Origin of the sequence: Paenibacillus sp. WLX1005 (genome assembly GCF_046603685.1) — a bacterium.
Taxonomy (GTDB): Bacteria; Bacillota; Bacilli; order Paenibacillales; family Paenibacillaceae; genus Saccharibacillus.
Window position 1 is genome coordinate 1,458,946 of sequence record NZ_CP176756.1, and the last position, 115,343, is coordinate 1,574,288.

Below are 115,343 nucleotides of genomic sequence, written 5' to 3' on the forward strand. Positions count from 1 at the left end.
GCAGAACCGATTATAATTGCAGAGTACCCGGTTCAGCGGAGCGTTGAAACGCGAGTCTGCCTTTCCAGCCTGTTATAGAGGATTATACACCATCTGTCACGAATATGACTGTGACCGCTGTTATCGCTGTTATGTACATATTTTATTAAGGATAAGGATATACCCATACCTTTGTCATATCACCTTGTTGCTGAATAATTCAATACTGCCGCAATCAGGGTAATAAAGAGCAGCAGACCCCAATACCCGCAAAACGAAAAGCGAAGGGAGCATCATCATGACATCAATGGACTCCGGTCAGCCGGAACCGCAGCAACAACGAGAAATGGAAGAAGATTACGGCTATGCCGCTATCTATACTGCACAATTGCTTTATAAGGAAAAGCCGGTCATCGACCGGGAAGCATTGTACGCCAAAGTGCTGGAATATACAGGGCCCGTACGTACTGCCGAAGATCTGGCAGAAGATGCGGAAGAGACACTCGCCGTGTGGGAAGCGCGTAGTGAAGCAAGCAATAGTGAAGAAGAGGATCAGGAAGATCATTATCACTTTTTCCATCTCAATCACACATTGGAATATCAGGAAGGCTCTATGCCGGTACAAACGGCGTTGATGCCAGCAACAACCGCTCCATTGCCATCGATGTATGAGACGGCGATTCAGCAGTCTTGGCATTGGCCAGAAGCAGGCGCTGTGCTGGAACAATGCAGCTATGAACTGCTGCTGACGGATATGATGGCAAGAGGCATGCCGCCACAGGAGAGATTGTCTTTGTTCAATAAAGTGATGCGTGCCGTCCTAGAGGTCGCTCCATGTGATGCAGTCTATTACAATGCAAGCGACAAACTAGTATCGGCGGAAGCGTTATTGCAAGCGCTAGAGCAGGACCAGCAGCTATATGGTGCGCTGAATATTCGCTTGTATAGCATTCCGTCTGATGAAGAACGACGCGAGATGGTGATGGACAGCTGCGGCTTGTCGGCGCTTGGTGTGCCGGATGTGCAGTGTCATTTTTACGATATGGAACCGGCGGAAGTGGCGCAGTTTTTGATGAATGTAGCGGATTATATTTACCATCAGGGAGACATTATTACCGACGGAGAGACAATCGGGATGCAGGAGGATCAGCGCTGGAAGGTAGAGCATCAGTATTCGCTTGTTGCTCCGCGCCGAGTAGTGCTTGATCTGGACCCGGGGCAAACGTATTATGCCGGTCATCAGCAAACCGGACATTCCGATGGTGGACAGGAACAGGTTTAATTCATGGACTATTATCGATTACGATTTGAAGAAAGTGATGAAAATTATTATTTTGAGGTGGACAGTGAGCGAACCGTGTTGCGTCAAGTGATTGAAGACGAAGGACGCTGGATCGTATCCTGCCGCTCAGATGAGGAACTGCATTTCTGCTTATATGATCAGGAGTTTGATCAGAGTATGGATGATGCAGAAGGCGAAGATATTACCCGTGAGCAATTTGAACAGGTATGGAGCCAAGCGACTGCACCGCACCGCCGGGAATGGGAGCAGACCAAAGCCAAATTCCAGTTTGGCGATGTGGTGAGTGGGATTATCGAAGTCTTTTATCCACAGGGTGTTATTCTCAGTCTGCCTAATGATGCGTATGGTATTATCGACGACGGGGAATGCAATGCAGCCGTGCCGCCAGAAACACGGTATCCTGGCTATATGGTCAAAGCGGTCGTGACCGGGCTGGATGAAGTGAATATGTGGCTACGTTTATCGTGTAGTTAATCGTAAATAATGAAACAGGAGATTGATCAAGTGAAAACACTGATCTCAATCATTCAACCCCGTCTGGAGCAAGCACAACTGCTGCCGGACGGATTGTGGGAACTGCTGGATGAACAGGCTTATTTGGACTACCGGGACAGTGCTGATTTTGACGCTGCTTGGATTGCAGCGTATCAGAAGCTGCATCGGGATGGGCTGAAGCCAGTAGAGCAAGAACAGATGCAGGAATGGAGTCGGTTGGCTTTTGATCAGGTGATTCGTGCTTCTGGTAGCGGTGATCTGGCTGCCTATATCGCTGATGATATCGATCTGATCTTCTGTGCGTATCTGTTAGGAGTGGAGGACGAATTTGTCCACTGGCTGGCGGAATGTTATGCCGAGCAGCGTCTACCTGCCTGATCATTCCAAAAGAATATAGGAAGAAGACAGTCAACTGCATATGCGCTCCAATTATGAGCGCCTCTATACTTAATACGCCGTGCACCCATTATCGGGCAGCACGGCGTATCATTTGGTTGAACACTTCTGATAGAACGAGACCGAGCGCAATCGACCCGGATAACATAGCAGCCTGAGCGGCCAGTGCAGTAGCTTCAGCATAATTATTTTCCACAAAATGACGCATGGAATTGTACGCTAATCCGCCAGGAACGAGCGGAATCACACCGGCGACGCTGAAGATGATCACCGGCGTTTTGTAGATGCGTGCGAAGATCTGGCTGATACCGCCTACAATAAAAGTAGCAAACAGCGTCGCTGCAATCGGATCAATATGCTCATACAGCAAAATATACACCATCCACCCCAGCATACCGGAGATTCCACATTGCAGCAGCGAACGTCGCGGCGCATTGAACAGAATACCGAAACCGGCGGAAGCGATAAAGCTGGTCGCAAGCTGAGCCAGTATGTACATAATAACCTGCCTTTCTGTCCAGACCTGCTGGAGCTACACAAATGTCAAAATAATCGCGACGCCCGCACCGATCGCAAAGGCGGTCAATAGCGCATCCGCGCCTTTGGAGATGCCGGAGACGAGATGACCCGCCATCAGATCGCGGATAGCGTTCGTAATTAGCAAACCCGGCACCAGCGGCATAACGGAGCCGATGATGATTTTGTCCAATTCGCGTCCGATATGAAACTCGACAAAGATCGAAGCCAGCAGTCCGATCGCAAAGGCAGCAGACAATTCAGCAAAAAACTTCACTTGTACCCATTTATGCAAATACAATGCCGCTGTATAGCCGACAAATCCGGCAATGACCGACGGGATAAAATCTGCCCAGCCGCCCTGAAACATAATTGTAAAACAGCCACTGGCAATAGCAGCAGCCAGCATTTTCAGCCAGGTCGGATATTCCGGCGGGCCTGCCTCAATCACTTTTAGCAGGGTATACGCATCGACAGCGCTCAATTCGCCGCTGCTGATGCGACGCGAAATATCGTTGACCTGCGCGATTTTGTGCAAATCGGTGGTGCGTTCATCGATACGTACCAGTCGTGCGCTCTCAGCGCCGGTTGTAGAAAACATGATCGCTGTCGGCGTAACATAGCTGTGCGCGCCGGGCATGCCGGACGCATCAGCGATTCGGGTCATCGTATCCTCTACCCGATACGTTTCCGCGCCGCTTTGCAGCATAATTTGCCCAGCCAGCATACATGTATCCATAATCTCATTAATCGCCCGGCTAAACGTTGACGGTTGATCCAAGCCCATTCTCCATCCTCTCCTGAACATTCATCTATCACATTATGCGTGATCCTTCACAATCATTCAATCCTTAGCATACACAATCCTGCGCAAACTATTGCAAAAAGAACTGAATTGCTGAAAACGTCTGCAAATCCTTGAGAACCATCATGTGCTACATGGGATGTAAACAATTGCCGTGATATTCCCCAACTTTTCTCACATTTCGTGTCTAAATTCAAAAATTTGTATGATTTTTTTGGGAATATCCAATAAAAAATCTTTCTTCTTGGAGCGGGAGGGGTATAATGTTATGTAATCCACATCATCCAGCGAACAAGGGAGGAAAGAAAGATGGACAAGGTGTTACATGAGAGTAAGGTACTGGAGGAAGTGTTCAAAAGAGGGTTTCACCTAGAGCAGGTCAAATTCCGCAGAGGCCAGAGACGCAATCTTGCTTTTTATACCGAGTCTATCGGGGAACTGCGCGTGACCACAGGTAAAATCGTGGCCGATGATCCGTACAGCCTGATACAATCCACTCCATTTGTGCAGGAATTCCCTAAAGGATCTTTCCCGGTAGAGCTGTCGATTGCTTGCATTACCGATCCGGCGGAGCAGCGTGAGAATCGCCAGATTCCTGTGGACGAACGGGTTGCTTTTGCCCGTGTTATATTCAGTGATGCGCCAGTCGCACGCTGGGAAGGTGCAGAGCGCGAATTTAGCCCTGAAGCCGATCCGTACAATTTGTATGAGCAGGCGCGCTGGGGATTTGCCGTCGATTCTGGCACTGGTAGTTATCTGGATGCTCGCGCTTACCGTTGGTTGGCTGAGCAGCAGGAGCTGGACAATCCAGAATTGGCACAGGAATTGATGGATGCGTGGGAGGCGGCAGCGATCGAAACCTTCCGTCCTGTCCGCAGCTGGTTAGTGACTGAACTGGATACCGGCGATAATATGGCGCTATTTTCCAGTGGTTTTGGCAATGGTGTGTATCACAGCTATATTGGCTATGCTGCTGATGGTAGCTGCGCCCAGTTAGTGACTGATTTTAACGTATATCCTGATTAATGACATGTAGAGAGACAACAATATAATGGCACGATCAACAGGCACCGCCGGAGAAGTGATTCATCCGGCGGTGCCTGTTGTAATAACTAGCATAGCCACTTACAATACATTGAGATGTTAGGGAAAGGGGAGTTGGAGATGAGTAATCTGGATAGAGCCATTATCGTTGCAACACGCGCCCATTCTGGTCAAACGGATCGCGCTGGACAGCCGTACATTTTGCATCCATTGCGGGTGATGCTGAAAATGAGTTCCGAGGAGGCTCGAATCGTCGCCGTCCTGCATGATGTGCTGGAAGACACGGACGTAACCGCCCATGACCTTGCTGCCGAAGGCTTTTCCGAGGAGATTGTGGATGCCGTTCAGGCGATGAGCCGTCGTGAGGGAGAGGATTATCACGATTTCGTCCGACGTGCCAAACAGAACTCGATTGCCCGTACGGTCAAGATCGCGGATATTGAAGATAATATGGACCCGTCGCGTAACAACGAGCCGTCTGTAAAAGATATGGAACGGCTGAGCAAGTATGGACGTGCGCTGGATGAATTGATGACAGAGACGCAAGCGGCGCATTGAGCTGGGAATGCAACCATGTAGTGTATAACTATGCAGAGTGTTGTTGCGAAATAGATGTAACATTAAAAAGGAATGTTCGGAATAAACCTAAGACTGCCGCATATGGGCAGTCTTTTTTTGTGGAATAACCATTGTGAAACTATCCGATTTGCGCTTTGAATATTGTATATACGGCATAATTATGATGGTTCTCTGTAAATCTCTATACATAAAATTCATTTTTGAACCGATAATAACGTAAAAAGTTGTTTAGTTAATTATTTATATTTCATCGGTCAAAGGGGCTGCCAGCAGCATGAAGAAAAATAAAGAAAATCTAACAGCCAAAAAGGTTATACACCTCGCCAGCACGTCCATTCTGGCTACCGGTCTCGCAGCTGCGCCAGGCGTAACACAGGCACAGAGTGTAACGACATCGTCGGCAACCTCTACTTCTTCCTACAGCGTCAGTACCGATCAGCCAACCGTCTACACTGGTGATTCCATTGCCTATTTCAAACAGCAGTTTTTTAAAAGTTCTTCCAAGCTGACGCATGGTGAGAGCGGGTCGGTTCCGATTGCTCGTGCAATGAGCTTTGCTGTGAAAAAATCGGCAGTGCTGACGGCTCAATTGCAAGCGAGTGATGAAGATAGCGACGATCAATTAACGTACCATATCGGTAGTCAGCCTGCTTCGGGAACGCTGACACTGAATGCGAATACCGGCGATTTTACGTACAATGGCGCTAGCGCAGGCACGTATACCTTTACCTATTATGTGACCGATTTGCAAAATCATACATCCGATCCGGCAACGGTAACGATTGAAGTGAAAAAGGACAAAGACAAAGATACGACATCGTCCAGCTCTTCATCAACACCATCAACTCAGCCGCAAACGACTACACCATCCAGCCCATCCACAACAACTACGACTCCAACTGCAAGCGGCACGACAACGATTGATGCAGTACATTCTGGTACCAGCACCGATAGCGCACGTACACGAGGAGCAGCGGTTCTGGCTCCACAATCCAGTGAGCAGCAGGCAGTATTACAGGTACTGACCGATCAGATTCGTCAATCGGTCAGCGATTCTCAAGTCAACAAAACCGTAATGATCGACGCCTCCGCTGTCAAAGGTAAACAACAATACCAGATCAACTTTAGCGGTGCTGTTGTGCAAAGTCTGTTGTCCAAGCAAAATGGCTTTGCTGTTAAAACGGGCGATGTGAGCATCTATATTCCATCCTCGGCTTTGAACAAGCTAGTACAAAATGAAAAGCTGAACACCTCGGATCAGGCAAACTGGGTGATTAGTGCACAGAAAGTAGCCGCTCCTGCTAACGTGGCTGGCGCAGTAAATGGCACCGCATATCAGGTGAGTGTACAGGTTGCTAGTGGTGACCAACAAACAACGGTAAATGATTATGCTAACCGGTATATCCAGCTCGGCGTAGCCGTACCAGATGCCGCAGGTAGTAGCAATGATTATGTAGGCATGGCGACCGATACCAATGGCAATTCCTACGTTGTGCCCGTTACGTTTGACGAGAATGGGAATGCTTCTGTGCATGCACTGGAAGGCGCAACTTTACAAATTGTCAAAGTAACAGCACCAATTGCTAACAGTAGCGATTCCTCACAACTGCAACTACTGAAACAAAAGCAGATCGTGCCACAAGCGCAACAGAGTGATGTCAATGGCAATTCTGCAATGACACGCGGCGAATTGGCGCAATATCTTGCATCGGCGCTGGGCATCAATACAAGTCAATCTACGGGCACATCATCGTTTACCGATCTGGCATCGAATACACCGGAAACACGCGCGATTCAAGCCCTGTCTGCAACTGGTATTCTGAAAGGCATATCCGGCACGGAGTTTGCACCGGATCGCGTGATCAGCCGTGAGCAACTTGCTGTGATTCTGACGCGTGCCGCCAATGTATATGGATTGGGCGAAGGTGCGGCAACAAGTACAACCACACCAACGACGAACTCAGCTGCTAGTCAATGGGCAAAAGCCGAGCTTCAACAGGCGCTGAGCGATGGCAATGCTTCCGGTATTGTATCTTCCGGCGATTCCGCGCTGACAGCCAACCCGGTTGTCACGCAAAATGAAGGAGCCGCTACACTTGTAAGATGGCTGCAAAACAATCAATTGCTGAATTCCTAATCGAAACTTGTACACCGTACATTTCGTGCAGATTTGGCAACAGCAATAGACAATACTGAACTGCACAATGTGCATAACCAAAAGAGCCTCTGCTACGTTGAATACTTTCAACAGCAGAGGCTCTTTGTAATGATTGTATTTTGTAATGGTAGTATGTTGTATCGGTGGTATAGAGTAAGCGTACATGCTCCATCTGAATTGAAGATATATCAGGTCGTTATATTCAGAATCGCATCTGACTCATACGGCGATTATGACTTCGGAAGTAGCGACAGGGCATACGGCACAGCATACTTTGCAACTTCAAACGAATGGAAGGAGTTACCGATCCGGTTGAAATTTGCTTCAAATAACCAGATGTTGCGTTCGCGGTCAATGCCAATATCAATGGCCACTTCGGGGAACCGACGCTTGAGTAGCGGCTCCAGATAGGCGGCAACACCGGTAGCCAGCTCGCGAATGCGTTGATCCATTGTACCGCCTTGCTTCTCGCCATATTCCAGATTGAGAAACCAATCCCATTTGGTCGCTACCCGTAACGTCTGCTCATGATTGGTCACCTTACGATATGCAGATACCGCGACATAAGGCTGTACAAACGCCACATCCCACTGACCATCCGCTACTTTCATCACATGGGTTCGCAGATGAAACGGATAATCCTGCCCGGTCGAACTATCAACAAACCGCTGTAAAATATAACCCTGTCCAATCGTCATCGATACAAATTGCTGTAATTGCTCGGTATCCAGCTGGTGTAAATACGACTGATCATACACTTCGTAGCCATCTTCCAGCTGCCGAATATTGAAAATATGCTGTCCATGCGACCCGGTATCCGGCTTCAGCACGGTATATTGATGCTTCTGGATGAACCGGACGATGCTTTTCGGATGTACAGATTCATGAAACGGGATCAACAGAGATTGCAACGGTTCTGGTGCTTGTTGCAGCAAGCGATAAATATGCATTTTGCTCATGGAGCCACTTTTCAGTTCATGGGTAGCAGGAATATGTGACAATTCACTGTACATGCGCGAATAAGCGGCAATGCCGCGCTTTTTCAAGCGGTCGAATAATACGTCAGGATACGGACAATCGTATGCCACCCAGCGAGAATGCTCCCATACATAGCCGAGCAATCGTTGTTGTGGATAGAAAATATCATCAGCATATATACGCACCAGTATAGCGTCATGCAATCGGGCAACCGCTGAACAGGCTTCGATAAACAGATATTCTGTATCGTCCGCTTGTTGCAGAGAAAGCAAGCCGATCACCTGAGGATTCGTCGGCAACTTAGGTAGAGCATCCAGCAACAGATGACGCTGAGATAAATGGACAGCATAAGCGACCGCATGTTCAGCACGTTCTGCTTCATGCTCCCGTGTCTGCGGCGCAGTGTTGGCTTCGTAAAACCACCATTTGCCCTGCTGATCCAGCGCTATATCCAGCCCCAGCTCATCCAGCGGATAATCATACAGTCCATCGATATCCTGAGCCAGCTGCAAGCCCAGTTCCGGCAAACGGGCGATATAATCGTCGGCATGCTGTGGATGCTGTTGCTTGATCCATGCTGTCCAATCGGCTGTCGCACCGCCCTGTTCTAGATTGCTTGTTACTGCGCCGGGCTGTCCATAACGTACATATAATCGTGTCAGCTGCATCGTACCATCCTGCCCGCGCTGCACATGAATGCGAAAATCAAATGGACGTCCATCCTCAGTGACACTTTGAATATACGGCTGCATCAGATAGGTTTGACGCTCCAATAGCGGCTCGGCAAGTCTGCGCAATCCGTCCATTTCCAATATCAATGCTGTATTGCCTGTTTGCCAGCTATACTGGTCATTGTCCGTCAGTCGTACTCGAACGATATGCTGTCCTTGCCGTCCCTGATCTGGTTTTAAGATCAGATCGCGCTGCTGCTGCAACAATTGCAGCATACTATCAATGCCTGTGCAGACAGTGGTTGGCACAATCCAGTCTCTCCATTGTGGTAACTCGCTCAGCATGTCCTGCACCTTTTGCTTAGTATGAATAGGATGGGAAGTGAACGTGACTAGTCGATTCAAACGCTGTTCCACTGGGGAACGTTCAGCAGGCAGACGCGCCATTTCGTTCATCACAATCTCCGGCAGTGGACACTCGCGCAGAAGCCAATTGCCAGCTTGCTCTGGATCAGGAATCATCGCTTGCACGGTTCGCTGCTCCAGATCAATTCCATCTTCGTCAAAAAAGAGCAGCTGCACATGCTGCCGCTGCGCTGCTTGTACAAGTGCTTCTACACGCCCGGCAGGTAGTAGATGTAAAGGATGTACCGCATGATAAACCCCGATATCCGTCATAATCATTCTCCTCGATTAAAAATAAAACGTTGTACAGCAGGCAGGTGTTGCCACACAATCAGCAAGCACAGACTGTGAATCATTAAGAGTATCCCATCTATCCTGTCATCCATGATCGTTGGATACAGGAAAGGAGAGCACTATGCTCTCCTTTTTCTTGTGATCCCGTTCATTTGATCCAGTTCGTTGGTGACTACATCGTTGTACCGATGCAGATCAACCGGTTTATTTTACATCTGCTGGATACACAAGCCCCAGCTGCTTGCGTGCGTCTTCCATAATCTCTGCTGTAATCAGGGAGCTTTCCCATGAAGCAATCTCTGATTCCTGTCGTCCATCCGCAATCAGATCGAGGAATTCGCGGATTTCGTAGTACATGGGCGGCTCGTACTGCGTCACATGCAGATTCTCGGCGAATCCACCGCGATACGTCATCACGATCTGATTCGGCTCGCTAATCTTATCAATGCGAATGCTGCCCAGCTCGCCCTGAATTTCGGATGGCAGAGAGGAGTCGGTGATTTTGGAATACATAATCACCGCATCCATATCATCGTACGAAGCGATAATACTGCCTTCACCATCTACACCAGATTCCAGCATGACGCCTGTTGCGCGTACCGTATTCGGACGACCGAATAGTACTGCTAGCGGATAAATACAATAGACACCAAGATCCATTAACGATCCGTTGGAAAATTCCGGACGGAACGCATTTTGAATATTTCCTTCTTTGTACGCATCATAGCGAGACGAATATTGACCATAATTGGCAAAATAACGTCGTACCTGTCCCAGCTTCGGCAAACTATTATGCAGCGCTACGAAATTCGGCATTAGCGCCGACTTGATCGCTTCCATCAGCGCTACACCATTGCGGCGCGCCGCGTTAATCATGTCTTGCACTTCTGCCACATTAGATGCCAGCGGCTTCTCACACAGCACATGTTTGCCATTGTCCATACATTGAATCGCTTGCTCTGCATGCAGCGAGTTGGGGCTGGCAATATAAACCGCGTCAATGTTACCGCTATCCAACATCTCCTGCAAATCAGTGTAGTGATGCGGGATGCCATATTTCTGTCCAAATTGCGCAGCCCGTTCACCGGTGCGCGAATACAGTGCAGTCAGTTCAAAATCCTCATTGCGTTTTGCAGCCTCAATAAAACGCTCTGTAATAAAGTTTGTGCCAATGATACCAAAGCGGACCATACCATCGCCCTTTCTGTAGTGTATAGATTGTAGTAGATCGCCAGCAGATCAGGTCATTGCCATCAGCAGAAAACGATGCTGCCTGACATCCCAGTATCCGTGCGATTGCATGTGCAAATGAATGGAATACAGTCTAACCATTATAACTGAGTAAACCATATGCTGACAAAGTGTTATTTGGTACCGTTTTCGGCAAGTATAGAAGCAAATATAGAAAAAGCTGATATATACGCCTATTTCATCATAAATTTCGATAAGCAGGACAGTATAAATCTCTTCTTTTCATATTGAATAAAATGATCAATGCTGATAAAGTTCATTCATAACTTAGTATTTAGGTAGGAATTATAGGTTAACGAACAGTGTAGTAAGAAGTGGAGTAAGACTGGGACAGGCAATCAAATGACAAAGATGGGGTGTTGGGTTTGAAAAAGACAAAAGCATATGCACAAAAAGGCAGATTTTTCCGTATTCAAACTGCTGGCGTATTGTCAGCCATACTTTTGTTCACGTTGGTTTTAAGTGCTTGCGGAAATGGGTCCACCGACAGCAACGCTTCTTCCGGTAGTGACGGCAAAGGTTCGGTCGAGCTGCTGAACGTATCGTACGATCCGACGCGCGAACTGTATGAGGAATACAACAAAGCTTTCCAAACGTACTGGAAAGGTAAAACGGGTCAGGAAGTGACTATCAAGCAATCGCATGGTGGTTCTGGTAAACAAGCACGCGCAGTCATCGACGGATTAAAAGCCGATGTAGTCACACTGGCACTTGGTTACGATATCGACGCCATCGCTGAAAAGGGACTGCTGCCAACCGACTGGCAAAGCAAATTTGAGCACAACAGCTCTCCTTACACATCGACCATCGTCTTCCTCGTACGCAAGGGCAATCCCAAAGGCATCAAAGACTGGAACGATCTGATCAAACCGGATGTACAGGTTATCACTCCGAATCCCAAAACGTCCGGCGGTGCGCGCTGGAACTATTTGGCGGCATACGGTTACGCATTAGAGCAGAACAACAATGATGAAACAAAAGCGAAAGCTTATCTGTCCGAGCTGTTCAAACATGTACCGGTACTCGACACTGGCGCACGCGGCGCTACAACTACCTTTGTGGAAAAAGGCATCGGCGATGTATTGATCGCTTGGGAAAATGAAGCCCTGCTGTCGCAAAAGGAACTGGGACCAGATCAATTCGAGATTGTGTATCCGTCGATCAGTATTCTGGCAGAGCCGCCAGTAGCTGTCGTAGACAAAGTAGCCGAACAGCACGGCACGCAGGAAGTAGCGAAGGCGTATCTGGAATATCTGTTCTCGGATGAAGGGCAGGAGATTGCGGCGAAGAACTTCTATCGTCCGATCAATGAGAAGATCGCTGCCAAATATAAAGATACTTTCAAGGATATGAAGCTGCTGACGATCGACAAGGACTTTGGCGGCTGGAAAAAAGCACAGGAAACACATTTCAGCGACGGTGGTGTATTTGACCAGATTTACACACCAGGCTCCTGATCTGTAATACAAAAGCGCATACGTTCAGTATGAACATGAATAGATGTGAATAACAAGCAATAGCAATGGACAGGAACAATCAGCGAAACACGGCTGCGACATACGTTGCAGCTGTAGCTGTTTACAGGGGGGAAACAGATGAGTACGAAAGCAGCTATACAGCCAGGAGCATCCTCGCGCCGGGTTCGCAGCATCTTGCCGGGCTTCGGGTTGTCGATGGGATTTACGATTATCTACCTCAGTCTCATCGTGTTGATTCCGCTAGCTGGATTGGTGATCAAAACGACCGAGTTAAGCTGGAGCGGCTTCTGGGAAACGGTCACGGCAGCGCGCGTGCTGGCTTCGTACAGGGTAAGCTTTTTGACGGCATTTGCGGCAGCGCTGGTCAATCTGGTATTCGGTCTGCTGCTGGCATGGGTGTTGGTGCGTTATCGGTTTCCCGGCAAACGATTGATCGACAGTCTAATTGATCTGCCATTTGCGTTGCCGACGGCTGTGGCGGGCATTGCACTCAGTACGATCTATGCGCCCAACGGTTGGATCGGTCAACTGGTGGCGCCGCTCGGTATTAAGATCGCTTATACACCGCTCGGTATTACGATTGCACTGATCTTTATCGGGGTGCCATTTGTCGTTCGGACGGTACAGCCGGTATTGCAGGATTTGAATAAGGACACCGAAGAAGCGGCGGTGATGCTGGGCGCGTACCGACTGAAGATTTTTTTCAAAGTCATTTTGCCCGAATTGTGGCCAGCATTGTTGACCGGATTTGCACTTGCTTTTGCACGGGGCATTGGAGAATACGGTTCGGTTGTATTCATCTCCGGCAATATGCCGCTCAAGACAGAGATTGCGCCGCTGCTCATTATGACCAAGCTGGAGCAGTACGATTATGCGGGTGCAGCGGCGGTGGCGCTAGTTATGCTTATAATTTCATTTATTTTGCTGTTATTGATCAATGTACTGCAATGGCGAATCAATCGCAGTGCAGTAGAGGGGAGGTAAAGGATGGGGGGAGCACAATTGTCAGCCAAATCGGTATCTTCCCGCAGGCAACCTCGCCATATTACCGAGTCGGCTGGGATTCGCTGGACGTTAATCGGTATTGCGCTGTTATTTCTAGTATTAATCGTCGTTCTGCCATTGGTCTGCATTCTGATCGAAGCGTTCAAAAAGGGCTGGGAAGTGTATGAAGCCGCAGTCATCGATCCCGACGCACTGTCAGCGCTGCGGCTTACGTTGCTCATTACAGCGATTGCGGTTCCGCTCAATACGCTGTTCGGTATTGCAGCAGCATGGGCGATCAGCAAATTCCGTTTTCGCGGTAGAAATGCGCTGATTACATTGATCGATATTCCATTTGCAGTCTCGCCGGTTATTTCTGGTCTGGTGTATATTTTGCTATTCGGGGCGCAGGGATTCCTCGGTCCTTGGCTGGATGAACACAATATTCAGATTGTATTCGCATTACCGGGGATGGTGCTGGCGACAGTATTCGTGACCTTGCCGTTTGTCGCGCGCGAGTTGGTGCCGCTCATGCAAGCGCAAGGCACACAGGAAGAGGAGGCGGCAGTCAGTCTCGGTGCACGCGGCTGGCAGATTTTCTGGCGGGTGACGTTGCCGAATATCAAATGGGGGTTGCTATACGGAATCGTGCTGTGTAGTGCGCGCGCGATGGGTGAATTTGGTGCGGTGTCTGTCGTATCTGGTCATATTCGCGGGGAAACGAACACACTACCGCTGCATATTGAGATTCTATATAACGAGTATCAGTTTGCAGCTGCTTTTGCCGTATCGTCGATTCTGGTGTTGCTGGCATTAATTATTCTCATCTTAAAATCAGTGCTGGAATGGAAAATGGATCGCGCTACGCACCAGTCTTGATTGATCTACTCTATAGTAGAAATTGTATAGCAGAAACGTCATTCAGATCAGCATACGTATACCATTTGGAAGCGCTTGTAAAATAAATATGCCGACACACGTTTTAACGATAGGCAAGCCTCTGCTAAATGGGTAATAAGTGGATAATGCCTGTTGAAGGAGGGAATTCATGTGAAGGTAGAACAAGCTGAATTGAACACCGTTTCATGGGACGAGCCGCTTCGGCGGATTATGGAACAGCTGGCCCGTTCGGAACCGACGCCGGGCGGAGGCAGTGTTGCTTCCATCGTCGCTGCATTAGGAGCAGCAATGACCTCAATGACGGCAAACTTTTCCCAAGGTGAGGGATATGAACATATACAGCAGCATATGGCACAGGCTCTACAGGATATGGAGTACATTTCCACAGCATGCGAATGGTTAATGGCAGAGGATATTGAAGCGTTTGGTCAATATATCGAAGCTTTGCAATTGCCCAAATTAACACCGGATCAGCAGGAGGAGCGTCGACAGACGGTGCATGAGACACGGATTCAGTCGATCGACACGCCACTGCGGCTGATGGAATGCTGTTTGTATGGGATGTACAGTGCTGCACCGCTGATCGACGTATGTAATCGTACGGTATTGTCGGATATTGGCATCGGGATTATTCTGTTTGAAGCGGCGGCGCATAGTTCATTGTTGACTGTGAATATCAATCTGGTCACATTGCATGACGATGATCTGAAGCAGGCATATGCTGGTTATGCAACCGTCCTGATGAACAAAATCACTGACCGTAAAATGGAATTGCTAGAACAGGTACAACGCCGCATTCACGAAAATGCCTAATATGAAAAGGTATGACATCATAGATTGCAGATCGTTCATACAGATCATTCATATGGATGAAAAGACTGGCGAAACATAGCCGAATATCAATGGTGGATCGTACAATCAGACAAGACAATGATAAAAGCCCCTTACTCGTTGCCGCCAATCTTTCATGGCTGTAAACGATAAGGGGCTTTGTATGTTAGCTGTTGTAGCAATGGATCATTTAATATCCAGCATCATCTACCACGTTTCTATATACGCTGTACCGTCAGTCATATTGCTAGTCCAACTTGTTGCCAAACGCATAATTGCTATGATACTCGCGGTAATATTCCTTGTCTCTCCACTCCGATACCATCTCGCAGCTGCCTATATACAGAATATCATGTCCACGAATTAACCATTCTAGACCATGCTCTGGTTCCCATTCACATTCCAGCTCCAAATGCAGGACTGGATCAGCGGTTTCGGCAGTATATTCTTCTGGAAATGCCGGGATTTCCATGCTCATCGGGGCGATATATTGCAAAATATCCTCTGGCTGCTGGATCACTGGCGGCGTCTCGCCAACATATGCACAGAAGTCGAGACAGTAATCATAGCTATACCGATACAACTGCTGCAACAATGCCGGACTCAGCGCCTGAAACGCCTGTGCACAACGCTCGGCATACATCAGTGGGATGTTCGGCTCAATCGCATTCACCTGAATCGGCTGCCCAAAGAGTGAACTGTCAAACAGAGCGCTCAGGTATCCTTGTGTTTCGGTGATTTCTTTTAGCAACGCAGCTGGCAACTTGACTCACTCCTTAGCCCATATTTTTCCCGTAATAAATCTCGTTCATTTCTCGTGTGAGCCTGTCAGTAATATGCTGCTGCTCTTCTGGAGATAATGAGTCGCTGGTATATCCGAACAGATAATTATCCAGATCGAATTCTTTGCGTTTACATTTTGTATGGAAAATATTCTCTTGATAAATATTCACATCAATCATCTGATACAGATCCTGTACCTCAGCTGGAATGAAATTCTGAATTGAGCTAATATCATGATCGATAAACAGCTTGTTGCCTTCGATATCGCGTGTAAATCCGCGCACAAGATAATCGATAGTCATAATGTCCGTATCAAAGGAATGAATCATAAAATTAAGCGCCTTGAGCGGAGAAATCTCACCGCAGGTGGAGACATCAATATCCGCGCGGAAGGTGCTAATGCCCTCATCGGGATGATATTCAGGATACGTATGCACTGTAATATGGCTTTTGTCGAGATGAATCAGCACATGCTCTGGCAGCGGTCCCGGCGACTCCTCAAAAGAAGCATTCGGCGCTGTCTCGACCGGACCTTCCGAGATCAGCATCGTGACGCTGGCACCTTGCGGTATATAATCCTGCTTGGCGATATTGAGCACATGCGCACCGATAATATCCGATACATTGGTCAGAATACCACTAAGTCGATCTGCATTGTACTGCTCATCGATATATTCCAGATACGCTTCGCGCTCCTGCTTGGTGCGAGTATAACAAATGTCGTACATATTGAAACTGAGTGATTTGGTCAGATTGTTAAAGTTATGCAGTTGAATACGCTGCTGTTTGGTCAAGCCCACAATCATTACCTCCCATTCGTAAAATGTACGTGGATACAGATGATGTTATTGTTCATTTACCCAATGAATGATCTATTCCGACTGTGAAAATGGTATCGTAAACGTTCCCGCTGTCTGCGAATGCGAGAGTGCACTATGTAAAAAAGCGCGAATCAATGGATGAACGACATTGCGAAATACGGATCGCTCAGGTTGAAACAGCGTCCCGACGTAAAACGGATGATTCTCCAACTCGGCAATGCGTGCTTCTCCATTCCAATCCCTGCCAGTGATAGCAAACCCTTGCTCAGCAAATAGGTCTACATACTGCGCATTCAAACCGTAATTGCAGATACCATATTGCTCACTAATCTCTGTCATGCCGTATATCGTAGCAATCTTAGAATGCGGCTTCAGCGTAAAATGGTGGGTCTGTTCATTGACGAAACAGGTGAGCGGAGTCACGATTAACGTATTGGCTTCTGGATTGGATTCGGCATGATCAGCTTCCTGTAAATGCAGTACATGACGGGCAAATTCAATCAGCAGATGCTGATAACCACCGCATGTTCCGAGGGTAGGAATCTGTTGCTCACGCGCATATCGAATCGCTTGCAATGCGCCTTCCATATGGATATAGGGTGTAGCCGGAGCTGCCCAGACTGCATCGTAACCAGATAACAAAGGAATTGTTGTGTTGTTCAATTCTGGCGTGGGTAACCACTGTAATTCTGCTTGACACTGCAAATGTTCCGCTGCCAAAGCGATTGCTTGTGGAATGGCAATATGCGCTTTTGCTTCTGGTTGATAGTCGCCGATAATAGCAATTTTGAGCATAAAAAAGAGACCACCTTTCCATTCAGGAATGCTGCCGTATCGTTCAGGCAGTTGGATTAAAACGTTATTGTAATGGAAGAATGAAAGGCAGTCAAAACTTGTGGATCAATAGTGATACGATCCAGCTGTACTCCAGTGGCTACGGCAGTGTCGTTTGCCACAGATAGCTATTTTTAGATTCATGTTTTGAGGTTGCCGTCAGTGATGCTGGCGAGATCGATTCATGATGGTGATCCGATTGTCGTTCAGCAGCAGATACGTATCTTTTCCTGTCTGAATCATGATCCGATCCCTTGTACTATACGGTGTATGCAGCAGGGTAGAGTGGAATTCCGAGCATAGGATGTCTTGATCCAGCGTTACGTAGACGGCTTCATGCAGAGGGATTTCCAGCTTGGACTGCTGCCAGTCAATGGTCAGCTGATTGTCATCGCGGGCAATTTTGATACCGGTCATGGCAATTCCTCCTTCTGGTTCAACAGAATGGTCACGCTGAAAAAGAAAGCTAAAAAAGAAAATAGAGACGATCCAATCCATGCTTATGCGCGTCGCGTCTAAACAGTGATGAATATGCCTCTATATCTTTAGATTACCCAGTTTCAGGGACGTGTCAAGCACCTTTGTTGCCATTTGCCATCACTTGTGGATAGTGAATAATGCTGAACCGCGCACCGCCAAGCGTCGAAGGGCTATACACCAGATCGGCATGCAGCCGGGTCGCAATTTGTTTGCTGATTGCTAGCCCCAAGCCGGTCACTCCATTCGTTCCGGTGTAGAAGCGGCGAAAGATATGTTCTCGCTCCGATTCCGCCAAGCCCGGTCCATCATCATCAATATGCATGATCCAATCCGCCACACCGTCATCTGGGCATTCCAGTATCATCTTGACCTGAGATGCGCTGTGTCGAACTGCATTTTGCAGCAAATTGAGCAAAATCTGAAATAGCTGTTCCGCCGCAATCGGTACGGTATGCGATACACCTTCTGCGTGCAGCTGTACGCCATGCTGACGAGCTGCTGGTAGCAGGAGATAGACGGCTTCTTCTGCCATACTTTTCAGATCGACTTCGGTGATCGGCCATTCCTCATCCACACTTTCCAAACGAGATAGCTGAAGCAGCTTGCTGACCATATCGATCAGTCGCTGCGATTGAGCAGAGATTACATCCAATCCTTGTTCTACCGGCATCACTTGATCCTGAATCGCATACACATAGCCCTGAATCGACATGAGCGGTGTCTTTAACTCATGCGATACATTTTGCAGAAATTCCAGCTGATGCCGATGATGCAGCTGTAGCCGATCCGCCATCACTTGAAAGGTGCTGATCAGCTCACCAATCTCTGTATGATCCGCCTGCAAAAAAGGCTCCCGGTTCATCAGATGTGGCTCATACTGACTGACCGCTTCCTTGAGCCGATTGAGCGGCTGCACAGTGCGCCAGACGGCAAACAATCCAATCAACAAAATGACGATAAAGCTCGCTGCAATCGATAGCATCGTCGTTCGCATTAACGGAATATACAGAGCGCGCAGCGAAGAGAGCGGAGAGTACAGGATGACTCGAAACGGCTGATGCGACAGCTTGGCTTCGCTGTATAACACTTTGCTGCCGCTGATCTGCATAATGCCTTCGCGACCTGTTGGAAAGTTGGGCAAGGTTTTGCCAACCTGACCGGAGTTGCTGGACGCAATAATTTTGTCATGCGTATCCAGCACAAAATAATCGGCATAAAACAGTACATCTTTAATAAAAAAGCGAAAGCTGTCGCTATCCAGACTGTCCAGATCATCGGCATTGACCATATGCGCAGCTTTCATCGTTTGATCCTGCAACTGCTGCTTGACCTGATTGAGCAAAATGTCATCCAGCAGTCGAATAAAGAAGAAGCCAGTAATGCCAACCGTCACCAGCATACCCGCCAGCAGAGCAATTAGCATTTTGCCACGGATCGTCTTCATGGATGATGCACCGCCGCTTTGTAGCCAAAGCCCCATACGGTATCAATCGTGAGCGTCGAATGATGCTGAGACAGCTTTTTGCGAATACGTTTGACCAGATCATCCACAACGCGCACTTCGCCGAAAAAATCATAATTCCATACTTGCTGAATCAACTGCTCGCGGCTGAACGGACGATCCAGATGCTGTGCCAAGAATAACAGTAATTCAAATTCACGCCCGGTTAGCGATAGCTCCTGCTCCTGTACATGCACGCGCCGGAATTCCTCCGACAGCTGTACATTGCCTGCACTCATATACGAAGCATGCTGTGGCATAGCGTTGCCGGGAAGAACAGGGATGGGGGCATCGACCGCATTCAGCTCGTTGCCTACGGCAATTCGCGTGCTACGGATCAGGCGTAGCATGCTTTTCACCCGTGCGACTAGCTCGCGTGGATTAAACGGTTTGCTTAGAAAATCATTACAGCCCAGCTCCAGCCCATTCAGTCGATCCACTTCTTCTCCGCGCGCGGATATGATGATGATCGGCATCTCGGTAAACGTACGCAGCTCGGTTAGCAGGGTCAATCCGTCAATGCCCGGCAGCATAATATCGAGAATGAGACAATCGGGATGCTCGCTTTTCACCTGCTCGACTAGCTCGCGACCATGAGCGAATGAGGTTACTTCATATTGTTCTTTTTTCAAATAGCCAGTAATGAGCTGCAAAATATAATGATCGTCATCAACGACAAAAATACGGGTCATGGAGTCACCTCGAAATGAAGATTTACATATGTCACTTTTAATGTATCAGATGACAGGGGGCAAGATCAAAGCTATGAAGATGACAAAAAAGTAAAGAAAAAGACGGAACTCCGGGGGAAGTTCCGTCTTTTTATGGCGAGTTTTTCTACCTGTCAATCAGGGCATTGACAGGATATTGAATCAACATCAAACGCAGGGAGCCTTTGGAGCATGTGATCGATAGATAGAAAGGGAAGATCCATAGGATCAAGCCTCATGTTTATTTGTGGGAAGTTGTTTTACCTGTTGTTTTGCTAGTGGTTGCGCCTTTTTTAACTGGCGCTGTTTGGTGAGTAGTCACTTTGCCTTTGTGAGCGGCTTTTTTGGTAGTGTGAGCTGCTTTTTTGTGAGCTGCGCTTGCTTTGTGTGCAGCTGCTTTTGTTTTATGCGCGGTTGCTTTTGTTTTGTGCGTCGTTGCAGTTGCTTTGTGAGCCGCTGTTTTGCTAGTTTTCTTTTTACCAGTTGTTGCTTTGTGTGTTGCGGTTGCTTTTTTATGGTCAGCTGTTGTTGTTTTACCCGTGGACTTGGTTGTTGCAGCTGTCGCTTTGTGAGTCGATGCTACCGGTGTTTTGGAAGTTGTTTTCGCTGTTGCAGCTGGTGTTGTTTTGGTCGCTGTTGCGGAAGTAGAAACCACTTTTTTCACTGGCGTTGTTGTGGCAGGGGTTGCTGCGAATACGCTGCTTGCTCCACCGAGTACACTCACTGCTGTCAGTAATGCTGCTACATTTTTTGTCCATTTTTTCATGGGTAGGTCACCTCGTTAATAGATTTGTTTGCCATCGAAGTTGCTTCTGCCGTCAGGTACGCTGTCGTCTTCACGGTTGGTGAAGCGGTGCGCCTTGTCGGCAAAGTGTATTGTCAACTGCTGATGTAAGATCATCTTAACAAGGGATTATGTGAGAACAATGGGAGAGATGTGTGAAAAGTATATGAAATTCAATTATCGCTGTACTGCCCGTTTGCGGGTCATCAGCCAGAACAGGATAGTGATCGCCAGCGGGTACAGAATCGCCCAACCGGTAAATGGAAACACAATCAGTGTAAATGCAAACGAGATGCCGCTAATCCAGCGTCCAACCTTTTCCTTCCATAACAAGCGTACGCCGGCAGCACAGCCTGCTAGATACGTCAGAATGAAAGCGGAGTTCGGCAATTGTAATAACAATTCAAGCTTGAGCAGACCTGTCGCATACAGAGATAGAATGATCACAAAGCAGCTTCCGAGAAAAGCGATGCCTACTGTCGGTGTGCGAAAGCGCGGTGACAGGTGGCTGAATGGACGGGCGGCATATCCGCTACGGGACAGTGCGAAGGCGACGCGAGATGCAGCACCGATATAAGCGACTGTAGTCGCTGTACAGATACAGGCAGCGGTCAGACCGGATAACACAGCACCCCAGATGCCGAGTCGGCTACCAATCAGATGAACGAGCGAAGCATCCGCATCGTTGAGATAGCTCTGCGTGCCAATCGTAACGATGGCAGTGAGTAAGTATAGCAGCCCGACGATGGAAGCGGCGATTATGACGCCGCGTACGGCTGCCTTTTGCGGGTCTTTGAATTCTTCAGACAGATGCGATACCGCTTCCCAGCCGATAAAGCACCAGAACAACATCGCTGCCGATTGACCGACACTGAACCAGCCCTGCGGCATGAATGGTGTGAAGTTGGATACTTTCATATCCGGGATGGCGACGACAATCGCAAGACCAAGCACAAGAATAATCGCGCCGACGACTACGACTTGAATTTTACCGGCAAGCTGAAAGCCAATCCAATTGATCAATAGACTGAACAGCAGCAGGGCGGCGGCAATCGTGATGCGTATCGGTTCACTCCAGCCGAGTGCTGCGGTCAAATAACCGGCACCAGTTAGTGCAGCGACTGGCGCACCAATCGGCACCGACATCAGGAAAAACCAGCCGATCAGCGCCCCCAGCCGTGGACCAAAGGCAAGCGAGACAAAGTGCGATACACCGCCAGCATTAGGATAGCGCGCTGACAGCAGTCCCATGGACAAGGCGAGCGGTAAAATGAGCAGTGCCATACATATCCAGGCGATAATCGCGGATGGACCTGCCATATGAGCGGTAATGCCGGGCGTAATCAGAATACCGGAGCCAACGACTGCACCGATATACAATGCGACTGCTTGCGGCATATTGATCGTTCTGCCAAGATGAGCGTTCTGATTCCCGGTTGACGTAGAAGAGGGATGCGATGGGGCGGCTGTAGCGGCACCCGATCCAGAATTGTGCGAAAGGGTCATATATTTCCCTGCTTTCCTTGTTATTTGTTCCAGCGTAGCAGATAATAGACTCATCGGTAAAACGGATATAACGAATGCTGACCATCGGTATTTCCGATGGAAGAAATGATAGATATGGAAAAGGAGAGATGCAGCATGGAATCACGTCATTTGTTTACATTTCTGACGGTGGTGGAGACGGGAAGTTTTACGGCAGCTGCGCGCAAGCTGGATTATGCGCAGTCCAGTGTTACCGCGCAAATTCAGTCGTTGGAGCAGGAGCTGGGTACGCCGCTATTTGACCGGATTCATAAACGGATTTTGCTGACGGATGCGGGACGGCGTTTGCAGCCGTATGCGCAGGAGATTTCGCGCATGCACAATCTGGCACGCGAAGCGATTGTATCGGGCGATCAGATCGGCGGGGTGCTGCATATCGGTGCGCCCGAATCGCTGGCGGCATTTCGTCTACCGCCCATTATTAAGGAGTTCCGGCAGCAGTATCCGTCGGTGCAGATTATTTTGAAGCCGGGTGCGTGTGAGGAACTGCATGAGATGTTGCGGCGAGGCGAGCTGGATATTGTCTTTTTGCTGCAACCGCATATGGAAGATTACGAATTAAAAGTGGATATGCTTGTGGAAGAGGAGATGGCACTGGTCGCACCGCCGGACCATCCGCTGGCAATATTGTCCCATGTGGAGCCGCATCATCTGCGGTACGAGACGATTCTATATACCGAAGCAGGCTGTAATTATCGACTGTTGTTTGAGAAGACGCTGAATCGGCACGGCGTTTTCCCAGATCCAAGTATTGAATTTTGGAGCAATGAAGCGATCAAGCAATGTGTGATGGCAGGCCTGGGGCTCGCCTTCCTACCGCTTATTACGGTAGAACGCGAGTTGGAAGAGGGCAAAATGGTTGCGCTGAACTGGGACGATACCGACCAGCGCGTCTGCACCCATATTAGCTATCATACGAAAAAGTGGCAATCGCCTGCGCAGAGCCGCTTCGTCCAGATGACCCATCAGCATGCTGAACGCTGGCGCCAATCTGTGCAATTGGCACATAGTCAACTGTAACGAACCATGCTGCGAGTTTCTAACATCGCTTGACCGTCGGTTGTTCGCATCTCTATATGTATATCTATGTAAAGGTGTTACGCAATCCATAGATATACGTATGAATGCTCATAATTAGTAAAATTATTTTCAAAATTAATAAGATATATTTTTTATAATTTACGATATATGTATATTTATTGATTGAACTCAAAGGAAATTAGTTATAAGAATTTGTTATGTTCCAAGAATAAATTACTTTTTTAGTTGAAGTTTTGCACGTAATCAACTAAATACTCATAAAATTGCTCACTCAAATTCGTGAGATATAAACTGATTTAGTATCTGTATAATATTATAGAAGCCTTATGAATTCGTAAGACTTCTATGATATTGGAAATATATCCTTTGCTATATATTAGCAAGGCTATAATAACTCTTATCATCTGAGGGTATCAATCTGTACATTTTTGATTCCATCAATGATAAATAGTTTTGAATTCTCTTTACATTCTAAATGTATACGACATTGTCCATACTTCTCGAAGTAATCCATAAAAGCTTCAAGGCTACCTACCACTTTTCCCATCTGTGATTCCTCCCATCATATATAAATCGCTAAAAAATATCTCAATTAAAATATATTTTTCTCTTTCTTGAATTTTTATTTGGATATCATCTTTAAAATTTACATACAGAGGTTTGTCAAAATACTGGGAAATATCAACAGAATTTTGTATTTTATTTTTAATTAAATCAAATTCATCCTGTTTTTCAATGAATTTTCCTACCATGGGATACAATATTGTTCCAGTGTAATCGGATAGCGGAAAAATTCCGATGAAGATATAATTTTTTATCTCGTTTAAAGGAATTATTAAGTGTGATCCACATATGTCTACTGCTAGATGGTTAAAATCTTGTGCTTTTATTGTGGCAAAAAGCGTACGTTTCCAACCAATATCAATAATTTGGGACATCATTCCAATAGATTCACTAAACCCTAATTTGAAAAAATCATTTCTATAGTATTGGAACAACTTTTTGAAATAAATTGCAGATTCAGAAAGGTAGCCTTTTCTCTGCAAATGTTAATGAGATACCGTACAGTGCAGTCTTATTTTGCGTATCTCGTAATAAACATTCTTCAAAATAATCTATAGCATCATCATATAATCCGAAAAAGCGATAAAGTTCACCTTTATGGGAATACGCATTTGATAATTCTGGATCCAATTGTAGCGTTTTATTGATATGAAATAGAGATTCCATGTAAATACCACTGTGAAAGTAAACAATACTAAGGTTTAAATGTGCACTTACGAAATCTTGGTCTAACTCTAAGCATGCTTTAAAATGTCGAATTGCTTTCTCTTTAGAGTCATCATGTTCTGATATTAAATAGGTGTAGCCTAGGCTGTAATGAGCAATTTCTGATTCTTTCATATTTAAAATCTTTTCAAACTGTTCGATGGCTTCATCAATTCTATTTAGTCTACCTAAGGAGCTTCCTTTAATAAGGTTTGCATCATAATGAGATGGATTTAATTTTAAAACTTCGCTACTGTATTCTAAAGCATTTTCATAATCATCTAGCATTTCAAAAAGAACAGAACAATGGAATTTTATAACTTCCTTTTTATAAAGTTTATCCAAAGCTAAATATATTTCTAAGGATTCTTTAAATTCCTCATTGTCGAAATGTTTCTGCGCAAGTTGAATGTTAGCTTCTAACTCACTAAGAATTTCTTCTTTAGTTTCACCTAACATAGATATAGTTTGACTTGGCTCAATAAATTGAGATTCGTAAGCGCTCTTTATAATGTGATTGATAATCGACTCAGTAGAGTGATCTTTGACAAACTTCTCTAATTCAGATAACGATAAGGAGCCTCTATTAGCCCTTAAAAATTGAATATGAACTATTATGGTATTCATAAAGTTTGACATATCAACTGTAGTCTTGTTTTTCTCAAGCCATTTTAGAACTACAAAATAAAGAGCCATATACGCCATGTTTTCAGGTAATTCTAAAAACTCATATCTAAATAAACAATCTTTTAAATCATTGATCCCACACGTTTGTTTAATTCCTCATAAAAATCTCTGGTAATGGATATTTTCCATGCTTCATCTAGATCAGAATTCATAGCATATTTATAGTTGTTCATTTTTGTTATTAATTGTCTTAAATCTTCTTGAAAATTAGTACAGATAATCATAATAGTATCCGTATCGATATTTGGAGTTTCTCGTATAATTTTCAATATATCGTTTATAGACATAGTTTTCTTTTTTACCTGAGCGGTTATTGTAGAGTTTGTTCGGTGAATGGTGAAATCATTAATCATTTCTATTCCTAAACTTGTAACATTTTCTCCTCTATTTAAAGAGTTAAATAGACAAAAAAGAGCACATATATCTTGGTACAAGTAACCCGCTGAGCTATACGATCCTCCTGATAATCTGGGACCGAAATATGATGGGAAATTCATTTATATATCTCCTTTTACTTTAATGAATTTTGAAGGAAAAATCATGATACTTTTGGAGAGCACATTTTGCTTGTTCGGTGAGCGTTTAGACTATAATTAACGTAGTATCGATTGGTATTAGTGAGTTCGCTTCGAAAGGTATTGAGTCTTTCTTCTTAAATGAGCTGGTTAAATTTAGGATATCATAAATCGGTTCTTGGCTCTTATTAAATATATACGATTTATAATTCGATGCTATAAAATTTACTGCTAGAATTAAGAAGGTATAGTATAACTAAACTTACCATAAATAAAAAATTATATTACAAAGTAAGATACTGTATCTCTATATATGTGAAATGAGGATGAAAAAAAAAAAGTATTAATTGATGGGCTCTTATAGCTTATTTCTTTTGAATTAGAAACGTTGATGCTAAGCTAATATACTTTCTATTAAGTATTACATAAGCTATTTCAGGTTTTATTCTATCCAATGAGTCTATTAAAGAAAACAGTAGACTACGTGTACTATCACTTTGATTAAAAGGAGACTCAGTGCTTGATGGGAATTGGTCACATTTTGATTTTTTTCCTAGATATTTTGTTTGTTGTTATTATGGCGCTCTGGGCTTACCTCAAAACACTCCAAGGAAAACAAGATTAGGTAACAGGATTTACAAAAAAACCTTGTGTTGTAGGGAGGGATTGTAGATAGAAAATACAAAGAATATGTGGATAATTTAAGTGATACGAAGGTGGAATAGCTAAGTAACGATATAAACACACAAATTTACGTGAACATTTTTATTAACACTACGAAATTTAAGATTTATAACCAAGAAAGAATATTATTGGAATTCGGTTTAATCTGTTGGTTATGAGTTCATTTGCTTCTTTCCTATCATGAAAATTTAGTATATGCAATGACGATTCTAGAGCTCTTTATTATGTTTTAAGAGAGACTTACTATATCTCGTACAGCTTTTATGAAAATATGTTAAGTGAACCACAATATTAGTATTTGTGGGTAAATATACAAAGGTGAATTAGCAGATAGCCTCACCAATTGTGAAAATATAGTACAGTTAGATAAATTTTTTAAAATGTGTCTCATTGATTATGACAACATGCAATCCGTTGGGAGAACGAATTATTTGTTGATATACACGTTCAACACAAAGAAATGTATCCCGTAGAATAATAATGTATCTAATAAAATATGCAAACACATCTGGCTGCATCTATGAGCCGGATGTGTTTGCATATTTTTCTTACCTACTGCGTATCCATTCTCGAACAGCAATCACTCGCTGACGATCACTTCTTCTCTTCGATATGATTCTCCGGTCTTCGCAGCTCGGATCGTTCAAAATCAACCGCCGCCAATCCCAATCGAATCAGAATGATCAGCATAACGCCTGTACCTACGACCAGATAGATCATCGTAAAATATTTTGCCAGATCCGATTGCGGACTCAAATTTGTATCTACCCCGGTTGGAATCAGACTGACAAATGAAAAATAAAACGCGTCCAAGATCGACCAGCCTTCCGTACTCCGATAAAATATCGTGCCCGACAGCAGAATAAACAGCAGCGTCGTAATGAGCGAGCGGAACAGTGGTTCTTTGCCTACTTTGAACAATGCTTGAATCAATCGCTTCAATGTTAATAAAAATGAGATCATCGCTCGTTTCCTTTCTATAGATAGATTCCTGTCTAGTTCGATTTTGGTATGGATTGTATTAGAGTATATCGTACCGCAAAAGTCATCGACAGACATACCTCTCCTTATATTCATAACCACTTTCGCTATTGTTTTATTGTAAACGCTTCCAAATATATCTAAAATGAGTGTGAAATCCACCGCGGACGATTTCGATACGATATGAAGGAGGGGTACGATTGTGAGAAAAGGCAATCTATTTTCCCGGTCTAACTGGGCGGCAGGGCTGGCGTTGTTGCTATTGTTCACCGGTTTGAGTCTGGGCGCGCAACAAGCACAGGCAGCAAGTGTGACGATTACGAACGGTACAGACTGGAAGGATACTGCTGGTAATGCTATCCAAGCGAACAGCGGCAATATTCTCAAAGTCGGTTCTACATACTACTGGTATGGCGAGCATGCAACTAACGGCACCTTTGACAAAGTGAATGTGTACAAATCCACCGATCTCAAAAACTGGACGTTTGGCAATAGCATCCTGACCAAAAGCTCTGCTACCGAACTGAACTCCAGCAAAATCGAACGTCCAAAAGTGATCTACAATGCTTCTACCAAAAAATATGTGTTATGGGCACATTATGAGAATGGCAGCGATTATTCGCTTGCCCGTGTAGCTGTCGCAACTAGCGATACACCAGATGGTAATTTTACGTACCAAGGCAGCTTCCGTCCATTGGATTATGAATCCCGTGATATGACCGTTTTCGTCGATACCGATGGCAAAGCATATCTGATTACTGCTTCCCGTCAAAATAACGGCGGTGCCAACAACTCTATGGCGATCTTCCAATTGAACGCCGCGTATACCAATGTATCTTCCTTTGTCGGCTGGGTGTTTGAAGGCGCGTACCGTGAAGCACCAGCAGTTGTGAAAAAAGGCAGTGCCTACTATCTATTCACTTCACAGGCATCCGGCTGGTATCCGAATCAGGGTGCATATGCCACATCCAGCTCCATGACGGGCACATGGTCGGCATTGTCACCATTTGGCGATCCATCCGCTTATGCAACCCAGATTCATTCCATCGCCACGATTACCGGCAGTGCGGGCACCAGCTACATCTATATGGGTGACCGCTGGAATCCACTAAATCTGAGCGATCACAAATTCATCTGGTTGCCGCTTACGCTTAACGATAGCGCTCGTACCGCTACACTGAACTGGTATAGCAGCTGGAATATTGATGCAGCAGCCGGTACGATCACCACACCAGCACTGACCAATCACGCGCAAGGCAAAACGGCAACTGCTATCTCATCCGCCAGCGCCAGCCCAGCATCCAATGCCAATGACGGCAATGCACAAACATCATGGGTAGCGTCTTCCGCTACATGGCCTGCATGGTGGCAAGTCGATCTCGGTTCCGCCAAAAAGGTCAGCGAGATCGATATCTCCTGGTTTATGTACAAAGGATCTGAAGGCTATTACAAATACAAAATCGAATACAGCACCGATGGCGTTAACTACACAACCATCGACCGTACGACCAATACAACGTATGGGTTTACAACGGATGCGGTCTCCTTTACCGCCCGTTATGTACGTATCAATATGGTGAACGCCGTATTGCACAACAATCCGAACAACTGGTATACGCCAACCTTGCACGAAGTGCGAGTGTATGGAAACTGATTGTTCTTCTAGGCAACTGCCTTATCATTAGAGAGCACATACAGAGCACAGACAAAAGACCAAATTTCGTTGTCATGGCGAAGTTTGGTCTTTTGCTATTGTCATAATACATATTCAAACTGAATTATTAGTGACTTTTTGTTGCTATTATACTAAAAGTAAGTTATATTGATATTATCTTAATATCAAAGTATAGATGTAGCGTGCATGACAAACAACCAAAGTCGTTTTATACCATCTACATGTGTATCTACAGCACTTCATCTGGCATATGCGTAAACCAACGTTCTTATCCTACATACATCGCACGCATCAGCCAGAACACAAATATTTCGTTGCTAAATAAATAACTATTGGACAAGGGGATAAGAATCATGAGCGAACTTACACAGATTATGAAACAAAGACGGTCAGCTAATAAATTTTTGCAGGATGTATCTGTTAGCCGACATGAGCTGGATGAGATTTTTGATCTGGTGAAATACAGCCCGTCCGCCTACAATTTGCAACATGCGCATTATGTTGTAGTGCAGGATGAAGAGAACAAAAACAAACTGTACGACGCTGCTTATAAACAATATAAAGTACTGACTTCTTCGGCAGTTGTGATCGTACTTGGTCATCTGGATGCACATTTGAACGCACCGCAAATCTATGAAGGGCTGCTGCATCTTGGTGTGCTCAACCAACAGGAATTTGATCAAATGGTAACTACAACGCAGGATGCTTACGAGCAGCAGGGCGAATCTTTTAAACGCGATGAAGCGATTCGCAATGCCAGTCTGTCGGCAATGTCGTTTATGCTGGCTGCTAAGGACAAAGGCTGGGATACTTGCCCGATGATCGGCTTCGATGCACAGGCAGTATCACAAGCGCTGAATATTCCAGATCGTTATGTGCCAGTCATGATGATTACGCTAGGCAAAGAAGATACGAGCAGTCAGCGTGTACGTGGCTACCGCAAACCGGTTGGAGAATTTGTTAGTTACGATCATTTTTGATTTTTGTTTTGAGCAGTAGTTTGATTACTATACAATTCATGAATATATAGAAAAAGTAGATTTCTCTAATATACAAAGGAACAAAAGACCTGTATCGCAGTAAAGCACGATTTTCGCATAATGGAGAATCTTTTGCAGCCTTACAGGTCTTTATTGCGCTATATACATAAGCTATTCTCGAAACAACGGTTTACAAATAGCATAATATCATCTAAAATACGTTCACAATAAACTGACATTGACGGGCATTGATAATATGTACAAACATGCCCCAAAGCTTTATGGCTTGAAAGGAGTAAAGCATGAATCAGATTCAACAAATGATCGATCATTACGGAGTGATGATTCTGGACGGCGCGATGGCGACCGAACTGGAAAAGGAAGGTGCACATCTGAACGATGAGCTATGGTCGGCACGACTGCTACTGGATAACCCGGAAGCAATCGCACGCGTACATACGCGGTATTTTGAAGCTGGAGCGGACTGTGCGATTACAGCGAGTTATCAGGCGACGGTAATTGGATTTATGCAGCATGGATTGAGTGAGCATGAAGCGGTGGAGATGATAGATCGTTCGGTGCAACTTGCAGTAGAGGCGCGCGACGAGTTCTGGAATCGATACACCGCGGAGCAGGCGGAAGCGCTATCGACTGGTGCTGCCGCATCGTCAACGTCTCCCGCACGCCCCAAGCCGCTAGTTGCCGCATCGGTTGGTCCATATGGTGCTTATCTCGCAGATGGCTCTGAATATCGCGGTGATTATGGCAAAATAGAGCAGGAGCTGTTCGACTTTCATTATGACCGTATCCGTATTCTGATTGAGGCAGGCGCGGATATTCTGGCATGCGAGACGATTCCATGTCTGGTGGAAGCACAGGCGATTGCGCGTGTGTTGCAGCATTTCCCCGGTGTGTATGCTTGGATTAGCTTTAGCGGTAAGGATGGGCAGCATATTAGTAATGGCGAAACGGTAGCACAATGTGCATCATGGCTAGAATCACAAGAGCAGGTAGCAGCGATTGGTATCAATTGCACAGCGCTGGAGCATATTCCGTCCTTGATTACTCAGTTAAAGCAACATACATCCAAGCCGATCATTGTCTATCCTAATTCCGGCGAGCAATACGATCCGGTAACCAAAACATGGCATGGTCAGGCGTGTGATCATGTATATGGACAGGATGCACAACAATGGTATGAGCTAGGAGCGCGGCTAATTGGTGGCTGCTGCCGAACAACGCCGGACGATATTGCAAGCATACAGGCTGCCTTGCGACCGAATGTGAACTGAGGAGAGACTGAGGAGAGGTAGGAGATCATGTCATTGGAACCGACGCAAACGAAGGCATCAAACGAACAGAGCAATACTGAACAACAGGAAGGACAATTTCAACGTAAAATGAAAAGCCGCCATCTGGTTATGCTATCGCTTGGCGGCGTTATCGGCACCGGGCTGTTTCTCAGCTCCGGCTATACGATCAATCAGGCGGGTCCACTTGGTACGATTATCGCTTATCTGGTCGGCGCATTGGTCGTCTATCTGGTCATGCTCTGTCTGGGTGAGCTATCGGTACATCTGCCAGTGACGGGAGCATTTCATACGTATGCGGCACGGTTTATCGGACCGGGCACTGGCTATATGATCGCCTGGATGTATTGGTTGACGTGGGCGGTGGCGCTCGGTTCGGAATTTACGGCAGCCGGATTGCTAATGCAGCGCTGGTTTCCAGACAGCTCGGTTTGGCTGTGGAGCGGAATGTTTGCAGTGCTGGTATTTTTGCTCAATGCCTTTTCGGTGCGGTCGTTTGCCGAAGCAGAATTTTGGTTTTCGGGCATTAAGGTAGCGGTCATTCTTGTCTTTATCGTATTGGGTGGTGCGGCGGTATTCGGGCTGCTACCGATGAAGGAGTCGAGTGGTGCGCCGTTATTATCGAATTTTACGAGTGATGGCGGGCTGTTCCCGAATGGCATTTTCCCGATCTTTATGGCGATGCTGTCGGTAAACTTTGCTTTTTCCGGTACAGAGTTGATCGGGATTGCAGCGGGCGAAAGCGTTGACCCGGAGAAACATATCCCGCGTGCGATCAAAGCAACTGTCGGACGTCTGATCATCTTCTTCGTCGGTACGATCTTCGTACTATCGGCGCTTATCCCGTGGCGACAGGCGGGCGTGATCGAAAGTCCGTTTGTGATGGTATTTGACCGGATCGGGATTCCGTATGCGGCGGATCTGATGAACTTTGTCATTATCACCGCACTGCTATCAGCGGCAAACTCTGGCTTGTATGCCTGCTCGCGCATGTTATGGTCGTTATCGTCAGAGCGTCTGTTGCCACCGGTATTCGGCAGACTGACACGCGCAGGTATTCCGCTGAATGCGATGATCTTCAGTATGATCGGTGGCGGATTGGCACTGCTGACGAGTGTAATTGCCCCAGATACGGTGTATATTTTCCTCGTATCAGTATCCGGGTTTGCGGTCGTTGTCGTCTGGATGGGCATCTCGGCATCGCATTATATGTTCCGCCGTCAATATGTGCGGGAAGGGAACCGAATCGAGGATCTCAAGTATCGCGCGCCACTGTATCCATTCGTGCCGATTGCAGCATTCGTACTCTGTCTGGCGTCATGTATCGGCATTGCCTTTGACCCGAATCAAAGTCTGGCATTTTATTGCGGACTAGCGTTTATGGTGCTGTGTTATGCCGCTTATTTTGTACAGAAAAAGTTGCAAGGTCAGAATATGGGCAACCACAATTAAACAAGCAACAAGCAACAAGCAACAAGCAACAAGCAACAAGCAACAAGCAACAAGCAACAAGCAACAAGCAACAAGCAACAAGCAACAAGCAACAAGCAACAAGCAACAAGCAACAAGCAACAAGCAACAAGCAACAAGCAACAAGCAACAAGCAACGAGCGACGAGCAATACGAGTACACATTGTAAAAAAGCACACGCTCTCCGAAGGGTATCGGAAGGCGTGTGCTTTTTGTTTGTAAGTATTAAGGATGATGCTAGCAAATGAAGGAATGAAATCCCTCTCATCGTGATCGCATCTCGATGAAGTTCAACGCATCATCTGCGTTATGCTAAATCATTGGACAGGATACATTAGTTAATGCTGTACGCGTAATGGTAGAGAGTACTAATATCTGCATTCAGCAGTGTGCCGTTATTGCGGAAGCTGATCGGAATGATGTCGTAGTAATGAGTCGATACCGGTCCACGATATGAATATTGACCGGCAGCTGGACCGATATTCATCGGAACTGAGAAATAACCAAGGCTATCCGTAGTGGCATTCACAGTAACAACTTTGCTGGCTACACGCGTTTGTACGGTAACGGATACGATACCGTTGGCAACCGGATTACCTGTTGCGTCAAATGCGCGCCCTTTTACGGTAATGTTATAGCCAACACGCCATTTTTTGCCTTGTCCGTAATCAATGAAGCCTTGAACTCCACGGTCAGATGTAATCTCACTGACAGCAACACGCGAGATTGCTGGTCCGACACTCAATGTATATGGGGTAGTGAGATCAAATTTGGATGGCGCGTAAACTTGGAAGTAGTAGCTACCTGCTGGCAATGTAATTTGTCCATCCTGATTTTGATTCAGGGAACCGAGGTTTTGCAGGTTGGCATTCCACACTTGGACAATGTATGTTCCGTTGGACGATGTATTGTTCAGACGCAGGTTTAGCTTCGTTTGCGCTGTGAGCGTGATTTTGCTCCAGTCTTCGTCGAACAGGTTATCGATATTTTGCTGGCTGACAAACGCTGCACCGCGATTTTTGGCGAAGAATGGATTGTCATCCGGTTCGCTCTGATCGTAGCTGTCTGACAGTACAGTAGACAAGGTAAACGGATTGCTGGTGTCAGCACCTTGATACGATGTAACGCTGATAAAATAATAACCTGGCGTAGCGATATGACTTAGCAGCTCGTATTGCCCTGCTCCTTTGGTAGAATACGATACTTGCTCCAGTGTGGATGTGCTCTCATTGAGATGATACAATGTCAGATCATAATCCAGACTAGTATTGCCAGCGACCATAATGGCAGTTAATTTCAATGCACTGGCTACATTCACATAATACCAGCGTGCGCCGCCTTGCTGATCGATATAACCGGAAACAGCAGTGCCAGTACTAATAAATTGCGCAGTATCCGGTGACGTATTGCTGCCGTATGTATCATCTGTTGCAGTAGCAGCGGCAAAGCTGCGGGCAGATGGAGTATTCGACAGTGGGATGTTTTGCGCCGGTGTGGATTTGCTGTTATGTACGTTGGCGGGTTGAACATTGGTGGATAACGGCTGCACAGTCTGATTCTTTTGAATCGTAGTTCCAGAACTGCTCTGCGCTAGTGCGCTTGGACTCATACCAGCAATACCAATAGACAAGGCAAGAGCTGCTACGCTCATTAACTTCAATTTCATGTAATAATCTCCTTTAATATGGATTTAATGACGATTTCAGTATAAATCGAAAACAGAAGATGTCAACCATTTTTTATACATAAAGTCCTAAAGTATCCAGCAGTAACGAATGAAATCGTGGTTCTTTGGACATGTTTGTGAATACAGCGGAGAGGCAACTTATGAATCTGCGAGACGGGTGTATTATTGATTGCAGGGAGTGAATAATAGCTATCCGCGGCAATATACAGACGTTATTGCATCGCCATTATGAGTGAACAAGCATGACCTGCTTATCCTATATATACAGCCTTTATAGCTTACAACATTGCATATGCAAATCTCGGCAAAAGCTGGGAAAATCCCCCCTCATCGGTTATAATAAAAATAAAGAAAGCAGACCAGGCAGGTACTCCTACTTACTGGGCTGCTTTTTGCCGTCTGTGCCAGCGTCTGGCTGTAAACAAGCATATATGAGGCATATATTTTGACGTCAGCGGCACGGATTAGAGCATTATGGCGATACATGACAGCATCTGCGAAGATGATTATGAATTTTATATGGACAATGATACTGGTCAGTCAAGTTTAGATAGATAGGAGTTTTGAATATGAGCGTACAGGCGCCTGTGATGCAGCAGGCTCAGGAATTGCTGCAAAAATATTTTGGGTATGAAGATTTTCGGGAAGGTCAGCGCAAGATTGTCGGCAGTTTGCTGGATCGCCACGATACGCTTGGAATCATGCCGACTGGTGGCGGTAAATCGATCTGTTATCAGATTCCTGCACTCGTGAACGCTGGCGTCACGCTGGTCATTTCACCGCTAATCTCACTGATGAAAGATCAGGTGGATGCGCTGGAAGCAGCCGGTGTGGCGGCAGCTTATATTAACAGCACACTGAGCGGACGCGAGGTGAATCAACGCATCAATGCCGCGCGACGTGGCGAGTTGAAGCTGTTGTATGTGGCGCCGGAGCGATTGGAGCTGGATTGGTTCCGCGAAGAGATGAACGGTGTGAATATTACTTGCCTTGCAGTCGATGAGGCACACTGTGTATCCCAGTGGGGGCATGATTTTCGGACAAGTTATCTGGAAATTGCACCGTTTGTTGATCAGATGCCGCAGCGTCCGATTGTAGCGGCATTTACAGCGACGGCGACACCGGAAGTACGCAGCGATATTTTGCGTTTGCTGCAATTGAAGCAGCCGGAAGTATTCATTACCGGGCTGGGACGGGATAATCTGTCGATGTCGGTATTACGCGGTACACAGCGTAAGGAATTTGTAATTGATTATGCGCGTACTCATGAGAGTGAATCGGGTATTATTTATGCCGCTACTCGCAAGGATGTGGATGATCTGTATAGCCGCTTGCTAAGCAGTGGTGTACAGGCGGGACGATATCATGCGGGCATGAGCGACGACGAACGGGATAGCAGTCAGGAAGCTTTTTTGTATGATGATATTCGGGTAATTGTAGCAACGAATGCTTTTGGGATGGGGATCGACAAGTCGAACGTACGGTATGTCATCCACTACAATATGCCCAAAAATATGGAAGCCTATATTCAGGAAGCGGGTCGTGCAGGGCGTGACGGCGATCCGAGTGAGTGTATTTTGCTGTTCAGCCCGCAGGACATTATGACCCAGAAGTTCCTGCTGGAGCAGAATATGAATGAAGGCGAGCGCAAGCATAACGATTATCGCAAAATGCAGCAAATGATCGACTATTGCTATACGACCAAATGTCTGCGCAATGCGATGCTGGACTATTTTGGCGAAGAACATGCGGCAGAGCCGTGCGGACAATGTAGCTCCTGCCGCGATAGTCGTGAGCTGGTTGATACGACAATTGAAGCGCAAAAGATCTTTTCATGCATTTATCGTCTGCGTGAGCGCTTTGGTGTATCAGTTGTCGCGCAAGTGCTCAAAGGTTCTCGTAACAAAAAAATCCTGCAATACAAATTCGATGAGCTGCCTACGCATGGTCTGCTATCGCATTTGACGGAAAAGGAAATCTCCGAGCGCATCAATGTACTGGCAGCCGAAGGCTATCTGCTGCTCACCGAAGGTCAGTATCCTGTCGTCAAATTACAGCCGCTAGCAGGCGATGTGCTCAAGGGGCAACACAAAGTGATGCAACGTGCACCAATGCCAGTCGCCGCATCGGCAGGTCGCACATCGGGCAGTCGTTCCCGTTCCGGTGGCGACGAGCTGTCTGCGGTAAATGAAACGATCTTCGAGCAATTGCGCCTCATTCGACGTGAATTGGCTTCTCGCGAAGGCGTGCCATCGTATATCATTTTCAACGATGCGACATTGCGCGAGATGAGCGTAGTCGAGCCACAAAGTGAAGGCGAGATGCTCACCGTCAAAGGGGTCGGCGAAGTGAAGTATCGCAAATACGGCGAACCATTCCTTGCCTTTTTCCAAAAGAAGACGATGGAGGAGAACAGCACGTTCGGAGACGAATATTAAGTCAATTGCAACGAGGATCGTATCCGTGAATTGGAGTCTGGCATGGTGAACATAACAGCGAAGCGATATTCCATTCAACGATCTATTGAATCTTAAAATGTACATGTATACAAACCTAGTAATGCCGGCGCATAAGTACCGCTGCTCGGTAATGAACCAAGAAACCCGCGCTTTACGAAAAGCTGCTGCCATCCAAACAATGAGAAGACATGCCTATCGGGCAGTTTCATTGTAGAGTGCAGCAATTATTTCGTAGAACGCGGGTTTTTGATTGGAGTTTGGCTGTTATAGATTCTGCGTATCCGATAGCGATTGCAATCGGTACTCACTTGGACTCATGCCATATTGCTGACGGAACAATCGGCTAAAATGAGCGGCATCGTTAAATCCCCAGCTTAGTGCGATGTCCATCACTGTTCGATGCAGCTGCCGACGATCCGCCAGCATACGAGCAGACTGCTGCAAGCGCTGATGCCGAATACACGCTGCGACTGACTGCCCTTCCGCTTCAAACAGCCGATGCAAATACCGAAGCGAAATGCCGAGATGGGCAGCAATCGCCGCCGGGCTCAATTGATGATCATTCAGATGTGCCGCGATATACGAATGCGCCGCTGTCCGATGAGCCAGCGCCAATGAATCGTTTTCTATCCTTGGTCGGTCGGCACCTTCAGCGAGATATAGCGCCGTCGATAGTAGATCGACAATGCTGTCTGACACCCGTAACCGAGTCGCTGGATCGAAATGATGATACGTAGACGATACCGTCCGCAAAAAACTCGATACCATCATCGTCACCGGATGCTGTCCGGGCATGCGCAGGGAGGTCAATTGCTCAGCATGTGTATGACGGTTTAATAGCAGCTGACGCGGCAATCGAAACACAATCTGCTGAAAGGGTTGTTCAAAATGAAGCACATACGGACGAGTTGTATCATATAATACAAAGTCACCCGGTTCTAAATTGGCTTCCCGTTTATCCTGCGACGTATAGCCATGCCCGGATACTTGTAAACTAAGTAGAAAATATTCTTCATTTGCCCGTGCAATCTGTTGTCGCGACCGAATCACATGCTGCGGATCGGAGAGAACGTCCGTGATCTGCAATTGCTCCAGCTGCCCAATCTCCAACCGCCCCGCAAAATCCGGTCGTACCGACAGATTATCCGCATCCAGCTGTACAAACACATCGCACAACGTTTCCCGCCAGTACGCGAATTGTTCGCGCTCCTTAACCTGTTCGGTTGATAAAATGGTCGTCATCTCGTTCCCTCCGTTTATCCGTAGATTACATACGATTATAGGAAAAATAAACAGAAAGTCAATGCTATACATCACCTTATGAGTCAACTAATATTACATATGTATATAAAAAATAGGGATAATGAGAAAATAAAATGAAAACAAAACTATGTATTCTCTATTTGTGCACAAAACGGCAAGTATCTGTACACGCATAGTCAAGACCTTAACACGAAGCGGAAATATAATGTTCATAAGCAGCAGATGATTCTCAAGCAGCGCAAACGATCATCTGAATCCATACCTATATTGCAGGAGGAATGAATATGACAACTTTTCCGAACTATCGTGTAGCCGCTGTACAGGCATCCCCGGTGATGCTCGATTTGGATGCAACGGTAGATAAAACATGTCGGCTGGTCGATGAAGCTGCCGCGGGCGGTGCGAAGCTGATTGCGTTTCCCGAAGCATTTATCCCCGGTTATCCGTGGTGGATCTGGATGGGTGATACGAATTACGGCATGAAATACTATATCGACCTGTACAAAAATGCAGTCGAGATTCCTGGTCTGGCAGTGCAAAAGCTTAGTGCCGCTGCGCGTCGTAACGGTGTCTACTTCTGTGTATCGGTAACGGAAAAGGATGGCGGATCACTCTATCTGACGCAGCTCTGGTTTGATCCAGACGGCAATCTGATCGGCAAACACCGCAAGCTAAAAGCGACCAATGCGGAGAAAACGATCTGGGGCGATGGCGACGGTAGTATGATGCCTGTATTCGAAACCGAGCTGGGCAATCTGGGTGGATTACAATGTTGGGAGCATATGCTGCCGCTTAATATTGCGGCGATGGCCTCGATGAACGAGCAGGTACATGTCGCTTCATGGCCGATTGGCTTACCATACGATGGGCATCTGTTTGGAGTAGAGCCGTGTGTTACTGCGAGTCGTTATTATGCGATGAGCAATCAGGTATTTTGCCTCGTATCTTCGCAAATCTGGACACAAGAGCAATGTGACCGTATTTGTGAAACAGAAGAACAGAAGCAATTTATGCAGCCGGGACATGGGTTTGCGCGTATTATCGGCCCGAACGGCAAAGACGTCGGCAATTCACTAGAGCATGACGAAGAAGGCATTATTTATGCTGATATCGATCTGGAACAGCTCATCCCGGGCAAATTTCTGATCGATAGTGCAGGGCATTATTCTACACCGGGCTTCTTGTCTCTGTCCTTTGACCGCACGGAGCATAAGCCGATCAAGCATATCGGCAGCGGTGCACAGAAGGTAATTGGTTATGACAGTATTCAATATGATCAGGATGTGCTCGTAAAATAAGATCATCTATAGCCGAACAGCAATAAGGGGAACCTGCCTATATGGTGGTTCCCCTTATTGCTGTTTATTGTGTATTCATTCGTGATCAGGCATACGGTACATAGTTACGCTTATACTCGTTACCTTGCCATTGATTCGAAGAAGCTTTATTTTATTTCTCCTGTTCAATTAAGCCGTTTTGCGGCGGAACAGTAGTTGATCCAGCGACCAGCCAGTATTGTTGCTCACTGCCAAATACAGAGCGACCAGAATGAACGACAGATCCAACTCGTAACCCGCCATTTGACCGTTACCCATCAGACCAGCAGACAGTTTCACCGTGAAGATCGCGCCGAGCAGAACGATAATTAGCAGAATCGATACATAACGTGTGAACAGACCAATGATCAGCAGAATACCGCCAACCAACTCAATCGGGGATACGATGTAAGCAAGGAAGCCGGGGATGCCAACGCTTTGGAACCAGCCGGATACACCCGCCATCGTCATTTGGAATTTACTGATGCCGTGAGCGAGAAATAGAATACCAAGCACAACACGCATAATAGTCGATACAACTGTTATTTTCATCATTGAACACTCCTTTAATAAATTGATTACTAAAAGTAATTTACAACCTGTTTGCTAGTATGTCAATACAAATATTATCTTTGTGTATATAATATTCGTGTAAGTAATATTTGTTGCGTCAACAAAAACAGTTGTAACCAAGCGGAATACAGGTGTCGGGAAGAGTCATTTTCTGCTCTTTTTGTATTATGCAAATCGTTAGGTTTATGACTGTGAGTAAGGTGTTATTTTACTGTAAGGACAACGATTGCCTTCCCATTCCCCCAACGGTATCATTAGAACACACGCGGTTCATCCCGTATATGTAAAGGAGAAACCTGACCATGGATATCGGTTCGACCATTCGTACGATCCGTAAACGGAAAAATATTACGATTGCTGCCATTTGTGAGCAAACCGGGTTATCTCAAGGCTTTATGAGCCAACTCGAAAACAACAAAACATCGCCTTCTATCGCTACATTAGAAAGCATTGCCCGTGCACTCAATGTGCCGCTTGCCTATTTGCTGTTAAGCAAAGAAGAACGCATGCATATCGTCCGTCAGGAAGAACGTCGACTGACTTCCGGTGGCGGTCAGCCGATGGAAGTGTATGAGCTAGGTGTGACGCGTAATATGCGTGCCGTACTGGTAGAGCTGCCACCGGGGCGTTCCAGTTCGGAAGCGGCGATTGCGCATGAAGGCGAGGAGATTCATACAATCGTGGAAGGACGCATCCGAGTCGAATATGGCGTGGATAGCGCGGAGCTGCAAGCTGGCGATTCCTTTAGCTGGAACGCCGTAGTGCCGCACCGGGTTACCAATATCGGGGAAGAAACAGCGCGCGTGCTGATCTCGGTCTATCGGGAAATGGAATGGAAGTGGGATGTATGAGCAAGTTATTTGATGTGTATATCGGCATCGATTACTCCGGTGCCGACAAACCAGATGCGCCTATCAAAGGATTGGCGGTTGCCGTCGCAGATGGAGCAGAGGAATGTCGTCTACTGTCTGCACAGGTCGTAAACAAAGCCAAAGGGCAGGCAGTATCATCTACAGTCCCCAACACTCAAGTCTCCCAAACCGTATCTCGATCAGACGCCAGCAGTTCATCATCGAAACGGGATAGCAAGATGCCGTCATCCAAGTCCGGCTTGTGGTCACGCCGCAGCATATATGAGTGGTTACGTCGCGAATTGCTGCATAGCAATAAGCGTATGATCATCGGACTCGATTATGGTTTATCGTATCCGCATAGTCAGTTGGAGCGACTACAGTTGCAGAATTGGGATGAGTTTTTGCAATGGAGTTATACGACGTGGAAGACAGATCGGCTGACGATGAAGCAAAGCAAGGAGCAGGTCGATTATATCAATTCCACTGACAAACGCTTAGTAGAGCGCGAATTCATCCCATCCACCAAAAGCGTCACCGATCTGGATCGCGTCTCCGGCATGCAAGGCGCCGTATCATATTCTACACACACTGGATTACCATGGATCTATCGACTGCGCCGCTGGCAAAAGCGCGGCATGAAGGTACATTTCTGGCCGTACGACGGACTGCACATGCCCGCTGATCATCATGTGATTACCGAAGCGTACCCGTCACTGTACCGTCGCCGGATGATGAAGGAGCATTGGAGCGCTGAATGGAGCGAACACGAACGCGACGCAATGTACATCGCCCGCTGGATGCAGTCGCGCGATCTGGAGCAGACACTGGCACCTTATCTGGCATTGCCAACATTGAGCGAGCAGGAGAAGCAGTTGATTTTGCGGGAAGGCTGGGTGTTGGGGTGTTTGTGAATATGAAGATAGAATATGTACAGCAAAGGAGAACCAGATATGGTGAACGTAAACGAGTGGCTACGTCGACATTTTGCACAGATGGATTTGAACGAACCGTTATTTTATCATGTTCCGTTAGGGCTGCGCTTTGAACTTGGATATCCGCCACGTGCTGTAGATGAAGCAACGTATTTTGAACAGTTACAGCAGCGTGCGGTTGAACTGTTTGAACAGCTGTTTGGAGACGGGCGGAAGATATATATTCGTACACGTTCTTTTGTCTGGGCGAATGAATTGGAAGGATACCAAGACAATCATGCAAAAGAACAGGACGATGGAGCGGATGCTCCCATCATCGAAAGATGGGAAAGGGATACCGTTTCCCTACATGACTTTTTAAATAAAGAGAGTGTTTCACTGATTGTAGAGGAAGAACGAATACCCGAATATGATGAAGATACCGGCGTCTTGGATGGATATCATATCTACTCTGGATTAGAATGCACAATAGCGGAAATAGATTATCCGGCATTGTTGGCTGCTGCAAGCTATAAAGACTTTCCGAATAAAGGACCGATGCTGCATGAACAGGTGTATTATATCGATCCTGTACGAAAATTGATCTTCTATATGTACGATGATCGCGGATTGGATATTGTCGGTCTGGATGATTCGCTACTACGACATCTGTATACTACATACAATGACTGGTTGCTGGATTACGATCGCGAACGTATGGATGCTATGTTTCATAAGGTAGTGAAAGGAGAAGATCAACAATGAGCTATAGCTGGGTTGGCAGCAGGTACATGTTTCTCGACGAGATCTCTGTGACAGAGCAGAAAGGTATACATATCGGTCGCTATGGCGGCAATACGCTAAGTGGAGCGAGCAAGAACGAAGATGGATTGATTGTACTACGCAGCGATACCGCTAGCTGGCGACTTGCGGTTGTATTGGATGCGCATAATAGTGCGGAGAGCGCGGCACTGGTCGTGGATCAATTGCTGGATCGGCAGGAGCAATTGACGACATTGATGGAGCGGGATGACGCGTGGGATACACTGGAGATCTATATGCTCAACTGGCTGGGCAGCAAGTCATTTCGCGAAGCCTGCCGTCAAGTGCAAGGCGAAACTGCATGTCTGATGGTATTTCAGATGGATCAGTATGTATGGTGGTTTTCGGTTGGCGATTGTGTTGCCTATTTGTTACATCCAGAGTTGGCGAAGCTGGGGCAATATGCACTGAATCAGCGCCAATTTTACGAATGGATCGGTCAGGTCAATACGTTCGACCAAGCGGTTCCTTGTTATAGTAGCGGACGACGCCAACTTCGCAGCGGCAGAAATCTGATCGTACTGCTAACTGACGGCATTCTTGAAGGAGCAGATCATTATTATGAGCAAGCTCCCGTACTATATGATGCGCTGTACAACGATAACAGCATGAGTTCCAACCTGCATCAACTGCTCAATCATCTGCATACAAGTCAGGCATATGACAGTGCAACGATTATTTGCTGGGAATACGACAATGCCGCAGAAGCAGATATTCCCTCTGATCAGAAGCGCGAGCAGGAGTAACCATGGAGCAAGCACAGATTATGATCAATAAGAGGAGAAGATGATGAATCGTAGAGCCGCAGGAATCGTCTTATTAACAATCGCCGCCTTCATGTATGCATTGCGTTACATATCTGCGGAACGGAGAAAAGGAAATAAGGGAAAAGGACGACTTTGGAGCTGTGAGAATTTACGAATGAACTCTTATCAGGAAATTCTCGAAGCTCCACCGGAGTCCGTTCCCTTATTCCTTTTTGTAGTGTATGTTGTATAACCCACCTTTTGAAAATATGGTAAGCTAACAATATCCTTGGACATTCTGATGTTGCAGGAGGCGTTCATATGCTGGAAACGGAACGATTGTATTTTCGACCTTACATGGAGCTGGAACGCGAAGTTATTTTCCGTTCTCGGCAAGTCTTGCTATATTCAACAAGTCCGTCAGTGTAAGTAACAGAATACGATGATGAAACGATGTATGACTATATGTGTTGTAAATGATTTGACCATGAATATCCAACCATCTTGGCATGGAAGCGAAGGGAACGATAGCATTGAACGATAGTAACTGTACGTCTACCGATGTATCTTCACAATCGAAGAGTCCAGCGCAACAATATGCGCTGCATGCTGATGATCTTGCTCGTTCATCAGCACTTGTGGCGGAAGATCATCGCCAATTGCCTGACGAGCAGCAACGGATTTTGGCGGCAACGTATGCTTTTGTAAAACAAGAACTGGGCGGCGAGACGAGCGGTCATGACTGGTGGCATATTCACCGAGTCGTTCAGATGGCGCGGCGCTTGGCGCTAGTAGAAGGTGCGGATGATTACATTTGCACGATGGCGGCACTGCTGCACGATATCGCTGACGAGAAGCTCAATCCTTCCAAAGAAGCCGGAATGCAGCGAGTGACCAATTGGCTGAGCGGTCAGCAGGTAGAAGACGAAGCGCAGCAGCATATCGTCTACATCATCGCCAATATGTCCTACAACGGTGGTAACAATCCGCCACTACCGACAATCGAAGGCAAAATAGTGCAGGATGCAGATCGTCTGGACGCGCTGGGAGCTATGGCGATTGCGCGCACATTTGTGTATGCCGGTCATGTCGGTGATATGATCTATGATCCAGATTTGCCGGTGCGTCATGAGATGAGCGCCGAGGAATATCGCAATGGACGCAGCACGGCGCTCAACCATTTTCATGAAAAGTTGTTCAAGCTCAAAGACCGCATCAATACATCGACGGCGCGCCAGATTGCGCAGGAGCGACATGAGTATATGGTGGAGTATGTCGAGCGCTTTTACCAAGAATGGAATGGGCAATAAAACTTTGCCAATGTTCACAAAGTAACCTATCATTTTCAAGCCGAAGCCGGGAATATAGATATAGCAAAAAGCACCTTGTCCGCTGTAGATGACAAAGGTGCTCTTTGTTATAGTTATATCCCAAACAGTTATAACAGTGCACATATCAATACCAACATAATAAATCCACATAGACTATACATCTGCTCCCAACTATTTCAATCAGCATAATCAGCCCATTCCACAATCAACCTACCAGAATCCAACTATCATACAGTCTCACATCGCCGCCCACCGTATACATCGTAATCTTCTCGCAGGTACGATCTGGAAAGATCAGACTCGTAATAGCATACATCCCATCCCCGGCAAACGCTTCAATTGAGCAGCGATCCAGCACAATACGCAGACTGAGATGACTGCTTGGCGGGATATGAACCTGTTGACCGCGCTGGAACAGTGGATGCGGCTCCAGATCAGATGAGCTGCTATGATCTCGCTTTACACTGAACAATTCGTTCGCTGCATTGTAGCTAATCACCGTATATTGTTCGGCCGTATGATGAATAATGATACCCATTTCCTGCAACCCATCATGCTGCATACGGAGTTGAATATCAGCGATGTTCAGCGGCTGTATGAGTTCATATGGTTGTTGCTCAGTGATCGTACATCCATTCAGTTTGTATTTCTCATGAAAATGACGTTCCAGTTCTGCAACCGGACGCTGGCAAATGAGCATCCGATTTTTGTATGGTCGCAGGGTCAACGTGCGTGGCAAGGTCATGGCGCCATTCCAGTTCGCTACGGGCAGTTCATCTGCATACCGCCAGTTGTTCATCCAGCCAATCTGAATTCGCTTTGGATCGCGCTGAGTGTGGTCAGTTAGGCTGATGCTCCCATAATGGTCGCGTCCGTAATCCAGCCACTGAATTCGGTTATCATCTGGCATGAACTGGCGTCCGTCAAAAGAACCGACAAAATACTGTGTCCGCGAGCCATTTCCAAGTGCAGGTTCGTCCGCCATGCTGATCAGCAATACCCATTTACATGATTCCGTGCCTTCGATATTCAGCCGAAACAGATCAGGATACCGCCATTGTCCTTCATGCGATCCATGCTTACTACCAAATCGGCTCGTTCGCTGCCAATTCAGCAAATTAGATGAACTGTAAAAGCATACATCTTGCCCGGTTGCCAGTACCATGATCCAGCAGCCCTTTGGACGATACCAGAATACACGCGGGTCTTGACACACAGTACCATTTTCCAGATCGGTCAGTACCGGATTCCCAGCATAAGGCATCCACGTTCTACCCCCATCATGACTATAAGCAATACCTATGTTCCATGACGGTATCGTCTGGTCAGCGGCATCCGGTGTATCGGTAATCGGTTGCTGACTAGTGGTAGGTTGCTGAGATGTATGGATAGCCACCATGCCAGGACCATCTGGGAACAGACCGGATGTATTACTCGTATCAACGACAACGCAACCTGATTGTGCCCATCCACGTTCATCCCATTGCATCTGCATATCCAGTTCTTGCCATTGGATAAGATCGGTACTGACAGCGTGTCCCCAGCGTATATTTTGTTGTACAGCATGATCCTGTTCATACCTGTAAAATAAATGATATTCTCCTCCCATATCAACCAGTCCACTAATATCATGTACACGATGATGGGTAGGGGCAAAATGAAGTCGGGGCTTGTACACTTGCAAATCGGAAGTTTCCATCCTGTAACCACCTTTCAGCAAAAGAATACATGCTTATTAATGATAACGCTTACAATAATCTTACTAATCTGATTCCAGCTCTAACGTGAACAGGGTAGTGATTCACTCCCTATTACTGTTATTGTATTCCAATTTTCCCATAACAACCATATGTAAAATGAAAAAAGAACCGTTTCGCTCAAACAAAACGGTCCAGTGATACTATATGGATAAAGCTGCGCATACATAAAACAGAAGATCGAAGGGAAGACAGGGTGTAATTTAGACGATGCTGGACACTTTGCGTGCTTGACAATCCAATTGCTGGGCAGAGGAAGCGAGCATATTGAACTCAGAAATGGCAACACCGATCTGATCCTGACTTTGCTGCACATCCTGTTGCACATTGGTAGTGCCGCTAGCGATTTTGTTAATTTCACGAGTAATCGAATCGACGCTATCTTTGACTTCAATGATCGATGCTTCGACCATACCGGATAGCTTGCGCACTTCTTTGGCAACGACGTCAAAGCCACGACCGAATTCACCTGCATGGGCAGCTTCAATCGCTGCATTGAGTGCAAGCAGATGAGTTTGGGAAGCGATATCGCGTATCGTCTGCACTACGTTCTGAATCGAACGCGCCTGCTGCTGCAAATTGCTCAATGTGGACGTATTTTCAAAAGCGACCGAAGCGATTTTATCAATGCTATGCAATAGATCGTTATTGCGTTTGATACCGCTTTCGGCACGTTCAGTCAGATCATCTGCCATCTGTTGCATATCGCTCACTAGAGTCGTGATATTGTTTTGGCGATCGGTAATATCGGTAGCGATTTTGCTGACGCTGATGACTTTGCGTCCGTCTTCGCTATAGACTGGCATATAGGTAGCTTCGAGCCAGAGCGCTCTGCCATTAGCATCTTTACGTTTGATCTTGTCTTGGAAGCTGCGACCGGCAAACAGACCACGCCACATCGCTTCGTATTCTGGACTGCTTGTCAATTCGGGAAAACAGAACTCTCTATGGTTCATCCCGTACATTTGTTGTGGGGTATATCCCATGGCAGCGGCGAATTTATCGTTGACATAAGCCACGCGACGTTCTTCATCAAAGCGAATAATAGCAAGATTGTTTTCCAGTGCTTTGACGACCAGTTCGTCGCTCACCTGATATTGTTGATGATTAATTGACATGTTGATTGCCTCCATCATTCGGTTTCCGTCTGTGTATGCTTTCTCTGTGCGGTCGCAATTCCAGTTGAAGTTCATTCACAAAATTTCATATAAGGCCGGTAACTCGCTGAATTAATATTGTGTATACTAATATATCGTATGCAGTCAATTATTTGATTAGGCAATTTGAATCATATTCAATAAAAAATGGCGAAATTATATTGAAATTGAATCAATTGCTAGGATATTAATAGCAAGCAACCTAATTAACGCTTGATTTGTCTGCATTTGCCTATTATTTTGAAGAGTACAGGTATAGGTAGGAGAAGAGAGGGGAGCAAAAACTGGCAAAAGCGCTCCTTATATATATCGGATGCTTTCGCCAGAACAATAAGTAAAATATGGTGACGCAAAAATGTGGATAGTGAAGAGTTAGATGATGCGAGTAATGCTGCTTGCCTGTACATCCAGTTGACGGGCGGAAGAAGCAAGTTCGCTGAATTCACTGAGGGCGCTTTGCACCTGCTGTTGTCCATGTTCCACATTGCGCTGCACATCGTCAGTACCTTTGGAAATGACCTGAATTTCGGTGGTGATGGAGTCAATATTTTGCTTGATTTCGATAATCGAAGATTGCACCATACCCGACAGTTTACGTACTTCTTTAGCCACGACATCAAAGCCGCGACCGAATTCACCAGCATGAGCAGCTTCAATTGCTGCATTCAGAGAGAGTAGATGCGTCTGCGATGCAATATCGCGAATCGTTTGGACAATCCCCTGAATCGATTTGGCTTGCTCCTGTAGTGTTTTCAGATTCTGATTGTTCTCGGCGGCAACGTCTGCGATCGACTCGATACTGACGAGCAGTTCCTGATTACGCTTGGTGCCGACTTCGGCGCGTTCACTCAGATCGTTAGCCATCTGCTTCATCTCTTGCATCAGCTCCGAGATATTGCGTTGTCTTGCTGTAATATCTGTGGCGATTTTGTTAATGCTAATAATCTGGCTACGATCTTCGTTATAGACAGGCATATACGTCGCTTCCAGCCAGATCACATTGCCATGAGCGTCCATGCGCTTGAACTTGTCCTGAAAGCTGCGACCGGACATCAGACCATTCCACATTTGCTCATAATCCGGGCTGTTGACGAATTCTGGGAAGCAGAATTGTTTGTGATACATTCCGAGCATCTCTTCTTTTCGATATCCCATAGCTTGTGCAAAATTATCATTTACATAGGCGACCTGACGATTGAGATCGAAGCTAATAATCGCTAGATGATCCTGCAATGCTTTTATAATCAAATTCTCTCGAACATCCCGACTTGTATTCTGCGTATCAACATTGTTTAACATAATAGGTGGCTCCTTCAATTCTCAAACTGGCGCGGTATTCTCAACCACGTTGTACTCTTCTTCCGACCGCAATTCATAGTACTGCACGTACACGATAAGCCATACCAATCTAATATGTACAAACGCAAAAGGTGTATGCTGGCTTTCAAACCGGACTGCTGTATCCATGGGTTGACAAACTACAAACGACATATAAAAAGACAGGCAGACAGCGGCAGACTTCTAAGCATCATTGATACTTTTGATAACGACAGGGCAAGGGGATAAGTACATATAAACCGACCGACCTACCAAGTAAACATGTAAAAAATATCAGCTTTTAAAAAGAATGTTAATTGTGTAGGAATACTCCTTTCTGTATGGAGGGCGATTGTTGTTCTTTGTACACAGGAACGATATACTAAAAAGTAAGGTTCAGTGACCGACGTCCTGTATGCCATGACTATTATTGCCCTGACCTGTATTGTCTGTCTATGTCAAAGCGATGTTCCCGTTTATTCTTGGGCATCGGTTGTATACGTATTATAAAATAATTGCAGCATACGTAAATCGTAAAAAAGAACTATTGAAACGTAAAGAAGCTATAATCTTAAGTGTTGAGTGTTGTTTGCAGTAAGGGTTACATAGGATTGATTACATGAGCATGGACACAACCTGACCTACATTTGTACCGCAAAGGAGGAATAGATGATGAAGCGTTTTGTCGATCCTTTGTTTGAGCCATACACCGTTTACAATATACTTGTGCATGGAGGCAGTATTCTTGTACGCTGTCCCAAATGTAACGGTCCAGCAGAGATTCGCGAAGATACAGAGATTCTTGAGGACGAAGAACAATGCATCACCCGCCTGCAATGCCAGCATTGTCTGTATGCAGCAGAACCTGCTTCCAGTTATACGTATCGTGTTGCCGCTAACTGCAACTGTTGTGAGCGCTGGTTTAACGAGGAACTGACCGATCAACGCCAATTTACGCAAAAGTACGTTCATTTCCCATGCCCTTATTGCCAGAGCGATAACGTGCTACAAGTGAACAAGCGTGCCAGCGGCGTCTGGCGTATGCCGCGTATTGTCGATGGACGTGATCCGATGTTCGGACTAGAACTGTATTTCAAAGATTCCTATCGCGGCAATCCAGTATGGGCATTGAACCGCGACCATCTGAATTACCTACTAGATTACATCGCCGCGGATCTGCGCGAACGCCCACCGTACGGCTACCCGCGTACCGCATCGTATCGGCTACCGCGTTATATGAAAGAAGCCAAAAACCGCGAAGGTTTAATTCGTCTATTAACGCGCATGCAAAACGCATAATCCGTCCAATAAAGGTCTGATGCAATCTTCAAATACGATAACCGGATAACCGTCGCCAAAGGAGTGAATCCCATGAGCCGCTACGAAGACCGGCTAAACGACTACAACCGTCGCCGTAATGCCGACCGCCTTCAATTCAACACATTACAAGAACTGGTCGCCATTCGTGGACAATTGCATAACCAATGGCTACACACCAACGTCGATCAATGGAACCAAGATCCACTCCATACGCCAGTATATTATTTTAACGAAGACTGGCTCTACGATCAGCAGGATGTTAACCAAGCTACCGAACTTCCAAATGGCGATATCATCCCCAACGACTTGCTGGATGAACATCTGCAAACCTGGTTCGAGCTGGCAACCTTCGAAGACGTCGTCGACGTCCTGCACCAAGCCCAACAACCCGTCACCCTGCCCATGATCATAATCGCCCTAAAATACTATCACGAATACGACGCATTCCTAGACTACGACCAAGTCGAAGCCAAACTGCGTCTACACAACACCCTACAACAAGTCGCCAACAACCAAAACAACCCAGAATAAAAGCGATTATATATGAACGATACTGTATTCATTCGATCTTACAATAATAAAATGCAAAACCAACAAAGCCTAAAGCAATCAACAAACAATCATCAACTATATTCACCCATATTCAATCAAACACCAAAACCATAACAAGCCATTTCACAAATCAAAACTAAACTCAACATCGCAAAAACATTGCAACCAATAATCTAAAAAATCAAAACAAGCCAATAGATCAAATCAAAACCAACAAAGCCCAAAGCCAATTAACAAATAATCATCAACCTTAACAACTAAAACATCATGTCTATCTAACTACTACCCACCCGCGTGCGGGTGAAAAGGGACTGATGCAAGGTGCACGGAACGAAGGGAAAGAAATAAGGGAAATGGGACGACTTCTAGTGTTTGTGATTTTCAAACACGGGGTTCAATCAAAAGTGATTTTTGCGAAAGCAAAATATCTTACTGCTTTGGAGGGGCGGGAATCTTCATTCCTTCCTAATCCAAAAGATTCCCGCGGCTCCACCGGAGTCCCATTCCCTTATTCTTTCCCGGAGTGAATGTTGCCCAAGCAACTTCAGCCCTTTTCCCACCCACATCGCACCATTTGAAAGGATGACACCCATGACCAACAAAGATACATACCGTTTCCAGGTCAACCTGAGCGGCATGATTAACATTTTGTCCAATCACCTGTACAGCAACCCGCGCGTCTTCCTGCGCGAAGTTATGCAAAATGCGGTCGACGCCGTCACTGCCCGCAATCAACTGGAACCAGAGCATCAAGGGCAGATTCATATCGAACTGACTGGCGAATCTGTCGATCGTACGTTGATCATCGAGGATAACGGCATCGGTCTGACGGAAGAGGACATTCACGAATTTCTGGCACAGATCGGTCAATCGTCCAAGCGCGGCGAAGCAGCGTTTACTGGCGAAACGTCCTTTATCGGACGCTTTGGTATCGGATTGCTCTCTTGTTTTATGGTCAGCAATGAGATCGTCATGGTCACTCGTTCGGCAAAAGGCGGACCGACATTGGAATGGCGCGGTCAACCGGACGGCACCTACAGCATCCGCAAGCTGGATAGCGAGCTGTCGCCGGGAACGAAAGTCTATCTGCGCTGTAAACCCGGTAGCGAAATGTATTTTGAACCGGAATATTTGGCGGAAGGCTTGTACTACTACGGCGCGCTGTTACCGTACCCGATCACACTTCAGGACGGAACACAATCACGCATCATCAACGATAACCGTCCAACATGGCTGCATGAGCCGGAGCTGGCGCGCAGTCATCGTGAGGAGGTGCTGGCATTTGGCGAACGTCTGATGGGTGAGCGGTTCAAGGACTTTATCCCGCTGCGTACATCGTCAGGACGTACTGGTGGTATTGCGTTTGTATTGCCGCATGCGGTCAATCTGAACGCCAAGCGCTCGCATCAGGTGTATTTGAAATCGATGCTGGTCTCGGACAAAGCGGAAAATATTTTGCCAGACTGGGCGTTCTTCGTCAAATGTCTGATCTGGACAGACGAGCTTCAGCCAACGGCGTCGCGTGAACATTTTTATGAAGACGAGAAGCTGGAAAAGGTACGCGGCGAGCTAGGCGATTCCATCCGCAGTGAATTGATGCGCATGGCGGATTACGATCCAGATCGGTTGCAGCATATTATTCAACTGCATGTTCTGTCGATGAAAGCACTGGCGACAGAGGACGAGCAATTTTACCGGATTATTCACCGCTGGCTGCCATTTGAAACGACATACGGACGACGCACACTGGGCGAGATGCTCAAGGAGCATGATCAGCTGTATTTCACCCTGACGCTGGATGAATATCGGCAGATTACTCACGTCGCTGCTGCGCAGACGCTGCTAGTTGTGAATGGTGGTTATATTTACGATGCCGAGCTGATGGCGGCACTGCCACTAGTGAACGAGCAGGTGAATACCGAACGATTGTTACCAGAGGATGTATCGCTATCATTTACCGATCTGACGCCAGATGAACGTAGACAATATTATGAATTGACACGTACCGCCGATACGGCGCTGCAACGGTTCCGTTGTCAGATTCAATTGAAACGTTTCAAACCGTCCGAATTACCAGCGTTGTTCACGCTGTCCAAGGAATCGTCCGAGCTACGTTCACTGGAAGCGGCAAAAGAAGTGAGCACGGACGCGCTATCTTCGATTCTAGGTAGTCTTGGTTCTTCGATGGAGCAGTCGGCGTATTCGACGCTGTACTTGAATCTGGATAATCCGGTCGTTAACAAAATCTTCATGCCCGGCAATCAGTCGATGATGGTGGTAGCGGTGGAGATGCTGTATGTGAATGCGTTGATGATGGGACATTATCCAATGAATCGGCAGGAGCTGGCGGTATTGAATCAGGGCATTTTGCGATTTCTGGAGCTGGGGTTATCGGCAGGAGGGGCGCAAGGCGGTGAACTGCAATGAGTGATTATTTTGCAGATGCCGAATGTGGCGAATTATACGAGCAAGCCTGTGCGTTGCCGGACGGACGTGCCAAGATTGAGCTGTTGGAGCAGTCGGTTCGTATTGCCGACCGTCTCGGCGATGTTCGAGGCGCATATACGATACGCACAGAGCTAGTCGAGACGGCAGTGTTCAACGGCTATGCACTCAAAGCAATTACGCATTTCTCATGGCAGTTGGGACAATTCGACCGTGATCCGTCCGCATATTGGGAGCGTTCATTGCTATGGTCTTATAAATGGATTGTTTCCAACTCGCTGCACTTTCCGCAGATTAGCCGTCAACAATTGATGGAGCTGATGGAGGATATGCGGGATCGTTTTGTGCGTGCAGGATATACCAATCGTACGTATTATTCCAATCTGTTTACCTTTTATATCCATACTGGTGAATTTGAACTGGCGGACGAATATTACAACAAGGTACAGCAGATGGAGCGCGAAGACATTAGCGATTGTCATGCTTGCGACCGGAACGAAATTGTGGACTATCTGGCTGCCAGCGGACGTGACGAGGAAGCGTTAGAAGCGGCTGCTGATATTATAAAAGGCAAGCTGAGCTGTACCGAGATTCCTCATCTCACGTTAGCGACGGTACTGCTACCGCTGTACCGACTCGGGCGGCAGAAAGAAGCTGTCCGTTACCAGCGCAAAAATTATCCGATGATTCGCGATAACCGTGACTTCCTGCGCAGTATCGGTGAGCACATCGCCTATCTGACGTATGCTGATCCATTTCAAGGGCTGTCATTGTATGAGCAGCACGCTCAGTGGTCGCTCGATTGTGACAGCCCGCTGGATCGAATGTATTTTCATGCGTATGCAGCTGGATTATTTCGAGTGCTGGCACGGGAGACGGTGGCATTCCAGATCCGTTTACCGGAATCGTATCCGTATGCAGAAGACAGTACGGATGTACAATCGTTATCTCGTCATTTGCAGGAGATGGCGCTGGAATTGGCGGAGCAGTTTGATCGGCGCAATGGCACGCGTTATTACAGCGAGCTGATTGATCAACTGTCCCATCCACAGCCTGTACAAGGATAAGTGATAGAGGGGACTTTCTATACAGAAGTGATATCGTACAATTGCAGGGCAAGCAGATTCATTGAAATGTATATATGCGATCGTTATCACAGAATCATCGCATCAATCTCGTGTGCATTATACCAAGTATGTAATATACAACTATAGTCTTTACACTTCATACAATATCGAGCACGACTGGAGGAATAATAATGAGTATGGATACAGAGCGCAGCTATGATGATCTGATGATGGAGGCGTACGGATTGCCAAATGGGCGTGCCAAGCTGCAATTGCTGGAAGAAGCGGCACGTCTGGCAGATAGTGCGAACGACGTGGATGCAGGATATGGCATTCGTGAGGAAATCGTGGAAACGGCGACCTTTAGTGGGCATCCACGCACAGCACTTGTTGCTTTTTCATGGCAGCTCGGTCAGTTTGACAAGAACCCAGAAGAATATGATGAATTCACGCTGCTGTGGTCGTACAAATGGATTTTGGATAACCTGACCTGTTTTCCAGAAATCGAATTGGCACAGGTAGATCAGCTGCTTGAGGATATGAGACGCCGCTATCAGGAATACGGATACAGCGATCATATGTATTATTACTATCGGTTTACACTGGCACTACAATGCGGTGAGCTGGATCAGGCAGGGCAATATTTGGAGCAGATGCAACAGATGGAACGGGACGCCATGAGCGATTGCGAAGCCTGTATCCAAAATGAATTTGTAGAGTACTGGGTACGTCAGGGCGACGATGAGAATGTATTGAAACTGGCAGAGCCAATTGTCAAAGGTGAAATGAACTGCGCCGAAATTCCGCATCTGACGTTACCTAAACTGCTACTGCCCTTGTACCGTCAGGGCCAAAAAGCAGAAGCTGATCGTTATCAGAAAAAGGACTATAAGCTGATCAAGGATAATACCGATTTCCTGCGTTCTATCGGCGAGCATATTGGATATCTGACCATTACCGATCCGTTCAAAGGATTGGAGCTATTTCAGCAGCATGCCGCTTGGACGGATGTGCACGAAGCTCCGCTGGATGTGATGCTATTTCATAGCTATGCTGCCGGACTGTTCCATCGTCTGCAACAGGAAGATGTTCAGTTTCATATCAAATTGCCTGCTTCCTATCCAAATCCTGAGCATGCAACGGATGTCGCCCGATTGGCACAGCACTACAGTGAACGTGCGCTGGATGTAGCACGCCGTCTGGATCGCCGTAACGGCAACAATTACTATGTAACGTATACCAATAGCCTGATGAACCCGGTTATCAACTAGATTTACAATAAAACGTAGAGTTATAACTAAAAAGCCATCTGATATCCGCCGAGGACTTGTTTCACAACAAATCTGAACGGATGCAGATGGCTTTTCTTCACCTGAATATTTACAAGGCCTATAGTCGCTGTCAGACAGAACCTGATAACAGGAAACTTGCATCACATATTTGTAGATCACTAGAAGCGGAGTCGTTCCTCACTTATGATGAGCAAGCAATGCGACTATTATCTGCCGTCCAGAAAATTACCCAGTCCGCCGAGAATGCTGCCTTCCTCGCGTGTGCGTCCGCTGCCTTTACTGGCGGCGAGAATGCGATCCGCCATCCGGTTAAATGGAAGCGATTGTACCCACACTTTACCTGGACCGCGCAGCGTAGCGAAGAATAATCCTTCGCCGCCGAACAGAGCCGATTTTACACCACGTACCATTTCGATATTGTAGTCAATGCCTGCTGTCATCGCGACCAGACAGCCAGTATCAAGGCGAAGCACCTCACCAGCATGCAGCGTCTTCTCTACTACATGACCACCAGAATGCACAAAGGCTTTACCGTCGCCTTCTAGCTTTTGCATAATAAAGCCTTCACCGCCGAAGAATCCGGCACCTAGACGACGCTGGAATTCGATGCCAATCGATACGTCCTTGGCTGCACAGAGGAAGGCGTCCTTTTGACAGATTACTTTGCCGCCGTACTGCACCAGATCGAGCGGGATAATCTTGCCCGGATAGGGAGCAGCAAACGTTACACGTTGCTTCGGTGCATGACCAGCATGTGTGAACACGGTCATAAACAGACTTTCCCCAGTTAGTACACGCTTGCCTGCACCCATCAATTTACCGAATAATCCGTTTCCTTGTCCGTTACCGTTGCTGCCATCTCCGAAGATCGTCTCCATCTGAATCTCCTGATCCATCATCATAAAGCTTCCCGCTTCGGCAATTACACTTTCACCCTGATCAAGTTCAATCTCGACACACTGCATTTCCTCGCCCAAAATCTCATAATCAATCTCATGTGCTGCCATGGTAGTGCCTCCCGTTGTGGTTAGAATGTAAAGCTGTTATGCACGGTTATAAGCAGGATAACGATCTGGCGTTGCAGGTTATAGAGCAAATGATATACCTATTTTAGCATAATGGCACCAAGTGAGCAGGTGGCGGAAGACGCATACGTGATACGAATGATGTGTCATAATAGGATTGTAGATAATAGGTTCATGTATAAGTCCAAGTATTTAAAATAGATAGATAGAGAGGGAGGCAATGAAGATGATGAAGTCGCCATATGAAGATCAACTGAATCGTCTGGCAAAACAGCAGCAAGAATTGATACATATTCATTCGTTATATGATTATTATTTTCCTATTGTGATCGCAGTAGATGAGCAATTATGGATTCATGAATATGATAAAGAATATCAACACTATCAATTGACTCGACTTTTGTCAGATCACATTGGTATACCAGATGGGTGTCTCGCAGCATTTCCGTTAAAAGAGTTGAATGGGCATATGAGTGCAGTGCTAACTCCTGTTGTTTTTACAGAAATGAAAAATACTATATTTTTATATCATGAGTTTGTGCATTGTTACATGTATGAGTATACGAGGCATAATATTTATCGCAATCAATTGGCATTATGCATAAGAGCAGAATCAGAAGGATGTATAGACTGGGAAATAAGTTACGATTTCCCATATGAACAACCCTTTTTTGTGTCAAAAATGACAGTATTGTTGAAAGCGCTGAGAAGAAAAGATTGGCAAGAGATTTGTACAATCCGTACAGAGCTTATGAAATGTTTGTCCGAAGAACAAAGAGATTATTGGCTATGGTTAGAATGGAACGAAGGATACGCGCGTTACATCGAAAATTTGATTCGTTCGTACTATAAAATGGAACAAAATAATGAAGGATCAAACCAACCATATGATCGGTTAACCTTTTATTATAGTGGAGAACTTTACATTCGATTACTTATCGAACAGTATCCTGAGTGGCACGAGGATATGGACAAAATATACCTTTATGTTCAAGAACAACGTCAATATGTAGAGGAGGAATATCATGCTCGAATTGACTCAGCACTGGATACAACGAATCACAGTGGGCGAAAGTGAGTATGATATTGAGCTGGCTTCGATGATGAGTGCCATTATCGATTATGGCGATGATCATGATGCGCGGGCGATGTATCATTTCTGGTCGGCGCAGCGGCAGCAACATGTGCAGGTGCATGCTTGTCTGGAACCTATGATGCGATTAGGCGATACCGAGTTGGGCAGGGAGTTATATCGGCATATTTTCCGTGATGGAATCTTGAAGGATGATATGCCTGCGGAACTGCTGCATGTGATCGGTTATCTCGGTGTGGATGAAGCGCTGGATCGATTGGTACATTATGCATTGGCGCCACAGGCGGATTGGCAGCAGCAACAGGCAGCATGTCTTGGACTACTGCATTTACCGTTGCCGCATCTGGATTTGCCGAAGCCGTATGCTATACGGATGATAGCGGCATTGGAGCATATCTGGGGACAATCGCTGTTTCATGAATTTCTACCAGCACTTAGCTGTAAGCTGGGCATGTCTGGCGGTGCAGAAGGGTTGGAGCAATGGGGCGAACAGACCGCATCAACAGACTGTAATGCAGGGTTGATTCTCGGCATCGCCATGTACGGTTCATCGCAACAAGACAGGCTACGCCGCATTTTTTGGAATCCGATCTGGGAGGCTGATAATACGGGTACAGGCACATGTGTATGGACGTATCTCGCACTGGGGCATGTTGGCATATCGCTAACAGTATTGATCGACGATCTGAAGCAGGCATTGTCTCAGGAACAGAACGAGATCATTATACGCCATCAGGCAAGTGCATTATGTCGTATGCTAAATCTCAAGCTAGACTATCGTCATCAGCCAATCCGCTGGCTCAATCGCAATACCGATTCGCTGACAGAGCTATATCGCTTGCTGTATGGTTGGAGCAGTGCGCATAAGGATGATTCAGTAAGCGGGTTATTGGCTGCGCATCCAGCGCTGGGGTCATTTTATATGGATGAATACGAGACGTTAAGGCAGCGAATGGAGCTGGCTGTACAATACGAGGTGAATGCTGATCTGCTAGCTTCGGGGCTGCGTAAGAAGCATCGCAAGTAAGCATGTCAAAAGCGTCCAACACTCATCTATCTATCGTATAGATCATGCTGAACGCCGTTGTTCCTATCATATCATTCGTGCGAATGTCGTTCGTGATCGGTACGTGTTTGTTTATAATTCTGACTGCTTGCCATTCTTATCGCGCTGTTCACCGGCAACCCGCCAGCGACTACGGAACGTTTCCATTCGTGGATGCAGATGATCCGGTTGACGGGTCAGCACCAGACTGATTTTGGTAATCCATTCTTCAAATGTGGCAAAGGACGCAAACCGATTTGCCATCTCTGGCGTCATCAGCAAGAAATATGGCGATGAATAATGATCCATACATGTGCGAATCGCGGCTTCGATCGGCGTATATTTTTTGCGTTTGCCATCCCAGCCTTCGACAAGAATCGACTTGCGCCCGCTATCCAGCTTCCATTCCTGCAATCGCTGCTCTCGCTTGTAAAAAGGAGCCACCTGCTCGTTGGATATGCGGCGGACGGTCTGCTCATGCAGCGGATACAGCACAAGCTTGGCAAAGCGCATTTGCTCCGCTACGATAGCCGCCTGTTCCAATGCAGCATCCGTAATATCGTTGAAGTCATCGTAATAAATGAGTGTGCCGCGAACATTACTCTGCGGCGGTTCATACCCGTAGGGAACCTGTTGATTGGATGAAGCCATGATCTGATTCTCCTTTCAAAATAAAGCCGGGTGCTATGAGGTCATTCGTATTCTTATTGTACCTGTTTGCAATTCGCGCTGTATAGCTGTTCAGCGTTTCCTGCAATTCGCCAAGTGATATCCAGTCATATAAGGGAGGTTGTCCATCAGTATGAGTTTAGAAATGCACTATAGTATTCAACCGATTACAGAGCTGCCCAATGACCTATTGTTGGAGCTAGTTCCATTCAGCGAACAGGAAGGTTATCGCCATATCCGACGTCTATATGATGACTATGTATCCGGCAGCAATACGTTTTCGCTGCCGGGTGAAATCTTGTATGGAGCGTACGCCGATCAACGATTAATCGGCATCTGTGGATTGAATCGCGATCCGCATGCCGGGCAGGATGGCGTTGGCAGGGTACGACGCATGTATGTGCATCCGCAATTTCGCCGCTATGGTATTGGTGGCGCATTGCTGGCGCCTATCATGGAGCACGCAAGGCAACATTATCGGCTATTGGTATTGTATACGCCGGATGTAGCTGCCGGAATGTTTTACGAATCGCTTGGTTTCCAACGTACCGAGGATACTACTCAATGGAATTATATGATGTTACTGTAAGGTGGCTTCAATCTGGCATGACTCATAATGAAGCGGCTCGCTGGAATTGCTGGCATCCGCGATAGATCGATCGATAGATCTTGAGCAGGCACGTCATACGTTAACTGAGTTGCCAGAAATTCCAGACTTACACGCATAACATCAATAGTCAGCCATTCCCCGGCACAGCGGTGGTCATTGCGGTGATCTCCGCCACCTTGTGGGATAAGATCGAATGGACTGCCATCCCAATCTGCAAAACGAGCGGGATTGAATTGATTCGGCTCTTGCCATAGCTGCGGATCATGAGTCGTGCCGTACACATCCAGGATGACCATCGTTCCCTGTGGGAAATGATAGCCGTTCCATTCAAAATCCTTTTTTACCTGTGCACCGAGAATCGGCGTAAATGGATACAATCGGCGCACTTCCTGTACAAACCACTGGCTGTATGTCCGATCCGCTTCTGTTTGAAACGAAGTAATCAGACGTTCACGCGCCTCTGGATAATCGTGTAAAGCCAGTGCGCTGAATACGACATATCGCCCAATCGCAACAATCGGACGAATAATATTGATTAGCTCAACGGCTGCGGTTGAAACGTCAAGTAGCTGATCTTCTGTATCCCGGTGCCACGACATCGCATACGCAGCGGTTTGCTCCGGTACATCTACACGACCTTCGCGAATCAGCCCGATCAATTCGCTAACCCATTGCTCGGTATGTCGACGCGCCTGCTTGCCTTCCTGATAGCGACTACCTAGTCCACCGAATGATTCGACCATCTGTCCCAGCTCATCGGAGATAAGCTTCACATCCTGTTCGCGCAATGGCACACCTGCCCATTGACAGGCAGCACGACACATCACCTGCTGCGCTTCGTCGAATAGCTCCAGCTGGACTGTACTTTCCCAGCGAAGTGCCGCCGCTTGCCATTGTCGTTTAACGATACCAGCGATTTCACCAAGTCGTTCCGGTGTCATTAGCGACATGAATAGCTGCTTGCGATGCAGATGTGCCTTACCATCAAGCGTCTGTACCCCTTTTTCGCCAAACAATGATTTCTGAATCCGCTTGGGGATAGCCCCGCCGCGTTGGAACAGATCATTATTGTAAAATAACTCCGCGCCTTCACGTCCACCAAGACAGATTGCCGTCTGACCAAGCAGTCGTGTCTGGAAAATATTACTTTGTAACTCCTGTCTACGATGTAGTGCAAATTCATACCCTTCTGTCAGCAACGGAATGCTGCCTTCCATCGTTTTATCCTTAGGAATTTTTAAATGGGTCATCATCAGGTCCCCTTCGCTCATATGATATACTGGTAAAGCCATACTGGAATTCATTACCTCTAATCCCAGCCGGTATAACAGCTTCCATATGATTTATGGAAAAGGAGGGAATTGACGTTGCATTTTCAGATTTTCAATCTAGTGATCACCTTGTTGATCGTTCTAGTGCCTAGTGTAATCTTGATCTGGTGTGCGGTGCTATGGATTCCGGTGGCGATTCGAGCTAAAAAGGCACTGGATCTATACATTGTCGACAAAGAGAAGCAGATGAATCAGGATCATTTATAGAAGTACAGGCGATATACATAGTCTTTGCTCATGCACATACCTATTTCCATCATACAATCTCTCCGATCTTCGGTGGATGCCAAATGCCAGACGCAACGATAGAACACCATATGCAGGGGGGAGCAACACGCATGGCGATCACATTCAAATATAGTGCACCGTATAGTCTGGGAGCCGAGCTGCACATCATTAACTCCAATCCATTCTACAACCAGATCACCAAAGGCAAACAACAGCTGGAACAAACGGAATTGGAGCAGGAGGTGGCAGAAGCTTCTGAGCTAGGTGCCGAGCGTTACGTTATTCTGCTGGATGCAGACATCGTCGGGATTGTGGAATTTCTGCCACTGAATCCATATGATGATTGCTCTTGGCTCGGTCTGTTTATGATGGAATCGTCAAGGCAACGCAGTGGTCTTGGTGGTGAGGCATTAGAAGCTTTTGAACAGCAGCTTCGTCAGCGCGGAATCGGTATGCTTCGATTGGCTGTCGTCGTCGACAATGAGCCTGCGCATGCGTTCTGGAAAAAGCATCATTTTCAATACGTGCGATCAACGACAACACCTGCTCAGCTGGATGTGATCATCTATGAAAAGCAGCTTCAAGCGCAAGTGCAGTAAGCGCAGTAGTCCCTTTTCCAAATAGGTAACTATACAGTTCGCTTGTAGGTAGTCATTCACAGTATAGAGACATTCAATACACACTTTACATCCTATTAATAATTACTATATTATTTTACAAACTTAGCGATTGACACCATGTACCTTGCCCCTTAAAATTTGTTTAAACCGTAAGGTTTACTCATTCATTTAAGGGAGGGACCCTCATGCTGCAAACCATTCAAAAAGTGTTCGAATGGCTGTTTGTCCACCGTAACGGCGTTTATCAATTTGGTGACGTGTACTGTGAAGACAGTGGCTTTATCGTCTATGTCCCTAGAGAAGAGCAATGATCCTTACAACCAACGACTAACTCAATCGATGAGCTGCAATGCGGAAGCTTCGTGCTTCACATTGCAGCTTTTGTTTATGCTGACATTCCAGTTATAATGAATAGGATTACATGATTCTGTGCGATAAGTGTGCGTGTACAGAATGACCATGGCAATGCACTATATTTTACTGCTGAAAGGATATATGACTATGGCACAATTGCAAAAAGCAACCTTCGCAGGCGGCTGTTTCTGGTGCATGGTAACTCCGTTCGAGGAGCAGCCCGGCATTCACGGCATCGTCTCTGGCTATACTGCTGGACATGTGAAGAATCCAACGTATGAACAGGTGAAGACTGGCAATACTGGACATTATGAAGTGGTAGAGATTACCTTTGATCCTGAGTTGTTCCCGTATGAGCGTCTGTTGGAGCTGTACTGGCCGCAGATCGACCCAACCGATGATGGCGGGCAATTCCACGACCGGGGTACGCAGTATCGGACAGCGATCTTCTACCATAATGAGCAACAGCAGGAGCAGGCATTGCAGAGCAAAGCCGAAGTGGCAGCCAGCGGACGCTTTGACGGCAAACCAGTAGTGACTGAAATTTTGCCAGCAGACGTCTTTTACCCGGCGGAAGAATATCATCAGGATTATCACAAAAAGAACAAAAAGCATTACAAGGAAGATCGCGAAAAGTCAGGTCGTGACGAGTTCATCGCCGAGCATTGGCAGCAATCCTGATCTCTCTATGAACTTCATATCTCAAGCATGTCCCCCAAGATCCAGGCGGAATTTGTTCTGCCTGGATTATTGTTTGTATGGCATGGAACAGTACATCTTCAATTTTCAGGAAAATATACCGTTAACTATAATGGGGTATCAATACAAGAGAGAAAAGGATGAGGGGTAATGGCTCTACGCAATCCAGTATTATACGGAAATGGATTCAATCGTCCATCGGATCGACATTACGATCAATCGATGACACTCGCAGGAGCGGCGGGCAAAGCGCTTGTACTTACTGTTTTACTTGTAGCATCAGCAATATTTACATGGTACTTATTTAACAAAGGGGAAGACGTGATTACATTTCTGAAAGTTGGCTCTATCGGCTCACTGCTGATCGCTCTGCCGACCATCTTCTTTCCAAAAATCTCGCCAGTCACGGCACCGCTGTATGTCATCTTGAATGGCTTGATGCTGGGTGCAGTGTCAGCGGTGATGGAGTACTTTTATCCGGGCATCGTACTGAATGCGATTCTGATTACGTTATGTCTGCTAATGGTCACACTGTTTCTATATGCAACTCGGATAATCCGCGTTACACCGGGATTGGTGTCAGCGATTGGCATTAGTACACTGGCGATTGCACTGACGTATCTGGTCGATTTTGTACTTAGCTTTTTCGGTATGAGCGTGCCGTATATTCATGATACCGGCTGGGTTGGTATCGGGATTAGCATCTTTGTCGTGATTGTGGCAACAGCGAATCTGCTGATCGACTTTAGTAATATTGAGCAATATGCCAACGAAGGTCGTCCAAAGTACATGGAATGGTACGGCGCGTTTGGACTGATGGTAACGATTATCTGGATGTACATCGAGATTCTGCGCCTGCTGTCCAAGCTGGCGGCGAGCCGGAACTGATCTGTCATATCGTCATATGTTCAGTGTGCGATTATGAGATCGTAAACGAAGCGTTACACAAATTAGATACCCCATAAGAGATAAAAAAAGAAACGCCGCCTTCTGTATATTTGCAGACTGGTGGCGTTTTGTCGTTGCACAAAGATCAGGCACCTTTCCGAACGTATCATACAAATGAAACGAAAAGACTGGTTGCTTGCATCATCTTTCGGTATAGTTAGTTTCATGAAAAAAAGGAGGAATACCTATGATACTCGAAGTCGCTATTCTCAACGTCATTCCCGGTCAGAGCGACAGCTTTGAACAAAGCTTCAAACAAGCAGAACTGATTATTTCCAGTATGAACGGCTATGTCTCCCATGAATTGCAGCGTTGTATGGAAGTGGACAATCAGTACATTCTGCTCGTACGCTGGGCAACGCTGGAAGATCATACGGAAGGCTTCCGCGGCTCTGCACAATATCAGGAGTGGAAAAAGCTGCTACACCACTATTACGATCCGTTCCCGGTTGTTCATCATTATGAAGTTGTATAGCCTGCAATACTATAAGTAACATCTTATGCCGAGGAGGAACTACATATGATTACCATTCAACAGGTTACTAGCCGTGATGCGGGTCTGCGTCAATTGATCAGCGAGCTGGACGACGATCTGTTCCAGCGTTATCCGGCAGAGCAGGTGCATCGGCTGGATCTGGATCATCCTGATATGGAGCAGGTGACATTCGTCGTTGCGTATCTGGATGCAGCCCCGGTCGGCTGTGGTGCCATTCGCAGGCTGGACGATCAGTATACCGAGCTGAAGCGCTTCTACGTGCAATCGTCTCATCGACGCAAAGGCATTGCTGGACAGCTGCTGACAGCGCTGGAACAGCGTGCAGGTGAGCAAGGGCATAGCGGAATTCGGCTGGAAACCGGAGCAGCGCAGCCGGAAGCACTCGCCTTTTATGAGCGCAATGGATATATTGCTATTGAGCGTTTTGGAGAATATGTTTACGATGCAAGCAGTCTTTGTTACGAAAAGTCCATTTGATGGACGATAATTAAGCTACCAACGATTCCAACAATATGCTGGCAAGCTAATCATGTATAATATTTCGATTCATGGAGAGGAAGGTATCTATGCCATTTATTACGATCAAAGTATTGGAAGGCAGATCAGTTGAGCAGAAACGCGAGCTGGTACAGAAGATGTCTGATCTCGTATCCGACGTATTGGAACTGGACAAAGAGAAAATTTTCATCTTTTTTGAAGACCTTCCACAACACAACTACGGCAGAAACGGTGAATTGTTTTCTGATTCCATTGCTGCCAAACAACAAGATGACTCGCAGGATAAGTAAATAAATAAGATGCAGCAATAAGAGCCGACTGTATGTATATGCAGTCGGTTCTACGTATAGTAGCGTTTACTATCAGAATATGGAGGGATGGATACTATGTGGGGAGTGGAGCATTACTGGTTGTTTGTGCTGTCTAGCATTTTGCTTAATATTACGCCGGGTAGCGATACGATCTATATTTTGAGTCGCAGTGTATTCCAAGGACGTCAGGCAGGGTTGATGTCTGTTTATGGCATTATCGCCGGATCGATGGTGCATACTCTGCTGGCAGGTTTGGGATTGTCACTGATTCTGATGCAATCGGCGCTGGCATTCAATCTAGTCAAATGGCTCGGTGCCGCCTATCTGATCTGGCTGGGTATTCGTTCCATCATGACACGTCAGGAAGCTGCCGCCAAGATGGAGCATGCGCCGCGTTTACCGCTGCGTAATGTCTTTTTTCAGGGGATGCTGACCAATGTGCTGAATCCGAAGGTGGCGCTATTTTATCTGGCGTTTATTCCGCAATTCGTCGATCCGGGTCAGAGCATGGGACCGCTACCGTTTCTGCTGCTGGGTCTGACATTTAGCGCGACTGGATTGAGCTGGTGTCTGCTGCTTGTCTTCTTTTCCAGCAAAATGGCAGGGCGTCTACAATCCAGCAAAGTATCGCGTTATATGAACAAAATTACTGGTAGCATCTTTGTCGTGCTTGGACTGAATCTGCTACGTACTTCGCGTAGTTTGTAAAGTTGCACTGTAGTGTGAATCACAACAATGATATGAAACGTCAAAGAGGTGCCTGTTTGCAATCTGACAGGCACCTCTTATGATTGATTGGTATGATTTATTGGGCTTCTGGAAAAGACACTGCCGGTACATGACGCTCCAGCCAGTGGATCAGATCGGCGGTCACTTCATCCCGATTAATATCGTTCAGCGTCTCATGCCGCCCACCCGGATATAGCTTCAGCTCTACATCGTTGATATGCAAACGGCGATAATGCTCATACAGTTTTCGTACGCCTTTGCCATATAATCCGACTGGATCACGATCTCCGCTGAAAATGTACACCGGTTTGTCCTGTGGAATACAGTTCATACATTCCGGTCGATGAATTTCCATGAGCAAATGAAAGAAATGCACATAAAAGCGCACGCTGACTGGTTTGGCACAATACGGGTCGTTCACATACAGCGACACTTCATCCGGGTCGCGAGATAGCCAGTCAAACCGCGTGACCAGTGGCTTGGGGAGTCCCCGATTGTAAGGACCGAATACAAGCGCATGCAGCAGTAGACTGCGATGCAACGGTCCTTTGAACCGTTGTTGCCAAGCAGCAATGCGCATCCCGGCAGACAATAATCCACGCGGACCATTGGAGCCAGACAGCAGGAAGCCGCTGTACAGTTGCGGCTGTTCATACATTAACTTTTGTACGACAAACGATCCCATGCTATGACCGAACAGAAATAACGGCACACCTGCATGCTGCTCAGCAATATGCTGCGAGAGCTGTGCCATATTTTGCGCCATCCAATAAAAGCCGTCCTCACCCGGATCACCTAGCTCATCCAGTGAAGGCGCAGTTAATCCATGCCCGCGATGATCGTTCGCATACACCGCAAACCCACGCTCCGTCAACGCTTCCGCCAGTCGCACATACCGCCGCGCTGTCTCCGACATCCCATGCGACAGCTGTACAATCCCGTTTAGCGACTGTCCAGCGCTCCAACCATCTGGCAGCCATTCATATACATGCACCGCAATGCCCTGCGGATCGATCATGCGAAATGTTCGTTCTTGCATGTCCGTTTCTTCCTTTCGTTATTTATAAATGTGAGATTTATTCATCGTAATATTGCTCTACCAACTCTTTATCGTATAGATCCAGCAGCAATGTAATAACTGGTGTATCATCAATTAAATCCTGATCAAATAAATGCTCAAAACGAAATCGTTCTTTGTACCAATGCCATACATCCTTGATCGCATCCAGAACGATATATCGCTCATTAAATTGTACAGCCATATGTAAAATCGTATGCATTATTTCTGTACCATATCCATTACCCTGAAATGGCTTGGCAATCGCCAACCTCGCAATATCTAGAATCTGCTTATCTTTATCTGGATTAATATTAGGCAACAAAGATGATAGTGCAGTATGGCGCAAAGTATAGTAGCCAATCAACTTATTTTACAAATAAATGAGTGTAGTACTAGATTCTCTCTCAATATGAGAAGGATATGACTCTTGATTTAAAAAATAATCCATGGACGAGTTGCCGCATGTAAATGCTCTTATGTCAGGCAAGTCATCTATGGATATCGTTTTATATATCAAATTCATTTGATTACTGCTTAGGATGAGCGAGTTTTTCATAATACTCCTTTGCTTTCTTTGCTGCATGTTCGCGCATGAATGTTTCGTTTTTTTGGGAGCGTTCTATAAAACGTTCGGCATCTTTTCCTTGTAATATGGGTCTTTTTCGGATACCTACAGCCATAATCGACTCCTCCTTTCCTATCGTTTCTTTTGTCCATTTTACCATAAAAATGTAGCATGAATAGTAATAAGATACGTGATCAAAGAATTCAAATTGACGAACAATCCACGGACTGCTAAATTAGGTATAATCTTGTGATGGAGGCGGTCTGGTTATGAATTTTGTATTTTTCTCTCCACATTTTCCCGGCAGCAGCAGTGAATTTGCCATTCGGCTGCATCAGGAAGGCGCGACAGTGCTCGGCATTGGCGACGCTTCGTATGAAAGTCTACACCCGCGGTTGCGGGAAGCGCTGACAGAATACTACCGTATCGATAGCATGGAGAATCAGGACGACATCCTGCGGGCAGTTGGATTTTTCATACATAAATACGGCAAAATCCACCGCTTTGAATCTATGAATGAATACTGGCTCGAAAGCGATGCGCAGATGCGTACCGACTTTAATATCGACGGCACTAAAGCCGACTTTGTCGATAACCTTAAACAGAAATCGAAAATGAAAGACTTTTTCCAGAAAAGCGGTGTAGATACAGTACGCTTTCTCAAAAATCCAGACCGCGATAGCGCGGCAGCATTTATCAAGCAAAATGGGTTCCCTGTCGTCGTAAAGCCTGATCTCGGTTCAGGAGCGAGCATGACCTACAAGCTCAGTAATCAGGAAGAATTAGATTATTTCTTCCATACTTCCCCGGATGATACTGAATTTATTATGGAAGAATTTGTGGACGGCATCATTCTCACGTATGACGGGCTGATTGACCGTGACGGTATTGTTCGTTTTCAGGCAAGTCACCGATTTGAACAAAGTATTATGAAAGTGGTTAGCGATGATGATCATCTGCGGTATTTCTGCTTACAAACGGTTGACCCGGACGTGGAAGCGGCAGGGCGCAGCATTTTGCAGGCATTTGATATCAAAGAACGGTTTTTCCATATTGAGTTGTTTAAATCCAACAAGGATGGACGGCTGATCGCGCTAGAAGTGAATATGCGTCCACCGGGCGCTTGGATGACCGATGCCATCAACTATTCATATAATGTCGATATTTACTCGCGCTGGGCACAGATGGTTGTGCATGGTGGCAACGGCGAACCGCCGGAAGGGCAATATTATACCGGTTATGCCAGCCGCAAGGATTGGAAGCATTACGTGCATTCGCATGATGATATTGTGTGGGAGTTGGGCGATGCGCTTGTGCGCTACGATGAGATTGAAGAGATTTTCAGCCGGGCAAGTGGCAACCGTGCGTATCAGTTCCGAGCGGATTCACTGGAGCGTATACGCGAGATTGCCGATTATATTCAAGCAGAGCACCGTTAGGACTCCATAGCTGGATCATACACGGACAATACAATACGTACGCAAGAACAGATAAGCAAACAGGGCAATAGCCCATGTTACAGAGCAGCAGAAGGGCGGAAAGCGTGGATATGGTAACTGTACAATACCGAAAAGAATACAGCTCGGCGCTTGGCCGCGAGATGGAATATAAAGTGTATGGCAACCGGGGGAAGCCGATGCTGGTGTTTCCAACGTCGCTTGGACGCTTTTACCAGTACGAAGATTCCGGCATGATTCAGGAGTTATCCCCTTGGATTGATGCTGGTAAATTGCAAGTATGGGCATGTGACAGTATTGATGAGGAGACATTCTTTTCGCTGCATTGGAATGTAGAGGATCGCATCAATCGGCATGAGCAATACAACGCGTATATTATCAATGAATTGATTCCGCACATTTTATGGGAAAGTCAGCACAACAACAACGGACATGAGCAAAAGATTCTGATTAGCGGCTGTTCCATGGGTGCTTATTACAGTGGTAATTTCTTTTTCCGCCATCCGCATTTTTTTGATACATTGCTGGCACAAAGCGGTGTGTATTCGGTTCAACATTTCTTTGGCGATCATCGTCATGGAGCGTCTTATTACAACTCCCCGCTTGATTATTTGCCGGGATTGTACGACGAGCATCTGTTGAACCAATACCGTAACAGTCGTATCATTCTTTGCTGTGGACAAGGCGCATGGGAAGACGAGATGCGTTATGAGACGGATCGTTTGCACCAGATACTACAACAGAAGCATATTCCTGCTCGTGTAGAATTTTGGGGACACGATGTAGATCATGATTGGCATTGGTGGAGAAAGCAACTCCGATATTATATGAGCAGTTTGATGTAGACAACTGAAAAGTATCTCCACACCATTTAAACGCACAACGCACAACGCACAACGCACAACGCACAACGCACAACGCACAACGCACAACGCACAACGCACAACGCACAACGCACAACGCACAACGCACAACGCCACATGAAAAAGCCTGCCTCGTAAATGTTGCACATCGAGGCAGGCTTTTTGTTATACAGATCATTCATTTCTTTTGTTTATATTCGTCATGGGTCATGCACAATTGGATTGGTGATCTGCTCCCATCCATGATCGACCAGAACTGAAACTAGCGCTCAGAACCAAGGCGCATCAATCCAAATTCAACATCATCCTATGGCAAATACGAACGGATCACGGTAAAGTTACCGTCCAGCGAATACTCACCCAGATTTGCAGGAAGCAGGAAGCATTGACCGCCTTGCAGCTCTGTTGTATCGCCATTCCAAGATAATGTACCTTCACCATCTGCAATGACAAGAATCGTAAAGCTTTCCGGTGTCGTAGACAATGCCCATTCGCCGTCAACTACGCCTTTTTCCACGATAAAATAAGGAGAAGTCGCCAGCGTCAGCCACTCGCCTGCTGCCAGACCATCCGTCTTCATCGTTGTGGCACCAGCGCCTTCGTAGGCGATCACATTTAGCGAATCCTCGATATGCAACTCACGCGGCTTGCCGTCCAGACCCGGACGATCGTAATCGTATAAACGGTAGGTCGTATCGGAGTTTTGCTGAATTTCGGCGACAAGTACACCTGCACACAGCGCATGCACCGTACCTGCCGGAATGTAAAAAGTATCACCAGCCTGAACCGGTACTTCTTGCAGATCATCTGTAATGCGATTTTCGGCAATCGAAGCTGCCAACGATTCGCGGGTAACGCCTTCGTTTAGACCATAGATGATTTTGGCATCCGGTTTGGCATCCAGCACGTACCACATTTCTGTTTTGCCCAGCTCGCCTTGCGGCAGACCTTCATAATCGTCGGTTGGATGCACCTGTACAGACAGATCGTCATTGCAGTCTAGTAGCTTGATCAGCAGTGGGAAGCGACCGTTTGTTTCGGATACGCCTTTGCTGCCGAACCAGTCGCGTCCGAGCTTCTCACGCAATTGATCCAGTCCCCAGCCATCCAGCTCGCCGCCGATAACAGATGTGGTGCCGTTCGGATGATCTGCGATCATCCAGCCTTCACCGATTGCACCTTCCGGGATGTTCCAGCCAAATTGCTCCAGTGCGCGTCCACCCCAGACACGTTCCTTGAATTCCGGTTGAAATTGTAGCGGGTATGGCTTCGTCATAATATCTCTCCTCCACTTGGATAATAGCCGCACTATGTATAACTGTTCCTTGCGGACAGCCTGTATCTCTGGCAAATGCGGCAAATGCCTGTACTCATCTTAACGTGCTGACTGGAAAAACTCCAGACGCTCGCCATCCGGTCCACTGAAAAAGAAATAGCGGCTTCCGTTTGGCAATGTCGTAATTTCAGCATCCAGCTCACTCACTTGCAACCCTTGGATACGTTCAAATTCCACGTCCACATCATCCACCGCAAAAGCGACATGATGCACCTGACCTTCAGCAGGCAATTTGTCTGCGTACCCTTGAATCAACTCTAGCTCGGTATCGGTATGACCCGGAAAAGCGAGAAACGCCAGTTGAATCTGTTCGTTGATATGCCCGGTCGTTTCCAGATGCTTCAGACCGATCACCTGCTCATAAAAGTCGATAGATTGCTGGATCGATGATACCATAATGCCTACATGCTCGATTTTGCGTACTGCCATAAATGGATACACTCCTTTTTCTGCATGGAATGAACAGCATAATCTATATTCATAATGCTGATGGATCACCTGATTGATAGCCAAAAGATGCCGTCTGCATATGCAGCAGCATCTCGATTATAGCAGTAACACAGTTTAAAGCGCAAAAGCAGCATAGACATCATTAGCATGGATTGTCCGTTGTTGGCTACGTATCAGCTTTTTTCTCTATTGCAATCAGATACGGCGCATCCTGCCGTTGTAACTGACGGTAAATGATACATTGTGCCAGTGAAACAGGCAGTGAGGACGCCCATTGCTGTACCATCTCTGCTTCCACAGCACCACCATCATGACCCGGATACAGCATAATCGTCAAAATACCACGCGGAGCCAGTAGAGACAGCGACACATCCAGCGCAGGCAGAGTAGAGGAGGGCAGTGTAATAATAGAATGATCTCCAGTTGGCAAATACCCTAGATTGAACATGATTGCCCGCAGCTTACCATGCAGCTCCTGTGGAATATGCTGCTGCATCAGATCATGACTGGACAGCACAGGAATGACCTGTGCCAGCGCTTCGTCTGAATACTTGTCTAGACGCTCCATTGTACGATCCAGCGCTTCCTGTTGAATATCAAAGCTGAATACTTTACCTTTTGCTCCTACAGCACGCGCCAGCATGAGCGTATCTGCACCCGTCCCAGCAGTTGCGTCCACTACGGCAGCGCTTGATACATGTTCCAGTCGTTCAAGGATCAATTTGTGAGCAAAGCTCAATACAGAAACGAATCCCATCTACGTCGCCCTCCAGTACTTGCCCTGCCAAGTGTCACGACGCTTCAGTTCAGCGTCAAACCCATTTAACACTTCCCATTTTTTCATACTCCATAGCGGACCGATCAGGAGATCACGCGGCGCATCACCAGTCAGCCGATGGACAATCATTTCTGGCGGCAGAAATTCCAGTGTATCGACGATTAACTTGATATACTCATCCTGTTCCAGAAAGCGCAGTAATCCGGCTTCATACTGTTTCACCATTGGCGTTTTGCGCATGAGATGCAATAGATGAATCTTGATTCCTTGTACATCCATTTGTGCTACAGCACGTCCGGTATCCAGCATCATCTCGTGACTTTCCTGCGGCAATCCGTAAATGATATGCGTGCAGACACGAATGCCGCGTGCGCGTAGCTTATGCACGGCTTCTTCATAACAGGCAGTATCATGCGCCCGATTGATTAGCGTAGAGGTGGATTCATGAATACTTTGCAGCCCCATTTCTACCCACAGATACGTGCGCTCATTAAGCTCTGCCAAATAATCAACCACATCGTCAGGCAGACAATCCGGTCGTGTAGCAATCGATAAACCGACTACCCCCGGTTGCTGCAAAATCACTTCGTAATATTCGCGCAATTCTTCCACTGGCGCATATGTATTCGTATACGCCTGAAAATAACCGATATATTGAGCATCCGGCCACTTCTGATGCTGCCGATCCCGAATCGTATTGAACTGCGTTACCAGATCGTCACGTCGTCGTCCGGCAAAATCACCCGATCCGCGTGCACTACAAAATGTGCAGCCACCAGTAGCGATACTGCCGTCACGATTCGGGCATGTGAATCCCGCATCAAGCATAACCTTGAATACTTTCGTGCCGAATTGTTCACGCATTTCTGTATTCCATGTATGAAATCGTTTATCTCCCCATAACAGAGGTTGTTGAACCGTGTGCATACGTTCCATGCTGAAACTCCTTTTCGATGCCCAAACGAGAACACGATACATGTTCGTTCTGCATTTCTTATCCTCGATTGTAGCAAAATCATTGCCCTATGAAAATGAATTACCGCATGGCGATTCAACTTTTACGGGAAAGGGTAATACCATGTTGCTGACTTTTGCAGTCACCATTCATAGGATTTGCTAGATGATTTGCTTTTATGTGCAAAAATGAGTAGACTATGAATGCTCAAAATTTGTTGGACCCCAATTCCAAATATAGAGAAAAGGATTTTTTGCATCATCTTTTCATGATGCCAGAAGTCCTTTTTTCCTTTTTAGGCTTTACAATTACGGATTTCTTCGTCAAAATAATTTCGTACAACATATCTATTGAGAGTAACGTGACAACGTTATTGAAAATCGGAGGAACAAGATGCGTTTAAGAGGCAGAAAAGGGATTCGCGAGGATCTGGAGCAGCAACAGGATCTGGTCGTACTGAATCCTGAGGAATTCAAAGGCAAATGGCGTGAGCGTTTTAACAATGATTATCCGATTCATGTCGAATTCGGCATGGGCAAGGGACGTTTTGTGAGCCAGATGAGTGTACGCAACCGCGAGGTTAACTATATCGGATTTGATATGTACGACGAACTGGTACGTCGTGCAGCAGAGAAGACTCGTATTGCTTGGAATGAAGCAGAATTGGGCAATCCGACCAGCATCCAGCTGGCACTGGCGAATATCGAGAATATCGAAGACATTTTTGAGCCTGGTGAGATTGAGCGAGTGTACCTGAATTTCAGCGATCCATGGCCTAAGAAAAAGCATGGTCGTCGTCGTTTGACACATCCACGCTTTTTGGAAAAATACTGTCGTTTGCTGAATGATCAAGGTCAGATTCATTTCAAAACCGATTCGGAGACATTGTTTGAGTTCTCGCTCAATTCATTTGCTGATTACGGTCTGCAAATGACCAATCTGAGTCTGAATCTGCACCGTGACGGAATTAACGAAGAGCATGTGATGACAGAGTACGAAGCCAAGTTTATGGGCAAAGGCATGCGCATTCATCGCTGCGAAGTCATCATCGGTGAGCAAGCGTTGGTGCAATACAACAAAACCCGCTTGGATCAATATTAAGATTCATACTGTAATATGAAACGTATATGCACAGCAAAAAGGTCTTAACCGTGATTAGGTTAAGACCTTACTTTGTTCAGCCATATCCATAATGCTACGCGCACATTCCGTTGGATTGTAGCGGTCGATTTGTTCCAGCTTGAGCTGACGCTGAGTCATAATCGCTTCATAGTCGTGAACGAGCAGATCCATCCACTGAGCAACGACATCAAGCGATGTAATCGGTTCGCCCCAACCTTGTTCTGTAAAGTACTGTGAATTCTGCTCTTCCTGTCCGGGAAGTGGATTGTAAAATAGCATCGGAATCGCTTTGGCAAGTCCTTCTGTGCATGTCATGCCACCTGGCTTCGTTACGAGCAGATCAGACACTTCCATTAATTTATCGATTTCTTTCGTATACTGGATTAAATGAATGTTGTCATGATGGAATCGCCTGTCCTGTGCTGCGCGTTCATATGCTTTGGTATTGCTGCCAAAGCAGAAGATCAGTTGCGCATAATCAGCATAACGTGCCAAGTATGTACTGACCACACTATCACTCATTCCCCAGCCGCCGCCCATAACCATCACTGTCGGCATATCCTTCAAACCAAAGCGGCAACGAATTTCCGCTTTACTAGGGTGTTCCCAGAAGTTCGGATGCACTGGAATACCAGTAACCATAATACGTGAACTGGGAATGCCACGCATTTGAAGTTTGGAGCGTACGCCTTCCGTAGAAACCAGATAACGGTCTACTTCGGGATTGACCCATGTGCCATGCGCATCATAGTCCGTAATGACCATACAAAGCGGTACATCCAATCCCAGCCGTTTTAGCCGGGCGATGACTGCACCAGGAATTGGATGGGTACAGACGATCACGTCTGGACGCAGCTGGCGGATCACATTTTGTGTATGGGTATAAAAGATACGGTGAAGCGCCAGTGTCGCCAGACGGTTAATCGAGCGTTTGTACTGCGTTCTGTACATCATCCGTATCAGTTTTGGCTGCGAGACAATTGTTTTTTTGTAAGCGGTGATAATGAGTGGCGCTACTTTGGGATTGAGGAAACTGCCAAGCTCCAGTACACGGGTCTGGATATTGGGCGAGATTTTACGTAAGCTGCTCGACAATGCGTAAGCAGCCTGTGTATGACCTGAACCAAAACCTTCCGATAGAAGCAGCACTCTGTATTTTGTCACGTTCATTTCACCTTTTCTGCAAGGTATTCTCTACATAGATTTGTGCCATGATGTGTAGATATCCCTGATGCCCATTCTGTAATATACCTGTAACATTATTACCGTAATGTTACAATAACCCCTTTACGGCCATAATGCAACTGTACCGAAGGCTACACCTGAACCGATCAATGCACCGACCAGCACATCAGAAGGATAATGCAGACCGAGATACATTCTGGATATCCCAACGAGTAAGGCAATCGGTAATAACCAAGCCATCGTAGTAATATCAGTTAGCATGAACGGAACCGTAACCGAGAAGATAGCTGTCGTATGTCCGGATGGAAAAGAATGATCCGTCAGCGGATTGCGAAAGGTGATCGTTTCCGGTATCGCCAGATAAGGACGTATACGCGGATACAGCTTTTTGGCGATAGCGACAGGTATATGACTGATTGCTAGCGCAATCGCCGCTTGTAGCCCGGCAAGACTCCAAGGTTGCGGAGCAAGTAGCCAGATAGCCAGCGTCGCAATAATCGTAAATGTAGCTCCGCCTAGATTCGTTAAATAATAAAAGAACAGATTCAAAAACTGGTTATGAAGCCGTGTATTGAAAAATCGGAAAATATATTGCTCCATAACTTGTAAGCGGATTAGAAACTGACGCATGAGAGACCCCCGTATACATTGCCATTTTTGGGCTTAAATTAATCATATTTTTATTCTTTAACCATTTCAAGCATTATAACGTTAACATTCGGTTAAATTGATCGTCTATTATTTGCATGTTGTCGTTTTGCATCATATTAGACATTCCAATCGGACAGGTGACTGCCTTTGCTTAAACTTACCCGTTCCGTCTGCAACTCATTCATCGATACACCTAGTATAATGAACGCAGTGTGCAAAAGACATGTTGCAACAAGCGATCATCCTTCCTTCAATGTTCATCAAAATGACTGATTCAATCGAAAATAATGCGTTTATAGATTGGCAGACTAGAGAAAGAACGGATGACATTCTTATTTTAGATCCACATTGCAGGCGATCTGAGAAGATTGAACCCATTTTTCATATGTAAAAATGAGACTAAAGATTTAGAAAGCGAGCAAAATGGAGCAATTTGGAGCTAAAACGATTTTTATTATCATTCTGCAACATTCTCGTAATATATTACGTATATATTACAGAGAATTTCGCGAATTAGTGAAAAATGTCGCTTTGACAAAAAAACAAAAAGTGTGCAAAATCTTAATGTCCGCATCGGAATGAGGTTAAACAGGAACAATTTGCGGAAAGCTGAATCTTTCAGTCATAATGAATCAGGATGTAAAAGGCAGAGAAAATCACAAACATAAACTCATATTTAAAAACAAACATGGTATCACGTTTTATCATCGGATACCAGCTAACCATGGATGAAACGTCAATAGTTCAAAGCTTGAAAGGGTTCTACCAATGAAGGGGGTCACACATCGTGATGGGTAATATCATGGACACAATTTTTATAGTACTGCAAGTTATACTGGCATTTATTGCAGTCTATCAATTCGGGTTCTCATTATTCGGTATTTTCAAACGTAAAAAGAGACCAGAACACGCACCGCAAAAATCATTCGCTATTCTGGTTGCTGCACATAACGAGGAACAGGTTATTGGCGCGCTAATGGAAAACTTAAAGCAGATGGACTATCCAAAAGAATTGTACGATGTATTCGTAATTTGCGATAACTGTACAGATAGCACAGCCGATATCGTACGTAGCCATGGCATGAACGCTTGTGTGCGTACCAATGCTGCACAACGCGGTAAAGGATATGCAATCGAGTGGATGCTGCGCGAACTGTGGAGTATGGAACGTCAATACGATGGTATTGTGATGTTTGATGCCGACAACCTGGCTGCACCAAACTTCCTGACTGAAATGAACAATGACATGTGTGAAGGCGCACGTGTTATTCAAGGATATATCGATACAAAGAACCCGGAAGATTCTTGGATTACAGCTGCTTACGGCGTATCGTACTGGTACATCAACCGTCTGTGGCAGTTGTCCCGTCACAACCTGAATATGGCCAACTTCCTTGGTGGTACAGGAATGTGCTTTGAGAACGAATTGCTAAAAGAAATCGGCTGGGGCGCAACAAGTCTGGTCGAAGACCTTGAGTTTACTATGCGTTGTGCCGAAAAAGGCATTTATCCAAAATTCAGCTATGATGCTAAAGTATTCGATGAGAAGCCACTGACATTCAAAGCGTCTTCCCGTCAACGTCTGCGCTGGATGCAAGGTCACTTTACCGTAGCACGTCGTTATTTCTTCCCGCTGCTGTGGAAAAGTATCAAGGAAATGAACATCATCAAGTTTGACTTGGCATTGTACAGCGTCAATGTCTACGTGGTGCTGATCACATTCTTGATGACTGCCGCTGTCTGGATTGACACTGCAATTCTGGGTGGACCGCATGTGGTATCGATCTATAACTACCTGCCATTGTGGGTAGCGTATGTAGCGATTGCAGCGAACGTAGTGACGTTCATTCTGGCAATGGCTCTGGAAAAGGTCAAATCGTGGAAAGTTTACATGTACCTGCTGCTGTTCCCAATCTACGGTCTGTCTTGGTGGCCAATTACGTTCTACGCGTTCTTCACGCAGAACAACAAACAATGGAGCCACACTGAGCATACACGCGTTGTACGCATCGAAGAAGTACACGGAAGCAAACAAAGCACACTGTAATATTCGTGGATAGCTAGAGTTGTTCCGAATACATGGTGTATAGATATTGGTAACTTAAACAAAGAGGAATGTGCCGATCAACGTCGGTGCATTCCTCTTTTTGATGCGAACGACGAATAGACAAGTCCAAGCCAAGTCCAGCCAAGTCATTACAATTGATACTGTCGGTGTCGGTGTCGGTGTCGGTGTCGGTGTCGCACGTGCATTAAATAAAAATAGTCAAAGTGGTTGACGTGTGTATTTGCGCATGATATACTATTCTAGTGTTTTGTGATACGACTAATGAATAAGTAGAAGCTTGTCTTCTCACCTGACCGATTTACGTCGGCTGGTTCATTGATCTCTATTTGAATGACAGTGCGTCTGTCATGAACAATTTGCTGATCAAGGGATGCAGGTGATGAGACCTGCATCCCTTTTATTTTTCCAAATAGCATTGTCTATCATAATGTGGAGGTGGAAGGTTATTAGTAAGGAACATATGATCAACGAAGAAATCCGGGGCAAAGAAGTGCGCCTGGTAGGTGCTGACGGTGAACAAATCGGAATCAAGCCAACTCGCGAAGCGTTGCAAATGGCGATCGATCTGAATCTGGATCTGGTCAACGTTGCTCCTCAAGCGAAACCACCGGTCTGCCGGATTATGGATTACGGCAAATTCCGTTACGAGCAACAGAAGAAAGAAAAAGAAGCGCGTAAAAATCAGAAGATTGTTGAACTGAAAGAAATTCGCTTCCATGCCAATACGGAGGAGCATGATTATCAAACCAAACTCCGTAATGTAGTAAAATTTCTTAACAATGGCGACAAGGTGAAATGCTCGGTCCGCTTCCGCGGTCGCGAGATTGCACATGCAAATATTGGTCAAAGAGTCTTGGAACGTGTAAGAGATGAAGTTGCAGATATCTGTACTGTTGAGCGCCAACCGAAACTGGAAGGCCGCAGCATGATTATGATCTTGGCGCCGAAAAATAACTAAGGGGGATATTCAAATGCCTAAAATGAAAACTCATAGCAGTTTGAAAGGTCGCTTCAAAATTACAGGAACAGGTAAAGTAAAACGCCACAAAGCGTTCAAAAACCACCTGCTGTCCCACAAATCCAAACGTCAAAAACGCGTACTGGGTACTAGCCCGTTGATGGCTGCTGGTGACGTAAGACGTTTGAAACAAGGTCTGGCTAATCTTAAATAATTTAATTTTCCGGGAGGGTTTATAATATGGCACGAGTAAAAGGCGGATTCGTCACACGTCGTAAACATAAGAAATATCTGAAACTTGCAAAAGGTTACTTCGGTTCCAAACACCGTATTTTCAAAACTGCAAAAGAACAGGTTAACAAATCCCTGGTCTACGCATACCGTGACCGTCGTCAAACCAAACGTAACTTCCGCAGACTGTGGATCGTACGTATTAACGCAGCAGCACGTCTGAACGGTTTGTCTTACAACAAACTGATGCACGGTCTGAAACTGGCTGGTGTGAACATCAACCGCAAAATGCTGGCTGAACTGGCAGTGAACGATGTAACAGCGTTCAACTCCCTGGCAACCGTAGCAAAAGAAAAAATCAACGCGTAAGTGTTACGTGTTACAAAGAGAGTCTCTGTATATGCAGGGACTCTTTTTTTGAGGATTGATTACCCATAGAATTGTGCTAAATATATAGATGTGCAAGCCGATAATAAAGAAAGACAAATCCCTCACAGCTTCATCCAGAAGAAGAATTGTATAATAGGAAATAATGACATGCTTTATATCTATGAAATGTTGTGAATATTACATCGTATTCATGTACTTGCTGAAAACCTTACATATAATATGACGATTTAGCGCGTTAAAACATAAATTGCTGTACTCTCGTAAGAGGTTTACTGACATATACCTTACATATATTAGTAAAAGTGAACAAAATTAAGCGCTTTCTTAGTATCTTGTATAAATTAATTGACCAATTGTTATTAAAATAGTAGATTTTCCTACCACATGATTGTATAATCGGTTCAGTGACTATTGAATCTGTCCACAAGACGAATATTTTTACGTTGAAAAGGGTAAAATGTTCGGGTTTCAACAGAAAGAAGACAGACGCGTAGTTGATACTTTTAAGGGGGAAAAAGATACATGAAGAAGGTCTATTCACTTTCGCTGATCATGGTACTGGCATTGTCCGTACTTCTGGCAGCATGCGGTAACAAAAGCGATTCCACAAACAATGCAAGCAACGGTACATCCGGAAGCGGCGGTTCTAGCGACGTAAAAATCGGTATGGTTACTGACGTAGGCGGCGTGAATGACAAATCCTTTAACCAATCTGCCTGGGAAGCACTGCAAACAGTACAAACAGGCGGCGGTGCAAGCGTAAAATACCTGCAAAGTAAATCGGATCAGGATTATATTCCAAACCTGAACCAATTTGTGAAAGATGGCTACGCTCTGACATGGGGTATCGGCTTCAACCTGGCGGATGCAATCAACACGGTTGCGAAGCAAAATCCGGATTCCAAACTGGCGATCATCGACAGTGTGGTAGATCAACCGAATGTAAAATCCGTAACATTTGCGGAAAATGAAGGTTCCTTCCTGGTCGGCGTTATTGCCGGCAAAATGACGAAAACAAATAAAATCGGTTTTGTAGGCGGCGAGAAAAGCCCGCTGATCCAGCGTTTCGAAGCTGGCTTCAAAGCTGGTATCCAAGCTGTAAATCCTGATGCAACACTGCAAGTGAACTACGCTGGTGCATTTGACAAACCAGACGTTGGTAAATCTGCAGCAGCTACACTGTACAACGATGGCGTAGATATTATCTTCCACGCTGCCGGCGCTACAGGTACTGGCGTATTCAACGAAGCAAGCGCTCGTGTTAACGCAGGTCAACAAGTATGGGTTATCGGTGTCGACAAAGACCAATCGCTGGAATTCGGCGACAAAGTAACTCTGACTTCCATGATCAAACGCGTAGATACAGCGGTTGAGAAAGTTTCCCAAGAAGTAATTGATGGTACATTCAAAGGCGGTACAGAAACACTGGGTCTGAAAGATGACGGCGTAGGCGTTGCCGAAACTTCCAGCAAAAACGTTCCAGCTGATGTACTGAAACTGGTTGATGAGTACAAAGCAAAAATCATCAGCGGCGAAGTAAAAGTACCTGATACCGTTCAATAATATAATGCGCATCACATAATAGATATAACAACAAGGCTGGTTAACCACTAGCCTTGTTGTTACGTCTATCGATAAATACAGCAGTTCTCCAACATACATGGATATGAGTGAGATGAAATGATGACAGTGGTTGCAGGATTTAGCTGATCAACAGCCGAACATATACAGATGTGAAGCCATACTATACGGATAATCAATTTGCTTATAAGGGTGATTTAATGAATACAGCAACCCCTGTTGTAGAGTTGAAACAAATTACAAAACGTTTTCCCGGCATTGTTGCCAATGATTCGATTAGCCTGAAGCTGTTCAAAGGCGAGATTCACGCGCTGCTGGGCGAGAATGGTGCAGGTAAGTCCACACTTATGAATATCGTATTCGGGCTGTATCAGCCAGATGAGGGCGGTATTGAAGTGGATGGTAAGCCTGTCCTGATCGACAGCCCGAACAAGGCGATTGAACTAGGCATCGGGATGGTCCATCAGCATTTCAAGCTGGTACAACCATTTACTGTTACCGAGAATATTATTCTGGGCTCGGAACCGAAAAAGGGCGCTAGAATCAATTATAAAAAAGCAACGGAAGAAATCCGCAAGCTATCTGAGCAATACGGTCTGCGTGTAGATCCAAACGCCAAAATCCATGACATTTCCGTCGGGATGCAGCAGCGTGTTGAAATCTTGAAAACACTGTACCGTGGCGCTGATATTCTGATCTTTGATGAGCCGACTGCTGTACTGACACCGCAGGAGATCTCCGAGCTGATGGACATTATGCAGCGTCTGATCAAAGAGGGTAAGTCGATCATTCTGATTACGCATAAGCTCAAAGAGATTATGCAGATCGCTGACACGGTAACGATTATTCGTCGTGGTAAAGTGATTGATACAGTCAAAAAGTCCGAAACCTCGCCACAAGAGCTGGCTGAGAAAATGGTCGGTCGCAATGTCAGCTTCAAAGTGGACAAAGTGCCAGCCAATCCGGGCGAAGTCGTTATGGAAATGCAGCATATCGTTTCCAAAAACAAAGATGGTATGTCTGTACTGAACGAATTGAATCTTCATGTCAAAGCTGGTGAGATTCTTGGTATTGCTGGTGTCGATGGCAACGGTCAAAGTGAATTGATCGAAGCATTGACGGGTCTGCGCCATATCGATGGCGGTAAAATCACGCTACATGGCAAAGACATCACGAATCTGACGCCGCGCAAAATTACCGAATCTGGCGTTGCTCATATTCCGGAAGACCGTCATAAGCACGGTCTGGTGCTGGACTTCTCCGTCAGCGAGAATATGGTGCTTGAAACGTACTATAAACAGCCGTACAACAAAAATGGCTTTATGCAATATGATGAAGTGGATAAAAAATCGCAGCGTCTGGTGGACGCTTTTGACGTGCGTACGCCAAGTATTCATACGATGGCACGCTCATTGTCTGGTGGTAACCAGCAGAAGGCAATCATCGCACGCGAGATCGACAAAAACCCGGATCTGCTCGTAGCGGCACAGCCAACACGCGGTCTGGACGTTGGTGCGATTGAGTTTGTGCAAAAGCAACTGATCGCTCAGCGCGATCAAGGCAAAGCGGTATTGCTCATTTCGTTTGAACTGGATGAAATTTTGAACGTTTCCGACCGGATTGCTGTTATTTATGAAGGTCAAATTGTAGGTGAAGTGCTGCCGGAACAAACCAATGATCAGGAATTGGGCTTAATGATGGCGGGAAGCACCGTAAAGAGAGGTGCAGTCCATGAATAATATTTTGAAATTCTTTACCCGAGATTCCTTTACCCTGCCATTCGTGGCAATCGTGATGGGTCTGGTGCTCGGCGCACTGGTTATGCTGATCGGCGGTTACAACCCGATTGATGCGTATAGCGCGCTGCTTGAGCGCGTATACGGCGATTCGTATGACTTTGGTGAGGCGATTCGTGAGATGACGCCGCTGATCATGACAGGTCTGGCATTTGCCTTTGCGGCTCGTACGGGTCTATTTAATATCGGTGGTGAAGGTCAGTTTCTGATCGGGATGACTGCCGCTTCGATCGTTGGTATCCATCTGCACGGATTACCTGCATTTATCCATGCTCCGCTAGCGATTATCGCGGGTGCAGTATTTGGCGGTCTATGGGCAGCGCTGGCAGGTTTCCTCAAGGCAACACGCGGCGTGAACGAAGTTATTTCCTGTATCATGCTCAACTGGATCGGTCTGTATCTATCCAATCTGGTTATCAACACATTTGCGCTGCAAGATGGCACGACTCAATCGGTTAATATTGAGCCGTCCGCTTCGATTGCGATCGGCTGGTTGTCCGAAATGATGGGCAACGCTCGTGTACACTGGGGTACGCTGATTGCTGTGCTGGCAGCTGTATTCTTTTATATTTTCATGTGGAAAACCAAACAAGGCTTCGAGCTGCGTGCCGTTGGCTTCAACCAGGATGCTTCGAAGTATGCTGGGATGAACGTGAACCGCAACATCGTCAAAGCGATGTTCATCAGCGGCGCATTTGCTGGTCTGGGCGGCGCATTCACTGTACTCGGTGTATTCGGTTATCAGTCTGTTATGGCAAGTTCGCCGGGAACCGGATTTGACGGTATCGCAGTAGCACTGATCGGTATGAACAATCCATTTGGCGTTATTCTAGGTGCAATTCTGTTCGGAACGCTCACCTACGGTTCTGCGGGTATGAGCTTCAGCGCGGATGTTCCACCGGAAATTGTGCGTATCGTTATCGGTGCCATTATATTCTTTATTGCCGCACAGGGGATTGTGCGCTGGGTGCTTAAACCGTTTTATGCCAAGCGCAAGAAAGAGAAGGTGTCATAATGGATGTATTGACAGTAATCGGGCAGCTTATGAATACGACGCTGGTATTTGCTACAGCGCTCATATTCACTTCTCTCGGCGGTATTTTTTCGGAGAAATCCGGTGTAACGAACCTTGGTCTGGAAGGTCTGATGGTATTCGGCGCGTTTGCTGCTGGTGTATTCGGTCATTATGCGCAGGATGCGGGTATGAACGGCTTTGCAGCGGCTTCGGTCGGTTTGTGTGCTGCTGTTGTGCTCGGTATCATCGTATCGCTCATTCATGCGGTCGCTTCGATCACATTCAAAGCGGATCAGGTTATCAGTGGTATCGTGATCAACTTCTTGGCAGCAGGCAGTACGCTGTACATGGTAAAGCTGTTGTTTGACGGTGCGGGTGAAACTGAACTCATCTCCGGTTACAGCCGTATGCCGATTCCAGGTTTGAGCAAGATTCCATTGTTGGGTGATGCGCTGTTCAATGCATATCCAACGACGTATCTGGCGATCATTCTCGTATTCGTTTCGTTCTATGTATTGTACAAAACACCATTCGGTCTGCGTCTGCGTTCTGTTGGTGAACATCCAAGTGCGGCAGATACCGTGGGTATCAAAGTAAACCGGATGCGCTATACTGGCGTTATGATCAGTGGTGCGCTCGCTGCGATCGGTGGTGCAACGATCACGCTGACGACAACCGGTACATTTGCTCATAATACGATTTCAGGTCAAGGTTATATCGCGATTGCTGCGATGATCTTTGGTAAATGGAATCCCATTGGTGCATTTGGCGCGGCGGTATTCTTCGGTCTGGCCCAAGCGGTACGTAATTATGTACAGCTGTTTGCCTGGACACAGAGCATTCCACCTGAAATTATCTACATGCTGCCATACTTGCTGACGATCATCGTTCTGGTGGCGGCAGTAGGACGTTCCAGCGCACCATCTGCGCTCGGACAGCCGTACGATCCAAGTAAGCGATGACGTTGATTGTTTGAATGAAGCAGGTTGAATGGGATAGGATTGCAAGGTAGACGCTGCTATTTGAGTCAACTTAGATTGCTGTGTTGTTGATCCACGGGATTCATTCGATTCGTTTCAATATATCTGCGATTATATCGTATGTCATACCTGCAATCGTATGCCGAGTGGCTGTTACAATCCACTAGCACAACCAGATATAGATAAACCGAGCCCTGTAGTTCCTTAACGAACTGCCGGGCTTTTTTATACGTCTGTTCATGTGCTTCCGTGTAGGATAAGGCATGTTGAAACAGAAGGATGGCATTGTCCCGATCGTCCTTTCATGTTTATATTTTGGGAATAAAAGGGTAAATCATGCTTTGTATGTAGCTACAAAAATGAAAAAGATATGTGTGCTTCAGACAAAAATAAATGTTAGACCAACGTAGATGTTTGTTCTTTGTGCACAAATGCTGAATAGCTTAATGAGCATGGATATACATGATTTTGTTGTAAAAATACAGTATTTAAACCGAATATAGCGTCATGGTTACATAAATAATGAATAAATGGATTGTGACCATTTAAAATCATTGTTCAAAAATGCAAAAAAAATTAGTGTTGACTCTGTTGCAAATGAATCATATAATTGTCCTAAATCAGCGGCTGACACAACATGGTCATATGTTGCAGCCCATTATGTAGAATATGAATGATCGGCTATGAAGAGGACTAAGTTTTAAGGGCTATTTTGTCCAGAGAGTGAAGCGTATGCTGAAAGCTTCATCAAAACCCTTTTATACGAGCTCACCTCGGAGCTGTTTTCCTGAAAGGCATCATCCTAGCATGATGATTATTAGGGAAAATCGTAGCGTCTACGTTACAGACGACAGGTAAGGCGGAGACGTCTTACTTGCTGAGGCATACCTGCTGTGAGGCGGTGTGCGAACCTGGGTGGTACCACGGAAGCTAAACCTTTCGTCCCTCGAACAGAATGTTTTTCTGTTGGAGGCGGCGAAAGGTTTTTTTGATATTTAAATCCTGAACTGCGCTTCTTAAATACAGAGAAACCAAGCAAGCATCTATTATAGATGCGTCGGACTGTCACAAGTTTCTAATGTAAGATTGATGTGAATTTTTGGGAGGAGGAACACAAATGAGCGCGCAAATACCCAATGTGCAATCGACAGAACAATTACGTGAGAAATGGATGAAGCCGGAAGTCATTACCGGTTCCGAAATGCTGCTTCGCAGCCTGCTGTTGGAGGATGTAGAATGCGTCTTCGGTTATCCGGGTGGTGCGGTATTGTACATCTATGATGCGATGCACGGCTTTGATGATTTCAAGCATTTGCTGACCCGCCATGAGCAAGGAGCAATTCATGCGGCAGACGGATATGCAAGAGCAAGTGGAAAAGTAGGCGTCTGTATCGCCACATCCGGACCGGGAGCAACGAATCTGGTAACCGGCATTGCCACCGCCTATATGGACTCGGTGCCGCTGGTCGTTATTACCGGTAACGTAGCAACGACTTTGATCGGAACGGATGCTTTCCAAGAAGCGGACATTACAGGTATCACAATGCCGATCACGAAGCACAGCTATCTGGTGCGCGATGTGGAAGACCTGCCAAGAGTGATTCACGAAGCGTTCCATATTGCCAATACTGGTCGCAAAGGTCCGGTACTGATCGATATTCCGAAGGATGTATCGGCAGCCAAAGCGTTGTTCAAACCGCATACAGAACCCGTTGTCATGAGAGGCTATAACCCACGGGTAATGCCGAATAAGCTGCAACTGGACAAGCTGCATCAGGCGATTGCCGAAGCAAAACGTCCGCTCATTCTGGCAGGCGGCGGCGTTGTATACTCTGGCGGTCACGAAGAGCTGCTGAAGTTCGTTGAAACGACAGGCATTCCGATCACAACAACGTTGCTCGGTCTGGGTGGATTCCCAAGCGGTAACGATCTGTGGATCGGTATGCCGGGTATGCACGGAACGTACGCAGCGAACAATGCGATTCAACAGTCGGATTTGCTGATCAGCATCGGTGCACGTTTCGATGACCGGGTAACTGGTAAACTGGATGGTTTTGCACCGCATGCGAAGATCGTCCACATTGATATCGACCCTGCCGAAATTGGCAAAAATGTAAAAACCGATATTCCAATCGTCGGCGATGTGAAGACGGTATTGGAGCTGCTGAATACGGACGCTGCACACGCACAATATGCCGATGAATGGCGTGCCAAGATTGCCGACTGGAAAAAGGAAAAACCTTTCCGGTATGAAGATTCCGATACCGTGCTGAAACCGCAATGGGTTGTGGAGCTGCTGAATGATACTACCAATGGCGAAGCGATCGTAACGACAGACGTAGGTCAGCACCAAATGTGGGCAGCACAGTATTATCGTTTCAACCAACCACGTTCATGGGTGACTTCCGGTGGTCTGGGTACGATGGGCTTCGGTTTCCCGTCCGCAATCGGTGCACAGATGGCAAATCCAGATCGTCTCGTTATCTCGATTAACGGTGACGGCGGTATGCAGATGTGTGCGCAAGAGCTGGCGATCTGCGCGATCAACAATATTCCGGTGAAGATCGTTATTTTGAACAATCAGGTGCTTGGTATGGTTCGTCAATGGCAAGAGCTGATCTATGATAACCGTTACAGCCATATCGATCTGTCTGGTAGCCCGGACTTCGTCAAACTGGCTGAAGCTTATGGAGTAAAAGGATTGCGTGCTACGAACAAAGACGAAGCGAAAGCCGCATGGCAAGAAGCGATGGACACACCAGGTCCAGTCGTCGTCGAGTTTGTAGTCAACAAACACGAAAATGTATATCCGATGGTTCCACAAGGAGCCACCATTGATCAAATGTTAATGGGGGATCACGAATGATAGCGACAACGTTCAAACACACCATCGCCGTATTAGTCAACGACCAACCAGGCGTGCTGCAAAGAGTCTCCGGACTCTTTGGTCGCCGTGGTTTTAATATCGAAAGCATTACTGTCGGTCAGTCCGAAGAATCCGGTCTGTCTCGTATGGTTATCGTCACGTCCGGCAACGAGAACACGCTGGAACAAGTCGAAAAACAGCTGTACAAAATCATTGATGTAATCAAAGTAATCGATCTGAGTTCCCGTCCAATGGTTGCACGCGAACTGGCTTTGATTAAAGTAAAATCAGAACCGTCTGAGCGTCCAGAAATTATGGGTGTCATTGAAACGTTCCGTGCTGCGGTAGTCGATATCGGGCCGAACAGCCTGATGGTTCAGGTCGTTGGCGATACCGACAAAATCGATGCCATGATCGAGCTGCTGAAGCCTTATGGCATTCGTGAGCTTTCCCGCACAGGCGCGACAGCGATGATTCGCGGTAATGTGTAACACTATTGGATTTGCATGATCAGCATGCAAGCCACCACATACATGGCATGCAAGTAAGGAAAACTTAAAGCATGCCATGAACATATCAAAGTACACAATCAACAACGCCCACTTTGCTAAAAGAGCGGGGAGTTGAGAGGAACGATAATGATCGATGTAAGCAAATGGATGTGAAAATATACAGCGATTATGTACCATCAGGTGACTTGTACAACGTTTCTTTGAACTACCCGCTCTTTTCAGGAGGGTTGGCAAACATCGGCATTGCCGGTAATTACGCTTCATATATTAAAGGAGGAAGAAAAAATGGCAGTAACAACTTACTATGAAAACGATGCAGAATTGAACGTATTGAAAGGTAAAACAATCGCAATTATCGGATACGGTAGCCAAGGACATGCTCACGCACAAAATCTGCGTGATAGCGGTCTGTCCGTAGTTATCGGTCTGCGTGAAGGTAAATCGTTCGACAAAGCGAAAAACGATGGTTTTGAAGTACTGTCCGTTGCAGAAGCAACGAAAAAAGCAGACATCGTACAAATCCTGATGCCGGACGAAACACAAGCGAGCGTATACAACAGCGAAATCGCGCCAAACCTGAAAGATACTGCTGCTCTGCTGTTCGCACACGGTTTCAACGTTCACTTCGGTCAAATCGTTGCTCCGAAAAGCAATGATGTGCTGCTGGTTGCTCCAAAATCCCCAGGTCATATGGTACGTCGTACGTATGAAGAAGGATTTGGCGTACCGGGTCTGATCGCGATTCATCAAGATGCTACTGGCAATGCCAAAGAAATCGGTCTGGCATACGCGAAAGGTATCGGTTGTACGCGTGCCGGCGTTATCGAAACTTCCTTCCGTGAAGAAACAGAAACCGATCTGTTCGGTGAGCAAGCGGTTCTGTGTGGTGGCGTAAGTGCACTGGTGAAAGCTGGTTTCGAAACGCTGACTGAAGCGGGCTATGCTCCTGAAATGGCATACTTCGAGTGTCTGCATGAGCTGAAACTGATCGTTGACCTGATGTATGAAGGTGGTCTGGCAACGATGCGCGATTCCATCAGTAACACTGCGGAATATGGTGACTATGTAACTGGCCCTCGCATCGTTACAGAAGAAACGAAAAAAGCGATGAAAGAAGTGCTGTCCGATATCCAACAGGGTAAATTCGCACGCGACTTCATTCTGGAAAATCAATCCGGTCGTGCATTCCTGACAGCGACACGCCGCAACGAGTCCGAGCACCAACTGGAAGTTGTGGGCGGTCAACTGCGTGAAATGATGCATTGGATTAAAAAATAATAGTTTAGATTTTAGTTGTGGTGAGGTGGGATGAAGGGACGGCTGCTGCGGGAAAAGATGGTTCTTTCGATCGCTGTTAAGATTAGATTTTTTGAACGACTGCCTTTCAGCAGTCAAAATCCAATCTTAAAGGCGAGCGCTACGCTTCTGCAGAACCATTCTTTTCCCTCCGCTGGTGCGTGTTCACCCTGCCTGCCGCAAATGAAAGATAAACTTCTTTTACGGAGTAGAGAAGTAGGGAGTTGCTTTGAGCTTTATGCTTGGGGTGGCTTCTATGCTTCTTTTGATTGTTTTGGGTAATTGTTAATATATGAGATCTGGTTGTATGTTTTATGAATACGTTTTACCTAAACTATAAGGAGGTGCGATGATGCGTAAAATTTATATTTTTGATACGACGTTGAGAGATGGGGAGCAGTCGCCGGGGGTTAATTTGAATACTCGGGAGAAAGTGGAGATTGCTCATCAGCTTGAGCGGTTGGGTGTCGATCGTATTGAGGCTGGATTTCCGGCGGCTTCGCCTGGGGATTTGGCAGCGGTCAATGCTGTGGCGAACGCTGTGAAGAATGCTAGTGTAATTGGTTTGTCGCGTTCGCGTGAGCAGGATATCGATGCGGTACGCGAGGCGCTGAAGGGGGCGCAAGATCCATGCCTGCATCTGTTCCTGGCGACTTCACCGATTCACCGTCAGTACAAATTGCGTATGGAGAAGGAGCAAGTCAAGGATACAGCGCGTTCAGCGATTCGATATGCGCGTAAGTATTTTGACAAGGTGGAATTCTCGCTGGAGGATGCGGGTCGCACGGAGCTGGACTTTATCGCGGAAATGACGAAGATGGCGATTGAGGAAGGCGCGTATGTAGTCAATCTGCCGGATACGGTCGGTTATTTGACGCCATATGAGTACGGTAACATTTTTAAATATGTAAAAGACAATGTACCGGGTGTGGAAAAGGTACAGTTGAGCGCACATTGTCATGACGATCTGGGTATGGCAACTGCGAACGCACTGGCAGCCATTTTGAACGGTGCGGATCAGATTGAAGGTACGATTAACGGGATTGGTGAGCGTGCTGGTAATACGGCGCTGGAAGAAGTGGCAATGGCGCTGGAAACGCGTCAGGACTTTTATGGTGCGAAGACGTCATTTACACTGTCCGAAATCGCGCGTACGAGCCGTCTTGTTAGCAAATTGACGGGTATGGTCGTGCCGGGCAACAAAGCGATTGTCGGTGCGAATGCGTTTGCCCACGAATCAGGGATTCACCAAGATGGCATGCTAAAAGAGAAATCGACGTATGAGATCATGACGCCGGAAACGATTGGCTTCAAGGAAAGCAAGCTCGTGATGGGCAAGCACTCCGGTCGCCACGCGTTCCGCGAGCATCTGATCGAGCTGGGCTATGAATTGGATGAGGAAGCAGTGAATGCTGCATTTGCCAAATTCAAAGTACTAGCTGACAAGAAAAAGGAAATTACCGATGACGATCTGTTTGCGCTGCTAGAAGAGCGCCTGACTGATGCGCCAGAATTCTTCCAATTGGATTCGCTGTTTGTATCGTTTGACAGTGAAGCAGAGCCGCTGGCGAAGGTGCGCCTGAGCACAGCGGATGGCGAAGTACGCGAGGAGCAGTCCAGTGGTAACGGTGGCGTCGATTCCATTTACAATGCGATCGACAAAGCATCGCAGGAGGATGTGACGCTAGCAGATTATTCGATCAAAGCGGTTACACAAGGGAAAGACGCGCTTGGTGAAGTGCATGTGGCACTGACACAGGACGGCATCACTGCACAAGGTCGCGGCGTAAGCACGGATATTCTGGAAGCTAGCGCACGCGCATATGTAGATTCTCTGAATCGTCTGGTCGAAAAACGCAAAACATACGGTCGTCGTGACAATATTACGATGAGCTAATTTCATTCACACCAGTGAATCTGTTCTGCAAATGCTAGTATCATCTATACAAACATGTGAATTTGATCTTCGAGTGTTTCCAATTGCACGTAGCAGTTCATGTTCATCCCAGTTCGTACCCAAGCCCCGTCCTATTCAAAGGACGGGGTTTTTGCATGTCTGCTATGCAAGCGCGATGATGCTGTGAACTTGCATATGGATCGGTTTTGGTTTGTATAATGGAGAAAGGATACTTTCATACAGATGAAGGTAGCGCTAGTGGTTGGTATATCGTTTACACATATCCTCGTCATTCTCTTAAATATGTGTGTATTCTTTTACATACCTGTACATTCTTTTGAAAAAAATAAAAACAATGGTTGTAAAAAGCACTGTCTTTTTTCCTTTATAGATGAACCCGGCTTGATCGCGAGCAGGGAATTTTAGAACATAGGGAGGAAATGAATATGACTTGCAGTGGACGTGATTTGACGATTGAAGCCGTAAATACGACAGGTGTAGTGCAGTATGATATTGCTTCGGCAACCCGTGGTGGTGCACGCCGTCTGATGGTAAGTGACAACCCGGAGACGTTGAGCGAAGCGAATTTCCCGGTACGGCAAGGTGTACTCTGGCATGATGTAGTACGCAGCAATAATGGGACGGTGCAGCATCGGATTTTTGCATGGCATTACAATGTGCTGGCTGATCCGGTCAAGGTAGGCATTACGCTGGAAAACCGGGCGAACCATGGCGCGCTCAAAATCGAAGATGTGAAGCGCGAATACCGGATCGGCGGCGATGAAGTGAACTGGATTACCGATATTGGCGGTTGTATCTCGCGTGCTGTGTTGAGCAATACGATGGATGCACGCACCGCTGATCAGACGCTGATCAAGCAGCAGCAATCCGGTCAGATTGAGAGCTTTATCGTGCCACCGGGCAAGCTGCTCGGGATGGTGTATGATTTTACAGTGAAAAGCACAGACAGCGGTGAAATCCAGTATACGGTGCGCACCGTCGCTTCGCGCGATACGGCGTATGATCTGACACTGGTGAAGTCCGCTCCACTGCCGCTTGCACCACAAGCCCATCCACGCGGCAACTGGACGTTCTCGGAAACGAACGCGGTAACGCCGGTATACACTGCCGGGACGGAGCGCGTCATTTACCCGACCTGTGCCAAAACGAAAAAAGATGGTTCACTCCCAGCAGATCAACTGTTTACTGCTGCTGCCAGCGAACAGCCGCAAGATTCGCTCGATAATCGTGCGCAATTCGGTGTTATTTACAATGTGACTGTGCCAGTGACTAATCCCGGTACACAAAATCGTACCGTACAAATCTCGCTGAATCCACGCGGCGGTAGCTATGGCGGAGCGGTGAAAATTGGCGATCGTGTATACGGTGTGCCACTGATGCGTACCAATCAGCAAAAAGCGCCAGTATACGTAGCAAGTGTACCACCAGGCACTAGCAAATATTCGTTTAGCCTGATGATCGCTGGTGCATCGTCCACGCCACTTGGACTGCTAGTAGAGACGTTGTAAAACAGAATCATGCTGCTAACCAAAACATCCCTGCCGACAATATCGTCGATGCAGGGATGTTTGAATATCACGGTATACAAGGTTATTCTCATAAAGCCACAAAACCACAAAGCCATAGAGCCAAAATGCCACCTGACAGCTTCACCACAGTGAACTAAGTCGAATGCAGCTTACCAAGCGTACGCTTTTGGCGCAGCACCGCCCGGACCTGGGAAAATCTCGTCCAGACGCTTCAATGCGGCTTCATCCAATTTTACATCCAGAATGCGCAGCGAATTCTCGAACTGCTCAGAAGTACGTGGTCCGATGATTGGTGCAGTCACTGCTGGATTCGCCAGAACCCATGCCAGTGCTACTACATCCTGCGGCTCGCCCAGATCGTTACAGAGAGAAGCGAATTGCTCCAGCTGCTCTTTGTGCTTGTCGACCTGCTCGGCGATTTTCTCACTGCGGGAGCCTTCCAGCTTCTTGAGCGCGTTGCGACCGAGCAGACCGCCGCCCAGTGGACTCCACGGAATCACACCCAGACCAAGCTCGTGGGAAGCAGGCAATACTTCCAGTTCCGGCTCACGACAGAGCAGGCTATATTTATGCTGTTCGGAGATCAGACCGAGGAAGTTGCGCTTTTGGGCTTCTTTTTGCGCGACGGCGATATGCCAACCGGCAAAGTTACTGGAGCCGACGTAGCTGATTTTGCCCTGATTGATGGCGACTTCAAAAGCGCCCCACAGCTCGTCCCAGCTCACTGCGGTATCAATATGGTGCATCTGGTACAGATCGATATGATCGGTTTGCAGACGCTGTAACGAGCCTTCCAGATGACGGCGAATTTTGTGAGCGGACAGACCGCCTTCATTGTTCGGACCGTCTGGTTCAATGTTCATTTTGCCATACACTTTAGTAGCGAGTACGACTTTCTCACGGCGACCGCTGCCCTGCTTGAACCAGCGTCCAATCAATTCCTCGGTATCGCCGGATTTCCCGCCACCACCAAGACCGCCATACACATTAGCTGTATCAAAAAAGTTAACGCCTGCATCCAACGCAGCGTCCATAATGCGGAACGATTCCTTTTCATCCGTGACGGGTCCAAAATTCATCGTACCGAGACAGATGCGGCTAACCTTCAAGCCTGACTTGCCGAGATAAGTATAATCCATTATTGAACACTCCCTTTGATGATAAGTATTTGCAGTGAACTGCTTGTGCCAATATGTGCAGAAAACGCCGGGTATACGTGCTTGAACAAATAACAGATTAAGGGGTCTGAAACGGTTACATTTGTACACCTGTGTACTATTGTAGTCCTTAGCTGGATGGACTTCAAACTCCAATATCCAGTATATGGAATTAATGACTATGACTATACATCGTATAATAATAAGGAATATATAAATAGTGTATCATCCTATACATATGCTAAATAGATAGGTTTCGTATGAGTAAATAGAAAAGAGAAGTCTAGCGATTAGGATGAATGATAGAGAATAGTTGGAAGATGAATTGCATAAAAGAAGATGAATTGTATAAAAGATAATGTTACATTTCATCATAAAAGAGTAGCTGAACATGTACTCATAGAATTTACTCATAGAATCAACATTGCAAGATTCAACAAGCGATAATATGAGGATAATGGTGGATATAGAGAAGTTGTATCAATCCAGCTGCTTTATAGGCAGTACCTATAGAGATCATAGTTTGTATATCTTGGATTAAAAGCTGACAATTATGTTACAACTAACTATAAGGTTTTAGAGCGAAACAGATACCAGTGTGTCACCATTATTCAATATCGCATATCGCATATCGCATATCGCATATCGCATATCGCATCGCATCAAGCGTCTGGCGCAATTTGCGAGAATAGCGTACACCCACCAACATACACATACAACTACTCACCACAGCCAGCCTTTTGAGCGGCTGTACAAAGGAGAATACCCTAATGACTGAAACGAAAAAGATTGCTGTAATCGCCGGAGACGGTATTGGACCGGAAGTTGTCGCAGAAGCGGAAAAAGTATTGCGCAAAACGGAAGAGCTGTACGGCTATTCGTTTGAAACGGAACATGCTCTGTTCGGCGGAATCGCTATTGACGAGAAAGGAACTCCGCTGCCAGAAGAAACACTGACTGTCTGTAAAAGCGCGGATGCTGTACTGCTCGGTGCCGTCGGTGGTCCAAAATGGGATAGCAATCCAAAAGACCTGCGTCCAGAAACAGGCTTGCTCGGTATTCGCAAAGAGCTGGGGTTGTTCTCCAACCTGCGTCCGGCAGTTGTATTTGATTGCCTGAAAGAAGCGTCTACGCTGAAACCGGAAGTGCTGGAAGGAACCGATCTGATGGTCGTGCGCGAACTGACTGGCGGTATTTATTTTGGTGAGAAATTCAGACGTCAAAGTGAGCAGGGCGAAGAAGCGGTTGATACTTGTGCTTACAATGTAACCGAAGTAGAGCGCATTGTGCGTCAGGCATTCCAAATCGCTCAAGGTCGCCGCAAAAAGCTCGCTTCCGTCGACAAAGCTAACGTACTGGAAACGTCCCGTCTGTGGCGCGAAACGGTAAACCGCATCGCTCCAGACTATCCAGATGTAGAGCTGGAGCACGTACTGGTTGACAACTGTGCGATGCAGCTGCTACGTCGTCCGGCAAGCTTTGACGTGATCGTTACCGAGAATATGTTTGGCGATATTCTGAGTGACGAAGCCGCAATGCTGACCGGCTCCATCGGTATGCTTGCCTCCGCTTCTTTGGGCGAAGGTAGCTTTGGTCTGTACGAGCCGGTACATGGTTCTGCACCGGATATTGCTGGTCAAGGTCTGGCGAATCCGATTGCAACGATCCTGTCGCTGGCACTGATGTTCCGTACTACGTTTGGGTACATTGAAGCTGCCGATGCAATCGAAGCGGCTGTAGCCAAAGTGCTGGATGAAGGTCACCGTACAGCTGATATCGCAGTCGACAAGAGCAAAGCATTGTCTACGACCGAAATGGGCGATCTGATCGTCGCTGCCATCCAAAAAGTATAAATCCTAGCTGTTTACCCTCTTATTCTCCATTTTGGACAATAAGGGGGTTTTGTCTTCCTCTAAAAAGGTGTAAAATGAAGATAAGCTGGTTAATAGTCTTTCACAAACATGGATGTAATGATGATGCAAAGTCACTTTTACGATTATAGAATCATGTCTGGAGGGAGAACACATGAGCTTTTGCTGTGGCGGCAGTATGATTGGAACGAAAGGGACACTAAAACATTTTAGAACCCAGGTTCATAATGTTCCCCTGCTGGTGTGTCCTGTATGTGAGCGTATCGAAGTTCATTACAAGGTAGAGAACGAATATGAGATTCTCGCCGAGTACGCGCATGACGATGGCACGCCGGAAATCGACTTCCAAGATTACGTGATGGAAGACGAGAATACCATGTTTGAGAATTGTGTCAATGTAGAGGAAGATGATCCCATGGATATGGTACAGCGACAGATTGATATGAGTCTGGACCTGCTAGCTGTAGCCAAAAAGATTCACGATGAAAAATGGGAGCGCGATCTGAAAAGACGCCTTGCGGTGATGAGCTTGCGCCGTGTTCGTCTTCAGCATAAATAATAACAATCCGGTGTTATACAACCGGATGCCATTTGAACGGCAGGGACTTGGTTCCCTGCCGTTTGCTGTATATACGTCGCTTTTTCATTTTTGCATGGATTCTTGTTATGATAATAAAAGCGATTACATACTACGAGACATAACGAAAGGATGCTGCATGTTGAACATACAGAACGTACAAGAATTGGCAAGCCGTCTACAAACGGAAATTGGACGCAAAATCGTCGGTAAACCACAGGAAGTCAAGCTACTGCTGACCGCGCTACTGGCTTCGGGTCATATTTTGATGGAGGATGTACCGGGCACAGGCAAAACGCTGCTGGCACGCACGCTAGCAGCTTCCGTACAGTGCCGATTTCAGCGGATTCAGTTTACCCCGGATTTGCTGCCATCTGATCTGACAGGTGGTCATTTTTATAACCAGAAAGAATCGGAATTTGTCTTTCGTCCGGGTCCGCTATTTGCACATATCGTACTGGCGGACGAGATCAATCGGGCAACACCGCGTACTCAATCCAGCTTGCTAGAGTGTATGGAGGAGCAGCAGATTAGTATTGATGGTGAAAGTCATTCATTGGACGATCCCTTTATGGTGATCGCTACTCAGAATCCAGTTGATAATCAAGGGACATTTCCACTGCCAGAAGCACAAATGGATCGCTTTATGTTGAAAATGTCGCTTGGTTATCCTTCTGCGGGAGAGGGCGTGGAGATCCTGCGGCGCACATTGCAGCAGACGTTGCAGCCTGTTCGACAGTCATCCTCTGTAGATCCCGAATTGATCGCCCAAGCACAGCCTGCCGATCTTACAAAATCATCCGTACATGGATCGTCCGCAGACGATACCGGAGCGGGCAACATCCAAAACGCAGTGACCCGAGACGAATTGATCGCCGCACGACGGTATTGCCGTACTGTGAACGTACATGATGATCTGCTGGATTATATGGTACGTATCGCCGAGGCAACGCGTGTACATGCCGATACTGCGCTAGGGGCGAGTCCGCGTGCGACACAGGCATTGCTGCGCGCCTCACAGGCGTATGCGGCGATGCATGGGCGGGATTATGTACTGCCGGACGATATTCAAACGCTGGCTGTCCCTGTACTGGCGCACCGGATTATTTTCCGCAGTCGTCATCAGAATGCACAGGAGCAGGCAAAGCAGCTACTGAATAGTATTATTCAGACAGAATCTGTGCCGACCGAACAGTATTCTTCACACGGAGAACGCTAAGATGGAGCTATTCTGGCTTGTCGTTGTCGCGGTACTGGTAGTGATCGGACAGGCATTTGTGTTTGGTAGACGTTCGTTGTCAAGGCTGCATTACCGTCGTCGTTTGTCGACGGAGCGTTGCCATGTCGGTGAGCGCATTGAAATGATCGAAGAATTGGAAAATCGTAGCCGTTTGCCGTTGCCATGGCTGCGATTGGAAGCAATGCTACCAGTAGCTTTTCAGTTTGCCGGTTCTGCCGATACCGTCATCAGCGAAGGTACGGTGTATCAGAACCACAACAGTTTGTTTAGTCTGGCACGACAGGTACGCATCGTTCGCCGTCATCATATGGTTTGTCGTCAGCGCGGCTGTTATCGGCTGGATAGTGCGTCGATGAGCGTAGGCGATTTGTTCGGGCTTGTACGTGTGAATCGACCAGTGCAGTTGAATTTGTCGATGTGTATTTATCCAGCATATTTGCCGTTGGAGCATATGCCGGAAGCATACCGTAGCTGGCAGGGAGAAGTAGAGATGCGGCGCTGGATCAACGAAGATCCATTTCTAATTACCGGTGTGCGACCGTATCGCTCTGGCGATCCAATGAATCAGGTGCATTGGGGAGCGACCGCACGCACTGGCAAAATGCAAGTATTTCAGCATGGATACAGCGCTGATCCAGAAGTGATAATTTTGCTCAATATTGAACTGAATGAGCAGATGTGGAGCACCGTGACGGAACCGGTAGCTGCCGAATATGGCATCAGCTGTGCAGCAACGGTGGCAGCGAATTTGATTGATCGCGGGATGAAGGCGGGGTTTGGTCACAATGCGATCATACCGAGTCAACATGAACACGATGCGGTCATTGCCCCCGCATATGGCAGTGAACAACTGACCTCCATGCTGCAAATGATGGCAGAGCTACAATTGAAAATTCGGCGTCCCTTTGTGCAGTTTCTTGGCAGCTTTTTGCCAGACAATGTTTATAAAGGATATACAGCGGCAACTGCGCAACCGGATCTGTTGATCATTACACCATATGTATCGACTGCAATGCAGGATATGCTGAATCAGCTGGAAGCGTCCGGTAGTCGGATTAGTTTGCTGCCGCTGCCTGATCTGGATCAGATCAAGCAACAGTATAACGAGCTTGTGCAACAAGGATAAGATATCGTTTATGTAGATAGGCTTGTCGTTTGATGAGGATAGTATTTATTTGAGTATGCTGTATAAAACATGAACAGAAAGGAGGATGTATATGTCCAATGAGGTTGCCCATACTCATCAGGTTTCGCATACACATCAGCTTGTTCACTTTATGCGTATTCTGGTTGAAGCCATTGCTGTTTATCCAGTTTTTGTCCTGCTGGATGGATACTGGCTTCATACCGAACAGCCGTGGATGTGGTCGCTGCTGTTACTGAGCTGCATTGGTATTGGAAGTGGCTGGCGCAGCATTATCAATGACAATCGCAAAGCGCAGACAGGTTCTGTTGTTATCTGGATCGTATATGTGTTGCTTGCAGTGGTTTCGCTGTATGTACTGTTACAGCATAGCCAGACGAGCGCCAGTTGGATGGTGGCGAGTGTGCTAGCGTTAGGTGGCTTGTTGCGTGGTCGGATGCTGTTACGGGGAGCATGGGATACGTTGTTTCCTATTCGCATTCAGCTCATTGCATTAGGCGTAGCGTGGGTAGTCTACATAGCTGTTGGGCGCAGCGACGGGCTGCATGATGTACGAGGCACCTTGTATGCAGCAGGTGCATGGATGCTGTTTTCGCTGTTATTCCGATTCGGAGCGCAGCAGATTGATTATATTTCGCTGGATGAGGGATTTTCGCTGGCAGCGCTGCGAGCGGTCGTATCACGGAGTCGTCGCTGGATCTGGTTAGCTGTAGTAATCATCGCCATTATTGGCGGCAGCAATCAGATATCCGCTTGGTTATGGAGTGTATGGCAATCGCTGCTGGGGATACTTACACCGGATAGTGTGCCGCCACCGCAAAGTGTGCCGCCGAATGACATCCTGCCTTCGCAAGAACCATTGCTATTGCCGGAAAGTGAAGATAACAGCATGAACCCATTTTGGATACAGAAAATCGCCCAAATTGCCATGCTGCTAGCGGTCAGTGCGTTTGCTAGTTGGCTGGGCTGGTTGCTGTTTCGTATGATCCGCAAATATGCTCCACGTCTATACCGCTGGCTGCTGGCTTTATGGGAACCGATTGCTCATACCGATCATGGACAGTCCGGTGACGCATATACCGACGAGGTAGAACACATTTCTCCAGCTCACCAAAAGGAAAAGCGGCGTCTGTTCGCCAATCGTCGTCCACCTGACGATCCATCGGCGCGCATTCGCTATCATTATCGCGAATTGCTGCGCCTTGCACAGCGAAAAGGGCTGCATGTGCCGCCGTCAGCTACGCCGTTGGAAGTGGGGCGGCAATTGGAACATGCAGCGAGGGATGAGAATGGAGCGAGTAGACTGGATCGTACTACTGCATATGATCATTTAGATCATCAGCATTCAAATCGACAGCAACACCCCTCACCAGTGGATCATACCAACCAAGAGCATGCTGCAACGTCTTATGCCAATTCAGCATCTTCCAATGCCTCAACAACGATATACAAGCTGATCGCGCTGTACAATCGATCCCGTTATGGAGGGCAGCCGGTTTCCGTGCAGGAGGTCGAGGAATGGGAGCAACACAATAAACAGACGCACCGATAAGCAGATATTCGTGACAATGCTGTGAAGCATTGTCATTCGCGGTAGACCAATTTCCTTTGAGGACTGGACATAGAGCGTATCAACGGCTATGATAAGTTGTAAGTGACTGTAACCGATTGATGCGTTAAAGCATGTTAGAAAATTTCTTTACATTGAATTTGGCGTACAGTATTATGTATAGAATGAACAGCCTGAGAGGAGATTAACGATGAAACTCAATCATTGCAAAATTGTAGACTGCACAATCCGCGACGGAGGTCTGGTGAATAACTGGGACTTTAGCGTAGAGTTTGTACAGGATTTGTATAATAAACTGAACGAAGCGAACGTCGATTATATGGAGATTGGCTACAAAAACTCGCCCAAGCTGCTGAAAGGTGCCGAGAGCGCTGGTCCATGGCGTTTTCTGGATGACGAGTTCCTGCGCGAAGTGATCCCGCACAAAGGGCACACCAAGCTGTCTGCGCTTGTAGATATCGGTCGTGTGGACGAGAATGACATTTTGCCACGCGAAGATAGCCTGCTCGATCTGATCCGTGTCGCTTGTTATATCAAGGATGTAGACAAAGCGCTGCAACTGGTACAAACATTCCATGATCGTGGTTACGAAACAACGCTGAACATTATGGCGCTGTCCAACGTGATGGAAAATGAACTGATCGAAGCATTCGAATTGATCCGTGAGAGCGTAGTAGATGTGGTTTACATCGTGGATAGCTATGGTAGTCTGGATTACAAAGATTTCATCTATCTGGTAGAGAAATTCAAGACTCACCTTCCAAACAAACGTCTGGGTGTGCATACCCATAACAATATGCAGCTTGCGTTCTCCAACACACTGATCGCTGCTGATAATGGCGTAGAACTGCTGGATGCTTCGGTATACGGTATGGGTCGCGCGGCAGGTAACTGCCCAACTGAGCTGCTCGTAACGCATCTGAAAAACACCAAATACACACTGCGTCCTGTACTGGAAATGATCGACAAGCACATGATTCCGCTGCGTGAAAAAGAAGAATGGGGCTACCTCATTCCGTACATGATCACCGGTACACTGGATGAGCATCCACGTTCGGCAATGGCACTGCGCGCTTCGGCGGACAAGGATAACTCGGTCGATTTTTACGACAAGCTGACTACACCGGAAGTAAGCTTTGATTCTTCTTCCAAAAACTAAGTGTATGCCGTTTGTTGTTAAGTCTATACTGTTCGTTGGATTGTATATAGGCTTCACTATAGAACGGGTAAAATAGCGAATGAACAAGCCGGATGCCGTAGATTTGCTACGCTCTGGCTTGTTGTTATTTTAGCGAAATACGCGTAGGGCAGAAGCAGTACCAATCTCATCCTGCGGAGAAATTGCTTGCCAAATTGTTTGAAATATGGTATATTCGTTGTTGTGACTGACAACCAAACTTATAAAAGTTACGGGATGTAGCTCAGCTTGGTAGAGCACCTGGTTTGGGACCAGGGGGTCGCATGTTCAAATCGTGTCATCCCGATTCTGGGCGGGTGTAGTTCAATGGTAGAACTCCAGCCTTCCAAGCTGGTAGCGTGGGTTCGATTCCCATCACCCGCTTCATGTATTTAAATAAATGCGCCGTAGACCCATTTAAGGTTTACGGCGCATTTATTTTTGGGTAAAACGTAGATGATACTATAAATTCGCATGATGCGATATTGGAACAGGAGAAAGATGAACCATGGAGAATTATTCATTTTTTACGGATGAATTGGAGGCAGCTAATCATGTAATCGAAGTGCTGAGTAATGTGCTTGCCGTGAACACCATTTTCATTGCCAGTAATGATGGCAGCACCAATCGTATACTGCGGGCTTTTAACCGCGAGGAATTATTGGTGAATGAAGGATTGGAACTGCCGCTTCAAGATACATATTGTGGATTGGTTTCCGGCAAGGCTGCTTATGTCGCACATACGAGTGAACATCCATCCACCTGTATGCTTCCAGTGACAGAAAATATGGGGGATCATGCGTTTATCGGCTTTCCAGTCAATCTGCGCAGTGGGCAAATTGTAGGCACGATCTGTGCGCTGCATACACCGGGGTATATTTATTCCAAAACAGAAGTACAATCGATGTACTCGATGGCGATTCTGATGAGCCATGTAGCTGAATTGCAACATCAGACAGACTCACCGATCGTACGCTGATCTGGGAATAACGTCGGCGTAATATCCATCTATGCTGATTTTGAAAAATAGAGTTGCGACATCGCTTATGCTGGCATCGTTAGATCCTCATATGCCGGGATAGTTCAATCGATAGCAGATGCCGGAACAGAAGCCTCACCAGAAGCGAATGGAATCGTGCCAGTCAGTGCAAGTTGTAATATAAACGGCCATGCTCCATGTCCAGATGCGGTGTTAATATGTCCCATATTCGGTAGCATGATACTAGGAACGCCAATTTCTGCATAAAACAACGTGTTCTCCAACTCACAAAACGGATCGTTAGAGGATTGAATAATCAACGTAGCATCCGCAGCAAGCTGTAAGCGTTCCGGGTGTGGAGGCGGGAAAAATTCCTGTATTTCCGGCAACTGAATCTGTGCAGACGGTGGAGCCACTACAATCGCTTGTTTGACGCGTCGCGCAGGTAATGTAGCCGCATAGTGGAACCAGAGTATACAGCCCAGACTGTGCGTAATGACGATCAATTCCTCGTCCTGCGGAATGGCATCCATCAGCTCGCTGAGTTCCTGTAACCAGATGGCAAGTGACGGCTCATCATGATCCGGGAATTGCGGGTAATAGACCCGTTCTCCACGCTCTACCAATTGAGTCGATAACCACGTCTGCCAGTGCTCCGGCCCACTGCCACCCAATCCGTGCAGCAAAAGATAACTTGTACTCATGAACGATGCAACTCCTTTATGTAGAAAGTTAGATGGCAAATCGCAATCATATTCAAATATTTTGCAGCCATATTCACATATTTTTAAATTATATAAATAAATACTTTTGTCTGTCTACGTTACATGCTTTATTCGATTTAGGGTTTAAGTTAGAATGGTCACTCAAGCACCGTCACTTCATTTATTGTGATGCAAGAATGTAATGGTATATCGTTCAAGTATCATCGCTACTGAGCACGTATCGTTAATTTACTGGCGTTTTCTTGATCCGATTTGCTCAAGATGATCAGATAACGCACATGATCTTTCGTAGCTTGAAGCACTTTGGTACTTTCTACACTATTGACCGTCCAGCCTGAAGCAAGCAGGGACAGCACATAATTACTTTTTAAATTTTCATGGCTAACATTGAGAGCATAACAGCGTACATCTTCACAATCGGGCTGTGCAGTGATAAACGAAGAAGTAGGAACAGGAAGAGAATGTAGCTGTGGATCGGATTGAGTTTGCAATGTGTCGCTTGTACTACTACATGCGGTTAGTAACCATATCATGCTTATCATCAGCGTTTTTTTCATATAAGGCTCCCTGAAATTCATGTTGGTTGATATCGACACACATTCTAGCACGATCTTGAATGAGATAACAATGATGCACCTGTTTCTGTATAAAAGTTGGCATCTATTTCCTTTTCTGCTACAATGACACTGTTGGCGATTCAATATGCCGATCAACTTGTAGAAAAGAGAGGTAACCATTTGTCTAATGAAGTAACAATACGAATGTCCCCATTAACTGTATGGATAAGTACAGGCAGTCAGCTGTTCGCGGCGATTGTAACGGGATTCGTATGTGTTTTTTCATCAATAAGGACAGTGGATTACTGGCAGTTCTCTTTCACCAATATAGCGCAAATAGTATCAAATACTAGCGCTATGCCTGTATGCAATATACGATAGTGCGGCACAGGATATAGCCGTTCTTAGTATGTATTGCAGGATGTATGTATGGTGATGCTATAAGCTGGGATACAAGGATAGGATATATTACACGGTAGTCTTTGCGCTGCCTGTTATGATCGTATCGTCACAGCTAGGTAGCAAATGAATCCAACCTGACCGATTATTGCTGAATCACATATTGGCTAGTTAAAGCTAACCTTCCGTTTGCAAACCGCGCAGCAGCTGCTGTCGCGGTTTTTTATATGTTCTACACACAGCTGTAGAAGACGGAAGGATGATGGATATGACCACATGGGTGAAAGTACGCAATTTGTCCAAAGACTGGAATGGCAAAATGATTTTTGAGCAGGTGAATCTGCACATCGAGAGTGATGAGCGAATGGCGCTGATCGGTGTAAATGGTAGCGGCAAGACGACGCTCATTCGTATGCTGATGGGTGAAGAACATGGTACTGAGGGCGAGATAGAGCGCTTTTTGCCATTACAATATTGGGATTGGATGCGTCAACAAGACGATCACGATCAGATGGAAGGCGCTACTGTACTGGAGATGGCAAGGCAGGGGAAACGTGAATTGTGGAGCCTGCGCCAGCAATTGGATCGGGATGAAGCGGCGCTGAGCGATGCTTCACTGGCATCTGACGAACAGGGCATGAATGAACGACTATCCCAGTACAGTCAGCGATTAGAGCAGTATGAACAGCTGGACGGCTTTGTCTGGGAAACGGAAGTGGAGAAGCAGTTGACGACACTCGGTATCGACAGCCAGCTGTGGAGCGCACCTTATACCAGCCTGAGCGGTGGACAGAAGACGCGTGTGCGGCTGGCGGCAGTACTGACTCGTGATACCCGGCTACTCATTCTCGATGAACCGACCAACCATCTTGACGTGGAAACGATGGAGTGGCTGGAGAAGCGGCTGCGGCAATATACCGGTGCACTGCTGTTTGTTAGTCATGATCGCGAATTTGTTGATCGTTTGGCAACGTCAGTGGCGGAATTGACGCCACAGGGCATGACGGTGTACAAAGGCGGCTATCGTGATTATCGGGAGCATAAGGAGCGGGAGCTGCAAGCACAGCAGGCACTTTACAAAAAGCAAGAGCAGCAGCGTAAAGCGTTGGAAGAGTCGATTCGTCGCTACAAAGAATGGTTTGACAAAGCGCACGCTGATGCAGGCAAGCAAAGTGAAGTGAAGAGCACTGCCAGCTTTTACAAAGCCAAAGCGAAAAAGAATATTTCCCGCTATCATGCCAAGCAAAAGGAAATGGAGCGGCTGGAAGCAGTTCGTGTTGATAAGCCGCGGGAAGCGGATCGACTGAACTTTCAACTGGAATCTAGCGAGTTCCGCGGGCATACGCTGCTGGCATTGCGCGATGTATCATTTGGCTATGAAGAACGAAATCAAGCAGTTAAGTCTCAAGCAGAACAACCGTCTCACTTGCTGCGACATCTTGATTTGTCGCTGCATCGTGGTGATCGTCTGGCAGTTACTGGGCCAAATGGCAGTGGCAAAACGACATTGCTGCGATTGCTACTGGGCAAGCTGAAGCCGAGTGAAGGTGAGATGTATACACATCCGGCACTACAAATCGGATACTTTTCGCAGGAGCTGGAGGATTTGCCACTGGATATGACGTTGCTGGACAGTCTGCTTGTATTGCCGGGCATGACACGTACGGAAGCGCAGACGATTCTTGGCTGCTTTTTGTTCCGGCGCGAGGATGTACACAAGATGATTGGACAGCTTAGTATGGGCGAGAAATGCCGCGCGGCGCTCATTCGATTGTATTTTGGCGGTGCCAATCTGCTCATATTGGATGAGCCGACCAATTATCTGGATATCGCTGCACAGGAAGTGATCGAGTCGGTATTGAGTAACTTTAGCGGTACAATTGTGCTTGTATCGCATGACCGGATGATGATTCGTCGATTGGCGAATACGTTGTTGTTGCTGGATGGTCACGGACAATATGAAGTGTTCGCTGGTAGTATGGAGGAATATGAGCAGTTTCAGCAACGCTTGAGACAGCAGGCGCAATCTGGTGGACGCGAGGCGGATGAACGACGGATGCTGCTGGAATTACGATTGTCTCAACTGTTGGCGGCGGCTGAGAATGGACAGCAGCATACTAGCTTGGCGTCGTCCAGTATTAGTAACATGTCATCGACGATGCACGTGTCCAAGTTTGCATATGGCAGTCAACTATCGACAGAAGAAGCATTCACAACAGAACATCCGCCAACTGCCGAGCAACGGCTATGGATTGAGATTCGGCAAATACGGGACGAATTGGAACGCTACAAATTGCATAACAATCGTTGACGACCGCCGGGGAAGTTTGTACAATAAGGAGTATTCATCTGCATGACGGTTTTAGAACATGTAGATATGTATTGTCCATTACATGCATGAACATGAACATCTGCAACGATGGAGACAAGTACGCAGCACCGCCCTACAGGGAGAGAATGCCATAGATTGAGAGCATTTTACAGGGGACGCACTGCCGAAATTCACTCCGGAGCAGCTGCCTGAACGATTCATTGTCGCCGTATCCGCCAACTGGCTGATGGTCTGACATTTGATTTCAGTAGGGATAGCCGGTCTGACGATCCGTTATTGTCGTTATTGAGCGAGAATTAAGTGCTCTGTCTCATGGAATATCATTACATTTGCTGTATTCGGCATGATGTCATTCCGTGCAGACAGAAAAGGTGGCTTGCCGTCATCATCACATCGTCCGCGATTGGGTGCGTGATTGTAGCAGAACCGGCTTATTTCTAACAAGGGTGGTACCACGGTCTTTTCGTCCCTTACGGGAGAGAAGGCCTTTTTTTGTTGATTTCGTTTCCTTAACAGATTGGCAAATGTGTACAAACAGGCAGAAAGGGGAATTTTACAATGAGCGAAACGGTTCAAATGAAAGAGCAATTGCTAGCGCTGAAGACAGAAGCGCTGGACGTACTGGAAAAAGTCGGCACCCCCAAGGAGTTGGATGATCTGCGCGTCAAATACTCTGGCAAAAAGAGTGCGTTGACCGAGATTCTACGCGGTATGGGTAAACTGAGTGCGGAGGAGCGTCCGGTCGTTGGTCAGGTAGCGAATGAAGTGCGCGAAGCGATCGAGGAAGTAATCAGCCGCAAGCAGGCGCATTTTGTACGTGAAGAAACGAATGCCCGTCTGCAAAATGAAAAAGTCGACGTTACTTTGCCGGGTCGTCCATTGTCCCAAGGTGGTATTCATCCGCTGAACAAAGTCATCGAGGAGCTGGAAGATATTTTCCTCGGTATGGGTTATCGTGTAGCGGAAGGACCGCAGGTTGAGACGGATTATTACAACTTTGAAGCGCTGAATCTGCCACAAAACCATCCAGCACGTGATATGCAAGATTCGTTCTATCTGACGGAAGATCTGCTGATGCGTACACAAACATCCCCAATCCAGATCCGGGCGATGGAACATGCCAAAGGACAGGCTCCGCTAAAAGTCATCTGTCCGGGCGCTGTATACCGCCGCGATGATGACGATGCGACTCACTCCTTCCAGTTCCACCAGATTGAAGGACTCGTTATCGACAAAGGCATTCGCATGAGCGATCTGAAAGGAACTCTGCTGCAATTCGCACGCGAAATGTTCGGTGAACAAACCGAGATTCGTCTGCGTCCAAGCTTCTTCCCTTTCACTGAGCCAAGTGTTGAGGTCGATGTGACCTTTACGAAGAAAAACGGCGAGCGCATCTGGATCGAGATTCTCGGTTGCGGTATGGTGCATCCGAAAGTACTGGAAATGGGTGGTTTTGATCCGGAAGTGTACAGCGGCTTTGCCTTCGGTATGGGCGTCGAGCGGATCGCAATTCTGAAATACGGCATTGACGATATTCGCCATTTCTATAGCAATGATATGCGTTTCCTGGAGCAATTCTCCCGCATGTAATATGGGTCATGATGAATGTGATCCATTGTAAACGATAGAGCATCAACTGTACGATGCAATACCAGATACTATTGAAGGTAAAAGGAGTGAACGGACTGTGAAAGTATCAACAGAATGGCTATCTCAGTATGTGTCGCTGGAAGGCGTTAATCCGGAAGACCTCGCTGAGCAAATTACCCGTGCAGGGATTGAGATCGACAGCGTAGAAAGCCGTAATCAGGGCATTACTAGCGTCGTTGTCGGTTATGTCAAACATAAGGAAAAACACCCGGATGCAGATAAGCTGAACGTATGTACAATCGATGCTGGACAAGGCGAAGACCTGCAAATTGTTTGCGGTGCCAAAAACGTCGATGCTGGTCAAAAAGTACCGGTTGCACTGGTTGGTGCCAAGCTGCCGGGCGATCTGCATATCAAAAAAGCCAAGCTGCGTGGCGTTCTATCGCAAGGTATGATCTGTTCCGCGAAGGAGCTAGGTATTAACGACAAGCTGCTGCCGAAGGAGCAACAAGAAGGCATTCTCGTACTGCCAGAGCAAACAGAAATCGGTACACCGATTATTGATCTGCTCGGTTTGAACGATCAGATTCTTGATTTTGATCTGACGCCCAACCGTTCCGACTGTCTGAGCATGATTGGTGCCGCTTATGAAGTAGGTGCAATTCTTGGTCGTGATGTGAAATTGCCGGAAGTGAATCCGGTAGAAGGTGGAGATTCCGCTGCCAGCCATATTTCTGTATCAATTGAAGCAGAAGAAGCATGCAGTCACTTTTCCGCGCGTTATATTACTGGCATCAAGATTGGTACATCGCCGCTATGGCTGCAAAATCGTCTGATCGCTGCTGGTATTCGTCCGATCAATAACGTGGTCGATATTACGAACTTCGTTATGCTGGAATACGGTCAACCGCTGCATGCGTACGATGCGGACAAGCTGAACAATGGTGCAATCGAAGTGCGTATGGGTCGCGAAGGCGAAATTTTGAAAACATTGGATGATCAGGAGCGTAAGCTGGATGAGCGCATGCTAGTGATTGCGAGCGGCGGCAAAGCAGTTGGTCTTGCTGGCGTCATGGGCGGAGCGGATAGTGAAGTGACTGGTGAAACGGTGAACATTTTGCTAGAATCGGCACGCTTTGATGGCGGTACAGTTCGCAAAACGTCTCGTCGTCTCGGTCTGCGTTCCGAAGCAAGTCTTCGTTTTGAAAAAGAAGTTGATCCTGCTGCGGTTGTACCCGCGCTGAATCGTGCAGCTGAGCTGATCGTGCGTTATGCACACGGTATGATTCACGAAGGTGTCGTTGAGCAGGTTGTATCTCAGCCAGAAGAACAAACATTGCAGCTGTCGCTGAGTAAGCTGAATCGTTATCTTGGTACTGAGCTGTCGCTGCTGGAAGTGAAAATTATTTTCGGTCGTCTGCAATTCCCTTGCGGCGATGTAGCACAGGATCTGATCGAGGTACGTGTACCGACTCGTCGCGGCGATATTCAGCGTGATGTCGATCTGATCGAAGAAGTGGCACGTCTTTATGGCTACGACAATATCCCGACGACGCCAATTGAGGGCGCAACGACACCGGGCGCATTGACTGCACCACAGCGTCTGCGTCGTACGGTTCGCCATCTGCTCGTACATGGCGGTTATCAGGAAGTGATCAGCTACTCGTTCACACATCCAGACAAAAACAAACGGTTCCCACAGCTGCGCGGCAGTCATCACGATGTAGCGCTGGCGATGCCGATGAGCGAGGAGCGTAGCGTACTGCGTACTGGTATCGTATCGCAATTGCTGGAGATCGCTTCATACAACCGTAACCGCAAGCAGGATAATCTGGCATTGTTCGAGATTGGTATGGCTTTCTTCAGTGAAGAAGAGAAGCTTACTCGTCAGCCGAATGAAGTGCCATTGCTTGGTCTGCTGCTCACTGGTAAACGTCAGCCTGCGCAATGGAATACCGGTTCTGACCGTGTTGACTTCTTCGATATCAAGGGCGCGCTGGAAGGTGTGTTCAGCTATCTGGGCATTCAGCCTTCCATTACGTACAAAGCAGATCAACCAGAAGGATATCATCCGGGTCGCTCCGCATCCGTATATCTGACTACTGGCTCGCGTGAGCTGCGTATCGGTACGATTGGTCAGATTCACCCAGATATTCAGCGGGAAGCGGATCTGGATGAAACGTATGTGGCAGAGATCGAACTGACGCCGCTGTATGAGCATACAACAACTCAGATTACGTATAGCGAATTGCCGCGTTATCCATCTGTTCAACGTGATATCGCGGTTGTCGTTGACGATCTAATTCCGGCAGGCGATCTGATTGCTTCTATCCGCGAAACAGCAGGCGAGCTGTTAACATCGGTACACGTATTCGACGTGTTCAAAGGCGAACGTCTCGGCGCGGATAAGAAAAGTGTCGCCATTGCACTCGTGTATCGTCATGCTGAGCATACCCTGACTGATGAAGAAGTAACAGCTGTACACGATACTGTACTGGCGCAATTGGCAGAGCGATTCGGTGCCGAACTGCGTAAATAATAGTAATGCAGATAGCATCCAATCTCGTTATGTAATCGGGTATAGCGATATGTTCTAACAAAATAGAAGCTGATTCCTAATGTGCAAGCAGCAGGAATTCCATGAAGCCACATCGAAATAGACGTCGATGTGGCTTTTTTGTTCAACGAGCACTAGAATAGACAGAAGAACATTTTGTACAATAAGGTCAGCATAAAAGATGACCACAGGCGTAATGTTAGTATGCACCTGTGTATGCCCATATTTATTTGGAACCCGGTGCGCTCCGGCATACAGGATGCCGACATGGCATGTTGCATTCCGTACAAGACCGCGGTGATGCAAAATGTTGACGATCTGGCTTATGCTTCGTCAACATTTTGTGCTTATACACGACATAATGATGAATCGAATAGATGAAATGAAACAAAGGAGGGCACGACTGTGACAACAAACGATCGGATCAAAGTCAGTGTGAATATTTACGGAAAGTCGTATAAGCTAGTTGGCAGCAGTGCCGACTATATGAAAAGTGTAGCCCAATATGTAGACGGGCATATGAATCAAATTGCGCAGGCACACGATCATCTGGACACCACGAAGCTTGCCATTTTGTCAGCAGTACATATGGCGGAAGAAGCGATTCAGGCGAACGAGGGTCGTGCGCAACTGGATGAGGCAGTGAGTGAACGCGATTCGCTGCGGCAGGAATTGGAGCGACTGCATGAAGTGCAGCTCAAGCAGCAGGATGTGATTCGGAAGCTGCAAGAAGAGAACGAGCAGCGACAAGCGAATCAGCAGCAGCTGGATAGCGAGCTGACACAATCTCGCAGTGAATTGGAGCAAACGCAAACCGAATTAACAGCTGCACAGCAAAACAACACCAAGCTGGAGCAGCAAAATGCTGATTACCGTCAGACTGGCGTGCAATTACAAGATGAGCTGGACAAGTCCACGACTCGGATCGATGCACTCAAGGATCAGTATAGCAATCTGGAAAATAATATGAAGCAAACGGTAGAAGGGTTGCAGCTGGATCTGATGCAGTCTACCGAAAATGAAGAAACGTACCGTTTGCGTACGGAAGAATTGGAAGAGAGTATCCATACGCTGCAACAAGAGCACGATACGGCGCAGCAGCGTGTGATTGTATTGGAGGAAGATAACGATTTTACCCATGCGCAGCTGGACGAATCGCGTCAGCAGCATGATCAGGTACAACAGCAATTGCAGTTGGCACAGGAAGAAGCCGAAACTTGGCGCGAATTGTCACAGCAGCAGGATGGCGATTTGCAGCAATTGCGGGACGAGCATCAGACACTGCAACAGCTGCATGATCAGCTTGACCAACAATTGCAGGAACGTGGAACTCAGCTGGAGCAATTGGAGCAGCAGCTGGAAGAACGCCAGCAGGAACTGGTTGTTTTGCAGGATGTTCACAGTCAGTTGCAGCAGAGCGATACGGAAGCGCGTCAGCAACTGGAAGAGCAAGCGACTCAATTGGAAACGCTGCGTAATGAAGGTGGACAGCTTCGTTCAGAGCTGGAACAATTGCAACAACGTTATGAGCAATTGCAGGCAGAGCAGGAGCAGTCAGCAAGCGAACTGGCAGATACGCATGCCAGCCTGACAGCTGCACATGAAGAAAATGAAATGTTGAAGCCGCAACTGGAAACATTGCAGGGACGTTACAACGAATTGGAGCAACAGCAGCAGCAAACGGTACAGCGCTTTGACGAGCAAACAGGTAAGCTGGACGAACTGCGTGAAGAGAATGGTCAAGTATGGACGGAACTCGGTTCGTGGCAGGATCGTCATGCGGAGCTGGAGCAGCGTCACCGCGAGTTGGAGCAAGAATGGCAGCAGCGCGGCGAGCAATTGGAGCAGCTGCAACAGCAGTCAGCCGATTTGCGCAGCGAATTGGAATTGTCGCAAGCAGGTCGAAGTGAGCTGGAACAGCGCGAAGAGCAGGCGCGTGCTGAGCTGGCATCACTGCAAACTAGCCAAAGTGAATGGCAGCAACAGGAAGCGAAGCTGCATACCGAGCTGGAGTCGTTACAGCACAGCCGGAGTGAACTGGAGCAACAACAGCAGAAATTGTCTGCTCAATTGCAAGACACGCAAACGAGCCTGACGACTGCTCAAGAGGAGAATGAACGACTGAAGCCGCAACTGGAAAGCTTGCGCGGCGAGCACAATCAGGTGTGGGCTGAGCTGGAATCATGGCAAAATCGTCATGCTGAACTGGAACAGCACAGCCAGGATGTACAGCAACAATTGACCGTGCAGCATGAACAGCAGGTTGGCGAACTAGAGCAGCGCCTTGCAACCACAGCCGATCAACAACAGCAGTTGCAGCAGCGGTTGGATGAGTTGCATGGAGAACTGGCAGAATCCCGCCAGAATACCGAACAGTTCCGTGAAGAAGCAGATACATGGGAGCAATTATCCGGTCAGCAGGAACAGCAGATTGTAGAACTGCAATCCGAGTTGGAGCAGCGCAGTCAGCAGCAACAACAGCTTCGCAGTCAATACGAAGCGGAGCATCAGCGTTTGCAAGCTGAACATCAGGATGAGCAGGAACGCCTGCTTTCTCAACAACAGCAATTGGAAGAACAATATACAGCCCAACAACAGCAGTTGCAGACACGCATCGAAAAGCTGGAGCAGCAGCTACAAGATAACACCGCTACATGGGAACAACAACTTCACGATCGGACTGCTGAGTGGGAGCAACAGCTTCAAGCTCGCTCTGCCGAACTGGAACAGCACCAGCGTCAACTGGTCGATACACGCGAGGAATCTGGCAACTGGCAGCGTCTGTCTGAGCAGCATAAGGAAGAATTGACCGAATTGCGGGCAGAGATGGAGCAGTTAAACCAGTTGTATGACGAACAGCTAGCAGAAGTGCAAGAACAGCTCGATCTGCTCAACATCGAGCGGGATGATCTCACCGAACAGACCGAGCGTTTACAACAGCAATTGGAGCAATTGACCTTATCTGCTGCTCAAGTACGAGAGGAATCGGATACATGGGAGCAACTGTCCGGTCAACAAGAACAGCAGATTCTGGATCTGCGCAATCAATGGAATTCGCTGAATCAGAAGCAAGAACAGTGGCAGAACCGCACGGCAGAGTTGGAGCAACAGCAGCATGAGCTGGAACAGCAATATGCTGAACTGCAACAGCAGGCGGATCACTGGCGCGGCGAATGGAATCGAGCGCGTGCAGAATATGGCACAGTTAATGAAGAACTGAATACATGGCGCGAGCTGTCGCAAC

At 46.7% G+C, this 115,343-nt stretch carries 104 protein-coding genes and 2 tRNA genes (1 of these 106 running past the window's edge); 69 read left to right on the forward strand and 37 right to left on the reverse strand.

The window, feature by feature from the left end; translation table 11 throughout:
• Window positions 1–277 precede the first annotated feature (277 nt).
• Genes ACE3MZ_RS06350 through ACE3MZ_RS06360 form a run of 3 tightly spaced genes read left to right on the forward strand, consistent with a single transcriptional unit; the run spans window position 278 to window position 2,155 of the window.
• The gene (locus ACE3MZ_RS06350) at window positions 278–1,261 is read left to right on the forward strand and encodes a DUF4261 domain-containing protein (RefSeq protein ID WP_411345620.1); all 984 of its coding nucleotides are present in this window, start codon (window positions 278–280) and stop codon (window positions 1,259–1,261) included.
• Window positions 1,262–1,264: 3 nt separating this feature from the next.
• Window positions 1,265–1,756, forward strand: a complete 492-nt coding sequence (locus ACE3MZ_RS06355) for a hypothetical protein (RefSeq protein WP_411345621.1) — start codon at window positions 1,265–1,267, stop codon at window positions 1,754–1,756.
• 30 nt (window positions 1,757–1,786) lie between these two features.
• Window positions 1,787–2,155, forward strand: a complete 369-nt coding sequence (locus tag ACE3MZ_RS06360) for a hypothetical protein (RefSeq protein WP_411345622.1) — start codon at window positions 1,787–1,789, stop codon at window positions 2,153–2,155.
• 88 nt (window positions 2,156–2,243) lie between these two features.
• Here the strand turns inward: ACE3MZ_RS06360 and ACE3MZ_RS06365 are convergent, their stop codons facing one another.
• On the reverse strand, window positions 2,244–2,672 hold the full coding sequence (locus ACE3MZ_RS06365) for a threonine/serine exporter family protein (protein WP_411345623.1): 429 nt from the start codon (window positions 2,670–2,672) through the stop codon (window positions 2,244–2,246).
• A gap of 33 nt (window positions 2,673–2,705) precedes the next feature.
• Window positions 2,706–3,476, reverse strand: coding sequence for a threonine/serine exporter family protein (locus ACE3MZ_RS06370; RefSeq protein ID WP_411345624.1), 771 nt, complete (start codon window positions 3,474–3,476; stop codon window positions 2,706–2,708).
• Window positions 3,477–3,803: 327 nt separating this feature from the next.
• On the opposite strand from ACE3MZ_RS06370, the gene ACE3MZ_RS06375 reads away from it, so the two are divergent.
• The 3 genes from ACE3MZ_RS06375 (at window position 3,804) to ACE3MZ_RS06385 (ending at window position 7,254) form a co-directional block, all read left to right on the forward strand.
• Window positions 3,804–4,520: a DUF4241 domain-containing protein gene (locus ACE3MZ_RS06375; RefSeq protein WP_411345625.1), complete on the forward strand. Its 717-nt coding sequence runs from the start codon at window positions 3,804–3,806 to the stop codon at window positions 4,518–4,520.
• Between the two features lie 138 nt (window positions 4,521–4,658).
• A complete protein-coding gene (locus ACE3MZ_RS06380; RefSeq protein ID WP_411345626.1) occupies window positions 4,659–5,096 on the forward strand; it encodes an HD domain-containing protein in 438 nt (145 codons plus the stop codon).
• A 295-nt stretch (window positions 5,097–5,391) separates the two neighbouring features.
• Window positions 5,392–7,254, forward strand: coding sequence for an S-layer homology domain-containing protein (locus ACE3MZ_RS06385; protein ID WP_411345627.1), 1,863 nt, complete (start codon window positions 5,392–5,394; stop codon window positions 7,252–7,254).
• Between the two features lie 251 nt (window positions 7,255–7,505).
• On the opposite strand, the gene ACE3MZ_RS06390 is transcribed toward ACE3MZ_RS06385, so the two are convergent.
• Window positions 7,506–9,602 carry a YheC/YheD family protein gene (locus tag ACE3MZ_RS06390; RefSeq protein ID WP_411345628.1) on the reverse strand — a complete coding sequence of 699 codons (2,097 nt, stop codon included), beginning with the start codon at window positions 9,600–9,602 and terminating at the stop codon, window positions 7,506–7,508.
• 225 nt (window positions 9,603–9,827) lie between these two features.
• Window positions 9,828–10,814 carry a Gfo/Idh/MocA family protein gene (locus ACE3MZ_RS06395; protein WP_411345629.1) on the reverse strand — a complete coding sequence of 329 codons (987 nt, stop codon included), beginning with the start codon at window positions 10,812–10,814 and terminating at the stop codon, window positions 9,828–9,830.
• Window positions 10,815–11,239: 425 nt separating this feature from the next.
• Between ACE3MZ_RS06395 and ACE3MZ_RS06400 the strand changes: the two genes are divergently transcribed.
• From ACE3MZ_RS06400 to ACE3MZ_RS06415, 4 genes are all read left to right on the forward strand, one after another.
• On the forward strand, window positions 11,240–12,331 hold the full coding sequence (locus ACE3MZ_RS06400; protein ID WP_411345630.1) for a sulfate ABC transporter substrate-binding protein: 1,092 nt from the start codon (window positions 11,240–11,242) through the stop codon (window positions 12,329–12,331).
• Between the two features lie 138 nt (window positions 12,332–12,469).
• Window positions 12,470–13,336 carry a sulfate ABC transporter permease subunit CysT gene (gene cysT, locus ACE3MZ_RS06405; RefSeq protein WP_411345631.1) on the forward strand — a complete coding sequence of 289 codons (867 nt, stop codon included), beginning with the start codon at window positions 12,470–12,472 and terminating at the stop codon, window positions 13,334–13,336.
• 3 nt (window positions 13,337–13,339) lie between these two features.
• Window positions 13,340–14,215 carry a sulfate ABC transporter permease subunit CysW gene (cysW, locus tag ACE3MZ_RS06410; protein ID WP_411345632.1) on the forward strand — a complete coding sequence of 292 codons (876 nt, stop codon included), beginning with the start codon at window positions 13,340–13,342 and terminating at the stop codon, window positions 14,213–14,215.
• A gap of 171 nt (window positions 14,216–14,386) precedes the next feature.
• Window positions 14,387–15,049, forward strand: a complete 663-nt coding sequence (locus tag ACE3MZ_RS06415) for a cyclodeaminase/cyclohydrolase family protein (RefSeq protein ID WP_411345633.1) — start codon at window positions 14,387–14,389, stop codon at window positions 15,047–15,049.
• 265 nt (window positions 15,050–15,314) lie between these two features.
• On the opposite strand, the gene ACE3MZ_RS06420 is transcribed toward ACE3MZ_RS06415, so the two are convergent.
• The 8 genes from ACE3MZ_RS06420 to ACE3MZ_RS06455 form a co-directional block, all read right to left on the reverse strand.
• The gene (locus tag ACE3MZ_RS06420; protein WP_411345634.1) at window positions 15,315–15,830 is read right to left on the reverse strand and encodes a DUF6985 domain-containing protein; all 516 of its coding nucleotides are present in this window, start codon (window positions 15,828–15,830) and stop codon (window positions 15,315–15,317) included.
• Between the two features lie 13 nt (window positions 15,831–15,843).
• A complete protein-coding gene (speD, locus tag ACE3MZ_RS06425) occupies window positions 15,844–16,656 on the reverse strand; it encodes an adenosylmethionine decarboxylase (protein ID WP_411345635.1) in 813 nt (270 codons plus the stop codon).
• Between the two features lie 66 nt (window positions 16,657–16,722).
• Window positions 16,723–17,466: a glutamine amidotransferase-related protein gene (locus tag ACE3MZ_RS06430; protein WP_411345636.1), complete on the reverse strand. Its 744-nt coding sequence runs from the start codon at window positions 17,464–17,466 to the stop codon at window positions 16,723–16,725.
• A 198-nt stretch (window positions 17,467–17,664) separates the two neighbouring features.
• Window positions 17,665–17,922: a hypothetical protein gene (locus tag ACE3MZ_RS06435; protein WP_411345637.1), complete on the reverse strand. Its 258-nt coding sequence runs from the start codon at window positions 17,920–17,922 to the stop codon at window positions 17,665–17,667.
• 154 nt (window positions 17,923–18,076) lie between these two features.
• Window positions 18,077–19,429 (reverse strand): sensor histidine kinase, encoded by a 1,353-nt coding sequence (locus tag ACE3MZ_RS06440; protein ID WP_411345638.1) that lies wholly within the window; start codon window positions 19,427–19,429, stop codon window positions 18,077–18,079.
• Complete coding sequence (locus tag ACE3MZ_RS06445; RefSeq protein WP_411345639.1) at window positions 19,426–20,178, reverse strand: response regulator transcription factor; 753 nt, start codon at window positions 20,176–20,178, stop codon at window positions 19,426–19,428. The genes ACE3MZ_RS06440 and ACE3MZ_RS06445 overlap by 4 nt, the downstream gene beginning before the upstream one ends.
• Window positions 20,179–20,437: 259 nt before the next feature.
• A complete protein-coding gene (locus ACE3MZ_RS06450) occupies window positions 20,438–20,962 on the reverse strand; it encodes a hypothetical protein (RefSeq protein WP_411345640.1) in 525 nt (174 codons plus the stop codon).
• A 195-nt stretch (window positions 20,963–21,157) separates the two neighbouring features.
• Entirely contained in the window at window positions 21,158–22,378 is a 1,221-nt protein-coding gene (locus ACE3MZ_RS06455) for an APC family permease (protein WP_411346717.1), read from the reverse strand.
• Window positions 22,379–22,621: 243 nt separating this feature from the next.
• Here ACE3MZ_RS06455 and ACE3MZ_RS06460 point away from each other — a divergent pair, with 243 nt between their 5' ends.
• A complete protein-coding gene (locus tag ACE3MZ_RS06460; protein WP_411345641.1) occupies window positions 22,622–23,545 on the forward strand; it encodes a LysR family transcriptional regulator in 924 nt (307 codons plus the stop codon).
• A 548-nt stretch (window positions 23,546–24,093) separates the two neighbouring features.
• On the opposite strand, the gene ACE3MZ_RS06465 is transcribed toward ACE3MZ_RS06460, so the two are convergent.
• The 4 genes from ACE3MZ_RS06465 to ACE3MZ_RS06480 all read right to left on the reverse strand — a co-directional run bounded on the left by ACE3MZ_RS06465 (window position 24,094) and on the right by ACE3MZ_RS06480 (window position 27,684).
• Complete coding sequence (locus ACE3MZ_RS06465; RefSeq protein WP_411345642.1) at window positions 24,094–24,507, reverse strand: hypothetical protein; 414 nt, start codon at window positions 24,505–24,507, stop codon at window positions 24,094–24,096.
• 79 nt (window positions 24,508–24,586) lie between these two features.
• Window positions 24,587–25,540, reverse strand: a complete 954-nt coding sequence (locus tag ACE3MZ_RS06470; protein WP_411345643.1) for a tetratricopeptide repeat protein — start codon at window positions 25,538–25,540, stop codon at window positions 24,587–24,589.
• 44 nt (window positions 25,541–25,584) lie between these two features.
• Window positions 25,585–26,019 carry a dsDNA nuclease domain-containing protein gene (locus ACE3MZ_RS06475; RefSeq protein ID WP_411345644.1) on the reverse strand — a complete coding sequence of 145 codons (435 nt, stop codon included), beginning with the start codon at window positions 26,017–26,019 and terminating at the stop codon, window positions 25,585–25,587.
• A 1,296-nt stretch (window positions 26,020–27,315) separates the two neighbouring features.
• A complete protein-coding gene (locus ACE3MZ_RS06480) occupies window positions 27,316–27,684 on the reverse strand; it encodes a potassium channel family protein (protein WP_411345645.1) in 369 nt (122 codons plus the stop codon).
• A gap of 265 nt (window positions 27,685–27,949) precedes the next feature.
• Between ACE3MZ_RS06480 and ACE3MZ_RS06485 the strand changes: the two genes are divergently transcribed.
• The 4 genes from ACE3MZ_RS06485 (at window position 27,950) to mmuP (ending at window position 33,119) form a co-directional block, all read left to right on the forward strand.
• A complete protein-coding gene (locus tag ACE3MZ_RS06485; RefSeq protein WP_411346718.1) occupies window positions 27,950–29,356 on the forward strand; it encodes a family 43 glycosylhydrolase in 1,407 nt (468 codons plus the stop codon).
• A gap of 374 nt (window positions 29,357–29,730) precedes the next feature.
• Entirely contained in the window at window positions 29,731–30,357 is a 627-nt protein-coding gene (locus ACE3MZ_RS06490) for a nitroreductase family protein (protein WP_411345646.1), read from the forward strand.
• A gap of 302 nt (window positions 30,358–30,659) precedes the next feature.
• Window positions 30,660–31,649, forward strand: a complete 990-nt coding sequence (gene mmuM, locus ACE3MZ_RS06495; RefSeq protein ID WP_411345647.1) for a homocysteine S-methyltransferase — start codon at window positions 30,660–30,662, stop codon at window positions 31,647–31,649.
• Window positions 31,650–31,676: 27 nt separating this feature from the next.
• Window positions 31,677–33,119, forward strand: coding sequence for an S-methylmethionine permease (mmuP, locus tag ACE3MZ_RS06500; protein WP_411345648.1), 1,443 nt, complete (start codon window positions 31,677–31,679; stop codon window positions 33,117–33,119).
• A 352-nt stretch (window positions 33,120–33,471) separates the two neighbouring features.
• Here the strand turns inward: mmuP and ACE3MZ_RS06505 are convergent, their stop codons facing one another.
• Window positions 33,472–34,803: a carboxypeptidase-like regulatory domain-containing protein gene (locus ACE3MZ_RS06505; RefSeq protein WP_411345649.1), complete on the reverse strand. Its 1,332-nt coding sequence runs from the start codon at window positions 34,801–34,803 to the stop codon at window positions 33,472–33,474.
• A gap of 590 nt (window positions 34,804–35,393) precedes the next feature.
• Here ACE3MZ_RS06505 and recQ point away from each other — a divergent pair.
• Complete coding sequence (gene recQ, locus ACE3MZ_RS06510) at window positions 35,394–37,262, forward strand: DNA helicase RecQ (RefSeq protein WP_411345650.1); 1,869 nt, start codon at window positions 35,394–35,396, stop codon at window positions 37,260–37,262.
• A 285-nt stretch (window positions 37,263–37,547) separates the two neighbouring features.
• On the opposite strand, the gene ACE3MZ_RS06515 is transcribed toward recQ, so the two are convergent.
• Window positions 37,548–38,525 carry a helix-turn-helix domain-containing protein gene (locus ACE3MZ_RS06515; protein ID WP_411345651.1) on the reverse strand — a complete coding sequence of 326 codons (978 nt, stop codon included), beginning with the start codon at window positions 38,523–38,525 and terminating at the stop codon, window positions 37,548–37,550.
• A gap of 305 nt (window positions 38,526–38,830) precedes the next feature.
• Between ACE3MZ_RS06515 and ACE3MZ_RS06520 the strand changes: the two genes are divergently transcribed.
• Window positions 38,831–39,844 carry a carbon-nitrogen hydrolase family protein gene (locus ACE3MZ_RS06520; protein ID WP_411345652.1) on the forward strand — a complete coding sequence of 338 codons (1,014 nt, stop codon included), beginning with the start codon at window positions 38,831–38,833 and terminating at the stop codon, window positions 39,842–39,844.
• Between the two features lie 168 nt (window positions 39,845–40,012).
• Here ACE3MZ_RS06520 and ACE3MZ_RS06525 read toward each other — a convergent pair whose 3' ends face one another.
• On the reverse strand, window positions 40,013–40,417 hold the full coding sequence (locus ACE3MZ_RS06525; protein ID WP_411345653.1) for a DoxX family protein: 405 nt from the start codon (window positions 40,415–40,417) through the stop codon (window positions 40,013–40,015).
• Between the two features lie 320 nt (window positions 40,418–40,737).
• Between ACE3MZ_RS06525 and ACE3MZ_RS06530 the strand changes: the two genes are divergently transcribed.
• From ACE3MZ_RS06530 to ACE3MZ_RS06550, 5 genes are all read left to right on the forward strand, one after another.
• The gene (locus ACE3MZ_RS06530; RefSeq protein WP_411345654.1) at window positions 40,738–41,286 is read left to right on the forward strand and encodes a helix-turn-helix domain-containing protein; all 549 of its coding nucleotides are present in this window, start codon (window positions 40,738–40,740) and stop codon (window positions 41,284–41,286) included.
• The gene (locus ACE3MZ_RS06535; protein WP_411345655.1) at window positions 41,283–42,200 is read left to right on the forward strand and encodes a hypothetical protein; all 918 of its coding nucleotides are present in this window, start codon (window positions 41,283–41,285) and stop codon (window positions 42,198–42,200) included. The genes ACE3MZ_RS06530 and ACE3MZ_RS06535 overlap by 4 nt, the downstream gene beginning before the upstream one ends.
• A 39-nt stretch (window positions 42,201–42,239) precedes the next feature.
• The gene (locus ACE3MZ_RS06540; protein WP_411345656.1) at window positions 42,240–42,965 is read left to right on the forward strand and encodes a DUF3885 domain-containing protein; all 726 of its coding nucleotides are present in this window, start codon (window positions 42,240–42,242) and stop codon (window positions 42,963–42,965) included.
• Window positions 42,962–43,768, forward strand: coding sequence for a protein phosphatase 2C domain-containing protein (locus ACE3MZ_RS06545; RefSeq protein WP_411345657.1), 807 nt, complete (start codon window positions 42,962–42,964; stop codon window positions 43,766–43,768). The genes ACE3MZ_RS06540 and ACE3MZ_RS06545 overlap by 4 nt, the downstream gene beginning before the upstream one ends.
• A 533-nt stretch (window positions 43,769–44,301) precedes the next feature.
• Entirely contained in the window at window positions 44,302–45,078 is a 777-nt protein-coding gene (locus ACE3MZ_RS06550; protein ID WP_411345658.1) for an HD domain-containing protein, read from the forward strand.
• A gap of 226 nt (window positions 45,079–45,304) precedes the next feature.
• On the opposite strand, the gene ACE3MZ_RS06555 is transcribed toward ACE3MZ_RS06550, so the two are convergent.
• From ACE3MZ_RS06555 to ACE3MZ_RS06565, 3 genes are all read right to left on the reverse strand, one after another.
• Complete coding sequence (locus ACE3MZ_RS06555) at window positions 45,305–46,798, reverse strand: glycoside hydrolase family 32 protein (protein ID WP_411345659.1); 1,494 nt, start codon at window positions 46,796–46,798, stop codon at window positions 45,305–45,307.
• A 261-nt stretch (window positions 46,799–47,059) separates the two neighbouring features.
• Entirely contained in the window at window positions 47,060–47,974 is a 915-nt protein-coding gene (locus ACE3MZ_RS06560; RefSeq protein WP_411345660.1) for a methyl-accepting chemotaxis protein, read from the reverse strand.
• Window positions 47,975–48,385: 411 nt separating this feature from the next.
• Entirely contained in the window at window positions 48,386–49,312 is a 927-nt protein-coding gene (locus ACE3MZ_RS06565; protein ID WP_411345661.1) for a methyl-accepting chemotaxis protein, read from the reverse strand.
• A 687-nt stretch (window positions 49,313–49,999) separates the two neighbouring features.
• Between ACE3MZ_RS06565 and ACE3MZ_RS06570 the strand changes: the two genes are divergently transcribed.
• The 5 genes from ACE3MZ_RS06570 (at window position 50,000) to ACE3MZ_RS06590 (ending at window position 55,985) form a co-directional block, all read left to right on the forward strand.
• Window positions 50,000–50,629: a hypothetical protein gene (locus ACE3MZ_RS06570; protein WP_411345662.1), complete on the forward strand. Its 630-nt coding sequence runs from the start codon at window positions 50,000–50,002 to the stop codon at window positions 50,627–50,629.
• 72 nt (window positions 50,630–50,701) lie between these two features.
• Window positions 50,702–51,181 (forward strand): hypothetical protein, encoded by a 480-nt coding sequence (locus tag ACE3MZ_RS06575; protein WP_411345663.1) that lies wholly within the window; start codon window positions 50,702–50,704, stop codon window positions 51,179–51,181.
• 612 nt (window positions 51,182–51,793) lie between these two features.
• Window positions 51,794–53,629 carry an HSP90 family protein gene (locus ACE3MZ_RS06580; protein WP_411345664.1) on the forward strand — a complete coding sequence of 612 codons (1,836 nt, stop codon included), beginning with the start codon at window positions 51,794–51,796 and terminating at the stop codon, window positions 53,627–53,629.
• Complete coding sequence (locus ACE3MZ_RS06585) at window positions 53,626–54,714, forward strand: hypothetical protein (RefSeq protein WP_411345665.1); 1,089 nt, start codon at window positions 53,626–53,628, stop codon at window positions 54,712–54,714. The genes ACE3MZ_RS06580 and ACE3MZ_RS06585 overlap by 4 nt, the downstream gene beginning before the upstream one ends.
• 191 nt (window positions 54,715–54,905) lie before the next feature.
• Window positions 54,906–55,985, forward strand: coding sequence for a hypothetical protein (locus ACE3MZ_RS06590; RefSeq protein WP_411345666.1), 1,080 nt, complete (start codon window positions 54,906–54,908; stop codon window positions 55,983–55,985).
• Window positions 55,986–56,212: 227 nt separating this feature from the next.
• Here the strand turns inward: ACE3MZ_RS06590 and ACE3MZ_RS06595 are convergent, their stop codons facing one another.
• The gene (locus ACE3MZ_RS06595) at window positions 56,213–57,013 is read right to left on the reverse strand and encodes a TIGR00266 family protein (RefSeq protein ID WP_411345667.1); all 801 of its coding nucleotides are present in this window, start codon (window positions 57,011–57,013) and stop codon (window positions 56,213–56,215) included.
• Between the two features lie 244 nt (window positions 57,014–57,257).
• On the opposite strand from ACE3MZ_RS06595, the gene ACE3MZ_RS06600 reads away from it, so the two are divergent.
• Both ACE3MZ_RS06600 and ACE3MZ_RS06605 read left to right on the forward strand, forming a co-directional pair.
• Entirely contained in the window at window positions 57,258–58,109 is an 852-nt protein-coding gene (locus ACE3MZ_RS06600; RefSeq protein WP_411345668.1) for a hypothetical protein, read from the forward strand.
• The gene (locus ACE3MZ_RS06605) at window positions 58,057–59,151 is read left to right on the forward strand and encodes a hypothetical protein (RefSeq protein ID WP_411345669.1); all 1,095 of its coding nucleotides are present in this window, start codon (window positions 58,057–58,059) and stop codon (window positions 59,149–59,151) included. Before ACE3MZ_RS06600 ends, ACE3MZ_RS06605 begins: the two co-directional genes overlap by 53 nt.
• Before the next feature lie 111 nt (window positions 59,152–59,262).
• Here the strand turns inward: ACE3MZ_RS06605 and ACE3MZ_RS06610 are convergent, their stop codons facing one another.
• The gene (locus ACE3MZ_RS06610; protein WP_411345670.1) at window positions 59,263–59,820 is read right to left on the reverse strand and encodes a hypothetical protein; all 558 of its coding nucleotides are present in this window, start codon (window positions 59,818–59,820) and stop codon (window positions 59,263–59,265) included.
• A gap of 151 nt (window positions 59,821–59,971) precedes the next feature.
• Between ACE3MZ_RS06610 and ACE3MZ_RS06615 the strand changes: the two genes are divergently transcribed.
• Window positions 59,972–60,427 (forward strand): GNAT family N-acetyltransferase, encoded by a 456-nt coding sequence (locus tag ACE3MZ_RS06615; RefSeq protein WP_411345671.1) that lies wholly within the window; start codon window positions 59,972–59,974, stop codon window positions 60,425–60,427.
• Here the strand turns inward: ACE3MZ_RS06615 and ACE3MZ_RS06620 are convergent.
• Complete coding sequence (locus tag ACE3MZ_RS06620; protein ID WP_411345672.1) at window positions 60,409–61,701, reverse strand: cytochrome P450; 1,293 nt, start codon at window positions 61,699–61,701, stop codon at window positions 60,409–60,411. The two genes, ACE3MZ_RS06615 and ACE3MZ_RS06620, sit on opposite strands and share 19 nt — an antisense overlap.
• 114 nt (window positions 61,702–61,815) lie before the next feature.
• Between ACE3MZ_RS06620 and ACE3MZ_RS06625 the strand changes: the two genes are divergently transcribed.
• The 9 genes from ACE3MZ_RS06625 to ACE3MZ_RS06665 all read left to right on the forward strand — a co-directional run bounded on the left by ACE3MZ_RS06625 (window position 61,816) and on the right by ACE3MZ_RS06665 (window position 66,641).
• Window positions 61,816–61,986 (forward strand): hypothetical protein, encoded by a 171-nt coding sequence (locus tag ACE3MZ_RS06625; protein ID WP_411345673.1) that lies wholly within the window; start codon window positions 61,816–61,818, stop codon window positions 61,984–61,986.
• A gap of 131 nt (window positions 61,987–62,117) precedes the next feature.
• Complete coding sequence (locus tag ACE3MZ_RS06630; protein ID WP_411345674.1) at window positions 62,118–62,606, forward strand: GNAT family N-acetyltransferase; 489 nt, start codon at window positions 62,118–62,120, stop codon at window positions 62,604–62,606.
• A gap of 206 nt (window positions 62,607–62,812) precedes the next feature.
• On the forward strand, window positions 62,813–62,938 hold the full coding sequence (locus ACE3MZ_RS06635; protein ID WP_367055096.1) for a hypothetical protein: 126 nt from the start codon (window positions 62,813–62,815) through the stop codon (window positions 62,936–62,938).
• Between the two features lie 199 nt (window positions 62,939–63,137).
• Window positions 63,138–63,662, forward strand: coding sequence for a peptide-methionine (S)-S-oxide reductase MsrA (msrA, locus tag ACE3MZ_RS06640; protein ID WP_411346719.1), 525 nt, complete (start codon window positions 63,138–63,140; stop codon window positions 63,660–63,662).
• 168 nt (window positions 63,663–63,830) lie between these two features.
• A complete protein-coding gene (locus ACE3MZ_RS06645; RefSeq protein ID WP_411345675.1) occupies window positions 63,831–64,568 on the forward strand; it encodes a Bax inhibitor-1/YccA family protein in 738 nt (245 codons plus the stop codon).
• Window positions 64,569–64,815: 247 nt separating this feature from the next.
• Complete coding sequence (locus ACE3MZ_RS06650) at window positions 64,816–65,103, forward strand: antibiotic biosynthesis monooxygenase family protein (protein ID WP_411345676.1); 288 nt, start codon at window positions 64,816–64,818, stop codon at window positions 65,101–65,103.
• 45 nt (window positions 65,104–65,148) lie between these two features.
• Complete coding sequence (locus ACE3MZ_RS06655) at window positions 65,149–65,601, forward strand: GNAT family N-acetyltransferase (RefSeq protein WP_411345677.1); 453 nt, start codon at window positions 65,149–65,151, stop codon at window positions 65,599–65,601.
• Between the two features lie 71 nt (window positions 65,602–65,672).
• Entirely contained in the window at window positions 65,673–65,912 is a 240-nt protein-coding gene (locus ACE3MZ_RS06660) for a tautomerase family protein (RefSeq protein ID WP_411345678.1), read from the forward strand.
• 87 nt (window positions 65,913–65,999) lie between these two features.
• The gene (locus ACE3MZ_RS06665; protein WP_411345679.1) at window positions 66,000–66,641 is read left to right on the forward strand and encodes a LysE family translocator; all 642 of its coding nucleotides are present in this window, start codon (window positions 66,000–66,002) and stop codon (window positions 66,639–66,641) included.
• A gap of 97 nt (window positions 66,642–66,738) precedes the next feature.
• On the opposite strand, the gene ACE3MZ_RS06670 is transcribed toward ACE3MZ_RS06665, so the two are convergent.
• From ACE3MZ_RS06670 to ACE3MZ_RS06680, 3 genes are all read right to left on the reverse strand, one after another.
• Entirely contained in the window at window positions 66,739–67,701 is a 963-nt protein-coding gene (locus tag ACE3MZ_RS06670; protein WP_411345680.1) for an alpha/beta hydrolase, read from the reverse strand.
• 37 nt (window positions 67,702–67,738) lie between these two features.
• Window positions 67,739–68,086, reverse strand: coding sequence for a GNAT family N-acetyltransferase (locus ACE3MZ_RS06675; RefSeq protein WP_411345681.1), 348 nt, complete (start codon window positions 68,084–68,086; stop codon window positions 67,739–67,741).
• A 163-nt stretch (window positions 68,087–68,249) separates the two neighbouring features.
• Entirely contained in the window at window positions 68,250–68,402 is a 153-nt protein-coding gene (locus ACE3MZ_RS06680) for a hypothetical protein (protein WP_411345682.1), read from the reverse strand.
• Between the two features lie 154 nt (window positions 68,403–68,556).
• Between ACE3MZ_RS06680 and ACE3MZ_RS06685 the strand changes: the two genes are divergently transcribed.
• Together ACE3MZ_RS06685 and ACE3MZ_RS06690 are read left to right on the forward strand one after the other, a co-directional pair.
• Window positions 68,557–69,726, forward strand: a complete 1,170-nt coding sequence (locus tag ACE3MZ_RS06685) for an acetyl-CoA carboxylase biotin carboxylase subunit family protein (RefSeq protein WP_411345683.1) — start codon at window positions 68,557–68,559, stop codon at window positions 69,724–69,726.
• 110 nt (window positions 69,727–69,836) lie between these two features.
• The gene (locus ACE3MZ_RS06690; protein ID WP_411346720.1) at window positions 69,837–70,589 is read left to right on the forward strand and encodes an esterase family protein; all 753 of its coding nucleotides are present in this window, start codon (window positions 69,837–69,839) and stop codon (window positions 70,587–70,589) included.
• Window positions 70,590–70,914: 325 nt separating this feature from the next.
• Here the strand turns inward: ACE3MZ_RS06690 and ACE3MZ_RS06695 are convergent, their stop codons facing one another.
• From ACE3MZ_RS06695 to ACE3MZ_RS06710, 4 genes are all read right to left on the reverse strand, one after another.
• Window positions 70,915–71,883, reverse strand: a complete 969-nt coding sequence (locus ACE3MZ_RS06695; protein ID WP_411345684.1) for a type I phosphomannose isomerase catalytic subunit — start codon at window positions 71,881–71,883, stop codon at window positions 70,915–70,917.
• Between the two features lie 99 nt (window positions 71,884–71,982).
• Entirely contained in the window at window positions 71,983–72,372 is a 390-nt protein-coding gene (locus ACE3MZ_RS06700; RefSeq protein ID WP_411345685.1) for a VOC family protein, read from the reverse strand.
• 187 nt (window positions 72,373–72,559) lie between these two features.
• Window positions 72,560–73,150, reverse strand: coding sequence for a class I SAM-dependent methyltransferase (locus ACE3MZ_RS06705; RefSeq protein WP_411345686.1), 591 nt, complete (start codon window positions 73,148–73,150; stop codon window positions 72,560–72,562).
• Entirely contained in the window at window positions 73,151–74,098 is a 948-nt protein-coding gene (locus ACE3MZ_RS06710) for a TIGR01212 family radical SAM protein (RefSeq protein ID WP_411346721.1), read from the reverse strand. It abuts the gene before it with no gap.
• A 421-nt stretch (window positions 74,099–74,519) separates the two neighbouring features.
• Between ACE3MZ_RS06710 and trmB the strand changes: the two genes are divergently transcribed.
• Window positions 74,520–75,227, forward strand: a complete 708-nt coding sequence (trmB, locus tag ACE3MZ_RS06715; protein ID WP_411345687.1) for a tRNA (guanosine(46)-N7)-methyltransferase TrmB — start codon at window positions 74,520–74,522, stop codon at window positions 75,225–75,227.
• Window positions 75,228–75,281: 54 nt separating this feature from the next.
• On the opposite strand, the gene ACE3MZ_RS06720 is transcribed toward trmB, so the two are convergent.
• Both ACE3MZ_RS06720 and ACE3MZ_RS06725 read right to left on the reverse strand, forming a co-directional pair.
• Entirely contained in the window at window positions 75,282–76,412 is a 1,131-nt protein-coding gene (locus tag ACE3MZ_RS06720; RefSeq protein ID WP_411345688.1) for an MGDG synthase family glycosyltransferase, read from the reverse strand.
• Between the two features lie 123 nt (window positions 76,413–76,535).
• Window positions 76,536–77,063 (reverse strand): phosphatase PAP2 family protein, encoded by a 528-nt coding sequence (locus ACE3MZ_RS06725; protein ID WP_411345689.1) that lies wholly within the window; start codon window positions 77,061–77,063, stop codon window positions 76,536–76,538.
• An 820-nt stretch (window positions 77,064–77,883) separates the two neighbouring features.
• Here ACE3MZ_RS06725 and ACE3MZ_RS06730 point away from each other — a divergent pair.
• The 14 genes from ACE3MZ_RS06730 to ACE3MZ_RS06795 all read left to right on the forward strand — a co-directional run bounded on the left by ACE3MZ_RS06730 (window position 77,884) and on the right by ACE3MZ_RS06795 (window position 94,203).
• On the forward strand, window positions 77,884–79,131 hold the full coding sequence (locus ACE3MZ_RS06730; RefSeq protein ID WP_411346722.1) for a glycosyltransferase family 2 protein: 1,248 nt from the start codon (window positions 77,884–77,886) through the stop codon (window positions 79,129–79,131).
• Between the two features lie 70 nt (window positions 79,132–79,201).
• On the forward strand, window positions 79,202–79,363 hold the full coding sequence (locus tag ACE3MZ_RS06735) for a hypothetical protein (RefSeq protein WP_411345690.1): 162 nt from the start codon (window positions 79,202–79,204) through the stop codon (window positions 79,361–79,363).
• Window positions 79,364–79,612: 249 nt separating this feature from the next.
• Window positions 79,613–80,110 carry a translation initiation factor IF-3 gene (gene infC / locus ACE3MZ_RS06740; protein ID WP_411345691.1) on the forward strand — a complete coding sequence of 166 codons (498 nt, stop codon included), beginning with the start codon at window positions 79,613–79,615 and terminating at the stop codon, window positions 80,108–80,110.
• A 13-nt stretch (window positions 80,111–80,123) separates the two neighbouring features.
• Window positions 80,124–80,324 carry a 50S ribosomal protein L35 gene (gene rpmI, locus ACE3MZ_RS06745; protein ID WP_322903223.1) on the forward strand — a complete coding sequence of 67 codons (201 nt, stop codon included), beginning with the start codon at window positions 80,124–80,126 and terminating at the stop codon, window positions 80,322–80,324.
• A 26-nt stretch (window positions 80,325–80,350) separates the two neighbouring features.
• Window positions 80,351–80,710: a 50S ribosomal protein L20 gene (rplT, locus tag ACE3MZ_RS06750; protein WP_367055172.1), complete on the forward strand. Its 360-nt coding sequence runs from the start codon at window positions 80,351–80,353 to the stop codon at window positions 80,708–80,710.
• Between the two features lie 543 nt (window positions 80,711–81,253).
• Window positions 81,254–82,294 carry a BMP family lipoprotein gene (locus ACE3MZ_RS06755; RefSeq protein ID WP_411345692.1) on the forward strand — a complete coding sequence of 347 codons (1,041 nt, stop codon included), beginning with the start codon at window positions 81,254–81,256 and terminating at the stop codon, window positions 82,292–82,294.
• A gap of 218 nt (window positions 82,295–82,512) precedes the next feature.
• A complete protein-coding gene (locus ACE3MZ_RS06760; RefSeq protein WP_411345693.1) occupies window positions 82,513–84,051 on the forward strand; it encodes an ABC transporter ATP-binding protein in 1,539 nt (512 codons plus the stop codon).
• Complete coding sequence (locus ACE3MZ_RS06765; RefSeq protein ID WP_411345694.1) at window positions 84,044–85,123, forward strand: ABC transporter permease; 1,080 nt, start codon at window positions 84,044–84,046, stop codon at window positions 85,121–85,123. Before ACE3MZ_RS06760 ends, ACE3MZ_RS06765 begins: the two co-directional genes overlap by 8 nt.
• Window positions 85,123–86,085, forward strand: coding sequence for an ABC transporter permease (locus tag ACE3MZ_RS06770; protein WP_411345695.1), 963 nt, complete (start codon window positions 85,123–85,125; stop codon window positions 86,083–86,085). Before ACE3MZ_RS06765 ends, ACE3MZ_RS06770 begins: the two co-directional genes overlap by 1 nt.
• 1,135 nt (window positions 86,086–87,220) lie before the next feature.
• Window positions 87,221–88,969, forward strand: coding sequence for a biosynthetic-type acetolactate synthase large subunit (gene ilvB / locus ACE3MZ_RS06775; RefSeq protein WP_411345696.1), 1,749 nt, complete (start codon window positions 87,221–87,223; stop codon window positions 88,967–88,969).
• A complete protein-coding gene (gene ilvN, locus ACE3MZ_RS06780; RefSeq protein WP_411345697.1) occupies window positions 88,966–89,460 on the forward strand; it encodes an acetolactate synthase small subunit in 495 nt (164 codons plus the stop codon). Before ilvB ends, ilvN begins: the two co-directional genes overlap by 4 nt.
• Before the next feature lie 306 nt (window positions 89,461–89,766).
• On the forward strand, window positions 89,767–90,759 hold the full coding sequence (gene ilvC, locus ACE3MZ_RS06785; RefSeq protein WP_188773825.1) for a ketol-acid reductoisomerase: 993 nt from the start codon (window positions 89,767–89,769) through the stop codon (window positions 90,757–90,759).
• Between the two features lie 370 nt (window positions 90,760–91,129).
• Window positions 91,130–92,674, forward strand: coding sequence for a 2-isopropylmalate synthase (locus ACE3MZ_RS06790; RefSeq protein WP_411346723.1), 1,545 nt, complete (start codon window positions 91,130–91,132; stop codon window positions 92,672–92,674).
• A gap of 446 nt (window positions 92,675–93,120) precedes the next feature.
• A complete protein-coding gene (locus ACE3MZ_RS06795) occupies window positions 93,121–94,203 on the forward strand; it encodes a hypothetical protein (protein WP_411345698.1) in 1,083 nt (360 codons plus the stop codon).
• Window positions 94,204–94,373: 170 nt separating this feature from the next.
• Here the strand turns inward: ACE3MZ_RS06795 and ACE3MZ_RS06800 are convergent, their stop codons facing one another.
• Window positions 94,374–95,363 carry an aldo/keto reductase gene (locus ACE3MZ_RS06800; RefSeq protein ID WP_411345699.1) on the reverse strand — a complete coding sequence of 330 codons (990 nt, stop codon included), beginning with the start codon at window positions 95,361–95,363 and terminating at the stop codon, window positions 94,374–94,376.
• 788 nt (window positions 95,364–96,151) lie between these two features.
• On the opposite strand from ACE3MZ_RS06800, the gene leuB reads away from it, so the two are divergent.
• The 9 genes from leuB to ACE3MZ_RS06845 all read left to right on the forward strand — a co-directional run bounded on the left by leuB (window position 96,152) and on the right by ACE3MZ_RS06845 (window position 103,939).
• Entirely contained in the window at window positions 96,152–97,234 is a 1,083-nt protein-coding gene (gene leuB / locus ACE3MZ_RS06805) for a 3-isopropylmalate dehydrogenase (RefSeq protein WP_411345700.1), read from the forward strand.
• A gap of 172 nt (window positions 97,235–97,406) precedes the next feature.
• Window positions 97,407–97,811 carry a hypothetical protein gene (locus ACE3MZ_RS06810; RefSeq protein ID WP_411345701.1) on the forward strand — a complete coding sequence of 135 codons (405 nt, stop codon included), beginning with the start codon at window positions 97,407–97,409 and terminating at the stop codon, window positions 97,809–97,811.
• Window positions 97,812–97,968: 157 nt separating this feature from the next.
• Complete coding sequence (locus ACE3MZ_RS06815) at window positions 97,969–99,048, forward strand: AAA family ATPase (protein WP_411345702.1); 1,080 nt, start codon at window positions 97,969–97,971, stop codon at window positions 99,046–99,048.
• A 1-nt stretch (window position 99,049) separates the two neighbouring features.
• Window positions 99,050–100,195 (forward strand): DUF58 domain-containing protein, encoded by a 1,146-nt coding sequence (locus tag ACE3MZ_RS06820; protein WP_411345703.1) that lies wholly within the window; start codon window positions 99,050–99,052, stop codon window positions 100,193–100,195.
• A 91-nt stretch (window positions 100,196–100,286) separates the two neighbouring features.
• The gene (locus tag ACE3MZ_RS06825) at window positions 100,287–101,765 is read left to right on the forward strand and encodes a hypothetical protein (protein WP_411345704.1); all 1,479 of its coding nucleotides are present in this window, start codon (window positions 100,287–100,289) and stop codon (window positions 101,763–101,765) included.
• A 208-nt stretch (window positions 101,766–101,973) separates the two neighbouring features.
• Window positions 101,974–102,942 (forward strand): aldolase catalytic domain-containing protein, encoded by a 969-nt coding sequence (locus ACE3MZ_RS06830; RefSeq protein ID WP_411345705.1) that lies wholly within the window; start codon window positions 101,974–101,976, stop codon window positions 102,940–102,942.
• A 251-nt stretch (window positions 102,943–103,193) separates the two neighbouring features.
• Window positions 103,194–103,267: transfer RNA gene (locus ACE3MZ_RS06835), tRNA-Pro, on the forward strand.
• 6 nt (window positions 103,268–103,273) lie between these two features.
• Window positions 103,274–103,344: transfer RNA gene (locus tag ACE3MZ_RS06840), tRNA-Gly, on the forward strand.
• A 124-nt stretch (window positions 103,345–103,468) separates the two neighbouring features.
• Window positions 103,469–103,939 (forward strand): GAF domain-containing protein, encoded by a 471-nt coding sequence (locus tag ACE3MZ_RS06845; protein ID WP_411345706.1) that lies wholly within the window; start codon window positions 103,469–103,471, stop codon window positions 103,937–103,939.
• Window positions 103,940–104,043: 104 nt separating this feature from the next.
• Here the strand turns inward: ACE3MZ_RS06845 and ACE3MZ_RS06850 are convergent, their stop codons facing one another.
• Window positions 104,044–104,643, reverse strand: coding sequence for an RBBP9/YdeN family alpha/beta hydrolase (locus ACE3MZ_RS06850; RefSeq protein ID WP_411345707.1), 600 nt, complete (start codon window positions 104,641–104,643; stop codon window positions 104,044–104,046).
• Window positions 104,644–104,870: 227 nt separating this feature from the next.
• Window positions 104,871–105,221, reverse strand: a complete 351-nt coding sequence (locus ACE3MZ_RS06855; protein ID WP_411345708.1) for a hypothetical protein — start codon at window positions 105,219–105,221, stop codon at window positions 104,871–104,873.
• 667 nt (window positions 105,222–105,888) lie between these two features.
• Here ACE3MZ_RS06855 and abc-f point away from each other — a divergent pair.
• The 4 genes from abc-f to zapA form a co-directional block, all read left to right on the forward strand.
• A complete protein-coding gene (gene abc-f / locus ACE3MZ_RS06860; RefSeq protein WP_411345709.1) occupies window positions 105,889–107,931 on the forward strand; it encodes a ribosomal protection-like ABC-F family protein in 2,043 nt (680 codons plus the stop codon).
• A gap of 579 nt (window positions 107,932–108,510) precedes the next feature.
• Complete coding sequence (gene pheS / locus ACE3MZ_RS06865; RefSeq protein ID WP_411345710.1) at window positions 108,511–109,542, forward strand: phenylalanine--tRNA ligase subunit alpha; 1,032 nt, start codon at window positions 108,511–108,513, stop codon at window positions 109,540–109,542.
• Between the two features lie 97 nt (window positions 109,543–109,639).
• On the forward strand, window positions 109,640–112,081 hold the full coding sequence (gene pheT, locus ACE3MZ_RS06870) for a phenylalanine--tRNA ligase subunit beta (protein WP_411345711.1): 2,442 nt from the start codon (window positions 109,640–109,642) through the stop codon (window positions 112,079–112,081).
• A gap of 423 nt (window positions 112,082–112,504) precedes the next feature.
• Window positions 112,505–115,343: the 5' portion of a cell division protein ZapA gene (gene zapA / locus ACE3MZ_RS06875; protein ID WP_411345712.1), read on the forward strand. The gene runs 824 nt beyond the window's last position; only the first 2,839 of its 3,663 coding nucleotides appear in the window; the start codon lies at window positions 112,505–112,507; its stop codon lies beyond the right edge, outside the window.

What these genes read in the sequence shown, in the direction of transcription:
- ACE3MZ_RS06350 (WP_411345620.1), top strand. Translation starts at nt 278, where the DNA reads ATGACATCAATGGACTCCGGTCAGCCGGAACCGCAGCAACAACGAGAA.
- ACE3MZ_RS06355 (WP_411345621.1), top strand. Translation starts at nt 1,265, where the DNA reads ATGGACTATTATCGATTACGATTTGAAGAAAGTGATGAAAATTATTAT.
- ACE3MZ_RS06365 (WP_411345623.1), bottom strand. Translation starts at nt 2,672, where the DNA reads ATGTACATACTGGCTCAGCTTGCGACCAGCTTTATCGCTTCCGCCGGT.
- ACE3MZ_RS06370 (WP_411345624.1), bottom strand. Translation starts at nt 3,476, where the DNA reads ATGGGCTTGGATCAACCGTCAACGTTTAGCCGGGCGATTAATGAGATT.
- ACE3MZ_RS06375 (WP_411345625.1), top strand. Translation starts at nt 3,804, where the DNA reads ATGGACAAGGTGTTACATGAGAGTAAGGTACTGGAGGAAGTGTTCAAA.
- ACE3MZ_RS06380 (WP_411345626.1), top strand. Translation starts at nt 4,659, where the DNA reads ATGAGTAATCTGGATAGAGCCATTATCGTTGCAACACGCGCCCATTCT.
- ACE3MZ_RS06385 (WP_411345627.1), top strand. Translation starts at nt 5,392, where the DNA reads ATGAAGAAAAATAAAGAAAATCTAACAGCCAAAAAGGTTATACACCTC.
- ACE3MZ_RS06390 (WP_411345628.1), bottom strand. Translation starts at nt 9,602, where the DNA reads ATGACGGATATCGGGGTTTATCATGCGGTACATCCTTTACATCTACTA.
- ACE3MZ_RS06395 (WP_411345629.1), bottom strand. Translation starts at nt 10,814, where the DNA reads ATGGTCCGCTTTGGTATCATTGGCACAAACTTTATTACAGAGCGTTTT.
- cysT (WP_411345631.1), top strand. Translation starts at nt 12,470, where the DNA reads ATGAGTACGAAAGCAGCTATACAGCCAGGAGCATCCTCGCGCCGGGTT.
- cysW (WP_411345632.1), top strand. Translation starts at nt 13,340, where the DNA reads ATGGGGGGAGCACAATTGTCAGCCAAATCGGTATCTTCCCGCAGGCAA.
- speD (WP_411345635.1), bottom strand. Translation starts at nt 16,656, where the DNA reads ATGATTGTGGGCTTGACCAAACAGCAGCGTATTCAACTGCATAACTTT.
- ACE3MZ_RS06430 (WP_411345636.1), bottom strand. Translation starts at nt 17,466, where the DNA reads ATGCTCAAAATTGCTATTATCGGCGACTATCAACCAGAAGCAAAAGCG.
- ACE3MZ_RS06435 (WP_411345637.1), bottom strand. Translation starts at nt 17,922, where the DNA reads ATGACCGGTATCAAAATTGCCCGCGATGACAATCAGCTGACCATTGAC.
- ACE3MZ_RS06440 (WP_411345638.1), bottom strand. Translation starts at nt 19,429, where the DNA reads ATGAAGACGATCCGTGGCAAAATGCTAATTGCTCTGCTGGCGGGTATG.
- ACE3MZ_RS06445 (WP_411345639.1), bottom strand. Translation starts at nt 20,178, where the DNA reads ATGACCCGTATTTTTGTCGTTGATGACGATCATTATATTTTGCAGCTC.
- ACE3MZ_RS06450 (WP_411345640.1), bottom strand. Translation starts at nt 20,962, where the DNA reads ATGAAAAAATGGACAAAAAATGTAGCAGCATTACTGACAGCAGTGAGT.
- ACE3MZ_RS06455 (WP_411346717.1), bottom strand. Translation starts at nt 22,378, where the DNA reads ATGCCGCAAGCAGTCGCATTGTATATCGGTGCAGTCGTTGGCTCCGGT.
- ACE3MZ_RS06460 (WP_411345641.1), top strand. Translation starts at nt 22,622, where the DNA reads ATGGAATCACGTCATTTGTTTACATTTCTGACGGTGGTGGAGACGGGA.
- ACE3MZ_RS06465 (WP_411345642.1), bottom strand. Translation starts at nt 24,507, where the DNA reads ATGATGTCCCAAATTATTGATATTGGTTGGAAACGTACGCTTTTTGCC.
- ACE3MZ_RS06470 (WP_411345643.1), bottom strand. Translation starts at nt 25,540, where the DNA reads ATGGCGTATATGGCTCTTTATTTTGTAGTTCTAAAATGGCTTGAGAAA.
- ACE3MZ_RS06475 (WP_411345644.1), bottom strand. Translation starts at nt 26,019, where the DNA reads ATGAATTTCCCATCATATTTCGGTCCCAGATTATCAGGAGGATCGTAT.
- ACE3MZ_RS06480 (WP_411345645.1), bottom strand. Translation starts at nt 27,684, where the DNA reads ATGATCTCATTTTTATTAACATTGAAGCGATTGATTCAAGCATTGTTC.
- ACE3MZ_RS06490 (WP_411345646.1), top strand. Translation starts at nt 29,731, where the DNA reads ATGAGCGAACTTACACAGATTATGAAACAAAGACGGTCAGCTAATAAA.
- mmuM (WP_411345647.1), top strand. Translation starts at nt 30,660, where the DNA reads ATGAATCAGATTCAACAAATGATCGATCATTACGGAGTGATGATTCTG.
- mmuP (WP_411345648.1), top strand. Translation starts at nt 31,677, where the DNA reads ATGTCATTGGAACCGACGCAAACGAAGGCATCAAACGAACAGAGCAAT.
- ACE3MZ_RS06505 (WP_411345649.1), bottom strand. Translation starts at nt 34,803, where the DNA reads ATGAAATTGAAGTTAATGAGCGTAGCAGCTCTTGCCTTGTCTATTGGT.
- recQ (WP_411345650.1), top strand. Translation starts at nt 35,394, where the DNA reads ATGAGCGTACAGGCGCCTGTGATGCAGCAGGCTCAGGAATTGCTGCAA.
- ACE3MZ_RS06515 (WP_411345651.1), bottom strand. Translation starts at nt 38,525, where the DNA reads ATGACGACCATTTTATCAACCGAACAGGTTAAGGAGCGCGAACAATTC.
- ACE3MZ_RS06520 (WP_411345652.1), top strand. Translation starts at nt 38,831, where the DNA reads ATGACAACTTTTCCGAACTATCGTGTAGCCGCTGTACAGGCATCCCCG.
- ACE3MZ_RS06525 (WP_411345653.1), bottom strand. Translation starts at nt 40,417, where the DNA reads ATGATGAAAATAACAGTTGTATCGACTATTATGCGTGTTGTGCTTGGT.
- ACE3MZ_RS06530 (WP_411345654.1), top strand. Translation starts at nt 40,738, where the DNA reads ATGGATATCGGTTCGACCATTCGTACGATCCGTAAACGGAAAAATATT.
- ACE3MZ_RS06535 (WP_411345655.1), top strand. Translation starts at nt 41,283, where the DNA reads ATGAGCAAGTTATTTGATGTGTATATCGGCATCGATTACTCCGGTGCC.
- ACE3MZ_RS06540 (WP_411345656.1), top strand. Translation starts at nt 42,240, where the DNA reads ATGGTGAACGTAAACGAGTGGCTACGTCGACATTTTGCACAGATGGAT.
- ACE3MZ_RS06545 (WP_411345657.1), top strand. Translation starts at nt 42,962, where the DNA reads ATGAGCTATAGCTGGGTTGGCAGCAGGTACATGTTTCTCGACGAGATC.
- ACE3MZ_RS06555 (WP_411345659.1), bottom strand. Translation starts at nt 46,798, where the DNA reads ATGGAAACTTCCGATTTGCAAGTGTACAAGCCCCGACTTCATTTTGCC.
- ACE3MZ_RS06560 (WP_411345660.1), bottom strand. Translation starts at nt 47,974, where the DNA reads ATGTCAATTAATCATCAACAATATCAGGTGAGCGACGAACTGGTCGTC.
- ACE3MZ_RS06565 (WP_411345661.1), bottom strand. Translation starts at nt 49,312, where the DNA reads ATGTTAAACAATGTTGATACGCAGAATACAAGTCGGGATGTTCGAGAG.
- ACE3MZ_RS06570 (WP_411345662.1), top strand. Translation starts at nt 50,000, where the DNA reads ATGATGAAGCGTTTTGTCGATCCTTTGTTTGAGCCATACACCGTTTAC.
- ACE3MZ_RS06575 (WP_411345663.1), top strand. Translation starts at nt 50,702, where the DNA reads ATGAGCCGCTACGAAGACCGGCTAAACGACTACAACCGTCGCCGTAAT.
- ACE3MZ_RS06580 (WP_411345664.1), top strand. Translation starts at nt 51,794, where the DNA reads ATGACCAACAAAGATACATACCGTTTCCAGGTCAACCTGAGCGGCATG.
- ACE3MZ_RS06585 (WP_411345665.1), top strand. Translation starts at nt 53,626, where the DNA reads ATGAGTGATTATTTTGCAGATGCCGAATGTGGCGAATTATACGAGCAA.
- ACE3MZ_RS06590 (WP_411345666.1), top strand. Translation starts at nt 54,906, where the DNA reads ATGAGTATGGATACAGAGCGCAGCTATGATGATCTGATGATGGAGGCG.
- ACE3MZ_RS06595 (WP_411345667.1), bottom strand. Translation starts at nt 57,013, where the DNA reads ATGGCAGCACATGAGATTGATTATGAGATTTTGGGCGAGGAAATGCAG.
- ACE3MZ_RS06600 (WP_411345668.1), top strand. Translation starts at nt 57,258, where the DNA reads ATGATGAAGTCGCCATATGAAGATCAACTGAATCGTCTGGCAAAACAG.
- ACE3MZ_RS06605 (WP_411345669.1), top strand. Translation starts at nt 58,057, where the DNA reads ATGCTCGAATTGACTCAGCACTGGATACAACGAATCACAGTGGGCGAA.
- ACE3MZ_RS06610 (WP_411345670.1), bottom strand. Translation starts at nt 59,820, where the DNA reads ATGGCTTCATCCAATCAACAGGTTCCCTACGGGTATGAACCGCCGCAG.
- ACE3MZ_RS06615 (WP_411345671.1), top strand. Translation starts at nt 59,972, where the DNA reads ATGAGTTTAGAAATGCACTATAGTATTCAACCGATTACAGAGCTGCCC.
- ACE3MZ_RS06620 (WP_411345672.1), bottom strand. Translation starts at nt 61,701, where the DNA reads ATGATGACCCATTTAAAAATTCCTAAGGATAAAACGATGGAAGGCAGC.
- ACE3MZ_RS06630 (WP_411345674.1), top strand. Translation starts at nt 62,118, where the DNA reads ATGGCGATCACATTCAAATATAGTGCACCGTATAGTCTGGGAGCCGAG.
- ACE3MZ_RS06635 (WP_367055096.1), top strand. Translation starts at nt 62,813, where the DNA reads ATGCTGCAAACCATTCAAAAAGTGTTCGAATGGCTGTTTGTCCACCGT.
- ACE3MZ_RS06645 (WP_411345675.1), top strand. Translation starts at nt 63,831, where the DNA reads ATGGCTCTACGCAATCCAGTATTATACGGAAATGGATTCAATCGTCCA.
- ACE3MZ_RS06650 (WP_411345676.1), top strand. Translation starts at nt 64,816, where the DNA reads ATGATACTCGAAGTCGCTATTCTCAACGTCATTCCCGGTCAGAGCGAC.
- ACE3MZ_RS06655 (WP_411345677.1), top strand. Translation starts at nt 65,149, where the DNA reads ATGATTACCATTCAACAGGTTACTAGCCGTGATGCGGGTCTGCGTCAA.
- ACE3MZ_RS06660 (WP_411345678.1), top strand. Translation starts at nt 65,673, where the DNA reads ATGGAGAGGAAGGTATCTATGCCATTTATTACGATCAAAGTATTGGAA.
- ACE3MZ_RS06665 (WP_411345679.1), top strand. Translation starts at nt 66,000, where the DNA reads ATGGATACTATGTGGGGAGTGGAGCATTACTGGTTGTTTGTGCTGTCT.
- ACE3MZ_RS06670 (WP_411345680.1), bottom strand. Translation starts at nt 67,701, where the DNA reads ATGCAAGAACGAACATTTCGCATGATCGATCCGCAGGGCATTGCGGTG.
- ACE3MZ_RS06680 (WP_411345682.1), bottom strand. Translation starts at nt 68,402, where the DNA reads ATGGCTGTAGGTATCCGAAAAAGACCCATATTACAAGGAAAAGATGCC.
- ACE3MZ_RS06685 (WP_411345683.1), top strand. Translation starts at nt 68,557, where the DNA reads ATGAATTTTGTATTTTTCTCTCCACATTTTCCCGGCAGCAGCAGTGAA.
- ACE3MZ_RS06690 (WP_411346720.1), top strand. Translation starts at nt 69,837, where the DNA reads ATGGTAACTGTACAATACCGAAAAGAATACAGCTCGGCGCTTGGCCGC.
- ACE3MZ_RS06695 (WP_411345684.1), bottom strand. Translation starts at nt 71,883, where the DNA reads ATGACGAAGCCATACCCGCTACAATTTCAACCGGAATTCAAGGAACGT.
- ACE3MZ_RS06700 (WP_411345685.1), bottom strand. Translation starts at nt 72,372, where the DNA reads ATGGCAGTACGCAAAATCGAGCATGTAGGCATTATGGTATCATCGATC.
- ACE3MZ_RS06705 (WP_411345686.1), bottom strand. Translation starts at nt 73,150, where the DNA reads ATGGGATTCGTTTCTGTATTGAGCTTTGCTCACAAATTGATCCTTGAA.
- ACE3MZ_RS06710 (WP_411346721.1), bottom strand. Translation starts at nt 74,098, where the DNA reads ATGCACACGGTTCAACAACCTCTGTTATGGGGAGATAAACGATTTCAT.
- trmB (WP_411345687.1), top strand. Translation starts at nt 74,520, where the DNA reads ATGCGTTTAAGAGGCAGAAAAGGGATTCGCGAGGATCTGGAGCAGCAA.
- ACE3MZ_RS06725 (WP_411345689.1), bottom strand. Translation starts at nt 77,063, where the DNA reads ATGCGTCAGTTTCTAATCCGCTTACAAGTTATGGAGCAATATATTTTC.
- infC (WP_411345691.1), top strand. Translation starts at nt 79,613, where the DNA reads ATGATCAACGAAGAAATCCGGGGCAAAGAAGTGCGCCTGGTAGGTGCT.
- rpmI (WP_322903223.1), top strand. Translation starts at nt 80,124, where the DNA reads ATGCCTAAAATGAAAACTCATAGCAGTTTGAAAGGTCGCTTCAAAATT.
- rplT (WP_367055172.1), top strand. Translation starts at nt 80,351, where the DNA reads ATGGCACGAGTAAAAGGCGGATTCGTCACACGTCGTAAACATAAGAAA.
- ACE3MZ_RS06755 (WP_411345692.1), top strand. Translation starts at nt 81,254, where the DNA reads ATGAAGAAGGTCTATTCACTTTCGCTGATCATGGTACTGGCATTGTCC.
- ACE3MZ_RS06760 (WP_411345693.1), top strand. Translation starts at nt 82,513, where the DNA reads ATGAATACAGCAACCCCTGTTGTAGAGTTGAAACAAATTACAAAACGT.
- ACE3MZ_RS06765 (WP_411345694.1), top strand. Translation starts at nt 84,044, where the DNA reads ATGAATAATATTTTGAAATTCTTTACCCGAGATTCCTTTACCCTGCCA.
- ACE3MZ_RS06770 (WP_411345695.1), top strand. Translation starts at nt 85,123, where the DNA reads ATGGATGTATTGACAGTAATCGGGCAGCTTATGAATACGACGCTGGTA.
- ilvB (WP_411345696.1), top strand. Translation starts at nt 87,221, where the DNA reads ATGAGCGCGCAAATACCCAATGTGCAATCGACAGAACAATTACGTGAG.
- ilvN (WP_411345697.1), top strand. Translation starts at nt 88,966, where the DNA reads ATGATAGCGACAACGTTCAAACACACCATCGCCGTATTAGTCAACGAC.
- ilvC (WP_188773825.1), top strand. Translation starts at nt 89,767, where the DNA reads ATGGCAGTAACAACTTACTATGAAAACGATGCAGAATTGAACGTATTG.
- ACE3MZ_RS06790 (WP_411346723.1), top strand. Translation starts at nt 91,130, where the DNA reads ATGCGTAAAATTTATATTTTTGATACGACGTTGAGAGATGGGGAGCAG.
- ACE3MZ_RS06795 (WP_411345698.1), top strand. Translation starts at nt 93,121, where the DNA reads ATGACTTGCAGTGGACGTGATTTGACGATTGAAGCCGTAAATACGACA.
- ACE3MZ_RS06800 (WP_411345699.1), bottom strand. Translation starts at nt 95,363, where the DNA reads ATGGATTATACTTATCTCGGCAAGTCAGGCTTGAAGGTTAGCCGCATC.
- leuB (WP_411345700.1), top strand. Translation starts at nt 96,152, where the DNA reads ATGACTGAAACGAAAAAGATTGCTGTAATCGCCGGAGACGGTATTGGA.
- ACE3MZ_RS06810 (WP_411345701.1), top strand. Translation starts at nt 97,407, where the DNA reads ATGAGCTTTTGCTGTGGCGGCAGTATGATTGGAACGAAAGGGACACTA.
- ACE3MZ_RS06815 (WP_411345702.1), top strand. Translation starts at nt 97,969, where the DNA reads ATGTTGAACATACAGAACGTACAAGAATTGGCAAGCCGTCTACAAACG.
- ACE3MZ_RS06820 (WP_411345703.1), top strand. Translation starts at nt 99,050, where the DNA reads ATGGAGCTATTCTGGCTTGTCGTTGTCGCGGTACTGGTAGTGATCGGA.
- ACE3MZ_RS06825 (WP_411345704.1), top strand. Translation starts at nt 100,287, where the DNA reads ATGTCCAATGAGGTTGCCCATACTCATCAGGTTTCGCATACACATCAG.
- ACE3MZ_RS06830 (WP_411345705.1), top strand. Translation starts at nt 101,974, where the DNA reads ATGAAACTCAATCATTGCAAAATTGTAGACTGCACAATCCGCGACGGA.
- ACE3MZ_RS06845 (WP_411345706.1), top strand. Translation starts at nt 103,469, where the DNA reads ATGGAGAATTATTCATTTTTTACGGATGAATTGGAGGCAGCTAATCAT.
- ACE3MZ_RS06850 (WP_411345707.1), bottom strand. Translation starts at nt 104,643, where the DNA reads ATGAGTACAAGTTATCTTTTGCTGCACGGATTGGGTGGCAGTGGGCCG.
- ACE3MZ_RS06855 (WP_411345708.1), bottom strand. Translation starts at nt 105,221, where the DNA reads ATGAAAAAAACGCTGATGATAAGCATGATATGGTTACTAACCGCATGT.
- abc-f (WP_411345709.1), top strand. Translation starts at nt 105,889, where the DNA reads ATGACCACATGGGTGAAAGTACGCAATTTGTCCAAAGACTGGAATGGC.
- pheS (WP_411345710.1), top strand. Translation starts at nt 108,511, where the DNA reads ATGAGCGAAACGGTTCAAATGAAAGAGCAATTGCTAGCGCTGAAGACA.